The following is a 115343-nucleotide window of genomic DNA, read 5'->3' as shown; positions in this document are numbered from 1 at the left end:
AGGAGACAATTCTCCGAACGGATTCAATGGACGAACGGAAGAAGTCATCTGAACTCTTCCTTGTTTGCCGCCGAAAAAGCGCGCACCCGTCCAGTTCGTGTTTTGGTCGCTAAAGAGAGAATCGGGTTGGTTCCAGCCCAGGTTGTTTCGGGAAGGAAACGGATTCCAACCGTTGCCGACTCCGGCAAAACTCGAACCTTTTGCATCGGTCAAACGTCGATCGGTTTCCCATCCTTCCAAGATCGAAGGTTTTTTCAAACCGGAGATTTTGAAGACTTGAATGTCTTTTTGTTCCTCGTGCTTTCCTTTTAAGGTAGGATGCGATTTGGAAGGATCGTTTTTTTCTTCCAGAGGAACGGATTCGATTTCCTGAAAATTTTCGGGGGTTTTGACTTGGGCGACGGAAATGAGAAGCCCGAGTCCGATCGCGGACAAACCACTTACGAGCAAGGAGGATTGAATATTGATCGCCCCGATGAGTCTCATGTTCTAATTTTAGTATCGGAAATCAGAGTCGAAGCACCAGACACAAACATAAGTCTGGTTTTAGACGAAGATTTTATGGAGAATCGTTCAAATAGCAAACTTTTCTCCGACCAAAAGACAGGTTTGAAAATTTCTCCGTGGGGAGAATGTTCCCTTGCAAAGACAGAGCTACAATGATTCAAAAAAACGAGATCTGATTTCCTTTCTTCCAATATAGAAGAAGCGAGACGCATGGAAAGAAATTTTTTCTAAGATTCTGTCTCATCGCGGGACGAGTCTTGGTTTCTATTCGTGTTCTTCCTCTTTTTTCCTGTCGATTCTTTCCTCTATTAAATGGAACAGACTTCCCTGCGGATATTTTCCGTTTTTGCCGAATTTTCCCGCCGGAATTCCAAAAACTTCCGGAATCAATTCTTCGACGTGAGAACAGGTGAAAATTTGTAATTTTCCCTTATCCATTGCTTTACGGATATGCGACGGAAGATTCAAGTCTCTCAGATTCGAGGTCGGAATATAGACCCGGTACTTATCCTTTGAATTGCCAACTATCTGAATCACTTCATACCAGGCGGCGATCTTCGTGTTTACGGAACCGACGGGGAGAATCTCTCCATACTGTGACAGCGCTCCGGTGACCGCGATATTGCAGGGAATTTCCAATCCGGAAAGTGCGGAAAGAATCGCGAGAAGTTCTGCGCAGCTCGCGGAATCTCCGTCGATGGGGGAATAGTTTTGCTCGAACAGAATCGAAGCGTCCAATCCGAAGGATTGGATGTGAGAGAACATTCCTTTAATATAAGATTGTAATATAAAGACTCCCTTATCGTGCAAGTCGCCGGAAAGATTCACTTCCCGTTCGATGTTGATAAAGTTTCCGGAACCGAGCGCGACCCGCGCGGAAACCTGATTCACTTGTCCGAAATCGGATAAGGAAGAATGAAGTAAGATCACCGAAAGACCGTTGATTCTCCCGGTCTTCTTACCTTTGAGTTGGATCGTCGTCAAACCTTCGCGCACGCTTTCCAGATATCTTCTCTTATGAACCGCGATCCTTTTTTCGATCGCTTCGATCGCGGATTCCACGTCGATTCTCGTGAGAGTTTTCTTTTCCTTTCGATACAGAACGAGAAGTTCTCCCACGAAGGTTCTGAGTTCCGCGAAGGAAAGGGAAAGTCTGGTTTTGCTGTCGTTCCAGCGAAGCGCGATTTCGAGTAACGTGTCCACCGCCGAAGAATCAAAACTCGGATAACCCGGTTTTTCCCAGGAATGAATCAGACCTCCGAACAACTGAAGATTCTTTTTCGTCTTCATCACCGCTTCGTACGGAAGATGAATCTTAAACGAAAAACTATCGTAAAAGTCGGGATCGACTCCGGAGATAAAATCCACTTCCCCCTCTTCTCCCGCGAGAATGAGCCGAAAACGCGTATTGACCGAAGGATGAAAGCGGTTCATTTCCTTGGAACCGGTCATTTCGGGCAAGGTGAGAAAGTCGATTCTCCCCGTTTGCAAGACCTCTTTTACGAGAAAGTAAAGATTGGAATCTTCCGTAAGAGCGCGCATCGGAAGAAGCAGATAACCTCCGTCCGCTTCGGCCATTTTTCCGGGACGATATTCCGTGTTTCCGGGAAATCCGGCGAGCGTCAAAAACCCCGGGTGCGGATCGCAGATCACTTTGATATTCTTTTTTAAACCGGAGATGTATTCCTGAAGCAGAGTGAGATTGGATTCGAGTCCCGGACCCGTGAGCAGAAGGTTGGAAAAGATTCCCGGATTTTCCAAAGCCTTCGGCAAAGAACTGAGCTCTTCCCTGTGAAACGCTAAAAAATCGGGGAGCCCGTTTTTCGGTTTTTGTTTTCCCGCGTGAAGTCTGATTGCCGCTTGGTTGGAAGTTATTTTTTTGATCACTAATTACGATTCTCTCTCAGGTTCCCACTACGATCAATCAATAAGTACGGCTTTTACCGATTCGTTTTGTATCTCGACGCGCTTCATTTCCAAAAAGAAATTCTCTTCTCCTGAAAACCGCGTTCATTTTGAGACGGATTTTTTTCTTCCCAGAATCAACATCGCGTCGCCGTACGAATAAAATCGAAATTTTTCTTGAATCGCTTTTTGATAGGCGTCTAAGATCAATTTTTTTCCGGCAAAGGCGGAAACGAGCAACAAAAGACTGGAGCCGGGCAAATGAAAATTCGTGATCAATCCTTCACAGCTTTGCAGGTTGTCGTCCGGTCGAATGAAAAGTTCGGTCGCTCCCGGTCCCGCGCGAAACGTTTTCGTATTCGGTTCGTATGCGGATTCGAGCGCGCGTAGGGTCGTCGTTCCGATCGAAAGAATTCTTCTTCCTTCTTGTTTGGCCGCGTTTAATAGCTCCACACTCGTTTCTTCCAGGAAGAATTCTTCCCGATGCAGTTTTTGATTTTGAAAATTCTCTTCTGTTAGCGGTTGAAACGTTCCGTATCCCACTTTGAGTTCGAGAGTGCAGAGCCGGATTTTTTTTTGCCGAAGCGTTTCGAAAAGTTCTTCCGAAAAATGCAAACCAGCGGTGGGAGCCGCAACCGAGCCGGGCGTTTTTGCAAAGAGAGTTTGATAACGGATTTCGTCCTGCGCGTCCGCATCCCTTTTGAGATACGGAGGAATCGGAATTTCTCCGATGGTCTGAAAGTCTTCTTCCGTAAGCGAGCGTTGCGGTTTTAAAAATACGAATTCCTCTTCCTTTTTTGCGACCGTGAATCCGAGTTTTTGCGTGCGGTTGTCCTTGAGTTCTTCTCCGAGTTTGAGTTTTTTAGAATTACGGATTTTGCATTTCCAGAGTTGTTCTTTTTCTTCCAAGAACATCGCTTCGTGAACCCGCAACGGCGTTTTGAGATAGACTCTTCGTTTGCTGACCTTCGTATGATTGGCGACGAGCACGTCCCCTTCTCTCAAATACGAAACGATGTTCTTAAACGAAGGTTCACTTTTGATTTCTCCCGAGTCTACGTCGAGAATCATGAGTTTGCTTTCGTCCCGATGGGCCGCCGGATAACGCGCAATCCGTTCCTCGGGCAAGTCGAACTCGAATTCTTTGAGGTCTTCAAACAACATGGTTTGCAGTGGATCTGCGAGCGGTCCGCAGGAGAATCCTTTTTTAGTTGGCTTTTCCAGTGCCGTTGAAAAGTGTTTCAGAATGCAATTGAGAGATCGAAAAACCTGGATTCTTGCGGGAACGGTTTTATTCTTCTCCCTTCTTTTTTTAAACGGAATTTCTAAATCGGGGAATCGTTCGGATTTCCGGGATTATTATAACGCATCCGTCCGTTTTACCCAAGGAAACAATTTATACAATCTCGAACAGATCGACGAGATTCTCGCGAAGCTTCAATCGGGTGAAATTAAAATCGAAGAGGCGTTCACTCCGAAGGTGTTTCTGCAACTCAAGGATATGATGGAAGGTCTGGGTTCGTACATCTATCCTCCCACGTTCGCATTCCTTCTCATTCCGATTTCTTTTTTCCCGTACGAGGTTGCAGCCGCGATTTTTATGACGCTGAACTTCGCCGCGCTTTTGGGTTCGTTGTATATTCTTTCGATTCGTTTAAACCGAAAATGGAATCTGATCTTTTTCGTCGTTTTATGTTTGTTGAATCTTCGTTTTCTGGAGAATCATCAGAACAACAATCAAGTCGGTTTTCTGTTGATCTTTCTGATTCTCGCGTCCGTACATACGAGCAGGGATTGGTTGTCGGGACTTTTACTTTCTCTTGCGATCGTGATCAAGCTGACTCCGGGCGCGTTCGTTCTTTTCTTTTTGATGCAAAGAAGATACGGGGCCGTAGTTTATACGTTTGTCTTTTCGCTCTTCTGGATCTTTCTGCCCTGCGTCTACGCCCCTTCGTTTACGATCGAGATGACTTTGACTTGGAAGCAGTTGATCTTGGACAACTATCTCAAGTCCCCTTTGTTCCGCGCTTGGAAGAACAATCAGAGTTTGAACGCGACTCTCGCGAAGTATTTTCTGAATTACGCGGACGTCCTGAATCAATCGCAGCTCGGATATCCGATCCGGGAACTCAGCGAAACCGCCGTAAAAGGAATTTATTATATTCTTTCCTTATTGATCGTGATTCCGTTTTTTGTCCGCGTTTTTGTTAAGCGAAATGCGGAATTTACCCTGGGATGTCTGTTCGTTTTTTCCGTGATCTTCAGCGGAATCTCCTGGGTACACGCGTTCGTTTTTCTTTTGGTCCCTTCCGCTCTGCTTTTGGATCGGACTTGGACGTTTGTGGAGAATGTGATTTTGCCCGCTTGGAACAAGTCTTCCGGTTCGTTCGGGAAAAAGACGGTCGACTCTATAGTCCTTCTATTCAAAAATGATAAAGTGATTTTCGCATTTTTGGCGGGTTCCATCCTGATTCTTCTGTGCAACCGCTCCGTTATCGGAGGCGGAACGGAAGAAAAGCTGATGATGGCTTCTTATCTTTTGTATTTCGCGATCTTTCAATACGTTCTTCTTTTGGCAGCGGTAAAGCCGGAAACCGCTTCCAAGAATTAAACCTAGGCCGGCCGGAAACCAATGTCGCCGATTCGAACCAACGAACTCAAATACAAACCTAGGGTCGGAGTCGACGTCCGCCCTCTCGCGTACGGAATCACGGGGAACTCGAGATATCTCGCGGAAGTGTTGCGAAGATTGATCACGAGCGAATCCCCTCTCGAATACTATCTCTATTCGAACAAACCGATTCATACGGTATTTTACGATATTCTTTCGAACGTGAATTCCCGTTTTTTTATGACCGGAAAACTTCCGGGCGTCGCTTGGCTCAACTGGACGATTCCGAAGCGGATCAAAAAGGATCGACTCGACCTTTTCTGGGGAACGTTGCAGCTTCTTCCTCTTTCTTGCGGGAACGCTTTGACTGCGGTGAACTATCACGATCTCAATTTTCGTTCCGCACCGGAAACGATGACGACCGCCAACTTTTGGCAGCATAGAATTCTTTCTCCGAAGACGTTGAACCGGGCCGATCTTGTGTTCTGTCTTTCCGAAAATACGAGACAGGACATCTTGAAGTTCCGCGCGGACTTGGATCCGAAATTGAAGGTCGTTTATCCCGGAGTGGAATCCTTTCCTTCGGTTCGAGAACCTCTGCGCGAACTTCCCGGAAATTTCTTATTTACAATCGGAACCTTGGAGCCGCGTAAGAATCTCGGAACTCTCATCGAAGCGTATCGGAAATTGAAACGGCAAAATGTTTCGTATCCCTTTCCTCTTGTGATCGCCGGACGTTTGGGTTGGAAGTCGGAAGGTCTGACGCAACTTCTCAAAGAAGGAACCTTGGAATCGGAAGGAATCTTTTTCGTGGAGAATCCCGCGGACGAAGTGTTGGCTTGGCTCTATCAAAAATGTTCCGCCTTTCTTTTTCCTTCGATCCACGAAGGTTTCGGACTTCCTTTGTTGGAAGCGTTGCGGGAAGGAAAAATTTGCGTCGCTTCGGACATCCCCGTCTTTCATGAAATTTTGGAACGAGGAACGGATCTTTTCGCGGAGCCGTTGAACGTCGATTCTTGGGTTTCCGCGCTTGCGGAATTGCAAAGAAAAAAAAACCAAAGACCGTCGGTTTGGGACGCTTCTCAGTGGACTTGGGACAAAACCGCGAAAAAGATCGAAGACGGTCTGATCGATCTTTGGAAACACAGAAAGGAACTGCATCATTAATCCTATGAAACAAACAGAAAAGAAACTCTATGGCGGATGGGAATCCTTGAACGCCGACGAGATCGCTTCGGGCGCGGCGATTCGTTTACGGATCAATCCGATCCCTCCGATCCTCGTGACTTTGATCGTCTTTGCGGTGTTATACGGTTGTTTTCTTGCGGGAGAATTGTCCGCGTTGTATCTGCAGAAGTTCACGGATTTTCTACTGATTCCCAAGGTGTTGAATCTCCCGATTCTGCAGGACAAACGATTGTATCTCGCGGTCGGTTATCTGACCTTCGGTTATATCGGTCTTGCGTTCGTAATCGATTGGGTTCGTTTTATCGGCAGAACCTGTTTTACGTTCGTTTCTCTCAAAGGCGAAACCTTGTTTCTCGAAACCAGAGGACTTTTCGGTAAGAACGTATTTCAATGGAATCTAAAACAGAACGGAATCCAGCTCGTTCATAAAACGGGTTTCTTAAGGAGACTTTTGGGTTTGGAAAGAATCCTCATCGTAACGCCCGATCTTCGGTCGGAAGGAATCGCCTCGGAAAACGGATTGCATTCTCCGTTTTTTTTTCGAGGACCGAACTCCAATCTGATCCACGGCTTGTTTCAATATTAGAATTATAGAATGTTTTCGGTTTTCTCAAGATTTCGTTTTTGTTGTTCGCATCGGTGAGAAGATGTGGTTTTGACCGTGTTCCGAGGGAAGCCTGTTTTGCTACGCGGATTTTCGCGCTGATTGCATGGTTGCGATTTCATAGCAAGCTTTTTCGAGCCGAAAGTTTGTCGGAACAACTGAAGAATCAAAGTTGACGAAAGAAAATCGGATCGCGAACCGCAAATGAAAAATCGAAAATCAAAAAAATGACGAACCAGAAACGACACAAATCCAAATGAGATCGCAGTTTCTTCAAAATAGAATCTTTTTCGGATTTCTGATCCTATTGATCTTTGCCGTCTTTTTATTCGATCTCCGTTTTCTTTCCAGGCATTACGATTGGGACGCGATCGTTTACGCGTACAATATCAATTCCGATCTTACTTGGAGAATTTTCTACAATCCGCATCATCTCGGTTTTGAAAGTACGGGATATTTGTATCTTAAACTTTGGAGAGAAATTTTCGGAAAAGATTCGGTGATGTTCGGCCTTCGTCTCCGAATTCTGGTTTCGGCTCTTTTGTTTTTGTTCTGTTTTATCTGGATGTATCGAAAACTTTATTCGGACACGTTAGGCGCGATTGTGTTGGGTTTGGCGGTCCATGTTTCGCAGGGATTTTGGTTTTATGCGCAACACAACGATACGCCGCTCATCCATTCCTGTTTGACCGCGCTGCTCTATTTGTTTTGCGTTTACTTTGCGAAAAAGGGCCATTCACCCGTTACGCTCGGTTCTCTTTTTGCGATCCAGCTTTTCGGAGTCTACTTTCATCAATCCGATATTCTCTTTTTGCCCTTGGTTCCGATCTCGATCCTATTCTCTCCAACCTGGAAGGGAAAGGAATTTCGGTTTTCTTGGAAGCTTCGGTTTATCTTCGCGTATTGCTTTCTTCTCGTGGGAATTCTCACGCTTTCGTATCTCTACGTTGGATTTATTTTATTAAACCGAAATCTCAGCGCGCCCTTGGACAGTGAACGAAACTTCGCGAACTGGCTCTTTTTGTATGCGACCAAGGACAAATGGGGAAATTCTCCCGAAGCAAAAAACTACGTGATGAATTTTTACCGCGGGATCGGAGACGCGTTTTTGAATTTCGAAGGCGTCAAAAACGGTCTTCGGATCAGGCCGCAGTCTTGGGAACAGAGAGAGTCGCTTCCTTACAATCTCAATCTTCTGTTTTGGGTTTCGATCGTTTCGTTGTTTTTTTTGAACTTGCGAAACGTATGGAAACGATTCCGTATCGAAGTCGTTTTACTTTCGTTTTGGCTGGTTCCTTCGATCGTTTTTTATACTTGGTGGGAAGGTTATTTTTTCGAGTTCTGGGTGGGGACTTCGATCGGTTTGATTTTGCTCGCCGGTTTGACTTTGAAGTCTTTGGAATGGAGAACGTTCGCATTCGGAACACGAGCGTTTTATCATTCGCTTCTTTTCGCATGGTGTTTGCTTTTGTTTCTCGTGAATTTTTCTTTTTCCACGTATCCTCGTTCCGCGAAAAAATCCGTTAGTTATATCGAAGGAATCGAATTCAAACTGGATGCGATTCTTCCCGAAAAAGTATATCCTCCCGAATCCGAAAAAATAGGGATTTTTGCCACAGATTCCAAATCTCCAAAGCCCTAAATTGAAGTTGTAAGGATATTCTAGTTTGAAAAACTGCTCTTCAGGTCTTTAAAAACAGCCTATAAGTCGAAACATGCTCTTTAACTCGCTTCACTTTTTATTTTTTTTCCCGATCGTACTCATCATCAATCATTTGCTCAAGGGTAAGATCCAAAGAATCTTTCTTTTGGGTGCGAGCTTTTATTTTTACATGTCTTGGAGAAAAGAATTCATCGTTCTTTTGCTCTATTCGATCGTCATCGACTTCTACGCTTCGTTAAAAATCGAAGCGGCCGCTCCGGGTTCCAAAAAAAGAAAACTCTGGCTCATTTTATCGCTCGTTACGAACCTCGGACTTCTCGCGTATTTCAAATACACCAACTTCTTGTTAGGCGTCGTGAACGACCTGACTCCGGTCGCCGGTTTTAAATTCGCGTATTATGATATTATTCTTCCGGTGGGAATTTCGTTTTATACGTTTCAATCGTTGAGTTATACGATCGACGTTTACCGCGGTCAGATCGAAGCGAGAAAATCCTTTTTGGATTTCGCATTGTATGTTTCCTTTTTTCCTCAATTGGTCGCGGGTCCGATCGTTCGGGCGCAAACCTTCTTTCGCGACTTGGAAGTTCCCCTTTCGGTTACGAAGGAAGACATCCAAATCGCGTTTTGTCAGATTCTGATCGGTTTTACGAGAAAGATCGTGTTTGCGGACAATCTCGCCAAGGTCGTGGATTCTACCTTTGCGAATTATGCGACTCTGAATCCGATCGAGATTTGGACCGGGGCGCTCGCGTTCGGTTGGCAGATCTATTTCGACTTTGCGGGTTATACGGACATCGCGATCGGTGTCGCCCGTTTGTTCGGTTATAAGTTCGATCCGAACTTCAACTTTCCGATGGTGGCGAGAAATATCACTGACCATTGGTCCCGTTGGCATATCTCCTTTTCTACTTGGATTCGGGATTATATCTTCATTCCTCTCGGCGGCTCTAGGGGAACGAACTTTCTGATCTACAGAAATATTTTCATCACTTGGTTCTTTGCCGGAGTTTGGCACGGGGCCGCGTATCACTTTATCGGCTGGGGACTCTGGCAAGGTATTATGATTCTTGCAAATAGAGAATACGCGAAAACGAAACTCGCCGCTTATCTCAACGAAAAAGGCGGAATCGTATACGACATCTGGGCGCGCGTCTTTACGATGTTTTGCCTATCGTTCGGATTTATCATGTTCCGCGCCGAATCGATGGAAAAAGCCATTCCGATGATGAAGTCCCTTCTCTTTATCGGCCCAGACGGTTTTGTCGGAGTCAAGGGATATGGAAACTACATGTACGGAATACTGCTTCTGGTTTGTTTTGTCGCTTCTTATCTATTCAATAAGAATAATATAGAAAAAGTCGTTCAGAGCCGTTGGAAGTTCGTTTTATTCTTTTTAGCGAACGTATTCATGCTTTTGATTTTCGGAATCACGGAAAGTCAGAGCTTCCTCTACTTTGCGTTTTAGGATTAACGTCTTTTATGAAAGAATATATCGCATTTATCAAAGATTCGAAGTTCTGGATTCCGGTTCTGATTCTCGTTTTTTTGGAAACCGGAATGCAGTTCGGCTGTTATCGACCTTTCTTAAAAAAGAATTCCTACGCGGCCAACGTTTCCAGAATCACGAATCACGTTTTGGAAAAACAGAATACGTTCGATCCGGACGTTCTCGTTGTCGGAACATCGGTCGCATATCAGGGTTTGTCTCTTCCGATCTTAAATAAGGAGCTTGCTTCTCTTGGAAAAAAGATCCAATCCATCGCGATTCCGGGAACGGAGTTGATCGTTCAGGATCTCGCCGTTCTGAAAACCCTTCCGCATTTTAAGAAAGTAAAAACCGTCGTTCACGTATTCGAGATCACGACTCCTTGGGTCGGTCAAAAAATTCTTAACTTGCATACTCTGGCGATGATCTCCGAGTTCGATCGTGCGGAAGTTTATCCGAGAATTTATAGTTTCGGTTACGACGTAAATGTGGACGACCTTGCTTATATCACTCTCAAGTCGATCGCTTACAGAAGAGATATTCAGGATCTGATTTTGAGTCCTTCCAAGAGAATCAAGGACATAGGTAAACGTTTCAAACTGGAGAATTCCGATCCTTGGGACTACGAGAATTCTTACAAAGAAAAGATCAGCATGTATCCGATCAAGGACGTGCCCGATTGCGTCGCGAAAACCGATCCCGCAAACGGTCAGCCGATCCCAGAAGGTTCGGATCGTTTTCACAAAAAGGCGATCTTTGATACTTGCGTCATCTCGAGCAATCCGTTGTCGAACGCGATCGAGGACGAAGTGACAAGACAATACTTCGATCGGCTCAAGATTCTGCACGACGAGATCCGTAGAATCGGCAGAGAAAACGGACAAGACATCCAAATTATCGGAGTCGTAGCGCCGTACAGTCAATTGATTCAGCAGTGGAGACTTCCGGAGCGCAACGAAGTGTGGAAGCGAGAACTTGCAAGAATTCATCCGGAAAACCCCGTGCCTTTACTCGATTATCAGGATCTTTTGGACGGACCGGAAAACGGGGATTACTACTACGATCTGATCCACCTGAACTCGATCGGGATGCAGAAACTTACCAATGCGTTTGCAAAAGATCTGAAAGGGATTTTGGAAAAGGATAAGAAATGATTTTTACATCCACTCTCTTTCTTCTTTTCTTTCTCTGTGTTTACGTTTTTTACTGGGCTTACGACGGAAGAAAATACAGAGAATGGGTGATCGTGATCGCTTCCTTGGTTTTTTATGCGACCTGGAGCGTTCCGTTTCTATTCCATCTATTAGCGATTCTTTATATTAACTATCTTGCAATCTCCAGTCTGTTTAAGAAAAAAAGCCTCGGAGTTTTGAGAGCCGTAATTATACTGGATTTGATCAATCTCGGAATCTTTAAATACTTCTACTTTTTTACGGATAACTTTTACGCTTGGACCGGTTGGGGATTCCTGGATCAAAAGGCCTTCGGGTTTCAGATCATTCTTCCCTTAGCGATCAGCTTTTATACGTTTCAGATCATCGCGTTCGTAGTCGACGTCTACCGCGGAAAGATCACGGAAAACTGCGGTTTTTTCCGGTTTACCTTGTTCATTCTCTTCTTCCCTCAGTTGGTCGCGGGTCCGATCATGAGACATCAGGACTTTTTTCCGATTCTGGATAAGGTAAGAATCAAACCTTCGTACATCTACGCCGGTTTGTATCTTTTGGGATTGGGGATCGCGAAGAAGATTCTGGTTGCGGATAACATCTCCTCTTTGGTGGATCCGGTGTTCCGCAATCCTTCCGAATACGACGATTATTCTTTGTTTCTCGCGGTGCAGGGATTTACTTGGCAGGTTTATTGCGACTTCAGCGGTTATACGGACATCGCGCGCGGTTGCGCGTTTCTGATGGGATTCAACATACCGGTAAACTTTCGCGCGCCTTTTTTCAGTCAGAGCATTCAAGACCTCTGGAGAAGATGGCACGTTACGCTTGCGACTTGGCTTCGGGATTATATCTACATTCCACTCGGAGGTTCTAGAACTTCGGAGCCTAGAATTTATCTCAACCTCATCACCACATTCACGTTAGGCGGTTTTTGGCACGGGGCGAGTTGGACTTATGTGATCTGGGGTTTTTGGCACGGACTTTGCCTCGTGATCGATCGATTGATGGATCGTTTTGGAATTCCGAAACTTCCCGAAAAAGGATTCCTCTGGTTTGCGATTCGAGCTTCGTTCGTATATTCGATTTTCGTAATCGGTGCGATCTTTTTCCGCTCTCAAAGTTTGGCCGATTGTTGGCATATCTTTCATCACGGTCTTGTCTGGGTTTCCGAGCCGACAAAGCAGGTTTTAAAGACGAATCTCGTCGCGCCGTTTTTAATCGGCGGTTTTCTGCTTCATACGCTGGAGTATTTCGAAAAGGCTCCTCGATTCTATTTCAAACATCAAAAAATCGTAATTTCCGTTTTTCTAATTTTGTTGGTTTTGCTTCTTTCCAATTACGCCGGAAAGGGTCAGGATTTTATCTACTTTCAATTCTAAGGGGAATCATGAACGACCGAAAACAAACCGACTTGATTCCTTTATTCCGCAAAAAGCTCCTCTGGGTGCCTCTTGCATTTTTTATTTTCGCGTTTTCCTTGGATCGACTTTTATCTTCCGAGTGGATTCGTCCGTACACGGAAGCAGGCGCCGAATATTACTTTTATGAAATGAAAGACCGCGTCCTTGCCGCATTGGTAAAGGAAAAATCAAACGCCGCATCGGATCAAAAAACGATGATCTTTTTCGGAACGTCTCACATGGGAGAATTCTCCCTGGATACGATCCGAAAAAAAAGAAAGGATCTGATCGTTTACAATTTCTCCGCGCCGTCGGCTCCGTTTTCGTATCACAACTACAATCTCGAAAAGATTCTTTCCGCGGGGATTAAACCCGATTACGCGATTTTGGAATTTTATCCCGATTCGATGACGGACTTCTGCAATCGTTATCCGCTGCGTTATTCATACGATCTTCCGTATTTTTTAAGACACGCGGACGAGTTCTCCACAAACGATTGGGATACGTTTTTGCGATCGAGGGTTTTTAGAACGACTGTCTTCCCTCCCCGTTTTAAGGAAGCGATGCAAAGAATCAAAGACCCGGGTTCCAAAGAGATGATGCTTGCGATTCGAAACGTACTCATGACGGAATCGGATAAGTTTAATGGAGGAATTCCGAACGTCCTTCTTGCGAACACCCCTCCCGAAAAGCTCGAAGAGGAATCCGCGAAATATTACAACGACATCTATCGTTATATCAAGATTTCTCCGGTTCAGAAAAACTTTCTCTTTCAGTTCTTGAGGACCGCGGAAAAGAACGGAATCAAGGTCGTGTTGTGGTCCCCTCTTTTGTACACCGGACTCGAGACCAGAGTGAAGTCCGCGGAATTTTACCCCGCTTGGGAAGCGATCCGCAAAGAAGTATTAGAATTTAAGAATGTATTCCCTCTGGATATGAACGACTTCCGCGCGCAGGTTACTTGTCAGAAATACATCGATCCGCATCATTTGAGCGGGGGTTGTTATCCGGAGCCGACGGAGATTTTGGTAGATCGATTGGATGCACAAAGATGAGCGAGCCTGATCTTTCCCTGAATCAGGCGCAAGCCGTTGTGGACGAATGGATCAAAAACTTCGGCGTTCGTTATTTTTCGGAACTCACCAACCTCGCGATTCTAATGGAAGAAGTGGGAGAATTTTCCAGGCTCGTGGCAAGAACGTACGGAGATCAATCCTTTAAAAAAGGGGAAGATCCGAACGGTATCTCGAAAGAGATGGGCGACATCCTTTTCGTTTTGATCTGTCTCGCCAATCAGATGGGCATTTCCCTCGAAGACGCATTGCGCGCCACTTTGAAAAAGAACACCGAACGGGACAAGGATCGTCATAAGGAAAACCCCAAACTTCAGTCCTGATCAGTCCTTTTTAACGGCTAAATGCAATTCTTTTAAATTAGAATTCTTTAAACTGTTCAAAACGAACACGAACTTCCCGTAGCCGACCGTTTCGTCTCCGTAGATCCAGACGACTTCGTTTTGAAACTCGCCTTTGGAAACGACGCGCTTCCATTCCTCTTCTCCGAACGTTGCGGTTCCGTATTGGAGTTTTCCGTCCTTTAACAAGAATACTTCTTTTTTGGTTCCGTCCGCTCCCGACTTCGTTTCCGCCTTCGGAAGAGCGACCGGCAAAGAATGAACTTCCTTTTGAAAACTCATCGCGACCATCGCAAAAATCAAAAGAATAAAAACCACGTCCAGCATGCTCGTCATATCGAGCGGAGAATCGTCTCCTTCCAGAAGACTTCTTCGTTTTGCGTTCGGTTTTTTCATTCGGTCGCTCGGATTGGATTCGATACGCCGTTGTCCACGGCGGATTTGAGTTCGATCTCCGTTTTATGAAGAATGGTTTTGAGATATTGAAACCCTAATACGGAAGGGATCGCGACACAAAGTCCTTCGATCGTAGTGTTGAGTGCGAGCCGGATTCCTTCGGAAAAAATTTCAAGGCTGACGGTTCCCGCGTTTTTCATCTCTTCGAACGCGACCGAAATTCCGATCACGGTTCCGAGCAGTCCGAGCATGGTCGCGATCCCCGCTAGGTTGCGGATCCAGGCGATCATCGATTCGGGAACGAAAAATTCCCGCGTAAAAAATTCATCGGGATCTTCAAGGATCAATTTTAAGTCCGCGTTTTGGCGGTCGTTGTTTCCGTCGTGATCGTTGCCTTGCAGACGGAATAAAAGTTTTCGTTTGAGAACGGGAAGAAAGGTTCTGACTCGGATAAAAAGTCCGAGATTGATAAAGCTTACGATCAGGATGAGAATCGATACCCATCCTCCTTTTGCAAACAACGCCTCCACGAATAGAACCCCCGAAGATAGGAGCAGAATATCCTTTCACGTCCGTTTGTCATTCTAATCTTGAGTCGCGCTTGCAACTTAAATGCGCTCGGATCGTTCGTAAAAACAAAGTCATCGCAAAATAGGATCCAACGTTTCTTTCGATTATTCGGAAGGAAGAAAAACTGTTCTTGCCAGACAGTCCCATTTTGAGATCGTTTCAATAGCCCTATGTCCGAATTTCAAATGCCTCAAGTCGATTGCAAGGCCGGTTTTGTTCGGGAGAATTTCAACAAGATCGCCGAAAAATACGATCGCTTCAACGACTGGAACAGCTTTCTTCTTCATCGAGTTTGGAAGAATCGTCTGGTGAACGAGGTCGAAAAAAATCTTCCCGCTCATCTTCGCGTTATGGATCTCTGCTGCGGAACCGGGGATATCAGCGTTCGATTGGAGAATTCTCCCTCGATCGATCATGTGACTTGCGTGGATTTTTCGGAGAACATGCTCGAAATCGCAAAGACCCGTTTGCAAAAACAAGGCGAACAAGGTCGCGTTCGTTTCGAAGTCGGCGACGCGACGCAGCTCAAGAATTTCAAGAACGCTCAGTTCGACGCGGTTTCGATCGGATTCGGTTTGCGTAACGTGGACAATCTCCCCAAAGCGATCGGTGAAATTCTCCGTGTATTAAAACCGGGCGGTTTGTTCCTCAACTTGGATGTGGGAAAGGTAAAAAATCCTCTGATCCGCTGGGCGGCCGACTTCTACTTCTTCCGAATCGTTCCGATCATGGGTTATATTCTTTGGGGAGGAAAAAACGAGATGTTCGATTATCTTCCGGTTTCTTCCCTTTCTTATCCCGATCAGGAAACTCTCAAATCCATTCTGGAAAAAGCCGGGTTTCAGGAAGTGCGTTACCGCAATTTCGTATTCGGGAACGCGGTCCTTCATATCGCGCGCAAGCCATATTAAAAAGACATAAATTAACAAAAAATGACTTTTCCGATCGGAAAAGTCATTGGTGATACCGAAAAAATCTTCTATAATTCCTACCCCAATAGTATTTAATATGTAGTACTCTTCGTCTTTTATTCTAACTAAAAAAAGGGATATAGGGATCATGAAGAAGATTCTATTCATACTGCTTGCGGTAAGCATTGCGATCGGTTGCAACGGCAAGAAAAAAGGCGCGCTTTGGCCGCTCTTAGCCTTGCTCAATCAAGATACCAGTAGTTCTACTCCGGCAAACGGACAATCGGGAGTCACCACCGAAACTGCGTCCGCTTCCAACGGTGGGACGGTCGTCATCGTGGATAATACCACGGGAAATAACACGGTAGTTTATCCTACCAACACAACGAGCACTCCTTCTTCCGCTTCGTCGGGGAACAGTTCCGACAGCGGTTCTTCCGGATCAAATTCCGGTTCTTCTTCCAATGCAAACGCGGGAAGCGGCTCCGGCAATAGCGGTTCCGGTTCCAGCAGCGGAGATTCATCCGTTTCTTCCGGAAGCGGTTCTAACTCGGGGAGTTCTTCTTCGACGGGAGATTCCGGTTCTTCCGCATCGGGTGGTTCTTCCTCTGGAACAGGCTCATCCTCCGGCGATGGCGGCGCGGTAAGCGGTGGAGGTTCCAGCTCCGGTGGAAATTCCGACTCGGGTTCGGGCTCTTCTTCTAATTCCGGTTCCGGAGACAACGTTGCATCCGGCGGATCTTCTTCTAACGGCGGAAGTTCTTCTTCCAATTCCGGAAGCGGCTCCAACAATTCTTCTCAACCGGGAACCGATCCGAATGCGGGCAGTGGTTCTTCTTCCGGCGGTTCCTCCGCTCCGGACGTAACCGGTGTGATCACAGTGAACGATCAAGTAGGAACTCCTCCGTTTAACTACAACACGGTTCAAACCATTCCTTTGAATCTGATCGTAACCGATAAACAATCCAAGCCCGTATCGGGCGCGACGGTAATCGTTTCCGACAACATGGGGAATATCCTGTTCCAAGGAATTTCCGACAGCGCCGGAAAAGTTTCCGGAACGATCACGGTGGAAACTTCCGTAGGTCAGATCACTCTCGAGATCACCGCAAACGGAGAATCTATCTCCAACATCATCAATCTCATCAACGTCATCGGAATCAATCGCGAGATCAAATACGAAGTTCTTCTTCCGGTCGTGACCGCACCGCCTGCCGATACGGACAAGGACGGAATTCCCGATTCCTTGGACGCGTATCCTCAAGATCCGACTCGCGCTTCTATGATCCGCACACCGGCGGAAGGAGTCAGCACCGTTGCGTTTGAAGACTTGTATCCAAGCGCGGGAGACGCAGACTTAAACGACTACGTGATCCAGATGCATAACGAAGTCGACTTGAATGCGGCGGGCGACGTGATTCGACTCAGAGGAACGTATCAACACGTTGCAAGAGGCGCCGGATACAAACACACTTTCTTTATCAAACTCGTGGTAGGCACGGGCGCAAAATTTACGAGAAAAGTTGTGCGGGAAGACGGAAAAGAAATCACGGCTTCCAACACGAAAACCGTATCCGCTGCGGACTTGACGGCCGGACTTCAGATTCACGAAGAATCGAATAAGACCACTTCCAATCCGAACGTAAATCCGGGAGGCGTTTTTAAACCGGGTCATATCGCTACGATTGAAATCGAATTCGATTCTCCCGTGAAAAAAACCAAACTCGGAAACTATCCGTACGATATCTTCATCAAGGTAGCGAACACCGGAAAGGATATTCACTTCCCGGGATTGTATAAGAACGCGGATGGAACGGATAAGTATTTGGATTCCAACCGCTTCCCTTGGGCGATCCTCGTTCCCGGAGTTTGGAAGTATCCGTACGAAGGTTTTGACATCCGCAAGGAATCCCAATCCGGTTACAAGGAATTCAATCTTTGGGTGGCTTCCAACGGAACCTCTTATAAAGAATGGTATAAACATATCACGAACGAAGCGAAGGTATTCCCGGTTCCGGACGATTCCGGTCTGATGGGATTTCTTTTACTCTCCGTGAAAAAGAACGCGATTTTGGTCGCGGTTCTTCTGATGGCTGCGGGCGCCACGGCTGCGTATCTTTTGAAAAGAAGGACGCTTTCCCAAGCCTGATCGATCAAATGAGAGGGGGCATATTCCGATATTAAAAGGGAATATGTTCCTTTTCTTAGGATTCGAAGAATTCTTCCTCGCCCTTGTAAAATTCGGCACGGCGGTTTCCGCCGCCGGATTTTATTGGTTTTTCTACCGCAATACCTACTATCATCCGAACCGAGTCAGTTTCGATTTATCCGCGATCTTTTCCGGAGTTCTAACGGTCGGACTTGCGATTTTCCCCGAGTTGTTCATTCAAACTCATCTGGATGAGAATTCCTATTTCGACCGGGCCTTTCAAGGATCTTCCTTACTGGAAGAAGTTCCGAAGCTCATCGTGATCCTTTGGTATTTCAAGGGATTGAAATCTTTGTATAACGCTTCGGACGGGATTTATTTCGGACTTACGTTAGGCGCTTCTTTCGGACTTGTGGAGAATCTTCTCTATGCCCCGATCCTAGAGTTTTGGCCTTTGTTCTTGCGCGCGGTCACTTCTCTTCCGATCCATACGTTTACCGGTGGAATATACGGATATGCGGTGATGCAATACTATCATTCCCGCCCTTCTTCGTTTAATTTTCTGATTTTGTTTTATGCGTTCGCCGGATGTTTTCTGCTCCACGGAACGTTCAATTATATTCTTCTCATAGACGGAAACTATGTGACCTTGTTGCCGTTCATTCTCGCGGCCGGATTTTTGATTTTGGAATATCTACTTACGGTTTCCCAGAACATGATTCCGATCGAAGTGCTTCAATCCATCGGGTTGTTTCGGGACGATTATACGGTGGTTTCCAAATTTACCCGATACGATTCCTGGATGCGTTCGAGTCAGAATCAGATTTCGAAAACCGCGCCGATTCCGTTGTTCCGAAATCTTTCCCGCGGGAAAATCGCGGTTTCGGTTTTTTTGATCGTAGTGCCGACCGTATTGTATTCGATTTATCGAATGTTTCCGGAACGAATTCCCGTATTGCTCGGAGGAATTCGGACTTCGGAATTCATCGGTTTGTTTTTGATTTATCCGATTTGGCTTTGTGTGTTGACGTTGTTCCGAGGAATTCTCAATCCCAAATTCTTCCGGGAAAGAGTATTACGGATTCCTTTGTTTATCGCCGTATCCATCGTTCAGGAAGAACGGGAATATCATTCTTTGGCGTATTCTCTTTCGGGAAAGGGATTTTATTCTCCGATCGAAAAGACCTTGAAAATCGGAGACCGAGTTTACGTGACGTTCTACGTCGCAGGAAAAGAATTTCCTAATATTCTTGCGATTCCGGTTTGGTTGAACGTGCGCGAAGACGATCCCGAGTTCGAACCCGGAGCCGTCTTTATCTTCGTAAAACCGCCTTGGAAATTATTGATCTGGAGATTTTCGGTTCGAGCCAAACAACAACTGCAAAACCTGATTCATCAGATCGCGCATCCGGGATCAGCGCACTCGGTTTAAGCCGTCAAAGTCTTCCGCAAAAACCCCGAACTCTTCCACGCCGGTTCCGAAAAAGGAACCGGAAAGAACTTCCGCTCTCAAATACTTAGCTCGATCCGGAACCGCGAGTCCGACCGCGCTTGCGCTCGAAAACAACGGAAGGGTTTTGGATTGAATCTCGATCCAATCCGGTCCGAGAAACGCCCAACGAACGTAAACCTTGTCCTCTTTGGAAAGTTTTTTGTCCGCGGGAACGAAGGCGCGCAAGTTGATCGGCGCTCGGCTCGCCAAAACCCAGGTGGCTCCGGAAGAAAATTCGTGATAACGAATTCCGTTTTGAACGAGATTGGCCCGCTTTGCCATCAACTGATACGATTTCAATTCCGCATAACGGAACTCGGGACCGCGCAGATTCGGAGCAATTCCGACTAACGCGTAAAAAAGCACGAAGGTTCCGGCGAGAAGCGAGAAAAGGTTAAATCCTCCCCCGATCGCTTTGTGCAATTGTCTCGCCGGTTGATTGGAGGAAGTGATGATCCACAGAACGAAAAATGCGGCGACTCCTCCCGTTCCGGTCCAGGGCATAAATAGGAAGACGATCGGCAAAAGAAGAAGAACGATTTTCCAGTGATTGCGGAGCGCGATTTCCAAACCGACCCAAGCGAAGAATACGACGGTGAACAGAATTCCTCCGTCGTGGAACAAAAAGACGAAAGAGTTCAATGCGAGTTCTCGGATTCCTCCCGCAGGAACCGGGTTTGTGGATCGGGAATCGATCCAGTTCAACGCGAAACTTCCCGCTCCGTTTCCGATCCAGACGGATTGTTTGGCCCAGTTCCAAGCGGATCTGGTTTGGATCCAACCTTCTCCCCAATAGAGTTCTAAAAACCGAGTCATACTTCCCGCCGGTCCGCGATAACCCTTGATCCAAGCCTGATGAAATTCCTGCCAGGGTTCGTAGGCCCACGGAAAGGAACCCATCCAAACGATCAACACGACGAACGCTATAAAAACGATCACACAAACGGGAACGTAAGACCATTTCCACCAGCGGTTACGGATTTTCGGAAAGTATGAAATCGAATACGAGTATATGCAAAGAATGGAAAGTAGAATCCACGAACCCGCGCTGAAATGGGTTCCTAAAATCACGTACGGGAGAATCAAACCCAGACTCAAAACGATCTTTGTGGGAATTCTCCAGCCTTTGGAATGAAGATAATGGAAGAAATACGCGATCAAGAGAGGAAACAACCAGCCCAAGGAACCGGTATCGACCAGAAAACCCGCGACCGCATGCGCGCCGTTCCACACCGGAGTAAACGGAATCACGGAATGTTTGGTCAAACCCTGAATTAAGAATAGTAGAATATTCAAAAATACTCCCGCAAAAAGACCCTGTCTCCAATACTTAACGGGAGAATCGCTTTCGTGAGAGGACGCTTCTTCCGCTAAAAAGTAGAGGATCGCGAGCATCCAGGAACCGATAAAATCCAAGCTGAGTCCGAACGCGTATCTCGAACTGATTCCGGGAAGATAAACCGTATCCAGAATTCCGAAACCCTTGAACGGAGGAGCGTTGAAATAAACGAAAAAGCGCTCGAGCAAAAGCAAACCCAAAAAAAGAAGAATTCCCGTTTTCGGATTCTGATAAAACGGCAGAGCGGATTTATAAGGACGGTTGATGTAAAAAAAACGGAAGATGGGGTCTTCTTCGTTTACCGTTTGGGAGTGAAACGTGGAAATATATTGTCTTAGAAAAATTCCGAAGATCGCACCGGCAAACAACCCGCTCAAAGAACTCCAAACCACCGTCGAATCGTAGAGGATTCCGGGCAATACGAGTGCTCCGGCCATCGTGAACATTCTTCCCGGTTTGCGATGATAGAGATTGGGAATGAATCCGAACAGAAATTGGATCATTCCGATCGCTGCGATTCCCTCTCCTTCCGTAGCTCTTACAAAAAGAAAGCTGCGGAACAAAAGATAAGAGGCAAAGGCACAAAGAATGAGTCCGAAAAACGTGGGAGTTCGAAGGGGTCTGAGCTTATTGAATAATCCGGGCACGAATAAAGAGGATTTTGTAAAAAGATTCAGATTTCAATCGAAAAACGCGTTTGAACACGTCTTTCGAACCGTTGAACTTCTTCTTATAAGAAGGTGGATAATTCCTTAAGGAAGATAAAATGAAAGGTTGAAATTAAAGAATCGAATCCAAGAACGAACTCAGTCGTCCATCGAATCCATGTCGGATGGGATTTTGTAAGCGCCGGTAAGACTTCCAGCGTTGCTTTTGCGGGAGAATCCCTTTCCTTTAGAAAGAGTTTCCGCAAATTCCACGGTGTAACGAGTCCATGGGATCGCTTTCAAACGTGCGATCGGAATTTTTTTACCGGTTCCTTCGCAGATTCCGTATGTGCCGTCTTCGATTTTTTCTAAAGCGACATCAATTTCGCGGATCGTTTCGATTTCCGCTTCGGAAAGAACCGAGCTTAAGGTCTCTTCGTTGATTTCCGAGGCGATATCGGCGATATCGCCCATTTCTTTCAGGCCGGACGGTCTGCTGTTGTCTTCCCAGTGGGCATACTTTTCCAAGAGAGCGTTTTTTCTCTCGAGGAGAAGCTCTGAAATTTCTTGAAGAGCTTTTTTGTCGTATGCCGGTGCCGGTTTTTTTGCAGTCATCCTGTTACCTGGAAATCTTAGACCTTAGTTTCCTTGTATTCGGTGTGTTTTCTACAAAATTTGCAGAACTTTTTAGTAACCAATTTTTCAGTTTTGGCTTTTTTGTTCTTAGTAAGAAGGTAGGTGCTTCTTCCTTTGGAACAGCCTGGTTCCTGACAAACGAGCTTGATAATTTCTCTCATGGCGCTACTGTCTCGATTTCAATAAATTCCTCATCAGTAGACGGGATAACCCGCACTTTCAGTCCAATTTGTTTGAAAATTTGGAAAGAAAACCCCAAAAACGGCCGTACTGGAGGTTGTATTCTGCTAGAAAATGGGAGAGGGCTGAAAAATCAAGGAGGATTAGGGAAAATTCTCGAAAAAGAAAAGGTTTTTGGAATTTGGGATATTTTAGCGGCAATCGGAATAGCGGATTCCATTGCTTTGGGTAACGGTTTGGACGGAGACGCTTCTTGTTCGGGAGAGGTCCATCAGTTGGGGAATCGTGCTTTTTTCACAGGTCCATCGCGCGGTATTTCCCTGAACATCGAGGTTGCCACAACCGCCGACATAGGATAGATTGCGCCAAACCATCACATCCAGATTCCGAAACAACATTTTCTGCGCCGTTCCTTTGGAGTAATGAACGATTCCGATTTTGTAAGAATTCTCCCCAAGGAAACGATACGTCCATTCATACTCCGGTTCCGTCGGATCTAAGTTTACATTAACTCCGAGAGTCTCCGGTATGACCGCAAGATGGAGAGAGAAGGAGACGTTAGTCGCGTTGTCTTGCACCGTCCCAGAAAGAAGATCGAGATGCCCCACTCCCGGTCCGGGAACATTGAGAAAACCGGCTTTGACATCTTCTCGATCGTCCGTAAAACTCCAAGAATTTGCCGAATACGGACTTGGCTCGCATGGCAGCGTTGCCGTCGTTAAAAACAAAAGCGTCGCATAGTTTTCGGAGATCGGTTGATCCTCCGTTCCGGCAGAACAGTCTATCAGTGCGAAAAGAATCAAAGAGAAGGAAAATACGTTCTTGAACATCATTGTTTCCAAGGACAAATCGGATAACCGCTTCCGTTTTGATGGGCGCATGTGATACCCCGCAGAAGAGATCCGTTCTTTATGTTTTGTGTAAGAGCGATCAGATTCGGATTAAAATTTAAGTCGTTCATACAAGCCGGAGTCGTTGCGGGAATGAGCGATAGCTCCGCTTCGAGACCGTCGAGTTGAGATACTTCTTCCGAGTTGAGCAATCGATTGAAGCCTCCGCCGATATAGGGAGCCGTTTGCAATCCGAGTTCCTTGCAGCTTTTCTGATTTGTGAATTGAAACTGGGATTCCACATTTGCACCGTCGAATCCGAACGAGTCTTTCCAGAGCATCGAAGCCGGTGGCTGCAAATTGGAATATTTTAGAAATAAGGGCGCAGTTCCCGCCGCACAATTGGAGAAGTTGATGCTGATAAAGGTAAGATCGTCCCTTCGGTTCTGCAAGGTAGTCTGCGTTTTAATATTGTTGAAAAAGTCGAGATTGCATCGGTCCTTTTCCAATTCGTAACAGGTCGTAATCTTGCCGCTTGCGATCTGCGTACTGACAAGACAAGCCTTGATCGTAGGAACCTCCGGCTTGGGAGTTACATGCAATTGCCCTTCGATCAGGGCGAGTTGCAGACTCGGGTTGGATGCGCTTTCTTGAATACAATCAAACTGGAATGTGCAAACCAAAAGCCAGAACGGTAGAATGCGGAGTTTACGGTCTACCAGCATTTTCCGGTGAATAGGCAGATCAGGATTAGGATGTCGATGGGGAGCGGATCGACTTGGACCGGCTGAGGAGCTTGTTCTTCCGGTAAAGGGGTTACGACAGTATCGTCGCCGGGAATGGAGACTGCTCCGTTGTATTTCGGAGGGCCGTTCTGCAGGGAGTTGTGCCAGCCGAGTTCCGTGACTTTGGCGGCTAAGGCTCCCGCCCATACGGTGTAACCTATGTAGTTCAAATGGCCGACTTGATCTTGGTATAACCAAGGATTGGCGACCCAGCATTGACCGAACTCAAAACAGTCTCTCTGACGAAGGAAGAGATGATACATGGGGAGGAAATGAACTTTACCGTATTTACTGTTTACTTCCGCCACGGTTTGTTCGAGCTGACCTTGGGAAAAGAGCATTCCCAAACTCGTAACCATGCTGATATTGTTTTTGATTGTGTGCAGCCAAGTCCAGTACCAATCATCTTGGCCCGTGGGCGAAGTCCCCGTATTTTGAATTTTTATACGCAGAATTCCTAATTCTTCGATTCCTGTCTGAATTTGGATCGTCGCTAAAGCATTGTTATACGCTTGTTTGATTCCGATAATCGCTTGGACGAAATCTCCGTGAAGTTCGTTCATATCGATCGGTATGTACAACAACCCGAGCCATCCGAAAGGAAGTACGGCGATTGCGGCCGCCTGTACTTCTTGCAACATGGCCCTTTGCTGTTCTTCGTGCAGTTTGTTCATATTGTATGAGAACAATCCATCCGGATGCGTTGCAAGCGGCGTAAAATAGCTGTTCGTATTTCCTAACGTCGGGCTATAAGATAAATTCGGAAAATTTCCCATCACCAATACGTTCTTATCTCGCCTCGGATTTCGTAATTGGTAGAGAATGGACTTTGTATTGAAGGCGACTCTCCCGACTACGGCGCTGAATTTCCAAGGCATGAAGGTCAGCATGATGGAATTGTGCCAGAAATCGTTCCCTCCGATTTCAAAGGCTACGTTGGGAGCTGTTTTGAAGTTGAAGCGTCTTGGAGCGGTCCTGGCGCATTCGGAAATCAAAGTATAAACGTCGTATGTCGTATATCCGCCTACAGCCAAATTTTGCACATTCCATGACACACTAAAATTCATTAGGGTTAAGTATTTGTCCCAACCGAAATAACCATAGCCGCCTTGATTTACAAAATCACCTAAGCTGTCTCCATACATAGTTAGAAAAGTTCTATTCGGTTCAAAGGATTCTGGATTGGAATCGTCAAACTGAGTGTTGCAATTAGAGGTCTCTATAAAGTATTGTACTGTGTGCGTTGAATCTGGAAGAACGGATGTAATGTTGTTCTTATCCGCAAAAATAGGAAAAGTAGAAAGTAAGAATAGACAAATAAAGAAAAACGTTTTAGTAAATCTCTTATGAATCATTTTTATATCCTTGTTAATATTAATGAGCATTCGGAGGGTCTTGCGATGCTGGAGTTGTAAATGTGATTGTCCCAGATCCTGAGATAGCTTTGATTTTAGTAAAAAATCCCGATCTCGTTTTAGGGAATGGTGGAATTTTCAAACTTATATAGATATTTTCTAATTGGCCTGATGCACCAGAGTCTCCCGTAGCACGATAATCGTCTGGACTGAGACCACAAAGAGGACTTACTAATCTAATTTCTTGGCCAGGGGCCTCTTGAATTGTAAATGTAAAAAATTCGGAAGAAAACCCAGTGTAGGTTCCATTTAATCTTGCCCTGTTATCGAAGATATAAGTATCTCCCGCTTGCATAAACCTTGTATGGGTGCCCGGTTCTAAGATCGGAATCTGATCCGTGGGCGGACAAAATTGATTGAAGTCTAGGTTGGGAACAATGAAGAAAAAGCCGTAGGTGAGTAAAAAATTATTGTCGATGCCTGCGGTGGTTCCTCGATCAAAGTCGGGTTGTTTGAGGTTCTCGCAATTCCAAATTGCTAAAATGGAAATACTCAAAACTAAAGCTTTCTTTAACATGATCATTCCTTTCGATTTTATTGTAGCAGTATGTAATAAATTCATTATTCTTTTTCCTTTTTAAGTTTTCGTTTTAAAGTATTATTGCGGAGGGTCTTGCGCGCTCGGCGTAGTGAATGTAATGGTTCCAGAGCCAGAAATTCCTTTAAATTTAGTAAAGAATCGAGAGCGATTTGCTCCGAACGGAGGTGTTTTCAGTCCAATATAAACATTTTCTAGCTGATTAGGAAGTCCTGTATCTTGCCTTGCTTGATATTCAAATGAGCTTGCTCCACATTCTAAGCTCACTAGTTGTACTTCTTGACCAGGATTTTCTTGAAATATAAATGTAAAGTATTCGAAAAGGCTTCCGGGATTGAATGCATTCAATCTCGCTCTGTTATCAAAAATATACGTATCCCCCGCTTGCATGAAACGTGTATGAGTTCCCGGTTCCAAGATCGGGATCTGATCCGTTGGCGGACAGAATTGGTTGAAGTCTAGGTCAGGAACAATAAAAAACAGTGAATAAAAGGCAGTAAATTCTCTGTGATATTGGGCAACACTGTTGTCATTCTCCAAAAGGTCGCAATTGGATCCGATGCAACAAGCTATTCCAATCAAAATCAGTTTACGAAATAAAGAAATCCTCTCAAAACAAAGCCTCTTCATAACGAAGTAACTCCCCTCTTGATCAACTCTTCATTTACCTTTTGTCGGATCGCCACGGCCTTGGTTCTACTCATGTTGAGAATTGAAATCGGAATTCCGTTCGGAGTATTGCCGTAGTCGATCATAAATCGAATCATTACAAGACTGAGCGTGAAATTCTCCCGCACCTTGATCAGTTGAGGAACGGTCATGTTTTTGAGATCGCCTTCGATTCTCCCGTAAAATGCGTCGGCGGCGAGGCTTTCTCTTTGTAAGACTTGTTGTTCGGTGCTTGCGACGGATACGTTGTAGGATTGTCCTTTGAGTTCTGCGTCCACCTTCGCTTCCAGTTCGGCGTCGGTGAGTTCGCGGTTGAATAATACTTCTTTAGAAGCCGCAGAGGATTCTTTTACGAATTTTTGATCGAGTTGTCCGTTTTCATTCATCGTTCGAAAAGATTCTTCGATTGCGGCTCTTTCGTTGTCGGAGATAGCGGGCAAGGTGGCGAGAGGAGAGCCGGCGGGCGGCGTAGGGATTCCGAGATTTTCCGGAGTATACGGGGTTACGTTGGCGGTGAACAAAGGCGGCACTTTCCCCGAGTTCGATTTGATACAGTTTGTAGCGGAGGATAAGAATATAATAAAAATGATATATTTAAATTTGAGAATATTTTTTGCGTGCATGCTGTTTTTGTCCTTTCAAAAATTGTGAGTGATTCCAAATTGAATGTTGGTGATTCCGGAAAGAGGTGATCTAGGGTCGATCGCTTCGGAGATCGGTCTCAATTCCCTTTCCGGAATTTGCAAGTCCTTGTAGTTTTCGTTTCTGCCAAAACGAATATAAGCCTTGATCGCAGTAAATGTGAAAAATCCGACCGTAAGACCGGCGATCATTTGATAACGTTGATACGAATTTTGGAAGGCGCGTTTTTCCCGGTCGTTAAACCCGGAATAGGAATTTTTCAGTGAACTGTTCTGTTGCGCAGCGTCCGCGTATGCCGCCGCAGTCAAAAGTAGAAGACCGATTTTGATCCAAAGAGTGAATGAATCTTCGAACTTTCCGTTTGTGGGTTTGTTTTCTTCGGGAAATCCCCTCCACTGTTTGTCGGCGGAAGCGTTGAAAAAAATCAGGGATTCCATTGCGCTTCGAAACGCGGACGAATCCTTTATCTTTTTATAATATTCTTCCGACACGAAGTCGATAGCTTGATCTTTGGGAATTTTTTTGCCGATCTTCTCGCTTCGGATAAAATAAAAATCCTGAAACTCGCTTACTTCTCCCTGAAGCGCCGCTCCGCGGTTTAATAAAAGAATTCCGCTGCGATAGGAAGAACCTGCAATGTTTGTTGGTTTTGCCGTTTCCGAATACAAAGAAGCTGCGGCCAACATAAGAGTCCCGATCGCGAGCCGTTTGCAGAATACGATCCTTAAAACCACCGCACTGCCTCGGCATCGACCTTGAGATTCGAAATCGATTTGCCTTTGATTTCCTTAAATAAAATCCACTTTTTCCCTTGGATTGTTTGTACCGAATACGCTACAAAACGGATTTTTCTTCCTTCGAGAAATGTAGGTGGATGCGGGAGAATTTCTGCGGTGGATGCGAAGGAAAGATCCTGTTGAGGCTCGGTTTTCTTGGCGAAGGGCTTCTCGTCTTGGACACACCTATTGGGGGCATTCGGACGCGTTTGCAATGCTTCAAGCGAAAGGAGGAATAGATTTACCAGTAGGGATACGGTGAGAATTGCGATCCATAAGACGCTTTTCTTTGGGATCTGTGAGAAATAATTCATATAATTGCTCTACATTTTATACTTGAGGCAATCATTTTGAGAAACCGTTTCGAAAAAAGTGTTTTTAGACTTATTTTTTTTAAAAATACGTTATGTGTGTTTTAATTTTTGAACCAAACCATCGTGTGAGCGGATCTGATTACCGAGTAGGTTTGCTGGTTTGAGTTCCCACAACGTTATGGGAAATCTTCGTAGGGGCGCGGAATTCCTATTCCTTTGAACGCCGTTCTACCATCCGAAATAAGTTTATCCATTGGGATCCGGCTAAAGTATTTTAGTTCGGTTTGAAACGGGAAATCGAAAGAACGAAAGAGATCGGAGACGGAATATAGTCTTAGATTCGTTAGTAGGAATTTCGATGGGAATTTGAGGAACTTGCCCAAGGGCCGTACCAAACCGATAGAAATATAGATAGGACTATTCGTAAATCGATCAAAGTAAGATCTTGTAAGCATCCAGAAAAAGAAATTGAAACGCCTTGTTTAAAGGATTCGTCTATCAATAAAAAATTGAAAATCCCCTTGAAAAATGGAATGAAATATGGCCCGAACCTCGTCAATTTGAGTTATTACTAGAGCGGTTTCGATTTTCTTTTCCCATTTTACCGTTTCAAAACAGATACAATCTTGGAAATTTTTTTCGTAGTCCCGATCATGGCGGCAATCGCCAACGTAAGTTGTTTAATCGAAAACGTACGCAGGGATCATCCCTTTCACAAACTGATGACCGCGTTTTATTTGGCGATCGGGTTTCAAAATTTTAGTACCGCCGCAATGTGTCTTTCTCCGAATGAAGACGTTTCGATCGCGTGGTGGATTTTTCAATGTCATTCTTTTTTTATTCTCGCTCCCATCTTAGTGGGAATGGCAAGTTTTTCAACGGGCCGAAAAATTTTGAATCCTTATACGTGGACTACGTTGATCGCAGCAATCATCGTTGATTTTTTAGCCTCGTCGATGCCTCGCTTTTTTATCGGCGGGTTTAAATTGTTGTCCTTCGGTTTGTCTCCGTTGATTTCACCGGTCGGCGCCGCTTTGGGAGTGGGAGTTCATCTTCTTTCCTTGTGCATTTGTATTTATTTATTTGCGCGTCCGGTTCAATGGAACGTCTTCTTTGAACGGAAATTTTTTATCAGCGTTTTTCTTTTGTGGTGGTTCGCTCTCTTTGCCAATCTTTTCCCGATGCACGGTATCAACTTGCCTCCGTTGCATCCCGTTGCGGACGCCGCTCTTTCCGTGACTCTTTCCGTCTATTTAAACCGTTACAACGCGGCCGGTTTCGGTTTCTGGCGGATTCTTGCGAACATTCTGATTTCCATCGCGGTTGGAGTCACGATCGGGATGTTGTTCTGGCCCGTTTTGAAGTCGGTCGCCTATCGCGAGTTATACGTTACCGCGATCGCGGCCTTTAGCGCTTGTTCTTTTATTTCGTTCCTATTATTTCATTCCTTCAAAACGGATTCCATCCTTCCTCGCAAGGAATTCAATTTGGAAGGATTCGGACTTTCCAAACAAGAGATCCGGATCTGCGAATTGCTGGAAGCCGGACACAGCAGAACCTTCATTCAGCTGATCTTGAACGTTTCCAACGGAACTTTGAGAAATCACCTGAAGAATATTTATGCGAAGGTATTGCCCGAATCCAAATCCACCGCAAAGGATCAATTGCAGAGATTGACCATTTTTCTTTCCAAGCAGAAAGAAAATCGAGTTACGACTTAAAGCGACGTCTTTGCCGAATCGGTATGACAAAAGACGCAGTTCTTTTTCAGAACGCCCGGGTTTGATTCGCGCGCATTCCGGTTGAGTTGTATGATTCGCATCATTGCTTCGTTCCCGCAAAGGGACTTCTTTGCAGAGCCGTCCGTTGTCGTCTTATATGCCATCACGACTGCGGTCTCATTTCTTTTCGCTTCCGAGCCGTCTGCGTTGGCGCTCAATCCAACGAATAAAAGCAAGGCCGCGATTCGATTCGTTTGAAACATTCGATTCTATCCATCTCTTTTTGAATCGATTGTAACTCTTGGATGGATATCGTTCAACGCCCAGCTGTCACGGTTTGAAGTTTCGGTTCGTTACATTTGTAATGTTTTTGAAACGATCAGGTTTATAAAGAAAGAAGAGAAATTCCCTTACCCCAAGAAAACGATATTTTGATAAACGGAAAAAGGAATGAGCGTTCCATAAAAGAGAAGGAACCGAGAGCAAATGCCGATTGGAGAAAGGACCGGAACAGCCGATGCCGAAAATCCTTAGCGAACATCCTCGTCCGGTTTGGATTTTCTCCAGAAAGCGGCGAGCAAACTTCCGATCAAGGAATGCACCAAACTGGAAATCGCGGCGGGTATGGCAACCAACGGGTCCGGAAAATTATTTCTGGAAAGAACGACTCCCAATCCGGAGTTTTGCATGCCTACTTCGATGGAAATCGTTCTGGAAGTTTTTTGTTTTCGGATGAAAAGCCAGGAAAGAATATAACCGAAAAAGAATCCGGACGAATGCAGACCGACCACGGCTACGATCAATCTTCCGGCCGACTGAAGAATCTTTTCTCTTCCCGCTCCCAAGATCGAAGATACGATCATCGTAATGAGAAGAACCGCGATCAACGGAGAAACCGTTTGGATTCTTTTGGAAATTTCCGGGAGATAAAAGTTGAGCAGAACACCGAGCGCGACCGGTAAAATCACGACTTGGAACGTATCCAAAAATAGCCCGCTCGCCGACGCTTCCACGCCTTTTCCGATGAGCAAGAGCGTCAAAAGCGGGGTCATAAAAACCGATAGAATCGTGGAAGACGCGGTCATCGAAACCGATAAAGCAAGATCCCCTTTTGCGAGATAGGTGATTACGTTAGACGCAACACCTCCGGGACAACAAGATACAACGATCAATCCGGTCGCCAACGGCGCGGGTAAATCGAGAAGAATTCCGATTCCCCAGCCGGACAGAGGCATCACCGTATATTGCAATATGACCCCTGCCAGCACCGGGACCGGGGTTTGAAAAACGTCTCGGAAGTCCTGGGGTAAAAGAGTGATTCCCATTCCGAGCATCGTAAAACCGAGCCCGTACGTGATCCAAGGCCCGGTAAACCAAGTAAACCATTGGGGAAAGAAAAAGGACAGAACCGATCCGGTTATAACCCAGACCGGGAATAGCAGCGTGCCGATTTCTCCGATTTTCCGCAGTCGGGTTGTCTTCATCGAGGTTTAGGATTACACGGAAGGGTTTTTGCAAGAGTTCCGACAAGAATCATAGTTTCTACTTGCAAAAAGTATGATTTTCTGATAAAGAAAAATTTGCTGTGATTTTTCCGCCACCCACCCCTCCGCCCAAAATCAGGGTGGGGCGCGCCTTTTACTAAAAATCGTTGTACTACCGACAAATAGATCCTCGGACAATCAGCCCGGAAAACTTCCGAGAAGTTCCACAACCCGATCGAGCTGATCTTTTCGGTTATAGATATGCGGAGAAAAACGAACCTTGCCCAATCGAAGCGCGCACATCACTCCGTTCTTCTTGAGATAGGAAACGAGTTCATCCATCGGAATTCCTTCCTTGTAACCGACCACGATTCCGGTTCTGTTGTCCGGAAAATGATCGAGTTCCATTTGGAATCCGACGTTCTTCATTCCTTCGGAGAGGTAATCCGCAAGCTCGTAGATTCTTTCCATGACCGAATGAAATCCGATCTTGTGGAGCATTTCCAGCGTGGATTGAAAGTAAACCCAATCAATAAAGTTGCCGCTGGAAATTTCGTAACGATCCGCTCCCGGTTTGAGTTCCGCCCGATACGGTAAATACACTTCGTCGTTGACCACGGAACCGGTTCCTTTAAACGGAAATGCGAGCGTGTCGATACGGTCTTGTTGGATGTACAACATTCCCAAACCCAGCGGACCCAAGAGCCATTTCCAAGCGGGGAACGCGATGTATTTCAACTTCATTTTACGAACGTCGATGGGAACAAGTCCCACACCTTGCGCTCCGTCTAACACGAATTCGATGCCCTTCTCGTCCAAAAACGTTCCGATTTCTTCCAAAGGAAACGGCATTCCCGTGCACCAGTGAACCGCCGAAAGGGAGACGATTTTGGTTTTAGGTCCGACGGAGGACTTAACGTTCTCCAGAAACTGATCGGGCGTGGTTGCCATCGGAATGAATCCCAGGTTTACGCCCTTCTCTTTCCAATGTTCCCAAGGATAAATATTGCTCGGGTATTCGTTTTCCAACAGGAGAATCTCGTCTCCCGGTTTCAGTTGAAAACCGAGTGAAAGAAAGTTCATTCCTTCGTTGGTGTTGTGGATGACGCACAGTTCTTCCACGTCGCAGTTGATGAGTCCCGCCACGATCTTACGAATCGCATGTTTTACGGAAGCGTATTTACGGACTTCGGTAAGTACTCCCTTGCGGGCGTATCCTTCCAAATATTCTCCGACCGTTTGGATCGTATTCACATTGCAGGGAGTCGTCCCGCAATTGTTCAACCAGATCATCTCCTGATTGACGGGATACAGATCTTGGATTTCTTTCCAATCGGTGATCGTGGTGGGCTGCATGAAATCGATTACCTTTTCTTCTTAGCCTTTGCCGCGGTTTTCTTTTTCGGAGCCGCTTTCTTGACGGTCTTCTTAACCGCCTTTTTCGGTTTTGCCGCCGCTTTTTTCACTGCGGCTTTCTTTTTAGGCGCAGCCTTTTTCGCAACGGGTTTGGATTTGCTCGCCGCCTTTTTCGGTGCGGGAGCCGCTTTCTTTGCGGACGCCGTAGACGCTGCGGGTTTTGCAGCCGGAGTCGGTTTTGCTACGGGCGCCGGCTTAGCGGCAGGAGCGGGTTTGGAAGCGGGCGCCGCGGCCTTCGGTTTCTTCGGAGCGGACGCGGTCTTGGAAGGTTTGGATTCCGCCTTCGCGACTTCTTCCGCTTGTTCGTCCCAAAAGAACGTTCCTTGTTGTCCCGAACCGGATTGATCCAAGCCGTTCAATTCCGTTTCCAGAAGAGACTGATAGTTGTGATTGTAGTCCTTGAGTTTCGTGAAAAGAGATTTGATGTTCACGTCGTCGAACTTGTTCGCGAGTTTTTCATAGAAAGAAACCGCATTCTCCGCTTCGCGGATCGCCAGTTCGAGCGCTTCGTGCGCGTCTCTTGTCCCCGGACCCGAAATGGTTCTCTCCACCTTGTTCATCAGTTTTTGAAGAGTCGTCTCGTGAAACTTATGAATCGCTGTGAGTTGTTTCAAGTTCGGGAGTTCCGATCCTTCCGCTTGTTCGTACAACTCCGTGATGAACTTGATATGATCGTCCACTTCTTCCGCGAGTCTTTCGAAAAGTTCCTTTGTGTCACCGGGAGGAAGCTTTTCATACGTACTCATATAAAATTCGAAGTAATCTTTTTCGTGTTGGATCGCGGCCGCTACCGCTTCCAAAAATGTCGTTTCTTTTAAAGGTTTAATATTCATAATAAGATTCCTCCCGATTTCTTAGCTATCTTAGTTATGTTACAGACTGAATCAATAATTATTTAATTTTCTTCCACGGATTCATAGATGAGGAACTGCGCGGCGTAGTACGTCAGCATGATCCAAGTTCCGATCAAAGGAATCGGAAGTCCCGCGAACTTCCCCATCGCGATTAGACTGTCCGAAAGAATAAAAAGAGAGGAACCCGCAAACGATTTCCAATATTCCGCTCTCGGACATTCTCTGGCGGACGCTCTCCAACCCATCACGCAGATCGCGGAGACGTACGCCGCGACGGGAATATAAAGCGAACTTCCGATTCCCGGAAGAATCCAAGTGTAGAAAGAAATTCCGAACGCAAAGTACGGAATCAGCCGAACGAGGTTTACCGGATTTCCCACGGAGAATCCGATCGAATATAAAATCTGCGCTACGAGAAACGATCCGAGTCCGAAGACGAAATAGTTTCCGGGAAGACCTAAAAACGTATCTCCGAACAAGGAAAAGATCAAGCCTACGAAGATGTATTTTCCGGAGCGGTCCCTCCACTTGCCTTCCAAGAAAGAAAAGAAAATCAAAATGAGAATCGGTATGACTTTGGTCGCCAATTTGAGAGCGACTTCGCCCGGAAAAAAATAGGAAACGAGCAATTGAATCAAAGCGGTGATCGAAAATAAGAGTAAAATCATCTGAGCCTTCTTTCTGGGAATTGGGATTGTAATTTTGTACAGAGCTACGATTCTGTCATCCAAGAATCGGAAAACATAGAGGGATTATGGGATATTGGAGTTCGGGAGAATTCGTCTTAGTCGTTATCTTCACGGTGGTTTTAGGTCTTCTCGTTTATCTGGATCTCTTCGTTTTAAACAAAAGAGCCCACAAAATTCCTCTCCGAGAATCCGTTTACTGGTCTCTCTTCTGGTTCAGTCTCGCGATTTCGTTTAGCATTTTGATCTACGTGATGGATCAGGCTCCGAACGATCCGGAGCGCGGTAAAACGAAGGCCCTCGAATTCATCACCGGATATCTTTTGGAATATTCCCTTTCGGTGGATAACCTCTTCGTCTTTATCATGATCTTTCAGAAGTTTCGGATAACGCCTCAGTATCAACCTCTGATTTTGAAATGGGGAATCATCGGCGCGTTGATTTTCCGCGCGATCATGATTTTTATCGGCGCCGGATTGATTTCTCAGTTCAACTGGATTCTCTACTTGTTCGGAATTCTTCTTCTTTATACCGCCGCGAAGATGTTCACGCATCAGGAAGACGAAGACTTTCATCCGGAATCTTCTCCCGTGATCAAGTTCGCGAAAAAGTTTCTTCCGATGAGTCAGGCGCACCATCCCGAAAAGTTCGTCGTGACCGAACACGGAAAGTATGTGTTTACTTCCACCTTCATCACTCTGCTCATTGTTGAGTTCAGCGATATCATGTTCGCGCTCGATTCGATTCCCGCGATCTTTTCGATCACGACGGATGCGTTTATCGTTTATACTTCCAATATCTTCGCGATCCTCGGACTTCGTTCCCTGTATTTTATGCTTTCAGGCGTGATGGAGCTGTTTATCTTTTTGAAACGGGGCGTTAGCGTTCTTCTCGCGTTCGTAGGAATCAAGCTGTTGCTTCCGCTTTTTTCGCCGTACGTTTTCGGACACGAGGTTCACATTCCGATTTTGGTTTCTTTAGGAGTGATTGTGGGAACTCTTACGCTTTCGATTTTGGCCTCGATCCCCCATTACCTCAAAACCAAAAATGAGAATTGAGGACGGGTTTTTGACTTTACACGCCAGTCTTGCAGGGTTCCCTAGAAAGAGAGCCTTGTAAAAGTCTCGATCAAAGAGAAAAAATCAAATGGCAGACCAGAAACTATTTACGGACTTCCCGCCTGTCACTCGGGAATCCTGGATTGCACTCATTCAAAAAGATCTCAAGGGCGCCGACTTTGAGAAGAAGTTAGTTTGGGAAACCGCGGAAGGGTTTAAGATCCAACCCGTTTATACCAAGGACGATATCGCCGACAAACAATGGCTGACTTCCAATCTTCCCGGAACCTTTCCGTTTGCAAGATCCACACGCAAGCTCGTGCAGGATTGGAGCATCCGTCAGGACTTCGATTCTCCGACGGTGGCCCAAGCCAATCAACTCGCCAAAGAAGCGGCGGCCAACGGAGTTACGGCGATCGGATTTATCATCGAAAATAAAACGACTCCGCAACGCGGAATTCCCGTAAATTCTTCCAAGGATCTGGAAGCGCTGATCGACGGACTCCCCTTCGATCAGGTGACGCTTCACTTTATCGCGGAAGAACGTTCACCGGAAATTTTCTCTTGGCTTCCGAAGGGCAAGGTTCTTGTCGGAGGACTTGGATACGATCCGTATCGAATTCTTCTCAAACACGGAAGATCGGGAAAACATTCCATCGCGGGTCTCAAAGAAATTTTAGAAACGTTCGCTTCCTCTTGGCCGCATTACAGAGGTTTGTCGGTGACCTCCTCCACGTTCCGGGACGGCGGCTCCACGATTTCGGAAGAACTCGCGTTTACATTGGCGGCCGCGGCGGAATACGTGCAACAACTTCGAGAAGCGGGAATGTCCGTGGATACGATCGCTTCCCAGTTGATGTTCGAATTCTCCATCGGACCGGATTACTTTTTGGAAATCGCAAAGTTCCGCGCCGCGAGAATTCTTTGGTCCGAAATCATCCGAGAATTCGGCCCCAAGGAAGAATCTTCACAACACGCATTTTTAAGCGCGCAGACATGCCGTTACAATTACAGCGCGTATGATCCAAACGTGAATATGCTTCGCGCTACGACCGAGGCGATGTCCGCAGCGATCGGCGGTTGCGAAGTGATCAGCGTTTCTCCGTATGACAGCGTGTTGAAAACGGGCGATTCCTTCTCTCTGAGAATCGCGAGAAACATCCAGCTTCTGATGAAGCACGAATCGCACGTGGACAAGGTGGTCGATCCCGCCGCAGGTTCGTATTATCTCGAATCGCTCACCGATTCGATCACCAAAAAGGCTTGGGAAATTTTCTGCGAGATCGAATCCGCGGGCGGATTTCTCGAAGCCGTCAAAAAAGGAATCCTTCAAAAGAAAATTTCCGAGTCCCGAAAGAAGAAAGAGGAGAATCTCGCGAACCGTAAGGAAATTCTTCTCGGAACCAATCAATATCCGAACGGAGAAGATCGGGTTCCCGAACTCAATCAAAGCAAAACGTTAGGCGATATCGAAAGCGTGGCGGGCGAAATCGTTTGCGAAACGATCGCCGAATTTAGAGCCGGTGCCGGAATCGAAGAGATCCGTTTGAAAACGGAAGCCTATGCGAAGAAGTCGGGTAAAACTCCGACCGTCCTTCTTTTGCCGATGGGCGATCTGAAGATGAAAAAGGCGCGCACGATCTTCTCCCAAAACTTTCTCGCTTGCGCGGGAACCAAGGTCGTCGATCCGGGAAGTTATTCCACTCCGGAAGAAGCCTTGCAAGGTTTGAAAGAAACGAACGCCGATGTCGTGGTCTTCTGCACGAGCGACGAAGAGGTCGTGGGTTTTGTGGATTCTACCTTTGCGGTTTTGAAAAAACAATACCCGAATTTAATCGGAATCGTAGCGGGAAATCCGACGGAACAAATCGATTCTCTGAAATCCAAAGGGATCGAATTTTTCATCCACGTCAAATCCCAACATTTAGAAACTCTGAAGTCCATTCAGAAAAGGCTGGGCATCCAATGAAACGTCCGAGTTTTGACCCAAAACGTTATGCGCCACAGGAAAACGGAAAGATTTCCAAATCCGATTGGGAGAAGTCCGCACTCGGTGATTTAGGGTTTACTTCCATCGAACAAACCCTGTGGAATACTCCCGAAAAAATTCCCGTAAAACCGGTTTATACCGCGGAAGACATCGCAAAGATGGAACACCTCGACTACGCAGCGGGAATTCCACCGTATTTGCGCGGTCCTTATTCCACGATGTATGTCCAACAACCTTGGACGATTCGTCAGTACGCGGGTTTTTCCACAGCGGAAGAATCCAACGCATTCTATCGTAGAAACTTAGCCGCTGGACAAAAAGGCCTTTCGGTCGCCTTCGACTTGGCGACTCACAGAGGATACGATTCCGATCATGAGCGCGTGGTCGGCGACGTCGGTAAGGCCGGTGTTGCGATCGATTCGATCCTCGATATGAAGATTCTCTTCGATCAGATTCCTCTGGATCAAATGTCCGTATCGATGACGATGAACGGAGCGGTGATTCCTATATTAGCGTTTTATATCGTAGCCGCCGAGGAACAAGGTGTCAGCGCCGATAAACTCTCGGGAACGATTCAGAACGACATTCTGAAAGAATTCATGGTGCGGAACACGTATATTTATCCGCCTTCTCCTTCGATGAAGATCATCGCCGACATCTTCAAATACACTTCGGACTTTATGCCCAAGTTCAACTCGATCTCGATTTCGGGGTATCACATGCAGGAAGCGGGGGCTACGGCGGACATCGAACTCGCCTACACTCTCGCAGACGGTCTGGAATATCTCAGAACCGGGATCAAAGCGGGAATGGACGTGGATACGTTCGCTCCTCGTTTGTCTTTTTTCTGGGCGATCGGAATGAATCACTTTATGGAAATCGCAAAGATGAGGGCCGGACGTCTTCTCTGGGCGAAACTCGTAAAACAATTCAATCCTAAGAATCTAAAGTCTCTCGCACTCAGAACCCATTGTCAGACTTCGGGTTGGAGTTTGACCGAACAAGATCCGTTCAACAACGTAGCAAGAACTTGCATCGAAGCATTGGCTGCGGCTCTCGGCCACACGCAATCGCTTCACACAAACGCGCTCGACGAAGCGATCGCGCTTCCGACCGACTTCTCCGCGAGAATTGCAAGAAACACGCAGATCTTTCTCCAAGAAGAAACGAACATTCATCGTGTCGTCGATCCTTGGGGCGGTTCGTATTACGTGGAATCTTTGACGCATTCTCTCGCGCACCGCGCTTGGGAACTGATCGAAGAAGTCGAGAAGTTGGGCGGAATCGCAAAGGCGATCGAAACCGGAATTCCGAAAATGAGAATCGAGGAAGCCGCCGCCCGTAAACAAGCCAAGATCGATTCCGGAAGAGACGTGATCGTCGGAGTCAACCGATACAAGGCGAAGGAAGAAAAGCCTTTAGACATATTAGATATCGATAATACTGCTGTCCGCGAATCCCAGATCCGCCGATTGCAGGAACTGAAGAAAAATCGAAACAACGCCGACGTGACTTCCGCTCTCGAAGCGATCACGAAATGCGCCGGAGGCGGGGAAGGAAATCTTCTCGCGCTCGCGGTGGACGCGGCCCGCAAACGCGCGACGCTCGGCGAAATTTCGTACGCTATGGAAAAAGTATTCGGAAGATATCAAGCTACGATTCGTTCGATCTCGGGTGTGTATTCCTCCGAAATCGAAGACGATCCTGATTTCAAACGAGCGAAAACCCTTTCGGACAAGTTCGCTACTTTGGAAGGGCGTCGTCCGAGAATCATGGTCGCCAAGATGGGACAGGACGGACACGACCGAGGTGCGAAGGTGATCTCCACAAGTTTTGCGGATATGGGATTCGACGTCGATATAGGACCTCTCTTTCAAACTCCTGCGGAAGCGGCCAAACAAGCCGTGGAAAACGACGTGCATATTCTCGGAGTTTCGAGTTTGGCGGCGGGTCATAAAACCCTCGTTCCGCAAGTCATCGGCGAACTGAAAAAACTCGGAAGAGAAGACATCATGGTCATCGCGGGCGGAGTGATTCCGCAGCAGGACTACGACGTTCTTTATAAGGCGGGAGTTACGGGCATCTTCGGACCGGGAACGAAAATTTCCAAGGCCGCCGCGGATATTCTGGAACTTCTCATTCAAGATTTAGAAACTTCTAAAGTAAACGCCTAAGGGAAGAATCGTCTTTGAGTTCTGGAGAACAATCGGGGATTCCTTCGAGCGGAGGAATCCGATCCACCGGAATTTCCAGAAAGGCTCTTCCATCCGCGGAAGCATTCGTAAAAGGAATTCTCGCCGGGGACCGCGTAATGCTCAGCCGTGCGATTACGCTCGTCGAAAGCGCTCGTGCCGATCACCAAGAACTCGCGGAAAAAATCATAGACGCATGTCTTCCTCATTCCGGTAAATCGATCCGCATCGGAATCACGGGCATTCCCGGAGTCGGAAAAAGCACGTTCATCGAGTCCTTCGGGATGCATACGATCTCTCAAGGAAGGAAGTTGGCCGTGCTGACCATCGATCCTTCGAGTCAAATCTCGGGAGGAAGTATTCTCGGAGACAAAACGAGAATGTCCGAACTTTCCCGAAACGAATCCGCGTTCATCCGCCCTTCTCCCTCCGGAGATTCGTTAGGCGGAGTTGCGCGTAAAACGAGAGAAACGATTTATCTCTGCGAGGCCGCTGGTTTTGATACGATCTTCGTCGAAACGGTCGGAGTCGGACAATCCGAAACGGCGGTTCATTCCATGGTGGATTTGTTTTTGCTTCTTCTCATCGCGGGAGCCGGAGACGAATTGCAAGGAATCAAACGAGGCATTATGGAAATGGCGGATTTATTCGCCGTAACCAAAGCGGACGGAGACAACAAAATAAGATCCGAGGCTACGAGAATTGAAACTCAATCCGCGATTCACTTTTTTCCATCGCACGAAAATGGTTGGATTCCCAAAGTTCTTTCCTGTTCTTCTTTAACCGGAGAGGGAATCGGAGAAATTTGGAAGCAAATCGAGGAATATGAGAAAACCGTAAAGTCCAACGGAACCTTCGAGATTCGAAGAACGAATCAGGCCAAGTATTGGTTGGAAGAAACCGTTTCGGAACATTTGATGAGCGATTTTTATACACGTATGAAGGATTTATACGCGGATCTCGAAGACAAAGTTAGTCGTCATCGAATCAGTTCCTTTCAAGCCGCGGAGAAGTTGATCGCGGAATATCGCAAACGGCTCCAGGGTTAGGTTTTTTCGGACCTTCTCAAGCGGGAATTTGTTCCCGAAATCATCGCCACTCGCCTTTAAAACCTCTTTTTTCGAATTCTATTTTTTCCAAAAACGGAACTTTTTTTCTATGAGATTGTCATTCCTTTCGGAAAATGAAGAATACAATTTATCAAAAGGATTCGATCCGATTCGCATAGGAAAAAATTTATTCTTGCATGTGTATCTGACAGATAGTATCTGGTAGATATACTGTTCTTGGGACACAAAAACAAAAAGAACGTCTCGGGATTATCAGCGAACTTGGGTTGCAGGCAGGTACCGTGAAAGCTTTTCAAATTCTATCCGTATTTTTGATTTCCTTGATTTTGGCGAATTGCGCGACTTCGTCGGCGGGAATCGCCACGAGTAATATTCCGGTGGCGGACCGCAAATACAAGGTGATCGGTCCCGTTGAAGGTCACAAAACTTGGAACACGTTCGACATGGCGATCATCGGCGTTCCTCTTTCCGAACCTCCGATCGATAAGGTCGTTACCGCGATGTTGACCGAAAAAGAAGCGGACGCTCTCATCAACATCCGTTATTGGACTGATAAATACATTCTTCTTTTCCTCACCATCAACAGGCTGCATATCAATGCGGAAGCGATCAAATTCGAGGATCAAAATGACCAGAACGGTAAAAAAAGAAAATAAGAATCTTCTCATAGGATTCTTTTCCGTTTTGATCGTTTCCCTTCTCGGGAATTGTATGGGCGCGACCTTGTTCGAACCGGGAGGACGCGTACGTTCCCCCGGTATTTACGAATCCGCAACGATCATCCGCACGAGCGGGTACGACATTCTGGAAGAAGCGGAGGGAGAATCCTCCACGTTCTTCGTGTTCGGTTTGATTCCGATCACGAATCCGATTAGCATCGATTATGCGATGAGTCAGGCGGTCCAGAAAGTTCCCGGCGGAAGAAGTCTCGTGGGCATCAAGGTTTGGCACGAAACGCACGTTATGTTTCCTTTGGGAACGGTTTCCGTTTTGAAAGTAAAAGGAAGCGTGATCGGCAATAAGGAAGAATCCGAACGACTGAGATTGGAAGAGCAGCGCAAGAAAGAAACCGCGGAAACGTCCGCTTCCCAATCTCAGGATGAAAATTCCAAATCGGAATCTTCTTCCGGAGGAATCAGCGTAGGCGGCGGAAAACGTTCCTCCAATGCGGGCCAGGAGTCCGGCGGAATTTCCGTCGGCGGGAAAAAGAAGGATTGATATGTTCTTACATCGTTTATTCAACTCTCCGAATGTTTTTTCGAGCCGTCCCTCGGCCGCGGCCAATACATTCCGTTTTTTGAATGTTTTTGGGAAATGCGGCTTTGCGACGAACCTTCGGTCGCATTCTCGGAATCTTCTGAAAAAACGGATTTTCTTTTTCAAAACGAAACCGTTCGTTTTGAGCGGGAGAATTCTCCCGTTGGTTTGGATTTTAACCGCACTGGTTTTCGCTCAGAACTGTGTGAGACCGGAAGTCGTTTCTGCGGGAGATTCGCAGAGTCAGATGTATGCGGCGGCGAGTTATTTGGCGAACAAGTGCGGAACTCCGATTCCTCAGCCCTTCCCGATTATATTCGAAGAAGTTCAGCAAAAAAATCTGGATCTATGCACGATCGCGATCACAAGATCGGAATGTCCTTTTGTTTCTTATCCTTTCGCCTGTGTTCTGCTCTACGTGGACAAACCTCTCGACGATATTCCATGGTATCTCAACTTCCAGGAAACATTCGTAAAAACTAAAATACAGTAAGGCAAACGATGAAGATGTTCGAACGATCCACACAACGAGCCGCGAAGTTTGGAAAACGGATTCCGTTTTTATTTTTCATTTTCCTTACGATTCCGATGGCGGAGGTCTTTGCGGAAGTTTCCTTTCGAGGCCGAGTTTATTCCCGCAATAAAAGCGCGGGAGAAGCGAACATCACCGTTCGTCTTTCGGAAACCAAGAAATTTTATCAGACCGATGCGGAAGGTTACTTTCAAGCGGTCGTTCCTTCTCCCGGAACATACACGTTCCGGATCTTAAGAGACACCGGGATGCAGGAAATCCGACAAGAGGTCGGAGATACTTCCGAAACCGTCGTTCTTTATACGGACAAAGCTTCTTCCGCAGGCGGCGGAGTTTCCAAAGGCGGAATCAACGTTACGGGTGAACGGGAAAAACAACTCATGTCCCGTACCAAACTTCGCTTCGAGGAAATCAAACGGATGCCGGGAACATTCGGCGAACCCCTCCGCGCGATCGAAACGATTCCCGGCGTGGTTCCCGTTTCCGCCTTCGGAGGCGGTGCGAGTAACTACGTTTTCCGAGGCGCGGACCCGAACACGAACCTTTATCTCTACGACGATCTTCCGATCTTGTATCCGTTTCACTTCGACGGTTTGACCGCGACGATCAACGGGAACTTGATCAAGTCCATGGACGTTTACACGGGAGTTCTCCCCGCGAACTTCAACAACGCACTCGGAGGGGTGATCGAAATCGAATCTCCCGATAAGGTGGAACGTTCTCAGGGAAATTTTTTGACTTCTCTTTGGGCGGCTTCCGCGAACTACCAGACCACGTTTGCGGGCGGGAAAGGTTATATTCTCGGCGCGGTGAAAGTCGGTTATATCGACAAGACGTTCGAGACGTTAGGCACCATGTCGGGCGGAAGTCTTCTTCCGGACGGAGTTCGTCTGCCTCGCTACACCGATTCTCAAGTGAAGATGGTCTATAACTTCAACGATCAACATCAAATCTCGTTGTATTCTTTGACCGCAAAGGACGACTTTGCGCTCAATCCTCCCGCCAAACCGCAGAACGACCCTACCAAGGATCAGCTCGCCGCGTTTGCGGGCGGAAATCTTTCCGCGGGCCAGGGCTATCGCACACAAGCGATTCGTTATACTTGGAGACCGGTCGAAAACTTCTCCAATCGGATCACGGTTATCAGCTACGATCCGTTCGTGGATTACAACGTTTCCTTGGGTTCCATCAAAGGAAAACAACGAGGAAGCGGGGCTTACAACGGGATTCGTCAGGACGCGTATTGGGATCCGAACAAGCACTTCACGCTGGAGTTCGGTTCCGAAGTACGTTTCTTGAATTACAAAACGACGGGAAGCACGATCCAACAAACCGATCCGAACAACCCCGACCCGAACCCGTATGACACGGCGAGTCCCGACTTTCGAACCGTCCAAGATACGAACCGGGTACGAAGCAAATACTACAACGCTTATACTACGATGAAGTTCAAGTTCGGCGGTTTGCTCTTTGAACCGGGAGCGAGATACGATTACATCCCTTATATCAAAAACGGGGCCTTGGGTCCTAAGGCGCAACTTTCCTACAAGTTCGAGGGAATCGGAAAGGGAACCACCGTATTCGGAGGTGCGGGAGATCACTTTAACTTTCCGTTAACGACTCAATTCTCCGAAGAAAGCGGAAACCCTCACCTGAAGTTTCAAAAGGCGTTCAAATACGGCGGGGGAATCGATCAACAAGTCACTTCCGATTGGCAGGTCAAGGGAGAAGTATTCAAACAGGAATTCTCCAATCTGATCGTGGACGATCCGTATGTCACCGATTTTATCGGAAAGAACGCGGATCAGTACGGAAGAGTATTACAACCTTACGTCTTGAACAAACCTCTGAACTATTCGAACAACGGAACGGGTCATTCCAGAGGATACGAATTCGTGATCCGCAAAACCGCGGCGCCCGGAACGAGAGATTGGTTCGGATGGATTTCCTACACTTGGTCGCAAACATTCAGAAATCCTAATATTTACAAGCCCGACGGAATCATGGCTCCCGTTGCGACCGGACCGGAACAAAGGCTTCTCGCGCAGACCTATCACAACTCGAAAGAAACCTTATACAACTACGACCGAACTCATATCATCAACATGGTTTTCGGTTGGAGATTCAGTCAGGATTGGCAGTTCGGAGCGAGATGGTCTTATCTGACTTCCATGCCGATCACTCCGATCGTCGGGGACGACGGCGGTAGATTTTCCAATCCGGCCAACAACCAAACGATTTGGATTCCGACTTCCGCGAACAACCCGTATCTCGCGGATTATACGAACACGAAACGTATGGCGGACTATCACAGGTTGGACATTCGGATCGACCGATTCTTAAACTACGAATGGGGTTACGTGAATACGTTCTTCGAAGTGATCAACGTGTATATGAGGCAGAACGTCGCCGGGCAAGACTTCGACGTTACGCGTCCTTACTCTGCGACCAACCCGAAACCGTCGCAGACGTTCGGAACTCTGACGCTTCCGGGCGGAACGGTCATTCCTTTCTTTAACATCGGGATCGAGGTGAAGTTCTAATGAAACGGAATCCGTTCACTCTTCTTAAAAAGATAACAAGAAACGTTTTTAACGTTTTGGTAATCGCGTACGTAATTTGGAACTGTAACAACCTTCCGAACGATGACGACAGTTTCAACCGGGATAACGAAAAGAGAGTGATTCTTCAGTATCTGCTTCTGCCTCCTACGGACCCGATCCAGTCTTGCGTCGCTTCTTTGCAGGCGGCTCAGACTTGTTTGAATCAGGCTCCCGATCTGCCTACTCCGCTTTCTGAACTTGCGATCGTAACCTTGTTCAGCGGAGGAGACGCGTCCATCGGAACGTATCAGAATTTCTGCAATAGCCTCGTGAATTCCGCGACATTCGCGAAGTTTACTCCCCGCGCCAAGGCCTGCGTGATGGATTGCAACCGTTCGTATTGGGTGAATAAAAATTCCGCGGGAACCTGCGGGGAAAGCGGGCTTTCTCAGATATCGGGACTCTCCACCGGAACGTTTTCCTGCACAAAAACCTGTGTGAGCATTTCGGGAGAATGAGGAACAGCTTCTGAAAAAAGAACACGGTGAAAATCGAGTGACTTTGATGTCGGTTTTAAAAAATAAAGAATATTTAGAGGATCCAAAATTATGACTATGTATTTAGTTGAATACGGCGAGACGTTCATCTTTATAGTGATGCTCGTAGCAAGTATCGTCGCTCTCGCAGTAGGCACCGAAAGAATTCTTATCTTTCGCAAAAGTCTTAGAAACACGGACGCAATTCTACCCATCTTAACTTCCGAAATCAGAAAGGGAGATTTCGGCGCGGTTAAAACCGTAGCTTCGGAAAATCCGGGCAATGTCTACGCGAAGTTTTCCCAGTTTTCCGCGGAACATTACGAAGTCGGTCACGACGCTCTTTCCGAACTGCAGGAAGGAAGAATCATCGGCGAACGCGTGGATTTGGAAAATCATCTTCCGATCCTGAACACTCTCGGAAACAACGCTCCGTTTATCGGTCTTTTGGGAACGGTTCTCGGTGTGATCAAGGCATTCTACGGATTGGGAACTTTAGGAAGCACCGGAGCCGAGTTCGTAATGAGAAGTATCTCCACCGCTCTTTTGGCGACCGCAGCAGGTCTGGGTGTCGCGATTCCCGTGGTAATGGCGAACAACTATTTTACCCGTAAGTTGAAAGTGATTCAGGCAAATTTGGAGATTCTTTCCAGAGAGTTTCTTGCAAGTCTTTCTCGCAAGAAATAGAATAAGGAGAATTCGAATATGGCAGGCTCTGCTCCCTCCGGCGACGGAGAAGAAATAGGCAATATCAATATCACCCCGATGGTGGACGTGATTCTGGTTCTTCTGGTGATCTTTATGGTCACCGCGAACTTCTTAAAAAAAGAATCCATCAACATCAACCTTCCGAAAGTGGAAGCCGCGGATCCGAACGTAGCTCAATCGGTTCAGGTCGCTTTGACCAAGGACGGTAAGATTCTTTTGGAAGGAGCGGATACTTCGATCGAACGATTGAAGGCTCATCTCGAACGGGATTCCAAGATCAGACCGAATATGCGTCTGACTCTTTCGGCGGATTCTTCCCTTCCTTACGGGAAGATCGCGGAAACGATGGGAGTGATCCGCAAAGCGGGCGTCACAAAAATTGCTCTTTCGGTAAAACGTTAGACAAAACGGGAAAGATAGAATGGTAAGCGTTCCTGAAATCAAACAGAAGATCGTCGAATTCGGATTGTTCCGTTTTTGTCTGATTGCGTCCTTTGCCCTGCATTCCCTTACGATCGGAGCGTATTTCATCGCGACGTACATTCCCGAGTCGGAGATTTCTTCCGACGACTTGGAAGCTCAGGACGTAGAAGTCGATTTGGAAGACATTCCCCCCGAATTGATCGGAGGAACTTCTTCTCCCGCTCCGGTGGAAAAACAGGAATGGGTGGAAGGTTCCAATCAAAACGCGGATGATCCCATCGACGAGGATCTCAATCCGAACGCTCTTTCCGGAAACGGAACCGATAAGGACGGATTCTTATTTTCTTACAACGGAGATAAAACTCCGACTCCGATCATCGACTTTGATCTCAGAGATTTCTTCCCTCCGCAGGCGAAATCGGCCGGGATCGTTTCCAAACAAGTCGTGGTGATCGTGCAAATCGACGAACAAGGAAATTTGCAGGGAGCCAAGATCGCTTCCGGAAAAGCCGGATTCGGATTCGACGAAGCGGCGATCAAGATCGTGAAACTGGCTCGTTGGAGTCCGGGATACGTTCAAGGAAGACCGACCAAGATGTCGCATCGGGTTCCGATTTCCTTCAATCTCGAAGATTGAGGTTCTCCTTCGATCTTAGAAAGTTCGTTTTATAAAGTTCCCGTTCGCGAAATTTTTTTCGCTTCTTTGGAAAGAAACGAAACGCGCATACGCTTTTAAAAATTAAAAAATTTCTTGCGGTGTCCATTTGAAGGTTCATACTTCACCCTTGGTCGAAAAGAATCGGCCAGATGGAGACAAAGATGAATCTAAAAGCGTTTGCTTGGATCGGTTTACTTATAATAACATTGCCGCTTTGGTCGGTGCCCACTCCTCCCACGCTCGAAACTCAGGTTAAGAATTCAGATTATATCGCGTTGACTCGGATCACGAACGTCCGCGAGAAAAAAATTTCCGAAACTTCGATTTCGGTGACCGCCACCGTCGAAATTTTAAAACCTTGGAAAGGCGCCGAAAAACTTCCGGCTAAATTCGAAATCGGTTTTATGATCTTCCCCGAACTTTTGGGGAAATGGCTGAAGGCCGCTCCTCCCGAAGGAGATTACATCCTATTCTTAAATCAAAAAACAGTAAAAGACAGCAAGGGGAACGAGTCCTCCTTGATCGCTCTCTACGAACCGCATCCTTTCGCGTTTAAGGAATATTCCAGAGAGACCGAAGACAAAATCCGGGAAGCGATTCAGGCTCAAAAAGGAGAATAAGAGGAAACGTATATGAGAATTTTAAAATATACTATTTTATCTTTCGTTCTTTTGTTCACGGCGTATTCTTCCGTTTCCGCTCAACCGTCCGTGCGCGGGCTCGGAATGAAGCAGGAATCTTCCGAACTTCTTTCTTCTTTGAAGGAAACGAATCCGTACGGAATCTCTCACAGAGGTCTTGCTTCCAGCGTCGACTTGTCCTCTTCCATGCCTCCCGTCGGAAATCAAGGCGAACAAGGCAGCTGTGTCGCTTGGTCCACGGCTTACGCGACGAAAAGTTTTCAAGAATACATCGAAAGAAAGAATTCCAAGGATTGGTCTTTGCGGACCGCCGGCGGAACTCCGGACTACAGCAAAGTCTTTTCTCCCGCGTTTATCTACAATCAGATCAACGGAGGAAGGGACAACGGTTCTTTGATCTCCGACGCGATGCGCGTGATGGTGGAAATGGGCGCGGCTCCTTGGGAAACCATGCCTTACAATCCCGCCGATTACAGAGCGCGTCCTCCGCAAGCCGCGATCGCCGCCGCCGCAAAATACAAGGCGAAAGAATTCTTACGCGTGAAGACGACCGATATGAGCGAGATCAAAGCCCAGCTCGCGGAAGGAAAGCCCGTGGTCGCCGGAATTTTGGTATATGAGAATTTCTTCAATATCAAAGGAAATCAGATCTACAAAGACGGACTCGGTAAAACTTACGGAGGTCACGCGATCGCTCTTGTCGGTTACGACGATTCTAAAAACGCTGTGAAGTTCATCAACTCTTGGGGAACGGATTGGGGCGATCAAGGGTACGGTTATATCGATTATCGTTGGTTTACCCGAATCTGCCAGGGCGCGTTTGTGATGATCGATCAAGTGGAAACCGTCAGCGATCAGGGCAAACCCGATTCCAACACGCCGGAACCTACGAGCGTTGCAAGCGATTCCAATCCGGTTGCACCCGCGTCGATCACCGCATCGCAGGGAAGTTTTACCGATAAGGTTTTGATCAATTGGGAAATCGTTCCGGGTGCGATCGGTTACGAGATTCACAGAAAGGGTCCGGGAGATTCCGGTTTTGCAAAGATCGGTTTATCCGGAACGAACAGCTTCAACGACGACGGAGTTCAGCCGAATCTCGCGTATCGATATAAGATTCTTACGCTGACGGATTCTTCCTCTTCCGATTTGTCCGAAGGAGAAGTGGTCGGTTTCGCGAAAACGGAAGAATTAAAACCTCCTCCGAAAGTTCTCGGAGTGAAAGCGACACAAGGACAATACGATAACAAGATCGAACTTGCCTGGGAACCCGGAGACGCTTCTTCCGAATATCAGATTTTTAAATGGAATAAAACTCAGAAACGGTATAACCCGATCGGAAATTCCAAGATCAACAATTACGTGGACAATTCCGCCGCGAGAAAAGGCGTCGTGGAAATCTACGTCGTTTCCGCAAAACTCAACGGAAAAACGGGAGAACCTTCGGACGCTGCGAGCGGATTTACCGCGCAACCGAAAACTCCTCCCGCAAAACCTCTCGGGTTGACTGCGAGCCGAGGTTCGTATCAAAATAAGATCGAGTTGAAATGGCAGAAGGTTTCCGGCGCATCCAAGTATTACATCTTTCGATACGTGAAGTCCGGTTGGATCGGAGGCGGCGCTTGGGAAAAAATTTCCGAAACCGGATCGGAAGAATTCATCGATGAGAATCTTCCCGCGCGATACGCGTATTACTCCGTAACCGCGGTGAACTTGGAAGGAAAGAACGGCCCGTTTTCCAGTTTTGCTTACGGATTCACGGACCCGAACAAACAAAGAGGGGTAAAATTACCTTCTCCGGAAAACCTCAAAGGAGTTCTGGACGCAAAGGCAGGCAAGATCAGCCTGACTTGGGATAAGACCAAGGACGCATCGGAATATTATGTTTTTCGCAAGAAGAGAGGGGAATCCAAATGGACCTTTTTGGCTTCTGCGGGGAATAAGAATTCGTACGTAGCCGACGTTCCCGAAAAAGAAGTTCTCTTTTTGTATTCAGTGACCTCCAAGACCGATCTCGGTGGAGAAAGCGGGAACTCATTGCCGGTTTCCGCCGTGCTTTCTACGGCCGTGACCGCTCCTAAGAAAAGAACCTTCGGCGGAGATTCAACTCTGGAGAAGTTCAAAGGGCCTTGGACGGCGATGGCATGGGACGGAAGCAACGGTGTGAGCCAGGTTCTTCTGGAAATCGAAAGCTCGGATAACGTCAATTATACGGTTAAGTTCAACAAGAAAAAAATCTTCGAAGGGAAATACGTGGAGGAATCCCCGATCATCGATAAGGACGGAAAATTCAAGATCGAGATCGAAAAAACCGGAGACGCGCTTTCGGTTACGATGAAGGATCCGAGCATCGTAAATCAAAAATCGAATCTTTCGTTTTTGAAAGAATGATTTAGGAAATCGCTTCGAACACAAGTTTCAATCGAGTTGAAAAGCCGCGGTTGGAAACCGTTCGCGGGTTTTTAAATCGATACGTTTAGAATAAGATCGAATCCCGCTTGTCGACAATCGGCGGCGGGATTTTTTCTATTTTTACGACTTATGAATGAAGATAAGAATCAACGTGCAAAAAACGGATGGATATACGGTTTCGCGACTCCTCTGATTGCGCTGCTTTTGATCGACACTGCCGAAGTCCTTGCCTTTCAATCGTTTCCCAATTTACGATTGGGCGGTTTTACGGAGCGATCCATTCTGTTCGGGTACAGAAAAACTTTGGGTATTGATTGGCAATTTCCGTATGCGAATATGCTTTTAACCGCCGTAGTATGGGGAGTCGGGTCGCTGATTGTTTTCTTTTTTATGACCCATATCTTAGGTCCGATCCGTAAGCTTCCGATCTTTTTCGCAATCTCGCTCTTAATCGTTCTGCTATACCTTTTGTACTGTATAGGGATGGACATTCAGTTCGCTTTTCGAATTTTTTGTTTGTTTGCTGCGATGGTTTCGGCTATGGCGGGAGCGTCGGGAGCTTTCTTATACAAATACATACGAAGCAGGATAAAAACGAAACGATAGAGAGGATCTTGTTTTAAACAAGGAGTTTCAGGTCTTTGGCGAGTTTAAAGATATTTCCCTTTTCTTTCAGTTGCAGAAGAAGTTCCTCGGAGTTCAGGACTTTATTCACGACCGCTTCGGGAAGATTCTGCATGTCCTTAAAGATTTCCTTATATTCTTCGATGGAGATTTTCGTGCAGAATAGATTGGCTTGAAAATAATAAACTTGGTGCGTGATGAGAAAGTTGAGCGAATCGATGTCTTCGAGCGCTTCCGCCGTGATGATCGCTTCCCTGTTGTCCGAAAGTCTTCTGCAATAATCGATAAACGCAAGGTTGTCCAAGAACTTCGTTAGGTCCTGATCCGCTTTGAACTTGAAGCTGATCGGATCGAGTTTGAATTCCTTGATCATTTCCCCCAAATCCAGAACGATCTGGTGGCTCTGACTTTTGACTCCGAAATCATCCGCCGCGAAACTGATTCCGAAATTCCAGAAACGTTTGCAGACGCTTTTCAAAGTGATGTTTTCCTCTTCGTACGGCTTTTCGATCAGTTCCATTCTCACGAGAGCCGGATTCAAGTTTTGATTGAGAAGAAGGTTGTGAAAACGCGTGACCTTCTCGTCCGTATCGAAGGTATCGATCAAAGTCTGAGGAGAAATGTTGAACTTCAAAAGACCGGGCGCGCCGTTGCAGCACATGGTCAGCTTTTCCAAAATCAAAAGCTCGATCCGGTTCAAATCCTGATCGTGCGGAATATCGCGGATGAGGTCCGCATAACCCGCGTACGCTTCTCCGCCCACGAATACTTCCCCGCCCTTCATGGAATACATGTGCGTCTTGTGATTGTAGTGGATGATCGGCTGAATGACCGCGTCCGCCTTTTCACCGGCGAAGTAATCGTTGACCCGGTTGAGATAGGTCCAACTCCAACGAATCAGATTGTCTTTTAAATTCTTCAGGGAAGAAACTTCCAGCTCGTGAAAGATCTCGTCCACGTAGGAGATATAATTGCACTGCGTTCTTGCGATTCCGAAGTCGAAATTCATAGACCCGCTTTTGATCGAAACCTCTCGGAAACGTCCTAACACCGAATCGAAGTTTAAAAACCCGTTGGAACCCGTCGTATGCATCGGAGCGACCCCGATCAGAAGATTCTTCTTATCCCCGTAACAATAATAGGAATAGTGATTTTCCGCGCCCGGATGCAGCTCGGAGATTTTGGTGGGAACACGTTGAAGAAAATCGAGAAAGGATAAGGACTTTATATCCTGGAACCGGAGAAGAACGATGGGTTTCCCTCGGTTTTCATTGATGAATACGTTTTTAAATTGTTCGATCTCCCCCTCGTCAAAGGAGCGGATCTTCGGACTTTTAGAAGTTGTCATTTTAGCCTTTGTATTCAAAAGATCCGTTGGAATGCGGATTTGAAATCCGTCCATCAAGAAGGTTCTAATAAAAAGATCCGATGGACGATTTTCTTTGTAAAGCCTAAAAGGAATATTTTCCGGACTCGAAGATTCCTAAATTCAATTCCGAGATCTTACGAGGTGAGGAACCGTTATTCTCAATCGTTACGTCACCCACAATCGTGATTTTTCGATCAAACAGCACTTCTCCTTTGACTTGAAGCGAAGTGCAGCGCACTAAAGAAGGAATTTCCGGAAAGAGACGGTTAAAATCCTGGATCTTCTTATAAAATTTGTCATCCAATGAAATCAAAACTTCGCCTAATGCCGATTTTTTTCTCTCTTCCGACATGGTGATGGAATAATCGTCGCGCAAATGATATGCGTCCGATCTGCGGACCAAATAGTCTTCGCACTTTTTAACCGGAGCGAATCGATCCCTCGGAATGATGATTCCTTTGACGCGGTTGAAATTACGGATTGCGGAACCCATCGCGGTTTCGAGTTGCAGAACTTCTTTCCCTTCCACGGTTTTCGGATTTACGATCAAAGAAAGTTCGAAGTTTCCCTGAAGAATTCTTTCTTTCAAAGCGACGAGATCGATCCAAAGATTGTTCGTCGAGAAGGTTCTGAATTTGCCGAGCCCTTCGAATTCGTGCATGTGATCCGCGGGAACCTGAGCCGTTTCGAGTAACTGATAGTTTTCCGGTTTTCCGTTTACGATTCTCCGGTAGATCGCCCCTCCCTTTTTGTCCGCGAGAGTTTTCGGAGTCATCTCCATGCAGAATTCCAGTTTTTCCTTCAGCATATAGGAAAGAATTCCGGGATGAACCGTAGCACCTAAGTTATCCCCGTTGGATACGAAGGCGATCTTGTAGCCGTTTTCGATCAGAGTATCAAGCAGTCCCGTTTCCAAAAGGGAAATCCAAATGTCTCCGTGGCCGGGAGGACACCATTCGTCGTCGGGGTTCTGGCACGAAATCGGTGTTAGGTCCTCTTTGAGAATCCGCGGAACCTTGTGTTGCAGAAAAGAAGTCGCGAACTTTTGGGAAAATCCGATCCGCTTCAGTTCCGCCTGACTTTCCTTTTGTGTGTTGAAGCTGTCCATCAAGATCAATGGCACGGACACGTTATACTTGCTTTGAATGACCTGCGATTGTTTCGCGAAAATTTCCAGAAACGACATTCCGTCTTTGAGAGGAATGAGGGATTTAGGACCGGAAAGCCCCATCGACGTTCCGAGTCCGCCGTTCAACTTGATGACGACCAAGTTCTTGAGAATTTCCGGATCGGGCGCGTGTTCCGCTTCGATTCGTTCGAGGGTGATCTCGTCCTTGACGGGGTCCAGATCGCCTACTTCTTCCCAACGAACCATACCGGTTTCCCCGTTTCGAACCTGGTCCGTCTTTTTTAAAAAGTCCTGAATGAAGGTCTGCGACATTCCTTCGGAAGACATTTTATTTCGGATTAATTCCTCCGATTTCGTTTTCATCGAATCCATCGCACCACCGATTTGCTGTTGTATTGTTCGTCGAACTCGGTGAACTCGATCGAGAATTTCTCGGACGGGTTCGAAGGTTCGTAGAAGAGTTTCACCTTTACTTCTCTTCCTTTGCCCGGAATTTCATTGGCAACTTCTTCGTTTTCCGTGTAAAGAGGAAGAAAGACGAGATACGTATAAATATAAACGGTTCGTTCGGGAGTTTTTTTATAAACGAGAACGCCCTTTCCCGTTAGATCCCGTTTCAAAAGTTTCGTGTAAGGAACGGGAAAGTTTTTTCCCCAGGCTTCCTTTAAATTTTTCTCCATCCCGGAGTGCGTCGGTATATTTGAATAGACAGCGGAAGGCAGGATGAAAAAAATCCAAAGGAAAAGAATCAGCTTCTTTGTTTTCATGAAAGACTCTGACAGTCTTGTCTTTTCACCCCATAACTTCAAGCCATTCTCATGAAAAAAATCATATCCGCTTTTAGAACGTTTCTCTACTTCCTATCGGAAATTTTGGAATTTATCGTTTCTGTAATCTCTTCGTTGTTTCCGACCGGCACGGACCCGAATCTTGCGAGAGGGGATATCTACATCGTAACGGGTTATCTTTCGGGAACTCTGTTTTATTCCAAGCTGCGCCGCGCTCTGGAAACGAAGGGTTATCAACCAAGAATTTTGAGAATCCCTCCTTTTTTCTGGAGCACCAAAAAAGCGGTCGAGATTCTCGCAAAGCAGATGGATCAGATTCCGTCCAAATCCGTTTTGATCGCTCATAACACCGGAGGGCTCTTGACGCTGCTCCTTCCTGATCGGAGTCGTCAAAAGATCCGAGGTTTGATTACTTTGGGAACTCCGTTCCGCGGAAGTCATTTGTTTACGATCCTTCCTGGTACGGGTCTTCGATACGGTTCTCCGTATTTGAAGGAATTGTTCAAGACGTTTTTGTTCATGGATCGTTTTCATCCTCTTGCGCCTTTGAAAGAATTTATTTTTTTACCGGCGTCTTCTTCCATCTATGGAGAAGAACGGGATCTGTGGTTTGACATTCCGGGCAATTACAATCAAGTTCGGAAAGCGGAAAACATCCGAACGATCTTGGAATATCTCGTCTTTCATTATCCGAGCGCGGCTGCAATCGAAGCGGAAAAGAACGCGTTGTTGAACGAGGCGAAAAAGAAGGTCGTTCTTTCGTCGTCTCGTGGGGTTTCTTCACTCAAAGAAAAACAAAGTTCTTCTCCGGCTTTGCAAGGGAAGAATTCTTCCGCGAAATCGAAGAACGTTTCGCAAACCAAAGGGAAGCCGACTGTAAAACCTGCGTCCAAATCGTCTAACAAGGTCAAGGCGACAAAAGCGGCTTCTAAATCGAAGGGTTCCAAACCGGCAAGCTCCGCAAAAACGAAACGAGCAGTTTCGGCGACAAAGAACAAAACGAAATCCGCGCCGAAAAAGAAGAAACGTTAAACGAAACCTTTTGGATAGAAGTTTAGGCAAGTTATCCTCATTTTGAACGCATCCGAGAAATTAGAAAAATTAAAAAGTGCGGAAAAGAAAGCTTCGCATTTGTTTCAATTGATCGAAAAGAATCGGATCCTGCAACCCGGCATTTCCGAAAAAGAAACGAGCTCTCTTATCTACGATCTTGCCAAATACGAATTTGGAGTTTCCAAGTATTGGCACAAAAAGATCGTCCGCGCCGGAAGGAATACGATTCTACCCTATGATGCTGATCCGGAAGATATTCTCATTCAAGAGGATGATATCGTATGGATCGATCTGGGGCCGGTTTTCGAAACTATGGAAGCCGATTTCGGAAGAACGTATGTTCTGGGAATGAATCCGGAAAAGTTAAGGATTCGGTCTTGCGTTGAAAGCGCTTGGAACCGATGCAGGGATTATTATTTTTCTAAAGATTCCCTTACCGGTAAGGAACTTTTTAATTTCGCAAAGAAACTCGCATCCGAAGACGGTTATCTTTTCGGGAGCGAAATTGCAGGGCATCTCATCGATGAATTCCCCCACAAAAAGAACCATTCTACGAGTAAAATCAATTATATCTGCGATGAGAATTCCTTCGATTTAAAGGAAAGGTTTGAAGGGAAGGAGCGATTTTGGATTTTGGAAATTCATTTTGTGGATAAGGAAAAAAAGTTCGGATCGTTTTTCGAACAATTATTGATCGAGTCGGAATCGATTTAGCCGAACGTTTAAGGTTGGCGGATGATTCTATATTGATTGTAAAGAGTGTCATCCGAATCGAAAACGGCTTCGGATAACGCGAGAATTTCTCCCGATTGAAGGGATACGACTCGAAGCTGAAGCAAAAACGTCTGATCGTTGAACTGAACCGTTCCTAAAAGAAGCAGGTCCACTCCCGATAACTTCCCGATTTCCAAACTTTTGTCCGAAAGAACCAATCCCGATTTTTGAAAGCTTTGCTCGTCGATCAATCGATTGAGTTGAGATTTTTCCACGAGAATCAGTTTTCCGGGCTCGGACATCTGCGGTAAAAGCTGCGAAGAAATCGTGCTTCCCAGCAGCGTCGGCGCTCCGTTTTCGTTTAACAAAGGTAAGATCGCGAGTTTGAGGGGGTTCTTTTTATCGGGGAAAGAAGTTTCGCGGTTGGTTTGGATTTGTTTTTTCAAAGCGGAAGAAGTCTCTTCCAAAACTGTATTCAACGGTTTCGCCGCGTTTCGTCTCGCGGATTTTCCGCTTCCCGCGCAAGCAAAGACCAAAAACGAACTTATGAATATGATAAAAATAGAATGTTTCATCAGAAGTATTTGACCAAGGTCACCCTGTTTCCCGTGGAATTGAACTTAACTACGTCGAACGTGGAAAGGGCGTAGGCCACTCCCCTTGTTTGAAGAGGAGTGTTTTCGTCCGTCTTTGCAAGAGCGTTTCGAACGATTCTCGCGTGATTGAATCCCTTCCCTTCGTCCGTGATTCTGTAGCCTACTTTCTGTCTGGAAAGAAAATATTCCACGAGAATTTTTTTGTCGCGATAATACGGATCGTTTTGGCGCGCGAGAATGAACTGAAAGTAATTTCCGTTCTTCAAGGACTTCGCCTTGTCTTCGTTGGAAATATTCAAGTTCCCGTGTTCGATCGCGTTGATGAGCATTTCGCGTAGGCTCGTGCGGATCGAAAGTGTCACGGTCGGATCGGTAAAACGCACAAGGTTGAACGTCAATCTTTGGCTCAGCAATTCCGCGTTTTGAAGATAATTGTTCATGGAGAATACGATTCGTTCCTCGTCCAAAAATCTTCCCATGAGATCCTGATCGGGTTCAAAGGCCCGTCCCAAAATTTCCCTTCCCGATTCGTGTTCGAGAATTTGAAGACGAACCTGCAATTCCTTCGGTTCTTTGAGATACTTCTGCAGGAAGTCCGCCCGGAAATACACCGGTTTTCCGCTGGAAGACAGTTCCTCCATCCGTTCCATCACATACAATTTTTTGAATGCGTCTTCGAGTCCGCCCGTGTTGTACATCAGCTCGAGAAAATTCTTCCCGAGTACGTCCTGCGGTTTGAATCCCAGAAACGTGGAAATGGATTTGTTGCTTCCCGTAATGATTCCGTTCGAGTCTAGATCGAAGAGAAAATCTTCCTCCCCTTCGTAGAGATTTTTATACTGAACGGCGGATTGTTCGTGTCTTTGTTTGAGAAGATTCAGATTGGCGGCCTGCGTTTCCAGATTCAACGAAAGTTGTTTGATCCGATCGGCGAGACCCAATGAAAGAAGTACGACTTCGATCGCGGAACCGATCTGCAATCCCCACTGTGTGAAAAAATTATCCGGAAAAATTCCGAACGCCTTCATCGCGTATAAAAAACTTCCGAGGATCAGAACGGACCAGGCCGTTAAGAAGAATCGGGCGGGACGATGTCCCTTCCAGACGCACTGAAGGCTGTTGACCAAAAGCAGAATCAGAACGATCAACAACACGAGAATGCTCGAAACCACGCTGAAAGTATAACTGAAAAACGTAAGCGAGCCGATGCAGCCGAAGGCGCAGATTCCCATGATCGGATAATAGAATTTGTTCGTGATCGGAGTGATTTTCGAGGATTCCAAAAAGGATTTTCCGAAAAGACAAGCCGCCAAAAACGCGGAGAACATAAAGAACGGAAGACTCACGTTCCCCCATTCGGGGTTGTTCGGCCAAAGAAACTGAAAGGATAGGCCGTTCAGGGTCAACTGAAAAAGAATATCAAAAAAGATGAATATACTGTAAAAGAGATAGCTTTTGTCGCGAGTCGTCAACAAAAGAAAGAGGTTGTATACGAACATGACCAACATCGTTCCGTAATAAAAACCGAGGGTCGTATATTCTTTGGCGGTTTGTTCCAGAAATTCGGTTCTTGAATACGCGAACAAAGGAACCACGATCGAACTCTTGGATTGGATGCGGACGTAATAATCGTTTTTTGAAAGAGGAGGTTCGCTGAGTTGAAACGGAAAATTACGATGTTCCGCGAGTCGGGATGAAAAAGGAAGTTCGTCTCCGGAAATCACCAAAGGCAAAGAACCGTTTCGTTCCGAATACAGCTGAAGAGAATCGATCAGACTGTATGTGAAAACCAGAACCCAATTTCTTGTTCCCTTCTCCCGATTGACGACGGGAATGCGGATCCAAATCGCGGCTTCGGAATAACCGAGGCTGTTGTTGAACAAGGGAATGGATTTACCGGATCGAAAGATTTTCTGAATTTCGGAAAAAGAACGTTTTCCCGAATGATCCTCGTAATACGTGAGATACGGTTGAAGATCCAAGCCTTCCATAATCACGCTCGGTTCGAATTCGGAAGAAGAAGTTTGTGCGGAAAGGGAAAAAACCCCGGAAACAAACAAAGTCCATCCAAGAAAGACTTTGAAGATCCGGAGTTTGCAGATCACAGAAAACCCTTGAGGACGCGGAATAAGTCTGCGGTGACGATAAAGGTTCCGATGCTGCTTCCGATCTGAGGAAGCATAAACACGAGAAAGATGCGGATCACGTTATTCTTCCAATAGCCTTTCCAGTGTTCGGAATCTTGCGCGATTCTTTCGAAGTCTTCCACTAAAGGTTTGCGGAGCCAGGATTCGGATAAGGCCGCCACCCAACCGGGTTTGATCACCGGATTGAAGTTTCCGATCGGCGCCGCCAAGAACGCAAGAACGATCGAAAGAGGATGTGCAAGGGAGATAAGAGCGCCTAACGCAGCCAAGCCGCCTTTCACTAAAATCCAACGAAGGACGAATTCCTGGCCTTGTTGTCTTCCGCCGAAATAAAAGACGGTCAGAATCAAACCGAGAAAAATTCCGGGAACCAAAAGCCCCTTCCAACGATCCAAAGCGGTTTTCTGGGGAAGATGATCCAAAGGAGAAATATCCTTATCGTCCTGAACGTGGTTCATGATTCCCTGTAAGTGACCTGCGCCTACGACCGCGAAAACCTTTTTTCCGTCTTTGGCGGCGTCGCGGATTCTTTGCGCCAAGTAAGAATCGCGTTCGTCGATGATCACGTTCTTAATGGATTCGTAACGTTTCGGAAGCTGAGAAAACAGATCCTTGAGCACGTCTTCGGATTTCATCTCTTCGATTTTTTCTTCCGAAATATCTTCCTTTACGAAGAGAGAAGTCAAAAGCGCGGAAAGAAGAAACATACGATTGAAGAGTCCGATGTTCCACCACGCGCGTTTGAGAGTCGTGGAAACTTCCCGGTCGATCGGAACGATCTTTGCGCCGATCTTCTCCCCTTCGGAGATCGCCATTCTCATTTCGTCTCCGGGTCGGATGGAACCCTTTCCGAGTTTCTTTTGAAACGCGGAAAGAATCAGACTCGAAAGAAGAAGATACATTTTTCTTTCTTTAAAAACTTTGAATATATCCAGTTTCTTCCAGTGTTCGCTGTCCTTTACGGAACGCATTCTGGAGTTGCAGAGTTCCACGCAGACCGTGTCCGGTTTTTCTTCCCGGATGATTCTTTGCACTTCGTCGATGCTTTTTTGGCTGATATGTGCCGTCCCGAGAATCGTTACGGGAACCTTACCGAGTTTAAACGTTTCGATCGGTTCCGAACTGGGAACGTTTTTTTTACGCTCGGGTTTTGTCTTTTCTTTCAGTGATGATTTTGCCATTCCAAAAGCAGTGTATGAAACCGAGATCCGAGAGTAAAATGAAATTCTCCCTTTTTTGAAATCGATTTCCGAAGTGGGATTCTCTTCTTTCGGAACGTCTCAAAAAAGTATTGAAGAATTGGAGACGATCCAATATTGTCTTGTTACTTCTTAGAGAACTAGAACTATTTACCACCGGGAATTCTGGACACAATGCTGGCAAAAGGAACGAAAGTAGTCAACGTAGGTATCGCCGATCTGCAAGGCGCGCAATCTCCCGAAATTTTGAGAACCACTTTGGGTTCCTGTATCGGCGTGGTTTTTTACGCTCCCGATAAAAAGATCGGAGCGATGGCGCACTTCATGCTTTCCAAAGATCCGGGCGGAAAAGACGCTCAGAAAAATCCTTATAAATACGCAGAAACCGCCATTCCGCTTTTGATTAAGAAGATGAGCGAGATGGGTTGTAATCCGGGAGATTATTCCGTGCGTTTATTCGGCGGAGCTTCGATGTTCAAGGGAGTTCAATCCAGCTTTCTGCAGAACATCGGCGAACAGAACATTCTTACCGCAAGAGCCATTTTAGAGCAAAATAAAATCCCTTTGATCGTGGAAGACGTCGGAGGCAACGACGGTAGAACCATCAGCTTGTATTTGGACGACGGCCGTGTCCTTTTAAAAAAGGGCGGGTTTGAAAAGTACCTCTACAAGGTCAGGTAAGAAAAGATGAAAGAAAAAATAGACCAACTCTTTTTAAACGACGCTCAGCTCCCGAGAATTTCATCCGTGGTCACGAAAGTGATGCAGATGGTTCAAAAACAAGACGTGGCGATTCCCGATCTCGCAAAAGAAATTTCGAACGATCCGGGATTAACGACGGAAGTGATCAAACTTTCCAACTCCGCATACTACCGCGCCGCGAAGCCGATCAAAACGGTGCAGGAATCCCTCATGACCTTGGGAATCAAAACGGTAAAAGACATCATCCTTCTTACCGCCGCGAGAGGAATCATGAAGAAGGATCTGAAAGGATATCAGGTCGAAGCGGAAGACAACTGGATTCATTCTCTCACCGTAGCGGAACTTTCCAAACGAATCTGCGAACAAAAGAAACTCAAAGTCGGTTCCGATCTCGCGTTCACCGGCGGACTTCTGCATAACATCGGTAAGGTGATTCTCGCGGATTTTTTTCCTGCGGTGATCGTAAATCTCAGGGAAGAATTGAAAGTTCATTCTTCTTCTTTTGAAGAACTGGAACGCAAACATTTCGGATATTCCCACGAAGAAGCCGGAGCAAAACTATTAGCAAAATGGAATTTTCCGAAAGAGCTGGTTCACGTAGCGGAACACTACAGCAAACCGGAAAACGAAACCGAATTCCCCGAATTGGTTTCGGTGATTCACGTTTCTCATTCGATCACGGTCGCCGCCGGAGTGGGAATCGATATCGCGGGATTGTCCACGCCGATTTCCAATAAAGCTTTGCAGATTTTAGGAATTACGGATTCTGACTTGCAGATGTATTATACGGTTCTTCCCGAAATACAGAAACATATCCGTGAGTTAATCCAGGCTTGAAAAAAAACCTCGCTTTGATCGGTCCCAGAGGGGTCGGAAAATCCAAAGTCTCCCGTAAACTTTCCAAACTGACCGGAATGCCCGTCGTTTCGACGGATATGATCGCCGTGTATGAGATCGGGGGAATTTCCATTCCCGAATTCATACAAAAAAACGAAGGGGACTGGAGAGCGTTTCGAGATTTAGAGTTTCGAATATTAGAAAAATTAAAAACCTCCAACGGAATCATCTTAGATTGCGGAGGCGGGATATTGTTTGATTTGGATACAAAAGGAAAAGAAATCCTCAGCACCCGCAAAATTGAACTTTTAAAATCCATCGCCGTCGTTTTCGGACTTTCCCGATCCACGGAAACTCTCGTGGAAAAGATCCAAAATGATCCGACCCGCCCTCCTTTAAGCGCCGTTACATCCTACCGCAACATTTTGGAAAGTCGGCTTCCCCACTACAAAAGCGTTTCCGACTACTACTTAGAAATCGATGATTTGAAGGTCGAAGAGGTTTGTTCCAGAATTCTGCAGAAAATCGAATATTGAATTGACACATTTTAGAAATATTTGGTTCCCTTTTTTCAAAGCTTTTAGAAAAACAATAATAAAAACCGTTTAAAGGCAACTAACGAGCCCTAAAAACGGGATGAGCAGGGAAGAAAGATGTCAGAATTGGACGTTCCAAAAAAGAACAAACACTCGATCGAAAGACTTACCAAGATTATCCGGCAGAGAAACTACAAAAAAGCTACGGCTTATACTTACCTAAAATACAATTTAGATTTTCTGCATTTTGCGGATAAACCCGCGGAAAAGATCACTCTCAAAGACTTGAACCGTTATATGGATCACTTAAGGAAGAGAAAGGTCTCCTCCTCTACGATTCAGATCAACGTCAGCTCCTTGAAAATGTTCTTTGAAGACGTGATGAAGATGGATCTGTTCCGCGATTTTCAAAGACCCGTGCGGGAATACAATAATCCGAACGCGATCACTTTTAAAGAAATGCAGAATATTCTAAGAACTGCATCTATCAACGCGAAACACGAATTGATGTGCGGTTTGGTTTATTTCGGAGGTCTTCGCGTGGGAGAATTGATCTCTCTTCGCTGGACGCATCTGGATTTAAAACGAAGATCGATTCAGATCAAATCCCCGATTCTTTCCCAATCCAGAACCGTGGAAATTCCGGTGGAACTCGGATCTCTGATTAAAAAATACGAGAAGGAAGTTTTTACCGTAGCCAACGCCTATCTGTTTCCGGGAAAGAGTTCCGGATCGCATACGACATCGCGGAACGTGGAACGAATCATTTCCGAGATCGGAAGAAGCTCGGGGATTTCCAGTCCGGTTACGGTCTTTACGCTAAGACACAGCCGAGCCTTGCATCTGATTGCGGACGGTTCTTCTCTGAATCACGTAAAGGATTTTCTCGGTCACAAAACCTTGGCGAGTACGGAATCGTACATTCCGGTTAAGAAAAATCTTCGCGCTTCCGTACGGGAAAAATCAAGACAGGATGCACTGCGAAACATCCGAAAGAAATTTAGAACAGGCTGAGCCGATCACGATTCAAAAAAATAGAATGAATCGAAACTTCGTTTCCAAATAAAAAAATTAGAGTGAGTTCCCCTACGAACGATTCGATCGATCGGTTGTTCGCAAAGCCCTTTTCCTCAATAGAAGCGATTGGATTCGTTCATGTCTTTCTTTCGTAAGAGGCATGAATAAAAAGAGAAAGGATCCGATAAGAAAAAAACTTCCTACAACCGGTCCGAATAGGATCGAAAGCCGAAATCCGAGTTCCGGAATCTGTTCGATCGATCCTTCTTGATATCCGATTGCGCTGAGTAGAATTCCTCCGAGACCGAGTCCGAGCGCCCTTGCGATTTTCGTGGCCATTTTCCAAAGACCGAAAAACCAACCTTCCCGTTTTTCCCCGGTTTTGAGTTCGTCGTAGTCGACGATATCCGCAACGAGAGAATCGAAAAGCAATACCGCACCCGCAAAAAATCCTCCGAATACGGCTGCAAACAGGATGGGGAAAATCCCTCTTTCCGGGAAGAGAGGATAAACGACCACCGTCATTGATCCTAAGAGAAACACACCCCAGAATGCGGGAGTTTTTTTCCCGAACTTCCCCGCGAGAAACACCCAAAGCAGGATGGAAAGGATCAGACACAATACGAACGGAAGCAGAATCGCCAAACCGATTTCCGCTTCGGTCAAACGAATTCTATATTTGTAATATAGATTTACGATCGAAGAGTTGAAGGTTCTTCCGAAGGTGGCCGTGATAAAGGCGAGCAACAACGGGAGAAAATACTGATTTTTGAATACGCTCGTGATTTGACGAGACCAAGAAAGACTTCTCCGTTTCGAAACCGAATTTCGATTCGGCATCGGCTCGTTTCGATCCCTACCCCGAGTCGCTATAAACGTCAGAACCGCGGTTGCCGTTAAAATACAAGCGATCGTGATCGAAGTATAACTTCTTGTGATCAAAAGTCTTTCCGTTTCATTCGAGGTCGGGAAGACCGCGGAATAGACGGAAGGTAAAATCAGAACAAGAATGAATCCCACGTTGCTGAAGAAAAATCTCCATCCGAAAATTCTTGTTCTTTCCCGAGGTTCGAACGACATTTCTCCGCCGAGGGCGATATGCGGTACCGCAAGAATCGTCATCGACGTGTTCACGAGCAGATAGATTCCTAAGAGAAAGAAAAACTTCTCCGTTTGCGTTCCCAATGCGGGAGGAGAAAACATGAAAAAAACGGAAAGTCCTAACAGAATCCCTCCGATTAAAATGTACGGTCTCCGCTTACCGAATCTGGATCGACTGTGATCGGAGATATAACCCATCAGCGGATCGGAAACCGCGTCCCAAAGAACCGCCACGGCCAGAGCGATGCCGGCTAACGCGGGTTTGAGCCCGATCGCGGTTACGAAAAATTCGAGTAAATAGATTTGAGCGAGAACTTCGACGGCGGTGATTCCGATCTCGGCGGTCGCATAACCCGCCATAACTCGGACGGGAATGGGTTTTGAATTCGGGTTCATCATCGCAATCGCGAACGAATGTCTATCCTTTGACGTAAGTCGATTGTTTCTTTAAACCTTTGCGTTTGAGCATCGGGCCGAGAATTCCCGCCGTTGCAGGAAACGCGTTTCCGATCTTGGCAAGAATTCCTCTGCTTCCCGGTATCAAAACTTCCAGCGGCTTTTTGGTCAGAACTTTTCCGAGAATAATTCCGGTCACTTCTTCCGCGGTTAATACCTTATCTCCGGAGAATGTCATCGAAGCTTGTTCGTAATCCTTTTGCAGATCGAGCATCGGAGTTTTGATCGCGTCCGGGCAAACAACGGTAACGAATACGTTTTTTTCTTTCAGTTCTTGCGCGATCGCGAGTGAAAATCCGCGGACCGCAAACTTAGAAGTGGAATACAAGGAGATTCCCGAGATCGGCGCGACTCCCGCAAGAGAAGCGATGTTTACGATATGACCGGCGCCCGCGGCCACCATTCTCGCTGCGGCCTCTCTCGTTCCATACATAACGCCCTTTGCATTGATGTCCATGTGACGATCGATATGGGCCGCAGGAACCTCGTAGATATAACCGGGAAGAAGATAACCGGCAACGTTCAAAAGCGCGTCGATCTTTCCCCATTTTTTATACGCGAGATCCATCACCTTCTTCCAATCGTTCGGCGAAGTTACGTCGAGTTTGGAAACGAGAACGCGGTCCTTTTCGTTTTTCCAAGGAGAAGCGAATTTTTTGAGTTCTTTTTCGTTGATGTCCGTGATCAGGATCGAATGTCCCGCGGCAAAGGCCTCTTTCGCCAATTCTTTTCCGAGTCCGCCCGCACAACCGGTAATCATTAAAATCATAATATTCTATTTCCTTGTTATAGATTATACGACCGGAGAACCGAAAGAAAGTCTTCCGAAACTGAACGTAGGCGCCGTTCCCGGAAAAAGCCAATAGCTCGTCATTTCCGAGGAAGGCATCACGTTGTAGAAGTTCGGATTACGGGAGGACTTCCCCGCCATTTCCTTTTCCTGAACCATGGAGATATATTGTTCCAAGCCGATTTCGAGAGTGTTTCCGTTTAAAATCACTTCCATTCCGGTCGCCTTTGCGTATTTACGGACGCCCGGAATTCTCGAATGCAAAGGGGAATAACTGTCCGCGCTCACTCCGTTCTCGCTCGAAACGAAAATTCCTTCGGGAGTATGTGCCACCAAGGAATGATTTCCCGCCGTATGACCCGGAGTGCGGATCAGCGCGACGCCCTGTCCGAGTTCGACGTCTCCGTCCAAAACGACGATACGATCGCTCGCGACTCCGCCGGTTCCGTTCGGACAATACCAATCCGATTGAGGAGGAAGAAGCCCTTGTACGGAATCCCATTCCTGTTTCATGACGAGAAGTTTAGCATTCGGGAAATATCCCTTTTCTCCGTTTGCGCCGAGCCATTTGCGGATGTCCTGCGTATGAAGATGATCATACGAAATATAATCCACCTTTTCCGGAGAGATCCCCGCATCTTCGAGACATTCTTCCACCGTGTTTAGGATCGGAGCGATGATCTTTTTACCGATGGATTGAAACGGACCGAAACCTTCGGCGAGCCGTTTAAAGAACGGGGTTTCCGCGTTCCCGTCCAAGTCGGAAGGAGAAAACAAAAGAGTTTTGATTCCTTCCGAAGTTTTGTACTGAACGATGAACAAACGATTGAGGATATGCATGTACGGGGTCGGAAGGCTATACGCATTTAAGAGCGCATAACGCGTCGGATACGGAACCCGCACCAGATCGTAGGATCTGTAAAAGACAACCTGCGAACCGGATAACATCTTCTCCCGAAACTTTCGGGAACGTTTCCGAACGTCTTCCAGGCGATCCACAGGATGCGGAAGATCTCTGGAACCAACAAAGTCAGGAATGGACTTGATTGAAGAATCCTTTTTCGCTTTGGATGCGGACGTCGTTTTGTTTGCGGTTGCCTTTGCCATCTTCAATTTCCTCGATTGATCAGTATGATAAGATTCGGATCTTCAAAGTCAATGCAAACGATCTTAGAAAGGTTTGTAGAGAACGATGTAAGAAACGACGAGTCCGAGCAAAGGAAAGCCGAACCAGAACACTTTTCCCAAAGATGGTTTTTTATAAACCGCCGTCAAAAGTCCGCCGTAAGCGAGCCAGATCGCGAACTTTGCGACGACCCAACCCGGCCAAGGCCAAAGAATTCCGAGTCTTGCGAGCATTCCAAATCCGCCTAACAGGATTAAGAACATTCCGATTCCGTGCGTGATCGCCACGATTTTACGATTGGTGAATTCCTTATTTCCTCCGTTGAGAACGTGAAGCGTCACCCCGCCGAGCGCGGTAAAAAGGAGAAGAATTCCGAAGATGTGAACCATTTTATATACGGTGTAAGAAATCATAAACCAGTGTTTCCTTGTTGATCGTCGTATGTTCTCCGATCGAGAACCGCCTGACAAGGCGGCCGAAGGCGCAACGTGTCGCTCACGGCAGTCCAATCTTCCGGGGAGAATGGACTTTGGCAACGATTGTTTGTCGAATGTTACGGTGTAAAAAGGCTTATTTCTAAAAACGCAGGATTGTAAATGGACACACTGTTCGAAAAGATATAGCGGAATCGCTTTTTAAAGTAACGAAAATCTTCGAATTCACAAAATGATCGTATTTTCAAATCAAAATTTTCTTGCATTGGGTGCGTTTGTGATTTTTATGGTTATAAAAAATCACAAACGAGATATTTTTTTCAAAGCAAAAATTTTTAAACAAGTGTGCTGAATTTAAGGATGTTTGTTACAAAATTTTATTATTCGTAAGATAGTCAAGAATTCGCTATGGCTTTGCTTTGAAAAGAATTCCGGATTGTGAACAGATTCGAGGGATTCACATGAATTTTAAAGGGAATTTGATTTTGTTAGGTTTATTTGCGCTAAACATTACTGGTTTAGCGGCACAAAATCAGGGGGATGCGCCATCACCTGCGCCGTCTTCTTCAAAGGAAAGAAACGTTGAAATGTTCTTCAGAGTAACCGATAATCAGATCAACTCTGCAACGGCTAAGAACGCCATTCTAACCCAAAATTCTTTAATGTTAAACAAGGCATTCGGTGGAACGAGCTTCATGTCCTTTCCGAGTACTCAAAATTTTAGAGGCAAGGGCTTTGATTGGGGGATGGGGATTCAGAATGGGATCTATAAAAGTAACATTTTAGTTTCTTATGCTGGTCTTAAAGCGGACGGTTTTCAAAATTTCGAATATGAGAAATCAACGTTAGCGCTTGGATCCGGATCGACGGCTAGTCGGATGACTACGACTTTGTTCGACGACTATATCTATGATAACAATAAGTTAAGAACCGGTCGGATTGGCTATATCGGTGAGATTCTTCCATGGCATGCGAATGCGAATAAGTTTCTTTCGAATATCGGCTTTAGATTCGGGTTGGAATTGAACGGAAATTCTACTCAGCTCAATTCGACTTATAACGTTTATTCTTCCAGTCTTTCCACGACAGCGAGCTCGGGCGCAACAACAACCTCTCAGCTCAATTCGATCGACTTTTTAACACAAAGAAAAATCGATTATTATGAAGCGTTTGTAAACGGAGTGATCGGTTTAAGCTATACTCTTGAACTTAAGGAAAAACACCGATTCTTCATTAGTGTAGAACACTTTGAAAGCGTCGCAAATAGCGGGAAATATTCCGAGGAAGTAAAAGCATTCGTCAACCTGAGTTCTATATCTGGATCTTCTTCATCCAGTTCTGCAAGTCCTTTGTTAATTCCGTTTACGACAAAAGTAAAAGGCGGGGCTACCACGGAACTCGTCGGAAATCGATTTCAATTCGGATACACGTATCAATTTACGGAATTATTTGGTTTGAATCTTTCTTACGGTTATTGGGATGCAACGCATTCTGTTACTGATTCGAAAGTGAAAGAGACGGCAAATCCGCTGACTTTAATCGGCTCGATGTTTTCAGGCTCATCCTCCTCGAGTTCGTCAATGAGCTCCGCTTTACTAGGATTCTATTTTTCGGGAGCGCCTGCACTCGGACCGTTGCCATCGACTCGCGACGTAAGATCACAAATTTCGATCGCAGCAACACTTAGATATTGAGAGTAAGCTCAAGGTTTACTTTTCGAGAAGATGTTGAACTCCGATCCAGTTGCCGGTCGGAGGGGAAGCGATGTATTCCTGACAACGTTTGCGGTACAGAATCGAAACGATATCTTCCGGAAAAACCTTGAGCGCTTGTTCGAAGTTGATCAGCGCTTCCTGAAAGTCTGCGACCTTATAGAGAATGATTCCTCTCGTTATCAGAGGAAGGGTCGTGTCTTTCAGTTTTCGGATATGAGGCGCGTCGGCTTCGTAAACTTCGTAGATGATGATCGGATCCGTTTTGCCTTTGACGACCACCGAATCGATTTCACGGATCGCAAGACCGTCCGCGATCGTCATCGAAGAAAGTGTGTTCTTTGTTACGAGAATATCCGCGCGATACAGGTTCGTTAAACTTTCCAAACGGGACGCAACGTTGACCGTATCTCCAATCACGGTCGTATCGAGACGGGAACGGCTTCCCACGGTGCCGAGCATCAAGTTCCCCGTGTTGATTCCGATTCCGATCTTCAATCCTCGAAAGTGAGAATCCTTCGCTTCCGCGTTGATTGCCTGCACCTTCTTTTTCATTTCGATCGCAGCGAGAATGGCTTTGTCCGCGGAAGTTTTTCCCTGTAGACTCGGATGTATCGCTTCCCCTTCTCCCGAAAAGAGCGCGAGAATCCCGTCGCCCATGAACTTATCCACAAAACCTTCGTGTTTTTGAATCACCGGTTCCATGCTTGCGAGATAGTCGTTGATAAAGCGGAAGTTTTCCTCGGGAGTCATCTGCTCGGAGATCGTGGTAAACGAACGGATGTCCGTGAACAAAACGCTCATCTCTTTTAACACCGAGTCGCCTAGATTGACTTCCACGGCGGAATCTTTTCCGAGAACGTTCAAGAATTGCACCGGAACAAAACGAAAGAACGCGTTCTTTTGTCTGGCGAGCTCCAACTTTTGCTGACTGAGTTCGATGTTTAAGTCTTCCGATTGACGATACAGGGAAATGAACCGGTTCGCAAGAATCGTCGTCAACGCGACAACGAACAGAAAATAGGCGAACTGAGTAAAACGGATTCCCGATTGAAAAAAGACCGAATCGATCACGTCGTAGACGGCGATAAAAACCACGGTGAACATACTCGTCGCCAGAAGAATCGCGTCCTTCTTTCTTAAATAAACCGCCTTGCTCATAAAGTAGAGAAGATAAACGAGGGTGGGAAGAATCGAAATCTGCCAAAGACGAAGACTGGTCATCGTATAACGGAATGGCTCCACAAGAGTGGCGATCGCGATCAAAACGCTTAGGACAAGAATCCCGAACAGAACCTTGGAAAACTTCGCTCTTCCGTAAAAATAATCCTGCATAAACAGAAGAAACATCGGAGCCAAAAGGGAAACCGAAGCATATTCAATTCTTGTAATCCAGGTCGTATCGTGAATGACGTCGAACGCGAGATTGGATCGGGAAAGGGAATACAAGGCCATCGAAACGCTGAAGATTCCGAAGTAGAGATTGTAACGATCCTCTCTTCGTTTCGCGTAGATCAGAAGATGATACAAACCGAAAAAGATATAAATCGTATTCAGACAAAGATTGACGAGAGTGGAAATCTCGCCGGAAAGTTTCTGTTCGGTCGTGATCGAATAATCTCCGTCGATGTAAAAACCTAGATCCACGTTCTTAGAAAGCGCGGAAGCCGGAACGTCGCCGATCAAACGGAACGTCAGAAGATTCTCCCCCGATTTCAAAAGACTGGAATCCAAGGGAAGACGAAGACTGCGGATGGTTCTTCGAACCAGCATTTCTTTTCCGGAAGAATCCAAATGAATTTCCCGATCCAGAGAATGACCGTTTAAGTAGATTTCCCAGTTTTCTCCGATGGATTCTAGATATAAGAAAATGGGTTTGTAGATTTTCGTTTTCTGAAAGTCTTCCTCGATTTGAAACCGAGTCTGCAAAGTGAATTCTTTCAAACCCACTCCGATCGGAGTTTCGAAAATTTCGTTGAGAACGATCGGAAACGCGGTGATCGTTTTCACTTTCGGAGAAGAAGAGTCGATTCCTTTGAGATATTCTTTTTTAAAGTCGTCGACCGCGATCCAATTTCCTTTTCTCAGATCGATCGGTTTCCAAGCCTCTTGCGATTCGGAAAAGAGTACGGATGGAATGAGCGCGCAAAGGAAGAATAGAATCGTTTTCAAAGTAATTGTTTTCCGTTTGGGAGAAGAATTGGTTCTCTCGAGAGAAGTATATGGATTAGAAGTTTAGATTGTCTAATTTTCAACATTTTTATTCCAAACGTCGTCCAAATCTTAGAATTCGTTTTGAAAAGCGGTTGCATCCCGGTTCCAATCGTTATTCTTGCTACGGAGGAAATTCGAATGTCAGATTCAGTGTTGGGAGCCAATGTTCCCTCGGTCAGTTTGGAAAGTACGGAAGGAAAGAGCGTGAAACTTCCGGACGACATCGCGGGTTCTTGGACTTTATTGTATTTTTATCCGAAAGACGATACTCCCGGTTGCACCAAACAAGCCTGCAGTTATCGAGACAATATGGGAGAATTCAAAAAGATCGGTGCGAAGGTCTACGGAGTGAGCTTGGATAATTTGGATTCTCACGGAAACTTTATCCAGAAGTATTCCTTAAACTTTCCGCTTTTATCCGATCCCGATCACAAATTGAGCGAAGCTCTCGGCGTATACGGAGATCAGGAATGGAGAGGCAAGGTGTTCAAGGGACTTTCCAGAGATTCGTTTTTGATTTCTCCCGAGGGAAAGATCCAAAAGGTTTGGAGAAAAGTTGACCCGACGACCACGGTGGAAGAAACTCTCCAAGAGATTTCCAAAGCCAGCGGTAAATGATTGTCTAAACTTCACTTTGTAATTCAAGAATATCAGCTTACGGGACACTATCTCCAAGTGGAATTGGAGATGGAGTCCTCCAAAAAAGAAACGATTCTATCCCTACCCGTTTGGTCTCCCGGATCGTATATGGTTCGGGATTATTCCAGACATATCCACAAGCTCGAAGCGTTTGCAAGCGGCAAGAACGGCAAAAAGTTAGAAGTCGTCGAAATCGGTTTGGATTCTTGGAGCGTTCGTTCCGAGGGAGAATCCTTTCGTGTTCGCTACGTGGTCTACGGATTCGACTATTCCGTCCGTTCGAACTATTTCACCACGGAATATTGTCTGCTTCATCCGCCCGCGTTGTTTTTGTATCCTCGCGACGAGGAAGTTTCCGAAATTACATTAGAAATATCGAATGCGCTTCCGTTCGAATACTGTCATTCCGGTTTGAACGGGAAGGGCCGCAAACGTTCCTCCGCTTCCCTGGACGAATTTTTCGACGCGCCTATTCTTTTGTCGAACCGACCTTCGATTCCGTTTCGCAGCGGAGAATGCGATCATGAGATCGTTCTCGAGGGAGAACTTCCCAAATCCGTTCAGAAAACGCTGATTCCCGATCTTCAAAAGATTACGGAGGAGCAGATCCGTTCTCTCGGAGGATCGCCGAACGCGCGTTATCTGTTTATCCTGATTCTTTCCGAAGGCGCTTACGGAGGTTTGGAACATCTCAATTCTTCCGTGAATATGTACGATCCCCTGAAGGCGTTGTCGAAGGACGGATATTTAAAACTTCTCGAACTTTTATCCCACGAATACTTTCATCTTTGGAACGTAAAACGCATTCGCCCGATCGCACTCGGACCGTTCGATTATCAAAAACCGAATTTGACCCGCGAACTTTGGATTGCGGAGGGAATCACTTCCTTTTATGACGCCTACTTTTTAGTGCGAACCAAACATCTGAATGCGGAATCGTATCTGGCAAAGGTGATGGAAGATCTTCAGAGTTTGGAAAAATCCGAGGGTGAATCTTGGATGAGTCTGGAGGATTCTTCATTTACGGCTTGGACGAAGTTCTACAATCGTCCGAACGATCCGAACGCGAATAACACTGGAATTTCGTATTATGTTAAGGGAGGAATTCTCGCGCTTGCGATGGATCTGCATCTCTTATCGGAAACGGGCGGCAAACATTCCCTTCTGGACGTGATGAACGAAGTCTATCAAACTTTTTTTGTCGGGAAAAACCGGGGTTTTACGAAAATCGAATTTTTCGAGTCCGCCAAAAAACGGACCGGGGTCGATCTCAAATTGGAATTCGGAAATTATCTGGACAAGGCGATTGCGATCCCGATCGAGAATTACTTTCACAAAATCGGTGTTAAGCGGTCGGATTCGAGCCCCGGAGTGGAACTCGGCTTTTCCACGAGAGAAGAACGGGGAAATCTCGTGATCGGCAAAGTCGATTGGAAAATTTTGGACGCTTCCGTCGATCTGAGTCAAGGAGACGAATGGATCGCGTTGAATGGAACTCGGATTCATTCCGGAAATCGAAAGGATCTTTTGAAGCAGTTTAAGGCGGGAGATAAGATCGAACTTTTGATCGCACGGCGCGGCAAGATTCTCAAGCGAAAGTTGAAACTCTCGAAACGATTTCAGACGAGTCAGTTTAAGTTCGACGAACACGCGAACGACAAACAAAAGAAATTGCGCGGCCTGTTCTTCGGAAGTCAGGAAGGGAACCAATCTCGGTAGTCTAACGTAAGGAAATAGGGGTCCGGTCCGCATTCGAGTTTGCGGATTGCCCGGTTGTCGAGAAGGTCTAGGTGGAGGATGTAACTGTAATACCGGTGAAATGTGGGAACTCCCTCATTCATCGGATTCACGATAGAATCTCCGACTCCCAGTTCCTCCAACCACAGAAGATAATTAAACAGAAAACAGCGGGACACGCCGTGTGCTTGAGCCAACGTCCCTAGAAAAGTCCAGCTACCGGTACTAATCCGAGCGTTCACGCGGACCAATCTATTTTTGCCCTGGCAGCAGGGCTGATAAAGGGTGCGTCTTGCGTCCTTTCCGATACGTTTTGCGGCGGACATATATTTCCCATACCGTCTCAAAAGCTCGGGAATTCTTTTCGGAAGTTTCTTCGCGTCCCGCTCCGAAAAGCGTCGCAAAGTTTGTTCCGGAATTAAAAGGGTGACCGTAATCGAATATTCATCTTGAAGTTGCGAACGGATTTCATGATCCGTATTTAAAAACATATATCCCATATCGGATACGGTTCCGGGGAAAGGTGACGGAGACTGTTTGGCCCAAATTTTTTACCGAAACATCACCCCGGAGAATCACGCTTGAATTTATACAGCTGTGATTCCTCCGTCCACCGCCCAATTCGCTCCGTTGATATACGAAGATTCTTCGCTTAACAAAAACGAAACGACCCGCGCCACTTCCGAAGGAGAAGCGATCTTTTTGGAAGGAGTCATTTCTAAAATTTTCCGTCGATGATCGGAAACCTGATCTTCCTGAATTCCCATCGAAGTTTCCATATAACCGGGGCTGATCGCGTTTGCGGTGATACCGAATCCGCCCCACTCGTCCGCCAAGGATTTTGCAAAACCGATCAACGCGTGTTTGGAAGAGGAATACGCGACCGAATTCGCCGATCCGATCAAGGACAAGGAGGAAGCGATGAACAACAATCTTCCTAGTTGCAGATTTTTGAATATAGGCAAAAGAACCTTCGTGATTCGGAACGCGGAACGAATGTTGATCGAAAAAATCCGATCCCATTCCTCCGGACTTACTTTCGTCAGATCGTGATACGGACCTCCGTAACCGGCGCAGTGAATCAACGCGTACGGAACTTCATCCTCGGAAGCCAGACGATTCTTCCATTCCGCCAAAGAAGAATCCAGCTGATCGTCCTTTGTCAGATCCGTTTCGCAAAAGAATTCTCCCGAAAGAAGCGCAACGGGCGGACGAACGTCCAAATTAAAAACGGAATATCCTTCCGTGGTAAGAGAAGCGGCGATCGCTCTTCCGAGACCTCCGCTTCCGCCGGTAAGAATCACGTTCTTTCTTTGTTTCGATTTTGGATCGTTCCGAGTCACTCTTCTAACTCCGTTGGTTTCTTCTATTCTGTATTTCTGGATGACAGAGAGCGGCACAAGGAATCTTTTGTTTCTCATGGAAAAACTTTTGGAAAGAGTCAATCATATCCTCGAAGCCCTCCCTTATATCACCAAATACGCGGGCAAGACGGTCGTGATCAAATACGGCGGGGCCGCAATGGCAAAGGCCGATTTGAAAGAATCTTTCGCAAAGGACATCGTTCTTTTAAAATACGTGGGAATTCATCCCGTAATCGTTCACGGAGGCGGACCCGAAATCAACCGTCTCTTGGAAAATCTTAAGATTCCTACCGAGTTCGTTCACGGACATCGGGTCACCGACGCGCAGACGATGGACGTCGTCGAAATGGTTCTCACCGGAAAGGTGAATAAACAGATCGTCTCCATGATCAACGCGCAAGGCGGAAAGGCCGTGGGAATTTCCGGCAAGGACGGCAATCTCGCGAAGGCGGTCAAAACTCCCATCGAGATCGAACTCGAAGGAAAGGAAAAAGAACTCTTCGATGTGGGCCTCGTCGGAAAAATCGAATCCGTAAATCCGGAAATTCTTCACAACCTCCAGAAGGAAGGATTCATTCCGGTCATTTCTCCGGTCGCAGAATCCGCCGAAGGAGACAGTCTAAACATCAACGCGGATACGTTTGCGGGAGAAATCGCGGGCGCTCTCAAAGCGGAGAAGTTGATTCTTCTTACGGACACCGAAGGAATTCTCATCGACGGAAAATTGGCCACCGGTCTCAATCGAGGCAAAGTAAAGGATTATATTCGAAAGGGAGAAATTTCCGGCGGAATGATTCCAAAGGTGGAATGTTGTCTTACCGCGATCGACCAAGGCGTGCGAAGAACGCATATTATTGACGGAAGAGTTCCTCATTCGATCCTGATCGAAATTTTTACGGATCAAGGAATCGGTTCGTTGATCGAATAAAAATCCGCCCTTCAGAAAAATAAACCTTTTGGTTAGGTTCGTTTTTTTGAAAAATTTCCGAGCGTCGATTGTTATCGAAACTCCTTGACAGAGAATACTTTCTTGTGTCCAATGATTGAATTCTTCTTTTAGAACGGTCCGTTAACCCCCTTTATGAGTGAAAGGCAACTATCCTTATCCCTAATTTCCGATATTACGGCGAGAATCAACTCGACCGACGACCTGGAAGAACTTCTCGGCATCATCATAGAAACCACAAAGGACGTTCTCAACACGGAAGGATGTTCCCTTCTTCTCTATGACCGCGACGAGGATTGTCTCGTGTTCAACGTCGCCAAGGGAACCAAGGGAGAATCTTTGACCGAACTCAAGGTTCCCCGCGGCAAAGGAATCGCCGGTATGGTTTTGGAAACCCTCGAGCCGGTCATCGTCAACGACGCCGCCAACGATCCCCGCATTTATAGAAACATCGACGAAACCGTAGGATTCGTGACCAACAACCTCATCTGCGTTCCGATGAGTACGCAGGGTGAAATCCAAGGGGTTTTGGAAGCCGTCAATTCTCTCGGAAGAGAAGAATTCACGAATAAGGACATTAAGGTTCTGCAATATCTTTCGGATCTCGCGGCGATTGCGATTCGGAATCGAAGACTCATCCGCGATCTCAAAAGCCGCGCGAACGAATTGGACTGCCTATTTCAACTCAGCCAGGCGATTTCGAACATCGAGGCGATGGATCAGTTTCTCAATCTCACAGTAAACTCGATTTCGGAAGTGATGGGAGCGGAACGCGTTTCATTGATCTTCTTCAATCCGAAAACCGGAAAATACGAACTCAAAAAAAGCATCGGCTTCAGTCTCGAAGATGAAGAACACTTCATCAACGAAAAGGAAGGAGTGATCAAACATATCATCGAAACCGGGGCCCCGATTCTCGTTCAAAACACTTCCGGCTTCATGGAAGAATGGGTTCGTCCCGAACGATACAAAACGAAATCCTTTATCTCCGTTCCGATCCGACAAGACGGAAAGATCATCGGAATTCTAAACTCCGCGGATAAAAAATCGGGGAACAGTTTCAACAACGCGGATCAAAACGTTTTGAGTACGATCTCGAATCAGATCGCGGAAGCGTACAATTCTCTTCTTTCCAAGGATCAAAAAGAAAAACTCAATTCGATCCGAAGAGATATGCAGATCGCTTCTCAGATTCAGGTGAATTCTTTACCGAACATTCCGAAAAAGATCCAAGGACTCGAACTCGAAACGAGTTACATCGCGTCCAAAGAAATCGGCGGAGACTTTTACGATCTCATCTATCACAACCCGGACGAGGTAAGCGTGTTGATTGCGGACGTTTCCGGAAAGGGAATCGCCGCGGCGCTCTTTATGGAATTCTCCAAGACGATTATCGCCGGAGAAGTTTCCCGAAATTCTTCGACGAGCATCAGTTTGATGAGCGCGAATCGGATCATCCAAGAAAAGTCCGGTTATTTTATGTTCGTCACCGTTATGCTCGCTCGGATCAATATGGCGAAACGAAGAATCCGTTATTCGAGCGCGGGTCACAACGAACAGCTTCTTTACAAGGCCAAAGAAAAGAAGGTCACGAGTCTTTCCGGAAAAGGAATGCCTCTCGGGATCAAGGAATCCGAAATCGACGAACACGAAATCGATTATTCTCCCGGAGATCTTTTGATTCTTTATACGGACGGAGTGAGCGAGGCGATGAACGAATCGAACGAGATGTACGGTTTGGAAAATCTGACCAAGCTCATCGAACGAAACGGAGAAATGCCTCTCAGCGCTTTGAAGGAACTCATCATCGATACGACCGACGCGTTCCGCGGAGAAGCCGATCCGCACGACGACTACACTCTCTTTATGGTCCGTCTTCCGTAAATCTCACTTCGCTTCCAAGTGAGCCGGTTGTCCGGTCGAAGCCAAAAGAGATCTCCAAAGAGTACTCTTATCCGGTTGTAAAACCTTTCGTTCTTGAATCGCGACCGCGATGGGAAGGTGCGTAAATACGTTGTTCCACATTCCCACGACCATATCCGTTTTGCCAGCCATCGCCGCGTGAACCGCGTTCTGGGCGAGAAAGCCGCAGAACACCGAATCTTCCGCGTTAGCCGGAATCGATCGTATGATATAACTCGGATCGATGTATTTGATGTTCACGGGGATATTCTCCTTTTTGAAAAATTCCCCCATCGTGTCCTTCAGAAACAATCCGATGTCTTTCAGCTTTAAGTTGCCGGAAGGATCTCGTTCGCCGGTGACGTCGAAAAATTTTTGACCGGCTCCTTCCGCCGCGATGATGACCGCGTGTCCTTTTTTTAGGATTCTTTTTTTGAGGTCGTCCAGGAACGCCCCGTTTCCAAAAAGATCGAAGTTCACTTCGGGAATCAGACAGTAGTTTACGTTCCGGGACGCAAGAGCCGCGTTGACCGCGATGAATCCGGAATGTCGTCCCATCAACTTGACAAGACCGATTCCGTTCGGTGCGCCTTTCGCTTCCACGTGCGCGCATTCCACCGCTTCCATCGCCTTGGAAAACGCGGTGGAAAAACCGAAGGTCTTTTGGACGTAGTTGATGTCGTTGTCGATGGTTTTCGGAATTCCGATCACGGAGATTTCTTCTCCGCGTTTGGCGATCTCGTCCACGATTTCCCGGGCGCCGCGCAGGGTTCCGTCCCCGCCGATACAAAAGAGCATCTTGACTCCGTACAAACTCAGATAATCCACCATATCCACCGCGGATTGATTCCCACGGGAAGAAGCGAGCATGGAACCGCCTTCTTCCACGATATGCGCCACCTTCTCCGGAGTGAGTTCGATCGGTTTATGGGAATATTTTTTGACGAGTCCTTGATACCCGTACTGAAAACCGAGGATGCGCGAAACGCCGTAACGATAGTAAAGTTCCATCACGATCCCCCGGATAACGTCGTTGATTCCGGGACAAAGTCCGCCGCAGGTTACGATTCCCGCCGTCACTTCCTTGGGTTGGAAAAATATTTTTTCCCGAGGACCGGCTTGTTCGAAAAAATCGGGACCGCTTTGTATGTAGGAATTCCAATCTTCCTCGGATTGAAACACCGTTCTGAATAAAAGCCTGGAAGAATCGCTAGTATAGTATTCATAATCCGCGGGACTAGGAATTTTACATTCGCCGAAATTTTTGATTCGTGTATCCATGTTTCCTCGCGCAGATATTCCGGGAATTCCGGGAAAAATCATCTCATTTTGCAATTTTCTACTGACAGTTCTGTTCTATTTCTATAGTCTTACAGACAGAACGGTTTATGAACAAAAAGAGATCCTTTATTCTTTCCTTATTTTTGTTTCTGTTCGGAGTTTCCGTTTTTTCGGTGGAAGATCCGACCTTCAGCCCGTTTTCACCCTACCACCTTTCCCGTGATTTCGATCTCAATCGTCAAAAATATCTGCAGGTGGTCGCTATTCCCTACAAGGACCCGATGGAACTCAAACTCGGACCGGAATACGACACCGCACCCGAAAAAAAATCCCCCGCTCCGACGTTCATCGTAACTCCGGGTCTTTCCTTTTCGGGAATGTTTCAGCCGTTTTTATTTTCCGTTGTTCCGCACGGCAGCGTTCAATTCTTACCCGTATCCGAAACGGTTTTCGTAAACGAAACTTCTTCCAGAACCGGAAAACTCGTATCCGGCGCCTTCTCCGAAAAAAGAACGATGGATCGAATCACCGATTCCAGAAACCAGATGCAAGGTTTCGGTTTACAGACGTTCGGTTCCAATCCGCTTCAAAACGGAAGCAGCTCGGGTGTGATGTTTTTGTATATGAAACGTCATGCGGGCTTGGAGATGGATTTTAACGCGAGAATGATCGGAAACCAAGCCGGACTTGCCGTGTTGGAATCCGCCAAGTCCACGATCGCATTCAATTATTCCGTATTTCCCGAAATCGGAGAAAGTTCCAAGATGAACTTCTTCCTTCAATTCTCCAGCATCAAACGCTTTCAGGACCGCAACCTCGGTTACGGTGGAACAGGCGATCCGGGAAGCAACAACATGCGCGGTTTGAAATCGTATGAATATTATTTGAATCCGGGGATTTCCTTTTCTTCCAGAAACTTAAGTTTGGAAGGAATGGTGCGCGTTCCCGTTCCCACCGCGGCACAGCTCGCGGGAGAACAACATCAGTGGATGCAGGATGTGCAGGGAATTTTGGGAATCAAATACAGCTTTTCCGAAACTTCACCTAAATAACCGCAGACGAATCCTTCCGTCTAAAATCGCGCACCATTTTCCCATCGCCAACTTGAATCGATTCGCTTAGCGCCGCGAGAAATAGAACTTATTCGATAATTCCCTGTTTTTTGAGGGAGAACGCAAGATCCATCTTGCTGATCAGATGTTTGGCCCTTCCAAAACGAATCATACGTTCCGGCGCCGTATTCTGTTTGTTCGAAAAAATCTCTAAACAAGTTTCGATTACCGGGCAAGAATGATCGGTGCATCCGATTTCGGTTAACTTAAGAATTTCGTTTCCCGTAAGGCCGAGCGGTTCTTTCAGCCATGAAATCAGCGTGGGGTGAAAGGAGAATTCTTCGGACGCGTTTCGAGTCTCCGAATAAACGGGACCGTGATTGTGTACCGAAGAATGATTGGGGACCGCCGGTTTCATAGCTTCTAGTTAGACGAAAAAAATCGGATCCTTTTCTAAGATTCCTACTTCGCCACGGAAATTGCAAGCGGATCGTACGCGAGGTTCGGCGCGAGCCAACGTTCCACCTCTTCCACTCTCATTCCTTTTCTTTCCGCGTATTCCTCGATCTGATCGCGATTGATCTTTGCGACCGCAAAATACTTGGACTGAGGATGCGCGAAATACAATCCGCTCACAGAACTTGCAGGCCACATCGCGAAATGTTCCGTAAGCGTGATTCCCGTGTTCTTCTCCGCTTGTAATAAATCGAACAGAACCCGTTTTTCGGTATGATCGGGAGAAGCGGGGTATCCCGCCGCGGGACGAATCCCTCTGTATCGCTCGCGGATCAAATCCTCCGGAGAAAGATTCTCGTCCTTATCGTATCCCCAGTATTCTTTCCGGACTTTATAGTGCATGTATTCCGCGAACGCTTCCGCGAAACGATCGCCTAACGCCTTCGCCATGATCGAGTTGTAGTCGTCCTGATGGTTTTCGAAATCTTTCGCGAATTCCTCGACCCCGTGTCCGGCGGTCACCGCAAATCCTCCGATATAGTCGATTCTTCCAGACTCTTTCGGAGCGACGTAGTCCGCCAAACAGTAGTTAGGTTCCGTTGCGTCCTCTTTCTGAATCTGTTGACGCAGAGTATGGAATACGGTGAGAAGTTTGGAACGTTTTTCGTCTTCGTAGACTTCGATATCGTCTCCGACCGCGTTTGCGGGAAAGATTCCGATCACTCCCTTGGTTTTAAAGAGTTTTCCGTCCACGATCTTCTTCATGAGTTTTTGAGCGTCCGCGAAAAGTTCTCTCGCTTGTTTTCCGGTCGTTTCGCTTTCCAAAATCGCGGGGTATCTTCCCTTGAGTTCCCACGCGGTAAAGAAAGGAGTCCAGTCGATAAAAGGGATCAACGTTTCCAAAGAAACTTCTTCGTCGAAGACGCGAACTCCTGTGAACGCGGGTTTGTCGATCGGAGTCGTCGCCCAATCGATCGGATCGCGATTCTCTCTGGCTTGTTCCAAAGAAATCAACTTTCTTTCGGCTCTGGTGTTGAAGTAATTCTCCCGTGCCGCTTTTTGATCTTCTTTTACTTTTTGCGTATAGGCTTCGTTCAAATCCGGATGAAGAAGCTGATTGACCACGTTCACGACTCGGGAAGCGTCCACAACGTGAACGACCGGCTGATCGTATGCGGGCGCGATCTTGACGGCGGTATGCGCGGAACTTGTGGTCGCGCCTCCGATCAAGAGAGGAACTTCGAATCCGGTACGTTTCATTTCGGACGCTACGTGAACCATCTCGTCGAGAGACGGAGTGATCAGTCCCGAAAGACCGATGATGCTTACGTTATGCTTCTTTGCCTCTTCGAGGATCTTATCGGAAGGAACCATCACTCCCAAGTCGATCACTTCGTAGTTGTTGCAGGCAAGAACTACGCCGACGATGTTCTTACCGATATCGTGAACGTCTCCTTTGACCGTAGCGATCAAAAATTTAGGGCGGGCTACCGCTTCCGACGATTGGTTCTTTTCCTCTTCCATAAAAGGAAGCAGATAAGCAACGGACTTTTTCATCACACGCGCGCTTTTTACGACTTGAGGAAGGAACATTTTTCCGGCACCGAACAATTCGCCCACGATCTTCATCCCGTCCATCAACGGACCTTCGATGACGGTTAACGGACGTCCGTATTTCACGCGCGCTTCTTCCGTATCCTGATCGATGTATTCCACGATTCCTTTGACGAGTGCGTGGGAAAGTCGTTCCTCTACGGAGGTCCCTTCTCTCCAAGCCTCTTCTTTTTTCTCGGACTTGTCTGCGCCTCCGGCTTTGATGCTTTCCGCAAACTCTACGAGACGTTCGGTCGCGTCCGGTCTTCTATTTAAGATTACGTCTTCCACATATTCCAATAGATCTTTCGGGATCTCTTCGTAGACCGCGAGCATCCCCGCGTTTACGATCGCCATGTCCATTCCCGCTTGGATCGCATAATACAAGAATACGGAGTGCATCGCTTCCCGTACGGGATTGTTTCCGCGGAACGAAAAGGACACGTTGGATAAACCGCCCGATACTTTTGCGCCCGGGCAGACTTTTTTGATCTCGCGAACGGCTTCGATAAAATCCATCGCGTAGTTGTTGTGTTCCTCGATTCCCGTTGCGACTGTAAGAATGTTCGGATCGAAGATGATGTCGGTCGGACTAAAGTTCGCCTTTGTCACGAGAAGGTCATAGGCGCGTTTGCAGATGCGGACCTTATCGTCTTTGGTCGCCGCCTGTCCTTGTTCGTCGAAGGCCATCACGATCGCCGAAGCTCCGTATCTCCGGATCTTTCGCGCGTATTCCAGGAATTTCTCCTCTCCTTCTTTGAGGGAGATCGAGTTTACGATCGGCTTTCCTTGAATACACTTCAGACCTTCTTCGAGTACGCTCCACTTGGAAGAATCGATCATGAACGGAACTTTTGCGATGTCCGGTTCGCCCGCGATGAGGTTCAAGAAATGTCTCATCGACGCCTCTCCGTCTAACAAAGCTTCGTCGAAGTTGATGTCGATGATGTTCGCGCCGGCTTCCACCTGTTGTAACGCGACGGAAACCGCCTCTTCGAAGTTTCCTTCGATGATGAGTTTCTTGAATTTCGGAGATCCGGTTACGTTCGTTCTTTCGCCTACGAGTAAAAATCCCTTGTCCGGAGTGATGTTCAACGGTTCGAGACCGGACAACCGGGTGACCTCGGGAATCTGCGGAAGAATTCTCGGCTTCTTTCCGTGCACCGCTTTCGCGGCCGCTCCGATATGTTCGGGAGTCGTTCCGCAACAGCCTCCCGCGATGTTCAGCCAGCCGGAACTTGCAAATTCTTGAATGTATTTTCCGAATTCTTCCGGAGTTTGATCGTAACCGCCGAATGCGTTCGGCAATCCCGCGTTCGGATAACAGCTGATGTAACAGGAAGAAACTCTCGCGAGTTCTTCGATATAAGGACGCATTTCGTCGGCGCCGAGCGCACAATTGATTCCGACCGAAAGAGGATTGCAATGTGCGATGGAATTGTAGAAAGCCTCCACCGTTTGACCGGAAAGGGTTCTACCCGAAGCGTCCGTGATCGTAACGGACAAACAAACCGGAATTCGAACTTGCAAATCTTCGAATACTTGTTCGATCGCAAAGATCGCGGCTTTCAAGTTGAGAGTGTCGATGTTCGTTTCGGGAAGGAGAAGGTCGACTCCCGCTTCCACAAGCGCGCGCACTTGTTCGTAAAACGTTGCGACGAGATCGTCGAAGGTCACTGCGCGAAATGCGGGATTGTTCACATCCGGAGAAAGCGTCGCGGTCTTTGTCGTCGGTCCGATCGCCCCGGCTAAGAAACAAGGTTGATTCGGATTCGTCTTTTGAAATTTCGCGATCGCATTACGCGCGCAAACGACCGCGGCCTTATTCAAGTCAGCGACCAAAAATTCCGTTTTATAATCCCCTTGCGAGATTTGATTCGAACTGAACGTGTTCGTTTCTAGAATGTTCGCGCCCGCTTCCAAAAACTTCAAGTGGATCGCTTCGATCACGTCCGGTCTTGTCAAACAAAGTAATTCGTTATTTCCTTTGAGAGGATGAGCGTGATTTTTGAGAATTTCTCCGCGAAAGTCGTCTTCTTGAAGGGAGAATCTTTGGATCATCGTCCCCATCGCGCCGTCGATGACGAGAATTTGTTTTTCGAGAAGGGAAAGCAGTTCCTTGGAGGAAGGATTCGTGTAGTTCTGAACTTTATAAGTCATGAGCAAGCTTCTTTGATAATTCTAAATAATAATATATCGTAAAATTCTAATATTCCGGATTGATACATCCCTCTTTTTTCAAAGGAACTTTCACATCCAAAATCACGGGAGAATGTTTCGATCGTACCGCATTCTCCGCAATCCATCCGTGCCACACGGAAGGAACTTCGTAGTCAGGGTAGATCGCTTCCACAGGACATTCCGGTCTGCATTTGTTGCAATCGATGCAGACGGAAGGATCGATGTAAAGACAATCGCTTCCTTCCCGAAAGGCCTCCACCGGACAAACAGCGGCACAGTATGTGTATTTACAATGCCTGCAGGGTTCCGCGACTACATAGGCCATTTTATTCGGAAAGACCGATTCTTCCGATACGAAAACCCGGGTCGGTAAACCCGGGATTTTCGCGTCGAACGTCGGCTTAGTATCTGTAATGCTCCGGTTTGAAAGGTCCGTCGACCGGAACTCCCAAATAGTCGGCTTGTTTTTGGTTCAGTTTTGTTAAACGAACTCCCAACTGCTCGAGGTGAAGAGCGGCGACTTTCTCGTCCAAATGTTTCGGAAGAGTGTAGACTCCCAACTCGTATTTGTTGTTGTAAAGTTCGATCTGAGCCAATACCTGATTCGTGAAAGAACAAGACATCACGAAAGAAGGGTGACCGGTTGCACAACCGAGGTTTACAAGACGTCCTTCCGCGAGAACGATGATGGATTTACCGTCCGGGAAAGTGTATTTATCAACCTGAGGTTTGATTTCCTTTTTGGTTACGCCTTTTTCTCCGTTCAATCTGGACATTTGGATTTCCGTGTCGAAGTGTCCGATGTTACAGAGAATCGCTCCGTCTTTCATCGCTTTCATGTGTTCGAGAGTGATGATGTCGTCGTTTCCGGTTGCGGTTACCACGATATCCACTTGTTCTATGATGTCTTCCACGCGAAGAACTTGATATCCTTCCATAGAAGCTTGCAAAGCGCAGATCGGATCGATTTCGGTTACGATCACTCTGGAACCGAAGTTGCGAAGAGAAGCGGCGGATCCTTTACCAACGTCTCCGAAACCGCAAACGAGAGCCACTTTTCCGGCGAGCATAACGTCGGTCGCTCTTTTGATACCGTCTGCGAGAGACTCGCGGCATCCGTAGAGGTTGTCGAACTTGGACTTAGTGACGGAATCGTTTACGTTGAACGCAGGAACTTTCAATTCTCCTTTTTTGAGGAGTTTGTAAAGACTCTTAACGCCCGTAGTGGTCTCTTCGGAGATACCGCGGATTTCGCTTAACAATTGAGGATATTTCTCGTGGATGTAAGCGGTAAGATCTCCCCCGTCGTCGAGGATCATGTTCGGTCCTTTTTCTCCGAAGAAGATGGTCTGCTCGATACACCACCAGTATTCTTCTTCCGTTTCACCTTTCCATGCGAAAACGGGAATTCCCGCTTTTGCGATCGCAGCCGCAGCGTGATCTTGGGTGGAGAAGATATTGCAAGAAGACCAGCGAACCTCCGCTCCCAATTCCGTCAGGGTTTCGATCAGAACCGCGGTCTGAATCGTCATGTGAAGAGATCCAGCGATTCTCGCACCCGCCAAAGGTTTTTTACCTTTGTATTCTTGTCTTAAAGCCATAAGACCCGGCATTTCTTTTTCGGCCAGAATGATCTCTTGTCTTCCCCACTCTGCCTGGGAGAGATCTTTTACTTTATAGCTTAAGCCTTTTTCCTGTGTTGTTGCGGACATTCTAGTCCTCCTTTTTCGTTGCTTGAATGATCAAAATTTTGAAAACGTTACCGGTATCGAATTCTTCGTGAGCCGTAATGGTGAAACCCGAAAGTTCCAGCCAATCCTGAAGAAGAGAATAATCGAAGCCCAGCCAAAGATCGGAAAAATTATCCCGCATGAATTCCTGATTGTGTTTTTTCAAATCCACAAGACAGAACACGCCGCCGGGCTTTAGAATTTTATAAATTTCACGAATAACCGCCGGAGGATTGGAAAGGTGATGAAGCACCATCGAAGCGACCACCGCATCCGCGGATCGAGTCGCGGAAGAAGCCACATTCTCCAGTTGAGAATGAATCAGGGATACGTGAGAATTTCCGGCGAATGCGACTTGCGCCTCTTCCACCATTTTCGGGGAAGAATCCACCCCGATCACTTGATCGGATTTGGTAAGAAGATACGGAATCAAACCGCCCGGTCCGCAACCTAGATCGTAGATCACGGAAGACGAATTCGGCAGATAGGAAAGAATTTTTTTGCGATACAAGGCGGGATCGAGTACATCCTTCTGAATGGATTCCCAATCCTGAGCTACATTATTAAAATAGAATGTGTTTTTCTGATCTCTTCTGGAAAGGATTTCCGAAATCTGAAGTTGGTCCGGAGTTCGAAACGGAAGATCGTCCTTATGCGAAAGAAGAAGTTCGGTGACTTCCGAAGCGAAATCGGGTTCTTTCTTTTCTTCCGGAATCCGGTAATAAACCCAAGAACCTTCCCGCTCCGGAATCAGAAAGCCCGCGTCGGTTAAAATTTTGAGATGTCGGGAGACGCGTGACTGACCCATTCTCAAAACTTCCGTGATTTCTTGTACGTTCAAAGGGGATAGAGATAGAATATGGAGAATTCGAACTCTCGTTTCGTCCGAGAGCGCTTTGAGCGCGGAGAGAATCTGTTTCGGGCTGGTTCCCGAATAAACTCTGGCTTCTAAAGTCTCCATTTAGGAGGGGATATCAAGATATCTTGATATCTGCAAGACTTTTTATGAGGTTGGGCTAGAATTCTTTGCGAATAAAAGTGACATAATTTTTAGGAGGAAAGTTGGGATTTCTAAGAAGGTTTTTCTGTAAATTTTGAATTTGCAGGAGTTCCCACACGATTTGAGGGACAAAGTAGGCCTTTTCTCGAAAATTGTATGAGCTCCTACAAAGTTCCGAACTAAAATCGAACATTTACCGAAGAGACAAAGATAGAATTCGATCAATTCTTAGTTTATACATTGAATTTTTGTGGTAGTTCCACATGGGTTGGAACGGTAATTCACTCGTTCTTTCTAAGATTTGTATGAGTTCCCACAAAATTGGAAAAACGAACGAATCCTTCTGGTCGGAAAATTGATAGCAAACCCGGAAATCACGGTTCGGGTCTCGCAATCCCCTCATTTCGAATTTTCGATCCAAGTTTGAAATTTCATTTGCATTAAATATGACCAGTCGCTTTAAATATACAAATCGAAACACAACAGAAACCGTATGAAACTCTCCGCCGAAGACTCCGTAGCCAAACGAAAGACGATCCTCGAAGCCGGAATTCGACTCATCCGACAAAACGGTCCGGATGGAATCGGAATCCAAGAAATCGCAGACGAAGCGGAAATCCCCAAGGGTTCCTTTTACAATTACTTCCCTTCCAAGGATCGATTTTTGATCGAAGCCTTGGAAGATTATACGCGAAACGCGATCTCTTGGAACGATCAAGCCCTGCAAAAGGCGGGACACGGAAGATCCGCCCTCTTCTCCTTTTACGAAGAAAAAGTGAAGCTCGAAAAGCAATTCTTAAAGGACGGGCTTTCCTGTTTGATCAGCGTCTTATCCCAACATTCTTCCGAAAAAAAGCCGGAACTGAGAAAGGAACTCGGCCGTTCTTTGGATGCGATCGCAAACGCGATCCTCAATTCTTTGCAAGTTCCCGCGGACGATTCGACCGCGGACAAGATTCTCCTGTTGATTCGAACCGTGGAAGCGTCCTGGAGAGGAGCGATGCTTTTGGCAAGAGCCACAGGAGATGAATCGTATCTCGAAAACTTCTTAAGCGTTCATCGAAATCTCATTTTAGGAAAGGAACTATGAAATCGGAAACTTCTTCGCTGATCAAAAAAGGTCATGAAACTCAAATCGTCGTTCGTTGGGACGAACTCGATCCGAACAATCACGTGAACAATAAAAACTTCCAAGGATATTTGGACGAAGCACGCATGAGAGCCATGCGCGATTGGGGTTTTTCAATGGAGAAGCTGCGTGACGAAGGGTTCGGTCCGATCATTCTTTCGATTCAACTTGAGTTCAAACGGGAAATCGCATATCCCGAAACGATCACGATCGAATCGGATCTGTTTCTAAAGTCTCCTACCCGCGCGGTGTTTGAGCAGAGAATCATCTGCGGTAGGAATCAAGCTCTTTCCTGTAACGCAAGTACGGATTGGGTGATTCTCAACTTAAACTCAAAACGTCCGGCCAAATTTTTGGAAGCGATCGGTTTGGAACAACTTGTATGACCTCGTTTGTTTCAGAGCAGCTCGGTTCGTCAAAGTTGCGGCTGCAACTCGATGCCGCGTAACCGCAACTTACGTTAGAATTTTTTAAAATTTAGAATCGATTTAAACGAATTTCAAAACAAAGTCGATTTAGCATTCGTTAAACGAACAAATCTAAGAAACGTTCGGTTGTACCCATACGTTACGCGTTCTTATCCGAGCATTCACTCATATTTGGAACGTTCCCAGGCTTGATTTTGGAAAAAAGGGATCAAAGAACCGATATTTTCCCAAACTCCATCGGGTCGTATGTTTGAATTTTGTAATATTCCATTTCTATACTTCCCGGTCTGAACGAGAATTCCCCCGATTCCGCAGGCTTGCGCTCCGCCCACGTCCGAATCGAGATCGTCTCCGATGAGAATCGTGGAGGACGCTTCCGCGGAAAGAATCTTCAGCGCCGCGTTGAAAAAAGCGGGTGAAGGTTTTCCGATGATCTCCGCTTTTACTCCGGTTGCGTATTCCAGTCCCGCCACGAACGCTCCTATATCCAACTGCAACCCTTCTTCCGTTTGCCAATACTTTCCTTTGTGAAGCGCGATCAAGCGCGCACCATGCTTCACCTTTTGAAAGAGATCGTTGAGAACCGCATAACTCCATTCTTTCCCGATGTCTCCGATCAAAACGGCTTCGGGATGTTTCGTTTCATGAGGAATTCCTTCCAGATCGTTCCGCGCACCTTCGTTCATAACGAAAAAGGTTTTTGGATTTCCTGTTTCTCGGACGTATTCCCGAGCCGCACTCGGCGCGTTGAGGATTCTTTCCTCCTCGATGGGAAGTCCGAGCCGTTGTAAGAAAGAAGCGAGAGCCTTTCTCGATTTCGTCGTCGTGTTCGTGAGAAATAAATGCGGAATCCGATTCGTTTGCAGATAAGAAACCGCGTCCTTGGCTCCGGGAAGGAGAACATTGCCCGTATGCAATACCCCGTCCAAATCCACCAGAACGGCTTGTACGGGCGTTTTGAGAGTATTTCGTAGATCCTTGTTTTCCTGCATAGAATGCGATTCTAAAGCATTTTTCCGAATTTGCGATTCTCTCTTTTGAAAATCTTTGTTTCCAATTCGGTTCCGCTTCCCTATATCAGTATTACAAATTTGGAGGATTCCTTGAAATCAAAAATAACCCTTCTCCTGTTCTTCTTTCTTTTACCGATTCTCGCAGGTTGTGCGGAATTGCAGACCTTGAAAGGCAAGATCAAAACTCCCGAAATCTCCTTTGAAAAGGTGGAAATCGCGGAAATCACTTTGGAAGACATCAAACTCGTCATTCAATCCGAAGTTCGAAACCCGTATCCGATTTCTCTTCCCTCTTCCGGTCTCGAGTTGGATGTTAAGATCGAAGGAACGCAGTTCAGTAAGGTGAAACTTGCCCTCGATTCCATCCAAGGTTCTTCCAAAAAAAATCTTCCGATCGAAGTGAAGTTGAAATACGCGGACCTCGCCGCCTTGTATAAAAAAGTTCCCGGTAAAAAAGAACTTCTGGTCCGGGTGGAAGGGGAAGCGTCTCTTCCGATTCCTTCCAAATATGCCGCATTAGCCGGGACGGACGCGTTGAAGTTTCCGTTTCAAGACGAACGATTGATCCCAGCCGTTCTTCCGAACATCGAAATCAAAAACTTTAAGATCATCAAACCGGACGTTGCAAAGATTACGGAATCTGCAAATAGCGCGGAGCTGGCTAAGAAGGCCGTTTCATTTTTGGACGCTCTTCTTTCTCCTAAAGCGAAGAAGTCTCCCGGCTCCGCTTTGAACGCAGGGTTGGAAGCCTTGGATATTTCCATCGATACCGAGTTCGATCTCGTATTGAATAACAAAGCGGCTTCCGATCTTCGCTTTCAGGATCTGAACTTCGAACTCTTTCTGGAAAACGATAAGTTCTTAACGGGTTCTCCGGTGAATATCACCAACAACGGTAAGGAATCGATTCTTACGATTCGCACAAGCTTTCCTTTGAAGTCCGTTTCCACTTCGATAGCAAACGCGGTTACTAAACGGAGTTCTTCTTTTCGTTTAACGGGAAAAGCCGCAGTTGTATGTCCGGGAGTTTCAAGTGATCCGATCGGCTTCGGATTTATAAAAGAGGGTAACTTTCGCTGGTAAGTATTGAATTACATCGGATGTACTTGCAACGATTACAAATACATTCGAGAAATTCTTTTTCGTTTCATAAAAATGTTTTCAAGTTAACCATATTATGATAAGAATAGTTCCTGAATTCGGAGAATCGAAATTCTCCGAATAGGATAAATGAGCGTAAAACAATATGGAAATCTACGAAAAAGAAAAACGGAAACTATTAGCAGCATCGACACCGGAGCAGTACATCGAGTTATCGATTAAATCGAAACTGACTGGGCCTAAAAAATCCAGCATCACTTCGGAATGGTTAACATCTACCGGTTACACGATCGATGACATCAAGTATGCAAGAAACCGACACCCCTTCTGGAGAAAGAAGAGGAACCAAGGTTCGTACGAACGCAACAGCAAACGTCTGGAACAGCACAACTATTACCGAACCGATCAGAAGATCGTTTGGGATAAGGATAAGCTTGCGAAGTTCTTCGACCTCAACTCGAAAGGTTTAACCGATCACGAGTTGGCGAGAAGTTTCAAAACTTCCATCCCGGCGGTAAATCATATTCGCAGAAAGTTCCGATTTGCATCGCAGCTTCTCGAACTCGAGAGACAAAAACCGGCTAAGGGCGGAATTCTGAAACTCTGCTCTCACAGCGAATCGGTCTTAAAGAGATTGATCAAGGAGAAGGAAGGAAAATAAACTCCTTACGGAGGTTTTCCGATGCTCCCTTTCAATCTTGGACTCCAACTCGGTTCGATTTTTATTTTTTGTCTCAGCATTACCCAGTTTTCTTCCTGTTCATCCGAACAGGAGAAAACTCTGGAGCCGCTTCCTCCGCAAAAAATCACTCCCAATCCGTTTCAACAGGGGAATTCCAAGCTCAAAAACGGAGAATTTCTGGATGCGATCGAGTTTTATTCCAGGGATTTGGATATAAATCCGAACAATCCCTTTTCTCTCAATAACAGAGGAATCGCCAAAAGCAAGTCCGGCGACGCAGCGGGTGCGATTTCGGATTATACGCAAGCCATAGAACGCCAGGAAAACTATGCGATCGCTTACAACAACCGCGGGTTTGCAAAGATCAAACTTTCCGATTACCCGGGCGCGATTCAGGACTTTACAACGGCTCTTCGTCTGAAATCGGATTACGCAAACGCATGGAACAACCGCGCCGTGGCTCATTGGGCGATCAAGGATCGACAAAACGCATGCGAAGATTGGAACAAAGCCGAGGCTCTCGGTCACGGAGAAGCCTCCAAGTCCTATCTAAAATTCTGTAATTAGAATTCTCCGGGAATCGCTTGCCGAGGAAGGTGCTTGAAAAACACTAACCGGAGAATCTTTACCCGGACTCCGGAATGCAAACTACACAAATTAAAGCTCCTATCAAAACGCAATGTCACCGTAACAAAAAAATTAAGCTGCAAGGTTCTGTCCCAAAGGGACAGGTTCTTATTTCTCAAAAAGCACAAACCCGAATCTCTTCCTTGTTGATCTTCGCCGTTCTTTCGTTTACGGCGTCTTCGATTCTGATCGCGTCTCCCGTGGACGACTTCCTCAATCCGGAGAAAAAAAGAAAGACTTCCGCTTCTTCTCCTAAAAAAGAAACACCCGCTAAGACGAACGCGGCTTCTGCCACAAACGATGATGCAGTCCCCGAAACCGTTTCAAAAAAGAATCCGAAAGAAAAAACGGAATCCGCCGAAACGGTAGCGGGCGATTCCGATGCGGACGACAAGACTTCACATAAAAAATCAAAGAATTCTAAAGTAAAAAATAAGAAAGAAGAGAAATCGAAGGAACAAAACGCTTCGACTTCCAAAAAGAAAAAATACGAGGACGCGCTTCCTACCGTTAAGGACGATACCCCTTCCACTCCATCTTATTCCACGCAAGGAGTGGAATCGGTTTCCGGCGGCGGAGTTCCGGTTCTTTGTTATCATCACTTGGCTGCGGAAGGCGGTCCGATGGGAGGTTACAACCTTCATCCGAATCTTTTGGAAGAACAGTTTAAGTTCTTAAAGGCCGCGGGTTATAAAACCGTTCGTCTGGATCAGTTCTATGCGTATATCAACGGAAAAAAACCTTCGGACTTTCCGGACAAACCGATTCTTCTTACCTTCGACGACGGCTCCAGAACGCATCTCGAAGTTCTCGTTCCTTTGTTGAAGAAATACGGATTTACCGCTTCGGTTTTTATTTATCCTTCCATCATTTCTTCGGGGAAGAAATATTACATGACCTGGGAACAACTCAACGGCGCTCTCGACAGCGGAGTGTTGGATTTGGGTTCTCATACATTATATCATCCTAAATTACCTACGATGAGCCGAACCTTGATCCGCAAACAACTCTTGGAATCCAAGGAGATCTTGGAAAAGAAAACCGGAAGAAAGGTGGTAGACCTTGCGTATCCGTTCGGTCTTTTCGATCCGAGAGTCATCGAAGAAGCGAAGGCCATCGGTTATAGAATGGCGTTTACCGTAAATCCGGGAAAGAACGTTCCGGGAGTTCCGGTTTACAACGTGCATCGTTCCTTAGTTCCTTGGGGACAATCTCAATCGGCGTTCAATTCGATTCTTACCATGGCCCCTCCTCCTAAGATTTCGATTTCGATTTTGGACGGAGCTTGGGTAAAGACCGGTCAGGAATTTAAGATTCATCTGGAAGGAGTTCAACCCGACTCCGTAAGCATCAAGATCAAAAGCAAGAACGTGATCGCGGAAAGTCAGGCTCCCGATTATACGGTGCGCATTCCCGATTTTGCGCGGAAATCTACGTTTCTTCCGTTGATGGTTCAGGCCAAAACGAAGGACGGAAAACAGATTCAATATCAATATCTTTTTATCAATCAAAAAGAGTTTAAAAAACATCCGGACGGAAGTTTTTAAATTCCTACTTGAGTTTTGAAGATGATCTCTGTAAGCATGGGAGTATGAGTTTCAGAGATCATTTTTCCTCCCATTCCTCCTCTTACTCGGAATACCGCCCCGGTTATCCGAAAGAATTATTCGTCTATCTCAAAAGTCTCGTACCGAACGGAACGACCGTTTGGGATTGCGGGACCGGAACGGGACAAGCCGCGGTTTCCTTGGGAGAAGTCTTCGACAAGGTGATCGCGACGGATCCGAGCGCCAATCAGATCGCAAACGCTGAACCTCACAAAAACGTGGAATATCGAGTCTGCAAGGCGGAAGAATCCACATTAGGAAATCATGAAGCAGATTTGATCACGGTCGCTCAGGCGTTTCACTGGTTCGATTTCGAGCCGTTTTACAAAGAAGCCGCGCGCGTCGGAAAAAAAAACGGGGTTCTCGCGATTTGGGGATACGGACTGCATCGGATCACGCCGGAAATCGACGCACTCATAGGTAAACTCTACGGCGAAATCGCGGGTTCGTATTGGCCTCCCGAAAGAAGATACGTGGAAGAAAAATACGCAACGATCCCGTTCCCGTTCGAGGAAATTTCCCCTCCTACCTTCAGCATGCAGGAAGAATGGACCGTAGAACAGGTGTTAGGTTATTTGAGAACTTGGTCCAGCGTTCAGAAATACATTCAAAAAAACGAATCCGATCCGGTGTTGCTTGTGGAAACGGAAATCGCCAAGGCTTGGGGCGACGTATCGACCAGGCTCGTAGAATGGCCCTTGTTCTTTAAGATCGGAAGGCTTTCGGGTTGATCCCTTCGTTCGGAGAAGCCGTTCGTTTCTGGTTTCGACTCGGCTGGTTGAGTTTCGGCGGTCCCGCCGGACAAATCAGTCTGATGCACAAAACCCTTGTCGAAGAAAAGAAATGGATCTCGGAAGATAAATTCTCCCACGCTCTCAACTATTGCATGTTGCTTCCCGGTCCGGAAGCGCAGCAGCTCGCGACGTATCTCGGTTGGATTCTGCACGGAACCAAAGGAGGAATTTCCGCGGGTCTTTTGTTTATTTTTCCTTCGATTTTGATTTTTATCTGTATTAGTATATTCTATTATACGTATGGTTCCGTTACTTACGCGATTTCGTTTTTAAACGGAATCAAACCCGCGATCCTTGCGATCATCGTTTTGACCTTCGGGAAAATGGTTCGGAAGAATTTGCAATCGAACGGTCAGAAACTTTGTTTCGTTTTGACGGCCGCCGCGATTTTGTTTTTCGGCGTATCGTATCCGGTTCTTCTTTTGTTTGCGGGCGTTTTGGGAGCGGCCGCATGCTATTTTGAAAAAAGTAAATCGAACGTTTCGCAGGACGCACGGAGCGGAGAAATTACATTCAAACAATCGAATCTATCGGATGCAGCCAACGTTTCATCCGAGGGGATCTATTTACAAACGGTCTTTGACGATAAACGAATTTATACTTCGGAGATTCTAAAAAACTTGAGTCGAGCCGGAAGCGTCGGCTTGATTCTTTGGGCCTTACCCTTTCTCGGAATTCTATTCTTTCTTAAGACCGAATTCGCGTTTTGGAAAGAATTGATTCTATTTTTCACGAAGACCGCCTTTGTGACGTTCGGCGGTGCGTACGCGATTCTCCCCACGGTTGCGGATTTCGCGACGAGACAAGCGGGTTGGATTCGTACAAACGAAATGATAGACGGACTAGCCTTCGGTGAAAGCACGCCCGGACCCTTGGTGATGGTATTGACGTTTATCGGATTTTTAGCAGGAGCGCATCGATTCGGTACGATCGGCGCGGGAGTGTTCGGACTTTTGCTGACCGCGTATTACACGTTTCTTCCATCGTTTCTTTTGATCTTAGGCGGAGCGGCTCTTGTCGAAAAAACCAAGGAATCCGAATTCTTTCGGATCGTATTGAGTTATGTTACCGCCTGCGTGTGCGGAGTAATCTTTTATTTGGCGGTCTTTTTCGCGAATTCGATCCTTTTTAAGACGGGAGCAACTTTGGGATCCTGGTTTCAGAATCCCCTCTTACAAACGAATTGGTTGCCCCTGTTTTGGACGATGCTCGGCGTATTCTTTTTAATTCGTAAAAAAGAATATTCTATTTTTTGGATATTCTTCAGCGGGGCCGTCTTTTTAGGCGCGGAAACGTTCCTTCATTTGTGAGTTCTCGTATAAACTCCGTCCCAGGTTTTTTCCGGCGGATTGTGTTTGTATTCTTCGCAACGATCGATGAGAAGAACCGCGGCCTTATCCTTGCTTCCTCTTGTGATCTGCGAACTTTCCAAAAGTTCCTGTGCGAGAGACCATTCCCGATTGAGATACGCTTCGAATCCTTTCGTAAATTCGAGCACGGACGCTTCGAGTCTTTCGGACACGTTATCCGGTTTTCCGATCAATTCGTAAAGTCGGACCGGTTCATTCTTTCCTTTGACCCGAACCACGTCGAGCAGCCTCGTAAAAAACTCGTCCTTGATTTCGTGCTGCACCGATTCGCTCACGAGAATGCTGACTCCGTAGTCCTTTCCTGCGGCTTCCAATCTCGCGGCAAGGTTGACCATGTCTCCCATCATCGTATACGCCGAAATCGAATCCGTTCCCATAAAGCCCACTTTCGCAAGACCCGTGTTAAGACCGATTCGAATCTGCATCTCCTGCGCCTCGGGGATATAAGCCTTTTTTGCCTTCCAATCCTGCCTGAGAGCTTCCAAAGTTTCGATCATCTCGACCGAAGCGCGCGCCGCTTTGAGACAGTGTTTGTCCACTTCCACGGGCGCGTTGAAGATTCCCACGATCGCGTCCCCGATGTATTTATCCAAAACGCCTTCGTGTTTTTTGAGGATCAGGGTCATCGCGGAAAGATATTCGTTTAACAAAGACGCTAATTCGACGGAAGTTAATTTTTCGCTAATATTCGAAAAACCTGCTACGTCCGAAAAGAAAGCGGTCACTCGTTTTTCGCTGCCTCGTTTGAGAGCCGCGAGATCGACCATCGCTTCGCTGACTACGACCGGATCGATCATCGTCCCGAGAATATTCTTGATCTTCTCGCGTTCCTTCAGGCCGGTCACCATCGAGTTCAAAGCCACGGTCAAGGTTCCCAATTCGTCCTTACCGCCTTGTTCGAACTGAACATCCAGGTTCCCCTGACCGACTTCTCGAGCGTGAAAGATGATTCGTTTGATTTTTTGAACGACGAAACCGGAAATCAAAATCGCAAGAACGATCGCCGCGGAACAGATAAGCATCGCCATTCCGATCGTCGAATTTTTGTTCTTCTGAATCATTTCCAATCCTTCGGTCCGATCTACGAGGGTTCTGGAAATGCCGGAAAGATTTGCGGAAAGAATCAAAGAGCTTACCTCGTCGCCCGAATCGGCAAGAAGCGGTTTAGAATCGAGGTTCCAAAGAATTTCCTCCGCTTCTCCCCTCGAATTCGCGATGATTCCGTGCGGAACCAATTTTTTCAGCTGAGGAGTCGGCGTTTCGCTTTTACCGGAATAAATCCATTCGCGAATCGCTTCCCATCGTTCTTTGGAAAGAATTTGTTCTTTCGGATTGCGGAGATAATCCTGATAATCCCCGGAGGTTTGACTAAACCGTAAAACGATGAGATCCTCCAAACCCGCGTTTCTAAGCTCGCCTAACGCGTCGATCAGAACGTCGGTTTCGCTTTGGATGGGATAGGATTTCGTCGTGGGAACCGGATGTTTGGTTTTAAGCACCTTGAGTTTTTGAGCGGTTTCCACTAAGTCCTTCTTATCTTCCGAATGTTCGTCGCGGAACGTTTCAAACGCCGCGTTTCGATCCTGAATCAGTTTCGCATAACGTGCATAGAGATCGTTGAACGATTTGTCCTTAAACGGAGGAATCGGCGGCTTCTTCTCCTTCAGTTCCTGAATTCTTTTTCTCAAAGGAGTTACGAGATCCCGGATCTGCGCCGCGAAAGCCGCGTCCTGTTGCAGATAACGCACCGCGAAGTCGGGCAATGCTTCCCGAAGACGGGTCGCTCTTTCGGTGGAATTTTGATTTCTAAAAATCGGAGAATACAAGGTCTGCAATTCCATCTCTCCGATCGTATACGAGTTCTGATCCGTATCCTGCGTAAAATCCAAGGAAAGAATTTTCGCGATCGAATCCTTTAAGTTCGTATCGATATCGTGCAGAAAGATGTTCGAGTTGATCGAAACGTCCGGCTTGAAGATCTTCGTATCGAAGGAAGGAGTGAGATTCTCCTTGATCTGATTGGAAATCACGGGGAAGGTTTGAATCCGATATTGCGACATGTTCAAACCGAGTTCTTCGATCTTTCTATGTTGTTTGGGAAGCGCGATCTCTAAGATGGAATGATCCAGATGCGATCTCGTTTTTTCGATCCCGTTTTTGAGATTGTCCATTCCGTGTTCTAGATCCTGTTTTTCACGCTCGGTGGTTTTCTCCTGAGAATGCAGTTCGTCCCATCTTTGTTTTTGTTCGTTCAGATCCGCTTCCAAAACGGCGATCTGATGCGCCATGTTTTTGAGTTTGGTATACACCGCGTCCGAAACCGCAAGACCGTTCGGATCCTTTAACAGCGATTTGGTTCTCTTTTCGAGTTCTTCGATATCGGTTTTGGAAAGATATACGGAATAATACGTGTCCTTGATCGAAGACTTTTTCTCTTTACCCAAAACTCCGAAGAGTTTGGTCTTGAATCCGAAAAAACTGACTTCCTTCGCCTGTTGCGTGACGACTTTGGTTCTGTATTTACGCAACGCCTGACTTTGACGTTTGACCCGTTCCCGGAAGGATTCCACACGAATCAAACTGCTGGAGATGTTTTCCAGTTCGAGAACAAGGCTTCCGATGTAATGTCTGGAAATTGCGGCTTCTTTTTCGTAACTTTGCGTAAGAATTTCGGTTTGCTGATGAACGTCGATCGCGGAAAGAATCATAACGGTCAAAGCGATCAAGGCGCCGGTAAACAGCGCGAGTTTGGCTCGGATTCCCAGATAAAAAAGGTTTTTTATATCGATGAGAAGCGCGAAACGTCTTCTCAATTTTTCAGGGAAAGACTTCCCTTTGGATTCTTCTGTTTGGGTCGGATCGCTAGCCACAATGGTATCCTTTTTTTCTCGGTCTATTCTCACCAATTTGGAAAACACCCGATACGCGAGTCACGAATTTAATCATTCAGTATAATGAATTTTACGAGTCCCGCAAATCCGTTTTTTCAGGCAATAAATTCTTTTTAGGAGCCGTTTAAAAGCCGGAAAAAGAGGATTTCTTTTTTGCGTTTTTTACGGAGAATTCGGATTCCGGTCGAGGGGAAGAATTTGCATTTCTATCGTCTATGAAATCTAAATTCTCCCGATGAATGAACAAATTTCGAAAGTCTTTGACAAATCTATAATACAACCCAATTTGTTCCGGATGCGAAATTCCGTTCGAAAGAAAATCTGGTTTGTTTTTTTCGGCGTTTTTCTTTCTGCCCAATCGTTATTTGCGATCGATCCGGTCACGGTCATCCGTTCGGATTTCCCCGGAAAACTTCCGCTTTTGAAATCGGTGTATTTCGTACGCGACCCGGATTCCCGTTATCTTCCCGAACAGTTTTTTTCCGACCTTCCAAACATTCCCGTACAGGAAGTGAAGAACACCACCTTCGGCTTCGGATACGATCCGGTTCCCTATTGGCTGGTGTTCGACGTGGAAACCCCGGAAACGATCGACCGGGAATTCACGTTAGCCTTTCATTATCCTCATTTGGATCAGGTGGATCTTTATTACCGCGCGTCGAACGGAGCCAAGTCGGAGTTTAAGACGGGAGACACGCTTCCGTTTTTGTCCAGACCGATCGAAAACAGACTTTTTTTATTTCCGCTTCCTCTGGGAACCAAAGGCAAGACGAGAATTCTCGTCCGCGTTTTTACGGAAGGCGCCTTGAGTCTTTCGATGACCCTTTACGAAAACAAAGCCAGAATCCGAGACACAAAAGTCGAACTCGCAAAAGACTCGGCTTTTTTCGGAGCGCTGGCCGTGATGGCTTTTTTCAACTTCTTTCTTTACGTGGGAATCCGGGAACGATATTTATTATATTATTCTTTTCTAATTCTTTCGGTTTTGATTCATCAGATCATTCTGCCGGGTTACGCGTTCGAATGGTTCTTTCAGAATCAGCCGGTCTTCATCAATCAATTCCATTTGGAAGCGGTTGCGATGATGATGATTTTTATGGCCTTGTTTCTTTCCTCGTATTTGGAAACGAAAAAGAACTCCGCCCTGCTCAACCTATTCCTAAAAGGTTCTCTTTGGGTCGGAGTTGCGCTCGGATTTCTCATTCCCATCGTTCCCGGACGGTATTTGATTCCGTTCACGTCTTTGTTTCCATTGTTGCAGATGACTGTGATCTTTCTGATTTCGTTTATCCGAGCTTTAAGGGGAGATCGGAAGGCGATCATCTTTTTAACGGCTTGGTTCTTTACGCTTTCCGGAGGAATCATCTTCGCGCTGAGCCGATTCGGATTCTTTCTCAAAGACGCGCCGGCGATTCCGTTTTTACAAACCGGAATCATTCTGAGCGTATTGTTTTTATCCCTCGCGCTTTCGGAACGAATGAGAACAATTCGGAAAGAAAAGGAAGAAATCGAGGAATATGCCGGAAAACTCGAAGAGCTTTCCTACATGGATCCGTTGACGAGAGTCTTCAACCGAAGATACTTCGACGAACAAATCCGCATGGCTTGGAGCCGGGCATCCAGACATCATTCTCCGCTTTCGCTTTTGATGATCGACGTGGACTTTTTTAAACAGTTCAACGATACGTACGGCCACGTCGAAGGGGACCGCGCGCTCGTCCGTGTTACAAGGGAAATCCGCGCGAGCCTCAGAAGATCGCACGATATGGTCACTCGATACGGAGGGGAAGAATTCGCCGTCATTCTTCCCGATACTCCGATCGAAGGGGCGGTCGTCGTCGCATTAAATATTTTGGAAAAGGTCGAAGCCTTGGAGATCGTTCATATCAAAAGCGCGTTTGCCAAGATAACGGTTTCGATCGGAATCGCCTGCACTACCGAATCGGAAATCGCAACCGTACAGGATTTGGTTTCGATTTCCGATCAGAACCTCTATCAAGCCAAAAGTTTGGGAAGAAACCGCATTCAACACTGATCTTTTGCTCCTATTTTTTCATTCTTTGCATAGAATCGAACGAAATCGCATCGTTATAATTTAGGATTTTATTGATAATAAAAAATTTTCTCGACTCGAAAAACGGTTTTTGTAGAATCCTTCCCTGCTATGAAAACCAGTACGATCCCTAAAATTCCATCCAGAACACTATACCATGTTATGAAAGCGTCTGCGGAAACGTTCGCAGATTCTACCGCTCAATATTACAAACCGGATGGAAAGAATTATCAACCGAACAGCTTTAAGAATCTATATGAAACCGTTCAACAAATCGGCTGCGGTCTGATCTCTTTAGGACTCGAACACGGAACTCCGATCGGATTGATCGCGGATTCCGGCGCGCGTTGGATTTGGTGCAGCATGGGAATCACCAACATCGGTTGTGTGGACGTTCCCCGCGGAACCGATTCCACCGCGGAAGACTTACGTTACATTCTCAATCACGCGGAATGTTCGATCGCGTTTTTGGAAAACGAAACCGCATTGAAAAAAATCCTGAGTCAAAAAGCGGACTTCCCTCATCTGAAAAAGGTGATTCTATTCGATCAAAAGGGAACGATCGACAACGCGGAACCGTTCGAAGTCATTTTGTTAAACGACTTGATTCAAAAGGGAAAGACTTGGATCCAATCGAAAGGAAAGGACGAGTTCCACAAACGCGGTTCCGCAGTCCGAGAGGACGACTTAGCTACCATCGTCTATACTTCCGGAACCACGGGAAAGCCGAAAGGAGTGATGCTGACTCATAAGAACATCGTGTTCAACGTGGACGGTGCGCTTCAAGGGGACGATCTCCAAATCTATCCGACGGACAGAAGCATGGCCTATCTTCCTCCTTGGCATATCGCCGAACGTCTGGTGGAAACCGTTTGTATTCGTGCAGGCGGAGCGGAAGCGTTCACTTCGATCACCACGCTGAGTCAGGATCTCGCGGATATTAAACCGACATTGCTTCTTTCCGTCCCGAGGGTATGGGAAAGTCTTTACAACAAAATCCACGATAAGGTAAGAAGCGCCTCTCCCGTACAACAGGCGTTATTCGGAGCGTTCAAGGAGATCGCCGTCACCTACTACAAACACGTATCGAGACTGCAAGGTTTGGAATATTCTCTCGTGGAACAATCCACCTTCGCATCTTTATGGCAGAAATTCATTTCATTGTGGATCGTGCTTCTACTCTGGCTTCCGAATCAAATCGCGCAGCTCGCATTCAAAAAAATCAAAAATGGGTTGGGAGGAGAATTACGCTTCGCGCTTTCCGGAGCCGGAGCTTTGCCTCAGTACATCGATACGTTCTTCAACGCGATCGGAATCCCCATCTTGGAAGGATACGGTATGACCGAGTTGTCCGGAATCTCCACGAGACGAATTTTCGGCGAGATCACCGTGGGAACGCTGGGACGTTGTATTCCCGGAGTTCAGATCAAGTTGATGGACGAAAAAGGAAACGAGATCACAAAGCCGGGCGTCAAAGGAGTCGCGTGGCATAAGGGCGATCACGTAATGAAAGGATATTACAAGGAACCGGAAAAAACGAAGGAGATTTTGAGTTCGGACGGATGGTTGAACTCGGGGGATCTTTTGGCCTGGACGACTTCGGGAGAATTGAAATATTCCGGAAGAGCCAAGGATACGATCGTACTTTTAGGCGGGGAGAATTTGGAACCGGAGCCGATCGAGTTCGCGCTCGTTCGCAGTCAATTCATCCTACAAGCGATGGTGGTCGGACACGATCAGAAAACTCTCGGAGCGTTGATCGTTCCGAACGAAGAGGCTTTGGAGAAATATCTGAAGGATCTGCGTTCTAAAATGTTAAGCGAAGTGAAGAATCTAAACGGAGACGCGGACGTGATCTCTCTCTTCAAAAACGAGATCAAGAACCTCGTTTCCAACGAAAACGGATTCAAAAATTTCGAAAAGGTATCCAGCTTCCGGATTTTGGACAAGAAGTTCGAACCGGGCGACGAGCTCACGCAAACGATGAAAATCAAACGAAACGTGGTGGCGGATAAGTACAAAAAGGAAATCGAAGAGATGTATCGATAGGCTTTCTCTCGTCCTTTTAAAAAAAGAGCGAGTGTTTCGAAAGGATGCCCGTTGCGGAACGATCGGTTCCCATCGGGCTTTTTTATTTTTCAACGCCGGCAAAAACTTTCCAAAGATGTAACCCTTGCTTCGCGGCATCGAAGAAGTTTGCAAGTAACTTAGGAGCCTTGTTCTTGCAACCATCGGACCCTTCCCGCAAAAAAATCCTTCTCTATCTTCTGCGAACGATCGTCGCATTCATCTTTTTACAAACCCTTTTTTATAAGTTCACGGCCGCTTCCGAGTCGGTCGCGATCTTTTCCAAATTGGGCGCGGAACCTTGGGGAAGAATCGGAACGGGAATCTTGGAACTCGCCGCATCGATCCTACTCTTTCTGCCCGATCCGCGTTTGCGTTGGACCGGTGCCTTGCTTGGACTCGGTTTGATGTCGGGTGCGATTCTTTCCCATTTGTTCGTGATCGGAATCGAACAGGAAAACGACGGGGGGTTTTTATTTTTTCTCGCGCTTGCAAGCGCGGTCGTCTGCGCCCTACTTTTATGGCTGGAGAAAGAAACTCTAACAGATGTTTTGCGGAAACGAAACCGAAAATAAGCTTTCCTAGATTCGGAATCCGATTAAACTCTCTACAGGACGGAGGGAATTATGGGAGAAGAACAGGCAAAAATTCACGCGCTGAATAAGATCGTATCGATCATCGACGAAAAGGCTTCCATTTATCGAAACGAAAGAAAGTCCATGCCTTCCGCGCGCGCGATTGCGGAGAAAAAACTGATTCTCGACTTGATCGACGACGGAATGAAACTGGCAAAGACGATCCAGCCCAAACCCGCCGAACTGATCCGAGACCTCGAAACTTTGAATAAGCAGTTTATGAATCTCTAATATTCTTACTTTGCCGCGTTCTGACCGAAATTAAAAAGCAGAATCGCGACAAACGCGGAAAGAATCGAAAGATAATGATATAAATTCACTTTTTCCGAAAAAAGAAAGACGCCCACGAAGATGGAAGTCGTCAGGATCGAAAGCACCGCATAAAGGATGTAATACGAAGCGCCGTATCTGCTGTATAAAAGATAAAATCCTAAAAACGTAAAATACAACCCGACTCCGCTGATCCAAAAATAATTTCTGTTTTCGATCAGATATTCCTTCAAACCTTCCGGCTTGTAAAAGAAAAGGGAAACGATCAATAGCGCGATGCAGATCAATAAGGTGGGAACGAGAAATAAAAACGGACCGACCGTAATCGTGGATTTCTTTTGACCGTACGCGTAAAACGCGTTTCCGATCGCGGCGATCGAAGCGAATAAAAAAGGAAGAATGGCTGCGTTGAATTTCATCTAAGAAAATCTCCCGAAAAATCGATGAATCCAAGTTGAATCGATTCTCTCCGAAGGAAAGAAAATTCTCTGCGGATTCTTTTTGATTCTTAGATCGAATTCAAAACGGTTCTAGCGGATCAATTGGCAAAAAAGAACGCTTTCAACGCCAAAAACGGACGCTCACGAACAAAAGTGAATCACGCGTTGGAATTCGCGCAAGCGAGTGCGGAGCGAATTCCATCCATCGCGGCGGAAACGATTCCGCCCGCGTATCCCGCACCTTCTCCGCAAGGATACAAACCCTGAATGCGGATATGCTGTAAGGAAATCGGATCTCTCGGAATACAAACGGGAGAAGAAGTTCTCGTTTCCGGAGCGTGCACCACCGCGTCGTTCGTAAGATAACCTTTCATCGAACGATCGAATTCTTGAAATCCTTTCCGAAGCGATTGATAAACGAAGTCGGGAAGAACTTCCTGCAACGCCGCGGAAGTGATTCCCGGAGTGTAAGAAGTCCTCGGAAGGTCGGCGGAAATTTTTCCGTCCACAAAGTCGGCGAGTTTTTGTGCGGGCGCTTTTTGCGTGCGGCCGCCCGCGATCCAAGCCTTGTGCTCGATCGATTTTTGAAATTCCATCGCGGCTAACGGACCGTGTTTTGCGAACGGTTTAAAGTCTTCCGGCTTCAGTTCGACGACGATTCCCGAGTTTGCGGTCGGTCTCGCTCGTTTGGAAGATGACCAACCGTTCGTGACGATTTCTTCCGGTTTCGTGGCGCAAGCAGCGATGACGCCGCCGGGACACATGCAAAAAGAGTAAACTCCTCTTCCGTTGATTTGTTTTACGATGCTGTAGGGCGAAGGCGGAAGATACGGACTACGAACGTCGCAGCTGTATTGAATCGAATCGATAAGAGATTGGCGGTGTTCGACTCGGACTCCGACCGCGATCGGTTTCAGTTCGAGTTCGATTCCTTTTTGATGCAGAAGTTCGAAGATGTCCCGGGCGGAATGGCCCGTGGCAAGTATTACGTTTTTTGCATGGAACGTATCTCCGTCCTTGGTAACGACGCCTTGAACGGAATTTCCGTTTAATAAGAAGTCGGTGACCCGTTTTTCGAAATGGACTTCTCCGCCCATTTCCACGATCTTCTCGCGGATTTTACGGACGATCTTGGGAAGTTTGTTCGTTCCGATATGAGGATGAGCTTCGACGAGAATGTCCTTGCTCGCACCGAAGCCGACGAGAAGCTCGAGAATCTGACGAACGTTCCCTCTTTTTTTGGATCTCGTATAAAGTTTGCCGTCCGAATACGTTCCGGCTCCGCCTTCTCCGAAACAATAATTCGAATCCTCGTTTACGTTATGATGAATATTGACTTCTTTTAAATCAAAAGGACGTTTGGAAACATCCTTACCTCTTTCTAAAAGAACGGGTTTGAACCCGGAAAGAATGAGTTGCAACGCTGCAAAAAGACCCGCGGGTCCCGCTCCGATCACGATCACTTCCTGCGCGTTCGATACGTTCGGAAATTCGGGAAAAGGGATCGGAGATTCCACGAAATCTTCCCGGATAAAAACGAGAACCTTCAGATTGAAGTACACGGTTCTTTGTCTCGCGTCGATCGAACGTTGAACGACCTCGATATGACGGATCTCTTGCGCGTTTATCTTCAGCGTTTTAGAAACGAAGGCCGTGAGGGCTTCGTCTTCTCCCGCGACTTCCGGAAGAACGCGAAGCTGAAGTTCTTGGATCATAAATAGACTAGTTTTGGAGGATGCACGTCAAAACAATCGTATTTTCTCAATCGATAGAGAGCTTCGGCAGGAAAAGCAAAATCACGCACGCCAGAGAATGCAAGCCCGCGACGAATAGACTCAAGGAAATTAAACCGAAATGTAAAAAAGGAGCGATCAACGCCGTTCCCCCTGCGGTCACGGTGATGATGGAAAGAAGGATCAAGGAAGATCCCCTATTGTCGTCGCCATTCGCTGCGATCACTCCTTTCAAAAACCCGGTCGGCCCTCGAAGACCCAAACCCAAATTCATCAACGGGAAAATTGCGAGAATCCAGTTCGGATCGTTATTTCCAAAAATTGAATATAGAATCAGCAGAATGGAAGCGACCCAAGATAGAACCGTTCCGAATAGGAGAAGATTCTCCGATTTGATTTTCTTAGTAAGGGAAGAGGAGGAAACAGCGCCGAAAATGAAGAAAGCGACCCCGATGGTCTGCATCATCGCGAACTTGGAAATATCGGAGTTCATCGTTTTGACGATTACGACCGGTGCCCCGAATACGAACACGAGAAGCCCGCCCAAATTCAAGGCTTGACTCAAAGAATATCTCTGAAACGTTCCGGAACGAAGCAGGTTCAGATAAGAACCCTGCTTTCCGTTATTCGAAACGATCGAAGAACCGTCGATTCGAGAAATTAAAAAGACGAACGCCAAAGCGGCGGAAAGAGCTGCGGTAACGAAAAAAGAATACTTCCAAGTACCAAAACTCAAAAGCCAAACGCCCAGGATCGGAGCGAACGCGGGAACCAAAGACTCCACACTTCCGAGAATGCCGAGCGCTTTTGTGGCCCCCTTTTCGTCGAAAAGATTTTTTACGATACCGGGCGCTAAAACCGCAGGCGCGGAAGAAGCCATTCCCTGCAAAAAGCGAAGAACGATCAAAATATCGAGACTTGGAGAGAAAGAACAGGATAGAGAGGAAAGAGCGTATAACGTGAGAGAAATAAAAAGGAGGTTGGAGGTGCTGATGCCGGAAGAGACGCTTCCGAAGACGATCATACCGATCGCAGTTCCAGCGATAAAAGAAGCGATTACGAACTGAGCGCGCGTCTGATCTCCGCCTAAAATGTCCGGCAAGGAGGGAATACTGGGAAGAACCAAATCGATGCCCGAAAGTCCCAAAACGGAACCGAGTCCGAGGAGCATACAAATCAAAAGCGGATTTCTAGATTTAGCGGCGTTCATTCTAATTCTGATATTTCCTTCCTTCTATGAAATCAAATCCAAAGATTAAAATCCCATCTCAGAAAGCAAGGATTAAGAATGACGCGAGGTTTTCGTAAACTTCGAACTTATAAAAACGAGCGACTTATGAAACTTCAAAATGAAAAAAAGGAAGAACGTTAGGAAATTATGAATTTCGAAACCGCTTTGTCCATCAGATCCTTCATACAGCGATTGTCGTTATCGATCGCGATCAGCCAGGAGCAATTACTTCTCCCCGTTCTGGAAACGATCCTTTTGCAAAGAGGGCAAGTTTCCAGTTGTTCGTTCTCGAGAATTTCGAACGCGATCGTTTTTTCATAGAGATCCCTCCTCGGAGGAGAAGTCACTTCGTAGACTTCCTTAACGACGTTGTTCTCGTCGAATTCGATCGAGATGATTCCGATCTCGTTCGTGTTGCAGAGCTGCTTGAAGGTTTCAAAACGATCCTTATCGTGAAAGAGTTCGTAGTCGAACATCGGGATCACGATGTAAGAATAATTCGAGAAGGATTTGTAATTGATCGCTTGACTGATCGCCTTTGTAATCGAGTCGATCGAGTTGGAGGCTTTTAATTCGAAGGTATAGACCGAAAGAGTATCGAAGTTGAGATCGGATTCGATCTTGTAACCGACAAAATCGTAATTCTGCAACTTACCGCCGCCCCGATCCAATTGAGAATGCCGGACTTCCAAAGAAAGACATTTGGCAAGTTTCGGAAGAATCAATTCTCCCAATCCGATTTCGTCCTGTTTATTTTCCGAACCGTAATAAACGAATTCGTTTTTCGTTTTATAGAAATAGTTCCCCTTCCCTCTTTTGAATTTATACGTGCTGTTGTTGAAAACGTATTCCTTAAACCCGTCTCTTACCGCGGAAAGATGGAGAATCGAAGATTCGTTTTTTAGATAGGAAGTCATATTGGGAAGAATGAAAGATAATGCCTCGCCCAATTCGCCTTCTTGAACCGAGTCGAAGATTTTTTTTGCGAGAAGCGTTCCGATTCCGCGAGGAAGAAATATCTTCGTGAGCTTCATCGGACCGCCTTGTCCTTGAGAAGGCTTCCATTCGAAACCCAATTTGGAAAGATACGAAACGAGGTCCGTTTTGAAGGATTGCCAGCTTTCTGCGTTCTTCCCTATGAGAGTTTTCATCAACCGTTCTTTCGAAGCACAGACTGCAAATTCTTTCATGGAAATCTGATAGTCTTGTTTGTCCGAATCGAGTTCCGCAAGTGCGGAAAAAATATCGTCAATGTCTTTTAGTGAAAGTTTCATGTTTGATCCGTGAGTTTAATTGAATTGAGCATTTGAAAAAAGGGAATCCGTGCTTGAAATCGAAAGCAAGGTTCTGGATGAAGAATTATAAAAAGAGGTTTCCTTTCTATCGACGAAACCGGTTCGTTATCCGTCAGAGACGGATATAAAGAACATTCAACTTAGATGAGAAACGAACGAATGTATCTGCGAAATCGAAGTGAGAATCGCAGGAGTAATCCTGAGAATAGCGAAGAGAGGAAATCCAGGGATGCCGTCCGATATCAGGGTTTACGATTCTAACCTTCAATCCTGAAATGTTTAAGAACTCTTAGAATCCGGAGCGTATTCCATCTACTAGGTTCGCCTGCTTTTTCCATGTCGAAATACGTTACGCCTGGGTGTTTCGATTCAAGTTTCCATTTGTTGTCTTTTCTTCTTTTCGATAAAAGGATTTCTATTGCATCGTCCATTCGACGGTCGTATTTTTCACCTGCACTTCGAAAGTAATCCAATGCTCGAAGGATATTGTAATACCAGCGGTAAGGATAAGTTAATTTAAGGAATGAGGGATGGATTATCTCGTTGGTTTTGTCGGAACGGAAAAGTTTATGCATTAATATAAATTCCCGAGATTCTTTCGCCGCTTCCTTTAATTCGGCTTCCCTATAATGATAACCATTGTTCAAATATTCATGAATCCCTTCGAGGACGGAAAGAGTCGAATGTAAAGAGCTGTGCACAGCGCCCTTTCTGTTCGATCGACAATTAAAACCTCCATCCTTCATTTTTTCCGATAAAAGGAAATCGACTATAGAATGCAGATTTTCTTTTTTTACTTTAAAGTAAGACGAGTAGTTCAGAACCATACCGTTTAAACAAACGTCGCTAGTCTTGTTTGTACCTATCGGATAAATACCGCCATCTCGAGCTTTTTCGTTTTCGAAGATGGTTGATAATGTTTCGCGGATCGCCTCATTTTTGGGATGAAGACACAGATTTTTTAATTCAAGCAGCGTATAATGAGTCGAGGTCCATTTAGGCTGATAGAATCCTTTCCCCCAATACCCGTTCGCTTTTCGATAAAAAAGAAACTTTGCGCCCCATCCTTCCGACTCGATTCTTTTTCTCAGAGACTCTTTTTCTAAATTCAACAAATCTCTATAGCACTGAAATTGGATGGAGACATCACCATCAAGCAGCCAAGAGATCAGAGCATCACTTTTCATGGGTTTTAAAGATCGATTTTTTAGAGCCAGATTGGGCTATGTTGCTAAATTTACAACACGAGAACGAACGGAGCGAGGCGACGAAGTTAGGCTTAGTGTGATATTACTAGAAAATTTATATTACAAAAGATTAGGAGGAATGGAAGTTGAGTTTAAAGAATTCTAGACAATTCTTGTCTTGATTCGAATTGTAATAAACAAATCTCGAAGCTATTCTTCTTTTTCAGGCGTTAACTCTTGCTCTGAATTGCTGTTTTTTTTCTCTTCATTTCGTATCTTTCGCTTTTCGATCTTTTCCTGTCTGATTTCTTTTTTCTTTATTTCCCGTTGTCGCTTTACAAAGGACAAGTTGCTTCGTTTAACCATATAATTTCCTATTGAACAAAATTAGACTCTCACTTTAGATTCTATATGGTTTAAAGGAAAGAGTCAGGAAGTATTAGATGCTGAACTTATAACAGCATCTAATACACGAATGAAGACTTGTTCTACTAATTCTTGTGTCTCGAATCTGACGGAGAAGTCTAAATTTTCGTCGTCTAAAAGGATTAGAAAAATATTAACCAGTTCACCACTGATCGCGACGATTTTTTTTATTGCCGCTTCTGTTACGATCGAATTTTGATTTATCCTCGGCAACCGAAACTACGATATTTCGACCATCTAGATCTTTACCATTAAGCTCCGAAACCGCCGCTTTCGCAGAATTCGAATCAATAAAGGTTACAAAAGCGAATCCTCTAGATCTTCCAGTCTCTCGATCGACTATTATATTGGCTTCTTGAATAGCACCGTGGGCTTCAAATACCTGGCGTAAAGTTTGATCAGTAGTTGACCAACTAAGTCCACCTACAAACAATTTAGATGACATGAATTTTATCCTCGTTCTATACGGAAATGTATTATCCGTAAGATATTAATTTAGATCGATACGTGCAATGCGATTAAAACAGAACGAGTAAAGAGCTTTATAGTCATAGAAATCCTTTATGAATTATTCTACAAGCCCCTTTTTTAAATTCAGCTTAAAGGATGAATTGATAACAAAGTCATTGCGACCTTTTTCGATAATTAGCTCGCAATCTTAGCTAATTTAAAGAGAAATTGATTTCGTGATCAATATCAAAATTGATACATCTTTTCATATACCGAAAGAGACTTCTCGACGTTTGTGTTCACGAATAAGGTCTGTGCGGGAGGGATTGACCCGAGGTTTGAGGCGCCTAAGGCCGGCTCGCGAACCGAAGTGACAAAGCAATGTGCGAAGCCGGAGTGAGGAGACGAAGTTATGCGAAGTGACTGATTTATAGCTCAAGCGTTTTTGCTTTTTAAATGTATTACCGGTTCCGCATCTAATGCTTTTGCAAGTCTATTAATTAACGATAATGATAAGTTTTTATAATTTCCTGACTCAATACGTGCAATAGCTGGCTGAGAAGTTCCTATTCTCTCAGCTAAGTCTTTTTGGGTTAAATTTCTTTTTTTTCTCCATTTAATGATTTCTTTAGCTAAAGTAAACTCATTAGAAAGGACTTCATATTCTTTCTTAAAATCTTTATTCTTCAGTTCTTTATTCAAAAGTAAATCAAAGTTTTTCGTTTTAAGTTTCATACTTAATATCCCTTATAGTCCTTTATCAAATTAAAGGCCTTAATTAATTGGTCTTTACTCGTCTTCTGTTCTTTCTTTATATATCCTGAAGTTAAAATAACAACGCGATCTTTTTCGAAAAAGTAAAAAAATCGGCAAATATTCGAACTTTGTTTAATTCTTAGTTCGAAAACCCTTCGAAACCTTGAATTTTCTTAGAAAATGGCTCTCTTAATTCAGGTCCAAACTCTCCTAATAATTCAATAGTCCTAAATGCTTTTGCTTTAAGTTTGTTTTCCAGCTTTAGAAGAAACTCTTCCGCAGGTTCTAATAACTGGATTTTAAACTTCACAATTCAAATATATCAAATTTGATATATTTGTCAATCTTTATTTCAAAGTAGTTTTCAGCCATTTCGCATAACGAAAGAGTCTCCTCGACGTTGCGGCCGCGAGCGCTTGTGCGCGATGCGGTTGACACGAGGTTCGAGCGAGCCTTAGCGAGCGTCCCGCGAACCGAAGTGACAAAGCAATGTGGCTTTAGCCCGGAGTGAGGGTTGCATGAGCAATCCCGAACGGAGCGAGGAGATGAAGTTAGACGCTGGTTAGCATCTTTTAAAGCCAGTTTTCAATTTTAAGTTCTTTAATCCGATTAAACTCTTTTTCATTATTCGTTACAAGAGTAAGTTTATTCGATAATGCTTGAGAAGCGATTAGGAGATCGAAAGGACCAATCGGCTTTCCTACTCTTTCTAAGTCTACTCGAATTTTTGCAGCCTTATTTGAATCTTTACTACCAAATGGAAGAATATTCAAATAACTTAAAAACTCTTCTAAGACTTTTAGATTCTTTTCAAAATGAAGACTTTTCTGAACACCATACTTCAATTCAAATTCTGTAATTGATGAAATAAAAATGTTTTCCAACTTGATCTTTTTAAATTTTTTATAAACAGAGTCTGGCTTTTGATTTATTATATAAATACAGATATTAGTATCTAACAAGTAATGAGTCATATTCTGTTGCGTTTATCGTAGCCACTTGGTTGGTTTCGATCAATAATCAGATCTTCAGAGAAACTATTAACTGTATTCCAAAGTCGATCAACAACATCATCTATTGGAGTCAGAATAACATTATCGCCGTCTTTCCGTATATAGACTTCTTTACCTTTAAAACGATAGTCTTTAGGTAAGCGAATTGCCTGGCTGTCTCCATTTTTAAAAATCTTAGCCTTATTCATATATATTTGAGTATATATATGAATAGCCAAAGTCAATGATTTTTTCGATAATTTGATCGTAAAAATGCCTTTGAAACTGATAAATAAGGAAAGTCAGAGATTTTTGCTGACTTGCGTATAACGAAAGAGTCTCCTCGACGTTGCGTCCGCAAGCGCTTGTGCGCGACGCGGTTCCTTAGCGAGCGTCTCGCGAACCGAAGTGACAAAGCAATGTGGCTTTAGCCCGGAGTGAGAGTCGCATTAGCGATCCTGAACGGAGTGAGGAGACGAAGTTAGACGATCGTGCGTGCTACAATTTAAGATTTGATTATCTCAGAATTAATGATATTTAAAGCTTTTCCTTTTTTCGTTTTGTAAAAAAGGAAATCACTATCTAAAGTTAAAATATCTTTTATTCCATAAATTTCAGAAAGACTTACTAAAGAGGCATCTGCAAAATCCATCGGGCGATCTGAATATTTTTCCATATAATGATGAATTAATGGAAAATGATCATTATCTTGATTTAAAATTGTAATCGCTCCGTCTTTGATCCATTCAATAAAAGAATTCTGAGTTTTCTTATTGTCAGACAGGAGATATGAAACCTCCGTTACAACAGCTAAAGTTGTGAATAATCTTCCTTTGAAATCTTTAAGAAAAGATCTAATATCATTACAATAAATATCCGATTCATCGAAGAATGCTACAATGGGTCCAGTATCAATAATTGCTTTTATCATTTACCTTTTTGTTTTTTCAGTATCGCTTCTTTAATATACTTTTGGTGATTTACCGATTTATCTGAAATGCCACTTTTATATTGGCCAAAGTATTTTTTACCTAATTCATAGGCGGAAGGCTTTTGGGCAAAATTATCAATATAGTAAACTAAAGACTCTTTAATAACTTCTGATTTACTTTTATTCTCAATTTTAGCCACTTCCGATAACTTTTTTTCTAATTCTGGAGGTAAGCGGAGACTAATCATAAATGCCTCATGTATCACATATGTAATACATTTTAAATTACGTCAATTAAAATTTTGAATCCTAATTGATTACGAAAGCAAATATATAAGTGTAATTTTCTATTTCAAGCCTCATTTCGCACGCATGTCGTCTAACGAAAGAGTCTCCTCGACGTTGCGGCCGCAAGCGCATGTGCGCGCAGCGGTTGGCACGAGGTTCGAGCGACCTTAGTCGCTTCCCGCGAACCGAAGTGGCAAAGCAATGTGGCTTTAGCCCGAAGTGAGGGGCGCATTAGCGATCTCGAACGGAGTGAGGAGACGAAGTTAGACGACGGTTTTTATTAGATCAATTGATGGCTTAATCAACCAACATTTCCTTTATAATCAGCTTCATTTTATTAACTGTTTTTGGATCTATTTTTCCTAACTTTTTTGCCAAACGTGTTTTATCGACGGTTCGGATTTGATCTAACACAATCCAGCCTTTCTTTCCTTGAAATGTCAATTCGACTCTTGTTGGATAAGATCGTGATTTAGTAGTCATTGGTGCAATAATGATTGTCCCAATAGTTTTATTCATTTCGTTAGGTGAGATTATTACGCAAGGTCTTGATTTCTTTATCTCATGCCCGACCGTTGGATCCAAATTTATCAAATAAACTTCGTATTGGGAAATCACCATTCCCAATCCTTGTCTGATAAATCTATTGAGTCTGGAATAAGTAATTTATCATCTTTATTAGATGACATTGCCTTAAATTGTTTTTCCCACCCTTCTCTTGGTTTCGATTTTAGAGGAACAATTATTAGTTTATTATTATCGATTAGTAAATCTACTTCTTCTTCAATATGGCATTCTTCCAAAACAGCCTTGGGGATTCGAATACCTTTTGAATTGCCTATTTTTACAACTGAAGCCTTCATGGTAATTACTATGTAATTACATTAAAATTTGTCAATCGAAAAGGGATATTTCTTTTGCTGCGAATAATCCCAAATTATCCGAATTGAATCTAAATACTCCCACTTCAAAAGGATATTTAAAAACTGTCGTCTAACGAAAGAGTCTCCTCGACGTTGCGGCCGCGAGCGCCTGTGCGCGATGCGGTTGACACGAGGTTCGAGCGACCTTAGTCGCGTCCCGCGAACCGAAGTGGCAAAGCAATGTGCGGAGCCGGAGTGAGGGTTGCATTAGCAATCCCGAACGGAGCGAGGAGACGAAGTTAGTCGACGTGCTTAATCTCTATCGCGTAGTCTTCGGTTACAGAATAGTATTTTGAACCTTTTATTATATCAGAAGGAAAATTATTTTTTCTTTTATAATTTTCAATAACGAGATAACTGTTTAAATCTGTAATCGAATTTTGTAAATACCCATATGGATTGAATATTATTCCAGATATTTGCTCCATTTTGTCGTCAAGAAACGTGTTAGTAGATATTTCCGCAATATTTTTATTAGTAACAAATGCTCGGACATCATGGGAAATTGTATAATCAACTGGATCATTTAAGGAAACTGAATAAAATGATTTTCCTAATGGATAAACTGCTTTAAATATATCCGGATATCCCGTGTGTACATCAGACATTGTTTGAAGTTCCCCAGAAATCGCGATAATAAATGGACTTTCGTTATTAACTTTTCTGTTTTCGATCCATTTCGTATATTGCTTACTTTTATCGTGAATTGAACTCGTATATTTTAATATTTTATTTTCTTCATGATAAGAATTATAATAGTTCGTGGATTCATTTTTTGCTTCCCAATTTTGCGGAACTACACACTCAATCAAGATATCTTTGTTACCATCCTGGATAATAATATCGGGACCTTCTTTACCTGGTTTTTTTAATATTTTTCCTTGAATCTTAAAAAGATTCAATAATCGAACTGTCCAAATAAAATTCGTTACATTTTCATTCAACTCGCCCGCGATTTTCTTTTCATCATCAGGTATATACTCATAGACATTCTCAATCAATCGAAGTAATAAATCGCGATGGTCAAAATATGACGCATGCGCATCTTTAAATTCTTTAGAATTGAATTTTTCCTTTAAGAGTTTCATTTTAAGCATGTCGACTAACGAAAGAGTCTCCTCGACGTTGCGGCCGCAAGCGCTTTTGCGCGAGGCGGTTGGCACGAGGTTCGAGTGAGCC

Annotated in this window: 108 protein-coding genes and 2 pseudogenes (1 of these 110 running past the window's edge); 52 read left to right on the top strand and 58 right to left on the bottom strand. The window is 45.8% G+C overall.

What is annotated here, in order from left to right; translation table 11 throughout:
• From DLM76_RS16885 to queA, 3 genes are all read right to left on the bottom strand, one after another.
• Positions 1-486 carry the start of a hypothetical protein gene (locus DLM76_RS16885; protein WP_118965911.1) on the bottom strand. Its footprint begins 903 nt before the window's first position, so 486 of the gene's 1389 nt are visible here — the first part of the coding sequence; it begins with the start codon at positions 484-486; its stop codon lies off the left edge, out of view.
• A gap of 285 nt (positions 487-771) precedes the next feature.
• Positions 772-2394: a S16 family serine protease gene (locus tag DLM76_RS16880; protein ID WP_118957111.1), complete on the bottom strand. Its 1623-nt coding sequence runs from the start codon at positions 2392-2394 to the stop codon at positions 772-774.
• A gap of 123 nt (positions 2395-2517) precedes the next feature.
• Complete coding sequence (queA, locus tag DLM76_RS16875) at positions 2518-3576, bottom strand: tRNA preQ1(34) S-adenosylmethionine ribosyltransferase-isomerase QueA (protein ID WP_118965910.1); 1059 nt, start codon at positions 3574-3576, stop codon at positions 2518-2520.
• An 82-nt stretch (positions 3577-3658) separates the two neighbouring features.
• Between queA and DLM76_RS16870 the strand changes: the two genes are divergently transcribed.
• The 9 genes from DLM76_RS16870 to DLM76_RS16830 all read left to right on the top strand — a co-directional run bounded on the left by DLM76_RS16870 (position 3659) and on the right by DLM76_RS16830 (position 13932).
• Positions 3659-5023, top strand: coding sequence for a glycosyltransferase family 87 protein (locus DLM76_RS16870; RefSeq protein ID WP_118966084.1), 1365 nt, complete (start codon positions 3659-3661; stop codon positions 5021-5023).
• Positions 5024-5044: 21 nt separating this feature from the next.
• Positions 5045-6190: a glycosyltransferase family 4 protein gene (locus tag DLM76_RS16865; protein WP_118965909.1), complete on the top strand. Its 1146-nt coding sequence runs from the start codon at positions 5045-5047 to the stop codon at positions 6188-6190.
• Between the two features lie 4 nt (positions 6191-6194).
• Positions 6195-6797: an LIC20162 family protein gene (locus DLM76_RS16860; RefSeq protein ID WP_118965908.1), complete on the top strand. Its 603-nt coding sequence runs from the start codon at positions 6195-6197 to the stop codon at positions 6795-6797.
• 274 nt (positions 6798-7071) lie between these two features.
• A complete protein-coding gene (locus DLM76_RS16855; protein WP_118957116.1) occupies positions 7072-8457 on the top strand; it encodes a hypothetical protein in 1386 nt (461 codons plus the stop codon).
• Between the two features lie 73 nt (positions 8458-8530).
• Positions 8531-9946, top strand: a complete 1416-nt coding sequence (locus DLM76_RS16850; RefSeq protein ID WP_118965907.1) for an MBOAT family O-acyltransferase — start codon at positions 8531-8533, stop codon at positions 9944-9946.
• 14 nt (positions 9947-9960) lie between these two features.
• A complete protein-coding gene (locus DLM76_RS16845; RefSeq protein ID WP_118965906.1) occupies positions 9961-11121 on the top strand; it encodes an SGNH/GDSL hydrolase family protein in 1161 nt (386 codons plus the stop codon).
• The gene (locus DLM76_RS16840) at positions 11118-12515 is read left to right on the top strand and encodes an MBOAT family O-acyltransferase (protein WP_118965905.1); all 1398 of its coding nucleotides are present in this window, start codon (positions 11118-11120) and stop codon (positions 12513-12515) included. The genes DLM76_RS16845 and DLM76_RS16840 overlap by 4 nt, the downstream gene beginning before the upstream one ends.
• Positions 12516-12523: 8 nt before the next feature.
• Positions 12524-13591 (top strand): DUF1574 domain-containing protein, encoded by a 1068-nt coding sequence (locus DLM76_RS16835; protein ID WP_118965904.1) that lies wholly within the window; start codon positions 12524-12526, stop codon positions 13589-13591.
• Positions 13588-13932, top strand: coding sequence for a nucleotide pyrophosphohydrolase (locus tag DLM76_RS16830; protein WP_118965903.1), 345 nt, complete (start codon positions 13588-13590; stop codon positions 13930-13932). Before DLM76_RS16835 ends, DLM76_RS16830 begins: the two co-directional genes overlap by 4 nt.
• On the opposite strand, the gene DLM76_RS16825 is transcribed toward DLM76_RS16830, so the two are convergent.
• Positions 13933-14346, bottom strand: a complete 414-nt coding sequence (locus DLM76_RS16825) for an ExbD/TolR family protein (protein WP_118957122.1) — start codon at positions 14344-14346, stop codon at positions 13933-13935.
• Positions 14343-14876, bottom strand: coding sequence for a MotA/TolQ/ExbB proton channel family protein (locus tag DLM76_RS16820; protein WP_118957123.1), 534 nt, complete (start codon positions 14874-14876; stop codon positions 14343-14345). The genes DLM76_RS16825 and DLM76_RS16820 overlap by 4 nt, the downstream gene beginning before the upstream one ends.
• Before the next feature lie 210 nt (positions 14877-15086).
• Here DLM76_RS16820 and DLM76_RS16815 point away from each other — a divergent pair, with 210 nt between their 5' ends.
• The 3 genes from DLM76_RS16815 to DLM76_RS16805 all read left to right on the top strand — a co-directional run bounded on the left by DLM76_RS16815 (position 15087) and on the right by DLM76_RS16805 (position 19408).
• Positions 15087-15827 (top strand): ubiquinone/menaquinone biosynthesis methyltransferase, encoded by a 741-nt coding sequence (locus DLM76_RS16815; RefSeq protein ID WP_118965902.1) that lies wholly within the window; start codon positions 15087-15089, stop codon positions 15825-15827.
• 148 nt (positions 15828-15975) lie between these two features.
• Positions 15976-17976 carry an LruC domain-containing protein gene (locus DLM76_RS16810; protein WP_118965901.1) on the top strand — a complete coding sequence of 667 codons (2001 nt, stop codon included), beginning with the start codon at positions 15976-15978 and terminating at the stop codon, positions 17974-17976.
• A 43-nt stretch (positions 17977-18019) separates the two neighbouring features.
• Positions 18020-19408, top strand: coding sequence for a PrsW family glutamic-type intramembrane protease (locus DLM76_RS16805; RefSeq protein ID WP_118965900.1), 1389 nt, complete (start codon positions 18020-18022; stop codon positions 19406-19408).
• Here DLM76_RS16805 and DLM76_RS16800 read toward each other — a convergent pair.
• The 10 genes from DLM76_RS16800 to DLM76_RS16755 all read right to left on the bottom strand — a co-directional run bounded on the left by DLM76_RS16800 (position 19391) and on the right by DLM76_RS16755 (position 27835).
• Complete coding sequence (locus DLM76_RS16800) at positions 19391-21454, bottom strand: O-antigen ligase family protein (protein ID WP_118965899.1); 2064 nt, start codon at positions 21452-21454, stop codon at positions 19391-19393. The genes DLM76_RS16805 and DLM76_RS16800 overlap by 18 nt on opposite strands.
• 159 nt (positions 21455-21613) lie before the next feature.
• Complete coding sequence (locus DLM76_RS16795) at positions 21614-22069, bottom strand: TraR/DksA family transcriptional regulator (RefSeq protein WP_118957127.1); 456 nt, start codon at positions 22067-22069, stop codon at positions 21614-21616.
• Positions 22070-22086: 17 nt separating this feature from the next.
• Positions 22087-22251, bottom strand: a complete 165-nt coding sequence (gene rpmG / locus DLM76_RS16790) for a 50S ribosomal protein L33 (RefSeq protein WP_002998847.1) — start codon at positions 22249-22251, stop codon at positions 22087-22089.
• Positions 22252-22461: 210 nt separating this feature from the next.
• Positions 22462-23103, bottom strand: coding sequence for a hypothetical protein (locus DLM76_RS16785; RefSeq protein ID WP_118965898.1), 642 nt, complete (start codon positions 23101-23103; stop codon positions 22462-22464).
• On the bottom strand, positions 23100-23825 hold the full coding sequence (locus DLM76_RS16780; RefSeq protein WP_118957129.1) for an LA_1694 family PerA/PerB upregulated protein: 726 nt from the start codon (positions 23823-23825) through the stop codon (positions 23100-23102). The genes DLM76_RS16785 and DLM76_RS16780 overlap by 4 nt, the downstream gene beginning before the upstream one ends.
• Positions 23816-25240: an LIC10707 family hydrolase gene (locus tag DLM76_RS16775; RefSeq protein ID WP_118966083.1), complete on the bottom strand. Its 1425-nt coding sequence runs from the start codon at positions 25238-25240 to the stop codon at positions 23816-23818. The genes DLM76_RS16780 and DLM76_RS16775 overlap by 10 nt, the downstream gene beginning before the upstream one ends.
• 19 nt (positions 25241-25259) lie before the next feature.
• On the bottom strand, positions 25260-25817 hold the full coding sequence (locus tag DLM76_RS16770) for an LIC_10705 family lipoprotein (protein WP_429946433.1): 558 nt from the start codon (positions 25815-25817) through the stop codon (positions 25260-25262).
• An 81-nt stretch (positions 25818-25898) separates the two neighbouring features.
• Positions 25899-26468 carry an LIC_10705 family lipoprotein gene (locus DLM76_RS16765; RefSeq protein ID WP_118965896.1) on the bottom strand — a complete coding sequence of 190 codons (570 nt, stop codon included), beginning with the start codon at positions 26466-26468 and terminating at the stop codon, positions 25899-25901.
• Entirely contained in the window at positions 26465-27130 is a 666-nt protein-coding gene (locus DLM76_RS16760) for a hypothetical protein (RefSeq protein ID WP_118965895.1), read from the bottom strand. The genes DLM76_RS16765 and DLM76_RS16760 overlap by 4 nt, the downstream gene beginning before the upstream one ends.
• A 15-nt stretch (positions 27131-27145) precedes the next feature.
• Positions 27146-27835, bottom strand: a complete 690-nt coding sequence (locus tag DLM76_RS16755; protein WP_118966082.1) for a hypothetical protein — start codon at positions 27833-27835, stop codon at positions 27146-27148.
• 1030 nt (positions 27836-28865) lie between these two features.
• On the opposite strand from DLM76_RS16755, the gene DLM76_RS16745 reads away from it, so the two are divergent.
• Positions 28866-29960, top strand: a complete 1095-nt coding sequence (locus tag DLM76_RS16745; protein ID WP_118957133.1) for a helix-turn-helix transcriptional regulator — start codon at positions 28866-28868, stop codon at positions 29958-29960.
• Here the strand turns inward: DLM76_RS16745 and DLM76_RS16740 are convergent.
• From DLM76_RS16740 to DLM76_RS16720, 5 genes are all read right to left on the bottom strand, one after another.
• Positions 29957-30223: a hypothetical protein gene (locus DLM76_RS16740; protein ID WP_118965894.1), complete on the bottom strand. Its 267-nt coding sequence runs from the start codon at positions 30221-30223 to the stop codon at positions 29957-29959. The genes DLM76_RS16745 and DLM76_RS16740 overlap by 4 nt on opposite strands.
• A gap of 267 nt (positions 30224-30490) precedes the next feature.
• Entirely contained in the window at positions 30491-31444 is a 954-nt protein-coding gene (locus tag DLM76_RS16735; RefSeq protein ID WP_118965893.1) for a bile acid:sodium symporter family protein, read from the bottom strand.
• Positions 31445-31642: 198 nt separating this feature from the next.
• Positions 31643-32800, bottom strand: a complete 1158-nt coding sequence (locus tag DLM76_RS16730; protein WP_118957136.1) for an aminotransferase class V-fold PLP-dependent enzyme — start codon at positions 32798-32800, stop codon at positions 31643-31645.
• An 8-nt stretch (positions 32801-32808) separates the two neighbouring features.
• The gene (locus DLM76_RS16725) at positions 32809-33693 is read right to left on the bottom strand and encodes a ferritin-like domain-containing protein (RefSeq protein WP_118957137.1); all 885 of its coding nucleotides are present in this window, start codon (positions 33691-33693) and stop codon (positions 32809-32811) included.
• A 62-nt stretch (positions 33694-33755) separates the two neighbouring features.
• Positions 33756-34382: a lysoplasmalogenase gene (locus DLM76_RS16720; RefSeq protein WP_118965892.1), complete on the bottom strand. Its 627-nt coding sequence runs from the start codon at positions 34380-34382 to the stop codon at positions 33756-33758.
• Between the two features lie 86 nt (positions 34383-34468).
• Here DLM76_RS16720 and DLM76_RS16715 point away from each other — a divergent pair, with 86 nt between their 5' ends.
• From DLM76_RS16715 to DLM76_RS16645, 15 genes are all read left to right on the top strand, one after another.
• Positions 34469-35458 carry a TerC family protein gene (locus DLM76_RS16715; protein ID WP_118957139.1) on the top strand — a complete coding sequence of 330 codons (990 nt, stop codon included), beginning with the start codon at positions 34469-34471 and terminating at the stop codon, positions 35456-35458.
• An 88-nt stretch (positions 35459-35546) separates the two neighbouring features.
• On the top strand, positions 35547-37427 hold the full coding sequence (locus DLM76_RS16710; protein WP_118965891.1) for a methylmalonyl-CoA mutase family protein: 1881 nt from the start codon (positions 35547-35549) through the stop codon (positions 37425-37427).
• Positions 37424-39622, top strand: a complete 2199-nt coding sequence (gene scpA / locus DLM76_RS16705; RefSeq protein ID WP_118957141.1) for a methylmalonyl-CoA mutase — start codon at positions 37424-37426, stop codon at positions 39620-39622. Before DLM76_RS16710 ends, scpA begins: the two co-directional genes overlap by 4 nt.
• Before the next feature lie 14 nt (positions 39623-39636).
• Positions 39637-40689: a methylmalonyl Co-A mutase-associated GTPase MeaB gene (gene meaB / locus DLM76_RS16700; protein ID WP_118957142.1), complete on the top strand. Its 1053-nt coding sequence runs from the start codon at positions 39637-39639 to the stop codon at positions 40687-40689.
• A 302-nt stretch (positions 40690-40991) separates the two neighbouring features.
• Positions 40992-41366 (top strand): LIC20211 family lipoprotein, encoded by a 375-nt coding sequence (locus DLM76_RS16695; RefSeq protein ID WP_118966081.1) that lies wholly within the window; start codon positions 40992-40994, stop codon positions 41364-41366.
• Positions 41338-41928, top strand: coding sequence for a hypothetical protein (locus DLM76_RS16690; RefSeq protein WP_118957143.1), 591 nt, complete (start codon positions 41338-41340; stop codon positions 41926-41928). Before DLM76_RS16695 ends, DLM76_RS16690 begins: the two co-directional genes overlap by 29 nt.
• 181 nt (positions 41929-42109) lie before the next feature.
• A complete protein-coding gene (locus DLM76_RS16685) occupies positions 42110-42460 on the top strand; it encodes a hypothetical protein (protein WP_241548275.1) in 351 nt (116 codons plus the stop codon).
• Between the two features lie 8 nt (positions 42461-42468).
• Positions 42469-45042 carry a TonB-dependent receptor plug domain-containing protein gene (locus DLM76_RS16680; protein ID WP_118965890.1) on the top strand — a complete coding sequence of 858 codons (2574 nt, stop codon included), beginning with the start codon at positions 42469-42471 and terminating at the stop codon, positions 45040-45042.
• Positions 45042-45560, top strand: a complete 519-nt coding sequence (locus DLM76_RS16675; protein ID WP_118957145.1) for a hypothetical protein — start codon at positions 45042-45044, stop codon at positions 45558-45560. Before DLM76_RS16680 ends, DLM76_RS16675 begins: the two co-directional genes overlap by 1 nt.
• 90 nt (positions 45561-45650) lie before the next feature.
• Positions 45651-46265 (top strand): MotA/TolQ/ExbB proton channel family protein, encoded by a 615-nt coding sequence (locus DLM76_RS16670; RefSeq protein ID WP_118957146.1) that lies wholly within the window; start codon positions 45651-45653, stop codon positions 46263-46265.
• An 18-nt stretch (positions 46266-46283) separates the two neighbouring features.
• Positions 46284-46688: an ExbD/TolR family protein gene (locus tag DLM76_RS16665; RefSeq protein WP_118957147.1), complete on the top strand. Its 405-nt coding sequence runs from the start codon at positions 46284-46286 to the stop codon at positions 46686-46688.
• A 19-nt stretch (positions 46689-46707) separates the two neighbouring features.
• Entirely contained in the window at positions 46708-47346 is a 639-nt protein-coding gene (locus DLM76_RS16660; protein WP_118957148.1) for an energy transducer TonB, read from the top strand.
• A 182-nt stretch (positions 47347-47528) separates the two neighbouring features.
• Entirely contained in the window at positions 47529-47987 is a 459-nt protein-coding gene (locus tag DLM76_RS16655) for an LIC_20196 family exoprotein (protein WP_118957149.1), read from the top strand.
• A gap of 12 nt (positions 47988-47999) precedes the next feature.
• On the top strand, positions 48000-50399 hold the full coding sequence (locus DLM76_RS16650; protein ID WP_118965889.1) for a C1 family peptidase: 2400 nt from the start codon (positions 48000-48002) through the stop codon (positions 50397-50399).
• 150 nt (positions 50400-50549) lie between these two features.
• Positions 50550-51026, top strand: coding sequence for a hypothetical protein (locus DLM76_RS16645; RefSeq protein ID WP_118965888.1), 477 nt, complete (start codon positions 50550-50552; stop codon positions 51024-51026).
• Positions 51027-51039: 13 nt separating this feature from the next.
• Here DLM76_RS16645 and DLM76_RS16640 read toward each other — a convergent pair whose 3' ends face one another.
• From DLM76_RS16640 to DLM76_RS16630, 3 genes are all read right to left on the bottom strand, one after another.
• Positions 51040-52392, bottom strand: coding sequence for an EAL domain-containing protein (locus DLM76_RS16640; RefSeq protein WP_118966079.1), 1353 nt, complete (start codon positions 52390-52392; stop codon positions 51040-51042).
• Positions 52393-52495: 103 nt separating this feature from the next.
• The gene (locus DLM76_RS16635; RefSeq protein ID WP_118957152.1) at positions 52496-53914 is read right to left on the bottom strand and encodes a UTP--glucose-1-phosphate uridylyltransferase; all 1419 of its coding nucleotides are present in this window, start codon (positions 53912-53914) and stop codon (positions 52496-52498) included.
• Positions 53902-54309 carry a hypothetical protein gene (locus tag DLM76_RS16630; protein ID WP_118965887.1) on the bottom strand — a complete coding sequence of 136 codons (408 nt, stop codon included), beginning with the start codon at positions 54307-54309 and terminating at the stop codon, positions 53902-53904. Before DLM76_RS16630 ends, DLM76_RS16635 begins: the two co-directional genes overlap by 13 nt.
• Before the next feature lie 51 nt (positions 54310-54360).
• Between DLM76_RS16630 and DLM76_RS16625 the strand changes: the two genes are divergently transcribed.
• Together DLM76_RS16625 and DLM76_RS16620 are read left to right on the top strand one after the other, a co-directional pair.
• Positions 54361-55362, top strand: a complete 1002-nt coding sequence (locus DLM76_RS16625; protein WP_118965886.1) for a lipase family protein — start codon at positions 54361-54363, stop codon at positions 55360-55362.
• Between the two features lie 42 nt (positions 55363-55404).
• Positions 55405-56097 carry a M24 family metallopeptidase gene (locus tag DLM76_RS16620; RefSeq protein ID WP_118957155.1) on the top strand — a complete coding sequence of 231 codons (693 nt, stop codon included), beginning with the start codon at positions 55405-55407 and terminating at the stop codon, positions 56095-56097.
• Positions 56098-56105: 8 nt separating this feature from the next.
• Here DLM76_RS16620 and DLM76_RS16615 read toward each other — a convergent pair whose 3' ends face one another.
• The 3 genes from DLM76_RS16615 to DLM76_RS16605 are packed head-to-tail and all read right to left on the bottom strand — an operon-like array spanning position 56106 to position 60021.
• A complete protein-coding gene (locus DLM76_RS16615; protein ID WP_118957156.1) occupies positions 56106-56672 on the bottom strand; it encodes a CsgG/HfaB family protein in 567 nt (188 codons plus the stop codon).
• On the bottom strand, positions 56672-58798 hold the full coding sequence (locus DLM76_RS16610; protein WP_429945272.1) for a 7TM diverse intracellular signaling domain-containing protein: 2127 nt from the start codon (positions 58796-58798) through the stop codon (positions 56672-56674). Before DLM76_RS16610 ends, DLM76_RS16615 begins: the two co-directional genes overlap by 1 nt.
• Positions 58795-60021 carry a TraB/GumN family protein gene (locus DLM76_RS16605; protein WP_118965885.1) on the bottom strand — a complete coding sequence of 409 codons (1227 nt, stop codon included), beginning with the start codon at positions 60019-60021 and terminating at the stop codon, positions 58795-58797. Before DLM76_RS16605 ends, DLM76_RS16610 begins: the two co-directional genes overlap by 4 nt.
• A 192-nt stretch (positions 60022-60213) precedes the next feature.
• On the opposite strand from DLM76_RS16605, the gene DLM76_RS16600 reads away from it, so the two are divergent.
• The 4 genes from DLM76_RS16600 to DLM76_RS16585 all read left to right on the top strand — a co-directional run bounded on the left by DLM76_RS16600 (position 60214) and on the right by DLM76_RS16585 (position 63128).
• A complete protein-coding gene (locus DLM76_RS16600; protein WP_118957159.1) occupies positions 60214-60720 on the top strand; it encodes a chemotaxis protein CheD in 507 nt (168 codons plus the stop codon).
• A gap of 6 nt (positions 60721-60726) precedes the next feature.
• Complete coding sequence (locus tag DLM76_RS16595; protein WP_118957160.1) at positions 60727-61578, top strand: HDOD domain-containing protein; 852 nt, start codon at positions 60727-60729, stop codon at positions 61576-61578.
• Positions 61575-62114 (top strand): shikimate kinase, encoded by a 540-nt coding sequence (locus DLM76_RS16590; RefSeq protein ID WP_118957161.1) that lies wholly within the window; start codon positions 61575-61577, stop codon positions 62112-62114. Before DLM76_RS16595 ends, DLM76_RS16590 begins: the two co-directional genes overlap by 4 nt.
• A gap of 117 nt (positions 62115-62231) precedes the next feature.
• A complete protein-coding gene (locus DLM76_RS16585) occupies positions 62232-63128 on the top strand; it encodes a tyrosine-type recombinase/integrase (protein WP_118957162.1) in 897 nt (298 codons plus the stop codon).
• A 72-nt stretch (positions 63129-63200) separates the two neighbouring features.
• Here DLM76_RS16585 and DLM76_RS16580 read toward each other — a convergent pair whose 3' ends face one another.
• The 4 genes from DLM76_RS16580 to DLM76_RS16565 form a co-directional block, all read right to left on the bottom strand.
• Complete coding sequence (locus tag DLM76_RS16580) at positions 63201-64628, bottom strand: MFS transporter (RefSeq protein WP_118957257.1); 1428 nt, start codon at positions 64626-64628, stop codon at positions 63201-63203.
• Between the two features lie 22 nt (positions 64629-64650).
• Positions 64651-65457: an SDR family NAD(P)-dependent oxidoreductase gene (locus tag DLM76_RS16575; protein ID WP_118957163.1), complete on the bottom strand. Its 807-nt coding sequence runs from the start codon at positions 65455-65457 to the stop codon at positions 64651-64653.
• Between the two features lie 24 nt (positions 65458-65481).
• Positions 65482-66585 carry an MBL fold metallo-hydrolase gene (locus DLM76_RS16570; RefSeq protein WP_118965884.1) on the bottom strand — a complete coding sequence of 368 codons (1104 nt, stop codon included), beginning with the start codon at positions 66583-66585 and terminating at the stop codon, positions 65482-65484.
• A gap of 63 nt (positions 66586-66648) precedes the next feature.
• Positions 66649-67017, bottom strand: coding sequence for a hypothetical protein (locus DLM76_RS16565; protein ID WP_118965883.1), 369 nt, complete (start codon positions 67015-67017; stop codon positions 66649-66651).
• Between the two features lie 482 nt (positions 67018-67499).
• Here DLM76_RS16565 and DLM76_RS16560 point away from each other — a divergent pair, with 482 nt between their 5' ends.
• Positions 67500-68732: a hypothetical protein gene (locus DLM76_RS16560; protein ID WP_147455802.1), complete on the top strand. Its 1233-nt coding sequence runs from the start codon at positions 67500-67502 to the stop codon at positions 68730-68732.
• A 15-nt stretch (positions 68733-68747) separates the two neighbouring features.
• Here DLM76_RS16560 and DLM76_RS16555 read toward each other — a convergent pair whose 3' ends face one another.
• The gene (locus DLM76_RS16555; protein WP_118965881.1) at positions 68748-70922 is read right to left on the bottom strand and encodes a 7TM diverse intracellular signaling domain-containing protein; all 2175 of its coding nucleotides are present in this window, start codon (positions 70920-70922) and stop codon (positions 68748-68750) included.
• A gap of 180 nt (positions 70923-71102) precedes the next feature.
• Between DLM76_RS16555 and DLM76_RS16550 the strand changes: the two genes are divergently transcribed.
• On the top strand, positions 71103-71582 hold the full coding sequence (locus tag DLM76_RS16550) for a peroxiredoxin (RefSeq protein WP_118957167.1): 480 nt from the start codon (positions 71103-71105) through the stop codon (positions 71580-71582).
• Positions 71583-73322 (top strand): M61 family metallopeptidase, encoded by a 1740-nt coding sequence (locus tag DLM76_RS16545; RefSeq protein ID WP_118965880.1) that lies wholly within the window; start codon positions 71583-71585, stop codon positions 73320-73322.
• On the opposite strand, the gene DLM76_RS16540 is transcribed toward DLM76_RS16545, so the two are convergent.
• Both DLM76_RS16540 and DLM76_RS16535 read right to left on the bottom strand, forming a co-directional pair.
• Positions 73298-73840: a DUF1564 domain-containing protein gene (locus DLM76_RS16540; RefSeq protein ID WP_118965879.1), complete on the bottom strand. Its 543-nt coding sequence runs from the start codon at positions 73838-73840 to the stop codon at positions 73298-73300. The genes DLM76_RS16545 and DLM76_RS16540 overlap by 25 nt on opposite strands.
• Positions 73841-73927: 87 nt before the next feature.
• A complete protein-coding gene (locus DLM76_RS16535; protein ID WP_118957258.1) occupies positions 73928-74683 on the bottom strand; it encodes an SDR family NAD(P)-dependent oxidoreductase in 756 nt (251 codons plus the stop codon).
• Between the two features lie 76 nt (positions 74684-74759).
• On the opposite strand from DLM76_RS16535, the gene argB reads away from it, so the two are divergent.
• Positions 74760-75632 carry an acetylglutamate kinase gene (argB, locus tag DLM76_RS16530; RefSeq protein ID WP_118965878.1) on the top strand — a complete coding sequence of 291 codons (873 nt, stop codon included), beginning with the start codon at positions 74760-74762 and terminating at the stop codon, positions 75630-75632.
• A gap of 153 nt (positions 75633-75785) precedes the next feature.
• Complete coding sequence (locus DLM76_RS16525; RefSeq protein WP_118957171.1) at positions 75786-77534, top strand: GAF domain-containing SpoIIE family protein phosphatase; 1749 nt, start codon at positions 75786-75788, stop codon at positions 77532-77534.
• A gap of 3 nt (positions 77535-77537) precedes the next feature.
• Here the strand turns inward: DLM76_RS16525 and DLM76_RS16520 are convergent, their stop codons facing one another.
• Positions 77538-78833: an ATP-dependent 6-phosphofructokinase gene (locus DLM76_RS16520; RefSeq protein ID WP_118957259.1), complete on the bottom strand. Its 1296-nt coding sequence runs from the start codon at positions 78831-78833 to the stop codon at positions 77538-77540.
• A 107-nt stretch (positions 78834-78940) separates the two neighbouring features.
• On the opposite strand from DLM76_RS16520, the gene DLM76_RS16515 reads away from it, so the two are divergent.
• Positions 78941-79885 carry an LIC_20087 family outer membrane protein gene (locus DLM76_RS16515; protein ID WP_118957172.1) on the top strand — a complete coding sequence of 315 codons (945 nt, stop codon included), beginning with the start codon at positions 78941-78943 and terminating at the stop codon, positions 79883-79885.
• 88 nt (positions 79886-79973) lie between these two features.
• Here the strand turns inward: DLM76_RS16515 and DLM76_RS16510 are convergent, their stop codons facing one another.
• The 5 genes from DLM76_RS16510 to DLM76_RS16490 form a co-directional block, all read right to left on the bottom strand.
• The gene (locus DLM76_RS16510) at positions 79974-80303 is read right to left on the bottom strand and encodes a hypothetical protein (RefSeq protein ID WP_118965877.1); all 330 of its coding nucleotides are present in this window, start codon (positions 80301-80303) and stop codon (positions 79974-79976) included.
• 44 nt (positions 80304-80347) lie between these two features.
• Positions 80348-84094, bottom strand: coding sequence for a methionine synthase (gene metH, locus DLM76_RS16505; RefSeq protein WP_118965876.1), 3747 nt, complete (start codon positions 84092-84094; stop codon positions 80348-80350).
• 46 nt (positions 84095-84140) lie between these two features.
• Positions 84141-84440 (bottom strand): ferredoxin family protein, encoded by a 300-nt coding sequence (locus DLM76_RS16500; RefSeq protein WP_118965875.1) that lies wholly within the window; start codon positions 84438-84440, stop codon positions 84141-84143.
• Between the two features lie 76 nt (positions 84441-84516).
• Entirely contained in the window at positions 84517-85827 is a 1311-nt protein-coding gene (gene ahcY / locus DLM76_RS16495) for an adenosylhomocysteinase (protein ID WP_118957176.1), read from the bottom strand.
• A gap of 1 nt (position 85828) precedes the next feature.
• Positions 85829-86806, bottom strand: coding sequence for an ArsR/SmtB family transcription factor (locus DLM76_RS16490; protein WP_118965874.1), 978 nt, complete (start codon positions 86804-86806; stop codon positions 85829-85831).
• Between the two features lie 532 nt (positions 86807-87338).
• Between DLM76_RS16490 and DLM76_RS16485 the strand changes: the two genes are divergently transcribed.
• Together DLM76_RS16485 and DLM76_RS16480 are read left to right on the top strand one after the other, a co-directional pair.
• Complete coding sequence (locus tag DLM76_RS16485) at positions 87339-87935, top strand: TetR/AcrR family transcriptional regulator (RefSeq protein WP_118965873.1); 597 nt, start codon at positions 87339-87341, stop codon at positions 87933-87935.
• A complete protein-coding gene (locus tag DLM76_RS16480; protein ID WP_118965872.1) occupies positions 87932-88360 on the top strand; it encodes an acyl-CoA thioesterase in 429 nt (142 codons plus the stop codon). The genes DLM76_RS16485 and DLM76_RS16480 overlap by 4 nt, the downstream gene beginning before the upstream one ends.
• Before the next feature lie 203 nt (positions 88361-88563).
• On the opposite strand, the gene DLM76_RS16475 is transcribed toward DLM76_RS16480, so the two are convergent.
• Positions 88564-89394, bottom strand: a complete 831-nt coding sequence (locus DLM76_RS16475; protein ID WP_118965871.1) for a TIGR01458 family HAD-type hydrolase — start codon at positions 89392-89394, stop codon at positions 88564-88566.
• Positions 89395-89505: 111 nt separating this feature from the next.
• Here DLM76_RS16475 and DLM76_RS16470 point away from each other — a divergent pair, with 111 nt between their 5' ends.
• The 6 genes from DLM76_RS16470 to chrA all read left to right on the top strand — a co-directional run bounded on the left by DLM76_RS16470 (position 89506) and on the right by chrA (position 95536).
• On the top strand, positions 89506-90498 hold the full coding sequence (locus DLM76_RS16470; RefSeq protein WP_241548274.1) for an LEA/WHy family protein: 993 nt from the start codon (positions 89506-89508) through the stop codon (positions 90496-90498).
• Positions 90499-90661: 163 nt separating this feature from the next.
• Entirely contained in the window at positions 90662-91177 is a 516-nt protein-coding gene (locus tag DLM76_RS16465; RefSeq protein ID WP_118957181.1) for an LB099 family protein, read from the top strand.
• A 21-nt stretch (positions 91178-91198) separates the two neighbouring features.
• Complete coding sequence (locus DLM76_RS16460; RefSeq protein ID WP_118965870.1) at positions 91199-91765, top strand: tetratricopeptide repeat protein; 567 nt, start codon at positions 91199-91201, stop codon at positions 91763-91765.
• Between the two features lie 194 nt (positions 91766-91959).
• Positions 91960-93372, top strand: a complete 1413-nt coding sequence (locus DLM76_RS16455; protein WP_118957261.1) for a polysaccharide deacetylase family protein — start codon at positions 91960-91962, stop codon at positions 93370-93372.
• A gap of 44 nt (positions 93373-93416) precedes the next feature.
• The gene (locus tag DLM76_RS16450; protein WP_118965868.1) at positions 93417-94163 is read left to right on the top strand and encodes a class I SAM-dependent methyltransferase; all 747 of its coding nucleotides are present in this window, start codon (positions 93417-93419) and stop codon (positions 94161-94163) included.
• Positions 94160-95536, top strand: a complete 1377-nt coding sequence (chrA, locus tag DLM76_RS16445) for a chromate efflux transporter (RefSeq protein ID WP_118965867.1) — start codon at positions 94160-94162, stop codon at positions 95534-95536. The genes DLM76_RS16450 and chrA overlap by 4 nt, the downstream gene beginning before the upstream one ends.
• Here the strand turns inward: chrA and DLM76_RS16440 are convergent.
• Positions 95527-98409, bottom strand: a complete 2883-nt coding sequence (locus DLM76_RS16440; RefSeq protein WP_429946432.1) for an adenylate/guanylate cyclase domain-containing protein — start codon at positions 98407-98409, stop codon at positions 95527-95529. The genes chrA and DLM76_RS16440 overlap by 10 nt on opposite strands.
• Positions 98410-98917: 508 nt before the next feature.
• On the opposite strand from DLM76_RS16440, the gene DLM76_RS16435 reads away from it, so the two are divergent.
• From DLM76_RS16435 to DLM76_RS16420, 4 genes are all read left to right on the top strand, one after another.
• The gene (locus DLM76_RS16435; RefSeq protein WP_241548290.1) at positions 98918-100522 is read left to right on the top strand and encodes a diguanylate cyclase; all 1605 of its coding nucleotides are present in this window, start codon (positions 98918-98920) and stop codon (positions 100520-100522) included.
• A 129-nt stretch (positions 100523-100651) separates the two neighbouring features.
• A complete protein-coding gene (locus DLM76_RS16430) occupies positions 100652-102589 on the top strand; it encodes a long-chain fatty acid--CoA ligase (protein WP_118957187.1) in 1938 nt (645 codons plus the stop codon).
• 173 nt (positions 102590-102762) lie between these two features.
• Entirely contained in the window at positions 102763-103182 is a 420-nt protein-coding gene (locus DLM76_RS16425) for a DoxX family protein (protein ID WP_241548273.1), read from the top strand.
• Positions 103183-103233: 51 nt separating this feature from the next.
• Positions 103234-103473 carry a hypothetical protein gene (locus tag DLM76_RS16420; protein ID WP_118957189.1) on the top strand — a complete coding sequence of 80 codons (240 nt, stop codon included), beginning with the start codon at positions 103234-103236 and terminating at the stop codon, positions 103471-103473.
• 5 nt (positions 103474-103478) lie between these two features.
• Here DLM76_RS16420 and DLM76_RS16415 read toward each other — a convergent pair whose 3' ends face one another.
• From DLM76_RS16415 to DLM76_RS16335, 17 genes and pseudogenes are all read right to left on the bottom strand, one after another.
• Positions 103479-103931, bottom strand: coding sequence for a transporter (locus DLM76_RS16415; protein WP_118957190.1), 453 nt, complete (start codon positions 103929-103931; stop codon positions 103479-103481).
• Positions 103932-104110: 179 nt separating this feature from the next.
• Positions 104111-105667 (bottom strand): NAD(P)/FAD-dependent oxidoreductase, encoded by a 1557-nt coding sequence (locus tag DLM76_RS16410; RefSeq protein WP_118965863.1) that lies wholly within the window; start codon positions 105665-105667, stop codon positions 104111-104113.
• 46 nt (positions 105668-105713) lie between these two features.
• Positions 105714-106895: an MFS transporter gene (locus DLM76_RS16405; RefSeq protein ID WP_118957192.1), complete on the bottom strand. Its 1182-nt coding sequence runs from the start codon at positions 106893-106895 to the stop codon at positions 105714-105716.
• 158 nt (positions 106896-107053) lie between these two features.
• A complete protein-coding gene (locus DLM76_RS16400) occupies positions 107054-108190 on the bottom strand; it encodes a hypothetical protein (RefSeq protein WP_118965862.1) in 1137 nt (378 codons plus the stop codon).
• 278 nt (positions 108191-108468) lie between these two features.
• A complete protein-coding gene (locus DLM76_RS16395; RefSeq protein ID WP_118965861.1) occupies positions 108469-109398 on the bottom strand; it encodes a hypothetical protein in 930 nt (309 codons plus the stop codon).
• Positions 109399-109608: 210 nt separating this feature from the next.
• The gene (locus DLM76_RS21740) at positions 109609-109764 is read right to left on the bottom strand and encodes a hypothetical protein (protein ID WP_167450787.1); all 156 of its coding nucleotides are present in this window, start codon (positions 109762-109764) and stop codon (positions 109609-109611) included.
• A 202-nt stretch (positions 109765-109966) separates the two neighbouring features.
• Positions 109967-110269, bottom strand: a complete 303-nt coding sequence (locus tag DLM76_RS16390; protein WP_118957195.1) for an RNA recognition motif domain-containing protein — start codon at positions 110267-110269, stop codon at positions 109967-109969.
• A gap of 440 nt (positions 110270-110709) precedes the next feature.
• Entirely contained in the window at positions 110710-111009 is a 300-nt protein-coding gene (locus DLM76_RS16385; protein WP_118957196.1) for a helix-turn-helix domain-containing protein, read from the bottom strand.
• Positions 111010-111011: 2 nt separating this feature from the next.
• Positions 111012-111340, bottom strand: a pseudogene (locus DLM76_RS22085) (type II toxin-antitoxin system RelE/ParE family toxin).
• A gap of 262 nt (positions 111341-111602) precedes the next feature.
• Positions 111603-112004 carry a type II toxin-antitoxin system tRNA(fMet)-specific endonuclease VapC gene (gene vapC, locus DLM76_RS16370; protein ID WP_118965860.1) on the bottom strand — a complete coding sequence of 134 codons (402 nt, stop codon included), beginning with the start codon at positions 112002-112004 and terminating at the stop codon, positions 111603-111605.
• Positions 112001-112231: a type II toxin-antitoxin system antitoxin VapB gene (gene vapB / locus DLM76_RS16365; RefSeq protein ID WP_118957262.1), complete on the bottom strand. Its 231-nt coding sequence runs from the start codon at positions 112229-112231 to the stop codon at positions 112001-112003. Before vapB ends, vapC begins: the two co-directional genes overlap by 4 nt.
• 296 nt (positions 112232-112527) lie before the next feature.
• A complete protein-coding gene (locus DLM76_RS16360; RefSeq protein ID WP_118965859.1) occupies positions 112528-112953 on the bottom strand; it encodes a type II toxin-antitoxin system VapC family toxin in 426 nt (141 codons plus the stop codon).
• Positions 112950-113201 carry a YlcI/YnfO family protein gene (locus DLM76_RS16355; protein WP_100788574.1) on the bottom strand — a complete coding sequence of 84 codons (252 nt, stop codon included), beginning with the start codon at positions 113199-113201 and terminating at the stop codon, positions 112950-112952. The genes DLM76_RS16360 and DLM76_RS16355 overlap by 4 nt, the downstream gene beginning before the upstream one ends.
• A gap of 131 nt (positions 113202-113332) precedes the next feature.
• Positions 113333-113515: pseudogene (locus DLM76_RS22080) on the bottom strand (hypothetical protein); the annotation flags it as partial.
• 23 nt (positions 113516-113538) lie between these two features.
• Positions 113539-113862: a type II toxin-antitoxin system PemK/MazF family toxin gene (locus DLM76_RS16345; protein WP_118965858.1), complete on the bottom strand. Its 324-nt coding sequence runs from the start codon at positions 113860-113862 to the stop codon at positions 113539-113541.
• Positions 113856-114104, bottom strand: coding sequence for an AbrB/MazE/SpoVT family DNA-binding domain-containing protein (locus tag DLM76_RS16340; protein WP_100737397.1), 249 nt, complete (start codon positions 114102-114104; stop codon positions 113856-113858). Before DLM76_RS16340 ends, DLM76_RS16345 begins: the two co-directional genes overlap by 7 nt.
• Positions 114105-114403: 299 nt before the next feature.
• A partial coding sequence (locus tag DLM76_RS16335; protein ID WP_206610259.1) for a hypothetical protein occupies positions 114404-115343 on the bottom strand: 940 nt, incomplete at its 5' end.

The sequence above is a fragment of the Leptospira yasudae genome, from assembly GCF_003545925.1.
In the GTDB taxonomy this organism is placed as follows: domain Bacteria; phylum Spirochaetota; class Leptospiria; order Leptospirales; family Leptospiraceae; genus Leptospira; species Leptospira yasudae.
This window is presented reverse-complemented; position numbering and strand designations above follow the sequence as displayed.

Excerpts from the sequence above, each read along its gene's own strand:
- queA (WP_118965910.1), bottom strand. The coding sequence starts at position 3,576 with ATGTTGTTTGAAGACCTCAAAGAATTCGAGTTCGACTTGCCCGAGGAA.
- DLM76_RS16870 (WP_118966084.1), top strand. The coding sequence starts at position 3,659 with ATGCAATTGAGAGATCGAAAAACCTGGATTCTTGCGGGAACGGTTTTA.
- DLM76_RS16865 (WP_118965909.1), top strand. The coding sequence starts at position 5,045 with ATGTCGCCGATTCGAACCAACGAACTCAAATACAAACCTAGGGTCGGA.
- DLM76_RS16860 (WP_118965908.1), top strand. The coding sequence starts at position 6,195 with ATGAAACAAACAGAAAAGAAACTCTATGGCGGATGGGAATCCTTGAAC.
- DLM76_RS16855 (WP_118957116.1), top strand. The coding sequence starts at position 7,072 with ATGAGATCGCAGTTTCTTCAAAATAGAATCTTTTTCGGATTTCTGATC.
- DLM76_RS16850 (WP_118965907.1), top strand. The coding sequence starts at position 8,531 with ATGCTCTTTAACTCGCTTCACTTTTTATTTTTTTTCCCGATCGTACTC.
- DLM76_RS16845 (WP_118965906.1), top strand. The coding sequence starts at position 9,961 with ATGAAAGAATATATCGCATTTATCAAAGATTCGAAGTTCTGGATTCCG.
- DLM76_RS16840 (WP_118965905.1), top strand. The coding sequence starts at position 11,118 with ATGATTTTTACATCCACTCTCTTTCTTCTTTTCTTTCTCTGTGTTTAC.
- DLM76_RS16835 (WP_118965904.1), top strand. The coding sequence starts at position 12,524 with ATGAACGACCGAAAACAAACCGACTTGATTCCTTTATTCCGCAAAAAG.
- DLM76_RS16830 (WP_118965903.1), top strand. The coding sequence starts at position 13,588 with ATGAGCGAGCCTGATCTTTCCCTGAATCAGGCGCAAGCCGTTGTGGAC.
- DLM76_RS16825 (WP_118957122.1), bottom strand. The coding sequence starts at position 14,346 with ATGAAAAAACCGAACGCAAAACGAAGAAGTCTTCTGGAAGGAGACGAT.
- DLM76_RS16815 (WP_118965902.1), top strand. The coding sequence starts at position 15,087 with ATGTCCGAATTTCAAATGCCTCAAGTCGATTGCAAGGCCGGTTTTGTT.
- DLM76_RS16810 (WP_118965901.1), top strand. The coding sequence starts at position 15,976 with ATGAAGAAGATTCTATTCATACTGCTTGCGGTAAGCATTGCGATCGGT.
- DLM76_RS16805 (WP_118965900.1), top strand. The coding sequence starts at position 18,020 with ATGTTCCTTTTCTTAGGATTCGAAGAATTCTTCCTCGCCCTTGTAAAA.
- DLM76_RS16795 (WP_118957127.1), bottom strand. The coding sequence starts at position 22,069 with ATGACTGCAAAAAAACCGGCACCGGCATACGACAAAAAAGCTCTTCAA.
- rpmG (WP_002998847.1), bottom strand. The coding sequence starts at position 22,251 with ATGAGAGAAATTATCAAGCTCGTTTGTCAGGAACCAGGCTGTTCCAAA.
- DLM76_RS16785 (WP_118965898.1), bottom strand. The coding sequence starts at position 23,103 with ATGATGTTCAAGAACGTATTTTCCTTCTCTTTGATTCTTTTCGCACTG.
- DLM76_RS16780 (WP_118957129.1), bottom strand. The coding sequence starts at position 23,825 with ATGCTGGTAGACCGTAAACTCCGCATTCTACCGTTCTGGCTTTTGGTT.
- DLM76_RS16775 (WP_118966083.1), bottom strand. The coding sequence starts at position 25,240 with ATGATTCATAAGAGATTTACTAAAACGTTTTTCTTTATTTGTCTATTC.
- DLM76_RS16770 (WP_429946433.1), bottom strand. The coding sequence starts at position 25,817 with ATGTTAAAGAAAGCTTTAGTTTTGAGTATTTCCATTTTAGCAATTTGG.
- DLM76_RS16765 (WP_118965896.1), bottom strand. The coding sequence starts at position 26,468 with ATGAAGAGGCTTTGTTTTGAGAGGATTTCTTTATTTCGTAAACTGATT.
- DLM76_RS16760 (WP_118965895.1), bottom strand. The coding sequence starts at position 27,130 with ATGCACGCAAAAAATATTCTCAAATTTAAATATATCATTTTTATTATA.
- DLM76_RS16755 (WP_118966082.1), bottom strand. The coding sequence starts at position 27,835 with ATGTTGGCCGCAGCTTCTTTGTATTCGGAAACGGCAAAACCAACAAAC.
- DLM76_RS16740 (WP_118965894.1), bottom strand. The coding sequence starts at position 30,223 with ATGTTTCAAACGAATCGAATCGCGGCCTTGCTTTTATTCGTTGGATTG.
- DLM76_RS16735 (WP_118965893.1), bottom strand. The coding sequence starts at position 31,444 with ATGAAGACAACCCGACTGCGGAAAATCGGAGAAATCGGCACGCTGCTA.
- DLM76_RS16730 (WP_118957136.1), bottom strand. The coding sequence starts at position 32,800 with ATGCAGCCCACCACGATCACCGATTGGAAAGAAATCCAAGATCTGTAT.
- DLM76_RS16725 (WP_118957137.1), bottom strand. The coding sequence starts at position 33,693 with ATGAATATTAAACCTTTAAAAGAAACGACATTTTTGGAAGCGGTAGCG.
- DLM76_RS16720 (WP_118965892.1), bottom strand. The coding sequence starts at position 34,382 with ATGATTTTACTCTTATTTTCGATCACCGCTTTGATTCAATTGCTCGTT.
- DLM76_RS16715 (WP_118957139.1), top strand. The coding sequence starts at position 34,469 with ATGGGATATTGGAGTTCGGGAGAATTCGTCTTAGTCGTTATCTTCACG.
- DLM76_RS16710 (WP_118965891.1), top strand. The coding sequence starts at position 35,547 with ATGGCAGACCAGAAACTATTTACGGACTTCCCGCCTGTCACTCGGGAA.
- scpA (WP_118957141.1), top strand. The coding sequence starts at position 37,424 with ATGAAACGTCCGAGTTTTGACCCAAAACGTTATGCGCCACAGGAAAAC.
- DLM76_RS16690 (WP_118957143.1), top strand. The coding sequence starts at position 41,338 with ATGACCAGAACGGTAAAAAAAGAAAATAAGAATCTTCTCATAGGATTC.
- DLM76_RS16680 (WP_118965890.1), top strand. The coding sequence starts at position 42,469 with ATGAAGATGTTCGAACGATCCACACAACGAGCCGCGAAGTTTGGAAAA.
- DLM76_RS16675 (WP_118957145.1), top strand. The coding sequence starts at position 45,042 with ATGAAACGGAATCCGTTCACTCTTCTTAAAAAGATAACAAGAAACGTT.
- DLM76_RS16670 (WP_118957146.1), top strand. The coding sequence starts at position 45,651 with ATGACTATGTATTTAGTTGAATACGGCGAGACGTTCATCTTTATAGTG.
- DLM76_RS16665 (WP_118957147.1), top strand. The coding sequence starts at position 46,284 with ATGGCAGGCTCTGCTCCCTCCGGCGACGGAGAAGAAATAGGCAATATC.
- DLM76_RS16660 (WP_118957148.1), top strand. The coding sequence starts at position 46,708 with ATGGTAAGCGTTCCTGAAATCAAACAGAAGATCGTCGAATTCGGATTG.
- DLM76_RS16655 (WP_118957149.1), top strand. The coding sequence starts at position 47,529 with ATGAATCTAAAAGCGTTTGCTTGGATCGGTTTACTTATAATAACATTG.
- DLM76_RS16650 (WP_118965889.1), top strand. The coding sequence starts at position 48,000 with ATGAGAATTTTAAAATATACTATTTTATCTTTCGTTCTTTTGTTCACG.
- DLM76_RS16645 (WP_118965888.1), top strand. The coding sequence starts at position 50,550 with ATGAATGAAGATAAGAATCAACGTGCAAAAAACGGATGGATATACGGT.
- DLM76_RS16640 (WP_118966079.1), bottom strand. The coding sequence starts at position 52,392 with ATGACAACTTCTAAAAGTCCGAAGATCCGCTCCTTTGACGAGGGGGAG.
- DLM76_RS16635 (WP_118957152.1), bottom strand. The coding sequence starts at position 53,914 with ATGGATTCGATGAAAACGAAATCGGAGGAATTAATCCGAAATAAAATG.
- DLM76_RS16630 (WP_118965887.1), bottom strand. The coding sequence starts at position 54,309 with ATGAAAACAAAGAAGCTGATTCTTTTCCTTTGGATTTTTTTCATCCTG.
- DLM76_RS16625 (WP_118965886.1), top strand. The coding sequence starts at position 54,361 with ATGAAAAAAATCATATCCGCTTTTAGAACGTTTCTCTACTTCCTATCG.
- DLM76_RS16615 (WP_118957156.1), bottom strand. The coding sequence starts at position 56,672 with ATGAAACATTCTATTTTTATCATATTCATAAGTTCGTTTTTGGTCTTT.
- DLM76_RS16605 (WP_118965885.1), bottom strand. The coding sequence starts at position 60,021 with ATGGCAAAATCATCACTGAAAGAAAAGACAAAACCCGAGCGTAAAAAA.
- DLM76_RS16600 (WP_118957159.1), top strand. The coding sequence starts at position 60,214 with ATGCTGGCAAAAGGAACGAAAGTAGTCAACGTAGGTATCGCCGATCTG.
- DLM76_RS16595 (WP_118957160.1), top strand. The coding sequence starts at position 60,727 with ATGAAAGAAAAAATAGACCAACTCTTTTTAAACGACGCTCAGCTCCCG.
- DLM76_RS16585 (WP_118957162.1), top strand. The coding sequence starts at position 62,232 with ATGTCAGAATTGGACGTTCCAAAAAAGAACAAACACTCGATCGAAAGA.
- DLM76_RS16580 (WP_118957257.1), bottom strand. The coding sequence starts at position 64,628 with ATGAACCCGAATTCAAAACCCATTCCCGTCCGAGTTATGGCGGGTTAT.
- DLM76_RS16575 (WP_118957163.1), bottom strand. The coding sequence starts at position 65,457 with ATGATTTTAATGATTACCGGTTGTGCGGGCGGACTCGGAAAAGAATTG.
- DLM76_RS16570 (WP_118965884.1), bottom strand. The coding sequence starts at position 66,585 with ATGGCAAAGGCAACCGCAAACAAAACGACGTCCGCATCCAAAGCGAAA.
- DLM76_RS16565 (WP_118965883.1), bottom strand. The coding sequence starts at position 67,017 with ATGATTTCTTACACCGTATATAAAATGGTTCACATCTTCGGAATTCTT.
- DLM76_RS16560 (WP_147455802.1), top strand. The coding sequence starts at position 67,500 with ATGAATTTTAAAGGGAATTTGATTTTGTTAGGTTTATTTGCGCTAAAC.
- DLM76_RS16550 (WP_118957167.1), top strand. The coding sequence starts at position 71,103 with ATGTCAGATTCAGTGTTGGGAGCCAATGTTCCCTCGGTCAGTTTGGAA.
- DLM76_RS16540 (WP_118965879.1), bottom strand. The coding sequence starts at position 73,840 with ATGGGATATATGTTTTTAAATACGGATCATGAAATCCGTTCGCAACTT.
- argB (WP_118965878.1), top strand. The coding sequence starts at position 74,760 with ATGGAAAAACTTTTGGAAAGAGTCAATCATATCCTCGAAGCCCTCCCT.
- DLM76_RS16525 (WP_118957171.1), top strand. The coding sequence starts at position 75,786 with ATGAGTGAAAGGCAACTATCCTTATCCCTAATTTCCGATATTACGGCG.
- DLM76_RS16520 (WP_118957259.1), bottom strand. The coding sequence starts at position 78,833 with ATGGATACACGAATCAAAAATTTCGGCGAATGTAAAATTCCTAGTCCC.
- DLM76_RS16515 (WP_118957172.1), top strand. The coding sequence starts at position 78,941 with ATGAACAAAAAGAGATCCTTTATTCTTTCCTTATTTTTGTTTCTGTTC.
- DLM76_RS16510 (WP_118965877.1), bottom strand. The coding sequence starts at position 80,303 with ATGAAACCGGCGGTCCCCAATCATTCTTCGGTACACAATCACGGTCCC.
- metH (WP_118965876.1), bottom strand. The coding sequence starts at position 84,094 with ATGACTTATAAAGTTCAGAACTACACGAATCCTTCCTCCAAGGAACTG.
- DLM76_RS16500 (WP_118965875.1), bottom strand. The coding sequence starts at position 84,440 with ATGGCCTATGTAGTCGCGGAACCCTGCAGGCATTGTAAATACACATAC.
- ahcY (WP_118957176.1), bottom strand. The coding sequence starts at position 85,827 with ATGTCCGCAACAACACAGGAAAAAGGCTTAAGCTATAAAGTAAAAGAT.
- DLM76_RS16490 (WP_118965874.1), bottom strand. The coding sequence starts at position 86,806 with ATGGAGACTTTAGAAGCCAGAGTTTATTCGGGAACCAGCCCGAAACAG.
- DLM76_RS16485 (WP_118965873.1), top strand. The coding sequence starts at position 87,339 with ATGAAACTCTCCGCCGAAGACTCCGTAGCCAAACGAAAGACGATCCTC.
- DLM76_RS16480 (WP_118965872.1), top strand. The coding sequence starts at position 87,932 with ATGAAATCGGAAACTTCTTCGCTGATCAAAAAAGGTCATGAAACTCAA.
- DLM76_RS16475 (WP_118965871.1), bottom strand. The coding sequence starts at position 89,394 with ATGCAGGAAAACAAGGATCTACGAAATACTCTCAAAACGCCCGTACAA.
- DLM76_RS16465 (WP_118957181.1), top strand. The coding sequence starts at position 90,662 with ATGGAAATCTACGAAAAAGAAAAACGGAAACTATTAGCAGCATCGACA.
- DLM76_RS16460 (WP_118965870.1), top strand. The coding sequence starts at position 91,199 with ATGCTCCCTTTCAATCTTGGACTCCAACTCGGTTCGATTTTTATTTTT.
- DLM76_RS16450 (WP_118965868.1), top strand. The coding sequence starts at position 93,417 with ATGAGTTTCAGAGATCATTTTTCCTCCCATTCCTCCTCTTACTCGGAA.
- DLM76_RS16430 (WP_118957187.1), top strand. The coding sequence starts at position 100,652 with ATGAAAACCAGTACGATCCCTAAAATTCCATCCAGAACACTATACCAT.
- DLM76_RS16420 (WP_118957189.1), top strand. The coding sequence starts at position 103,234 with ATGGGAGAAGAACAGGCAAAAATTCACGCGCTGAATAAGATCGTATCG.
- DLM76_RS16415 (WP_118957190.1), bottom strand. The coding sequence starts at position 103,931 with ATGAAATTCAACGCAGCCATTCTTCCTTTTTTATTCGCTTCGATCGCC.
- DLM76_RS16410 (WP_118965863.1), bottom strand. The coding sequence starts at position 105,667 with ATGATCCAAGAACTTCAGCTTCGCGTTCTTCCGGAAGTCGCGGGAGAA.
- DLM76_RS16405 (WP_118957192.1), bottom strand. The coding sequence starts at position 106,895 with ATGAACGCCGCTAAATCTAGAAATCCGCTTTTGATTTGTATGCTCCTC.
- DLM76_RS16400 (WP_118965862.1), bottom strand. The coding sequence starts at position 108,190 with ATGAAACTTTCACTAAAAGACATTGACGATATTTTTTCCGCACTTGCG.
- DLM76_RS16395 (WP_118965861.1), bottom strand. The coding sequence starts at position 109,398 with ATGAAAAGTGATGCTCTGATCTCTTGGCTGCTTGATGGTGATGTCTCC.
- DLM76_RS21740 (WP_167450787.1), bottom strand. The coding sequence starts at position 109,764 with ATGGTTAAACGAAGCAACTTGTCCTTTGTAAAGCGACAACGGGAAATA.
- DLM76_RS16390 (WP_118957195.1), bottom strand. The coding sequence starts at position 110,269 with ATGTCATCTAAATTGTTTGTAGGTGGACTTAGTTGGTCAACTACTGAT.
- DLM76_RS16385 (WP_118957196.1), bottom strand. The coding sequence starts at position 111,009 with ATGAAACTTAAAACGAAAAACTTTGATTTACTTTTGAATAAAGAACTG.
- vapC (WP_118965860.1), bottom strand. The coding sequence starts at position 112,004 with ATGACTCATTACTTGTTAGATACTAATATCTGTATTTATATAATAAAT.
- vapB (WP_118957262.1), bottom strand. The coding sequence starts at position 112,231 with ATGAATAAGGCTAAGATTTTTAAAAATGGAGACAGCCAGGCAATTCGC.
- DLM76_RS16360 (WP_118965859.1), bottom strand. The coding sequence starts at position 112,953 with ATGATAAAAGCAATTATTGATACTGGACCCATTGTAGCATTCTTCGAT.
- DLM76_RS16355 (WP_100788574.1), bottom strand. The coding sequence starts at position 113,201 with ATGATTAGTCTCCGCTTACCTCCAGAATTAGAAAAAAAGTTATCGGAA.
- DLM76_RS16345 (WP_118965858.1), bottom strand. The coding sequence starts at position 113,862 with ATGGTGATTTCCCAATACGAAGTTTATTTGATAAATTTGGATCCAACG.
- DLM76_RS16340 (WP_100737397.1), bottom strand. The coding sequence starts at position 114,104 with ATGAAGGCTTCAGTTGTAAAAATAGGCAATTCAAAAGGTATTCGAATC.